This is a genomic window from Nocardia sp. NPDC051750 (genome assembly GCF_044453135.1).
Lineage (GTDB): Bacteria > Actinomycetota > Actinomycetes > Mycobacteriales > Mycobacteriaceae > Nocardia.
This window is the reverse complement of sequence record NZ_JBITCK010000007.1, coordinates 57,064-155,498: the sequence shown is the minus strand read 5'-3', so window position 1 is coordinate 155,498 and position 98,435 is coordinate 57,064. Positions and strand designations below refer to the sequence as shown.

92 protein-coding genes, 1 tRNA gene and 1 pseudogene (1 of these 94 running past the window's edge) are annotated in these 98,435 nt (G+C 67.6%); 41 read left to right on the top strand and 53 right to left on the bottom strand.

Annotated elements, in window-relative coordinates:
- Positions 1-344 precede the first annotated feature (344 nt).
- The gene (guaB, locus tag ACIA75_RS28580; protein WP_397109414.1) at positions 345-1,886 is read right to left on the bottom strand and encodes an IMP dehydrogenase; all 1,542 of its coding nucleotides are present in this window, start codon (positions 1,884-1,886) and stop codon (positions 345-347) included.
- Between the two features lie 246 nt (positions 1,887-2,132).
- Here guaB and ACIA75_RS28575 point away from each other — a divergent pair, with 246 nt between their 5' ends.
- Entirely contained in the window at positions 2,133-2,546 is a 414-nt protein-coding gene (locus ACIA75_RS28575) for a DUF5319 domain-containing protein (RefSeq protein ID WP_030522220.1), read from the top strand.
- 186 nt (positions 2,547-2,732) lie between these two features.
- Here ACIA75_RS28575 and ACIA75_RS28570 read toward each other — a convergent pair whose 3' ends face one another.
- The 4 genes from ACIA75_RS28570 to ACIA75_RS28555 form a co-directional block, all read right to left on the bottom strand.
- The gene (locus ACIA75_RS28570) at positions 2,733-3,926 is read right to left on the bottom strand and encodes an anti-sigma-D factor RsdA (RefSeq protein ID WP_397109412.1); all 1,194 of its coding nucleotides are present in this window, start codon (positions 3,924-3,926) and stop codon (positions 2,733-2,735) included.
- The gene (locus tag ACIA75_RS28565; RefSeq protein WP_397109410.1) at positions 3,919-4,497 is read right to left on the bottom strand and encodes a sigma-70 family RNA polymerase sigma factor; all 579 of its coding nucleotides are present in this window, start codon (positions 4,495-4,497) and stop codon (positions 3,919-3,921) included. Before ACIA75_RS28565 ends, ACIA75_RS28570 begins: the two co-directional genes overlap by 8 nt.
- A 127-nt stretch (positions 4,498-4,624) precedes the next feature.
- Positions 4,625-5,638, bottom strand: a complete 1,014-nt coding sequence (locus ACIA75_RS28560; RefSeq protein ID WP_397109408.1) for a hypothetical protein — start codon at positions 5,636-5,638, stop codon at positions 4,625-4,627.
- Positions 5,639-5,709: 71 nt separating this feature from the next.
- Positions 5,710-5,940 carry a hypothetical protein gene (locus ACIA75_RS28555; RefSeq protein ID WP_397109406.1) on the bottom strand — a complete coding sequence of 77 codons (231 nt, stop codon included), beginning with the start codon at positions 5,938-5,940 and terminating at the stop codon, positions 5,710-5,712.
- Between the two features lie 330 nt (positions 5,941-6,270).
- Between ACIA75_RS28555 and ACIA75_RS28550 the strand changes: the two genes are divergently transcribed.
- Positions 6,271-6,564, top strand: a complete 294-nt coding sequence (locus ACIA75_RS28550; RefSeq protein ID WP_357427507.1) for a WhiB family transcriptional regulator — start codon at positions 6,271-6,273, stop codon at positions 6,562-6,564.
- Between the two features lie 123 nt (positions 6,565-6,687).
- Positions 6,688-7,302: an ECF RNA polymerase sigma factor SigK gene (gene sigK / locus ACIA75_RS28545; RefSeq protein WP_397109403.1), complete on the top strand. Its 615-nt coding sequence runs from the start codon at positions 6,688-6,690 to the stop codon at positions 7,300-7,302.
- 66 nt (positions 7,303-7,368) lie between these two features.
- Here sigK and groL read toward each other — a convergent pair whose 3' ends face one another.
- Complete coding sequence (gene groL / locus ACIA75_RS28540) at positions 7,369-8,976, bottom strand: chaperonin GroEL (RefSeq protein ID WP_397109401.1); 1,608 nt, start codon at positions 8,974-8,976, stop codon at positions 7,369-7,371.
- Between the two features lie 105 nt (positions 8,977-9,081).
- Positions 9,082-9,384 carry a co-chaperone GroES gene (gene groES / locus ACIA75_RS28535; protein ID WP_033243423.1) on the bottom strand — a complete coding sequence of 101 codons (303 nt, stop codon included), beginning with the start codon at positions 9,382-9,384 and terminating at the stop codon, positions 9,082-9,084.
- Positions 9,385-9,923: 539 nt separating this feature from the next.
- Between groES and ACIA75_RS28530 the strand changes: the two genes are divergently transcribed.
- Positions 9,924-11,486, top strand: a complete 1,563-nt coding sequence (locus ACIA75_RS28530) for an Hsp70 family protein (RefSeq protein WP_397109399.1) — start codon at positions 9,924-9,926, stop codon at positions 11,484-11,486.
- Between the two features lie 256 nt (positions 11,487-11,742).
- Here the strand turns inward: ACIA75_RS28530 and tsaD are convergent, their stop codons facing one another.
- From tsaD to ACIA75_RS28495, 7 genes are all read right to left on the bottom strand, one after another.
- Positions 11,743-12,780, bottom strand: a complete 1,038-nt coding sequence (gene tsaD / locus ACIA75_RS28525; RefSeq protein WP_397109397.1) for a tRNA (adenosine(37)-N6)-threonylcarbamoyltransferase complex transferase subunit TsaD — start codon at positions 12,778-12,780, stop codon at positions 11,743-11,745.
- Positions 12,777-13,289: a ribosomal protein S18-alanine N-acetyltransferase gene (rimI, locus tag ACIA75_RS28520; RefSeq protein ID WP_397110307.1), complete on the bottom strand. Its 513-nt coding sequence runs from the start codon at positions 13,287-13,289 to the stop codon at positions 12,777-12,779. The genes tsaD and rimI overlap by 4 nt, the downstream gene beginning before the upstream one ends.
- A gap of 2 nt (positions 13,290-13,291) precedes the next feature.
- Positions 13,292-13,999: a tRNA (adenosine(37)-N6)-threonylcarbamoyltransferase complex dimerization subunit type 1 TsaB gene (gene tsaB, locus ACIA75_RS28515; RefSeq protein WP_397109395.1), complete on the bottom strand. Its 708-nt coding sequence runs from the start codon at positions 13,997-13,999 to the stop codon at positions 13,292-13,294.
- 51 nt (positions 14,000-14,050) lie between these two features.
- Positions 14,051-14,539, bottom strand: a complete 489-nt coding sequence (tsaE, locus tag ACIA75_RS28510; RefSeq protein ID WP_397109393.1) for a tRNA (adenosine(37)-N6)-threonylcarbamoyltransferase complex ATPase subunit type 1 TsaE — start codon at positions 14,537-14,539, stop codon at positions 14,051-14,053.
- Positions 14,511-15,533: an alpha/beta fold hydrolase gene (locus tag ACIA75_RS28505; RefSeq protein ID WP_397110305.1), complete on the bottom strand. Its 1,023-nt coding sequence runs from the start codon at positions 15,531-15,533 to the stop codon at positions 14,511-14,513. The genes tsaE and ACIA75_RS28505 overlap by 29 nt, the downstream gene beginning before the upstream one ends.
- Before the next feature lie 56 nt (positions 15,534-15,589).
- Entirely contained in the window at positions 15,590-16,738 is a 1,149-nt protein-coding gene (alr, locus tag ACIA75_RS28500) for an alanine racemase (protein ID WP_397109391.1), read from the bottom strand.
- A 135-nt stretch (positions 16,739-16,873) separates the two neighbouring features.
- Positions 16,874-18,328 carry an NAD(P)H-hydrate dehydratase gene (locus ACIA75_RS28495; RefSeq protein ID WP_397110303.1) on the bottom strand — a complete coding sequence of 485 codons (1,455 nt, stop codon included), beginning with the start codon at positions 18,326-18,328 and terminating at the stop codon, positions 16,874-16,876.
- A 65-nt stretch (positions 18,329-18,393) separates the two neighbouring features.
- Between ACIA75_RS28495 and ACIA75_RS28490 the strand changes: the two genes are divergently transcribed.
- A complete protein-coding gene (locus ACIA75_RS28490) occupies positions 18,394-18,795 on the top strand; it encodes a cupredoxin domain-containing protein (RefSeq protein WP_397109389.1) in 402 nt (133 codons plus the stop codon).
- A gap of 99 nt (positions 18,796-18,894) precedes the next feature.
- Here the strand turns inward: ACIA75_RS28490 and glmS are convergent, their stop codons facing one another.
- Positions 18,895-20,778, bottom strand: coding sequence for a glutamine--fructose-6-phosphate transaminase (isomerizing) (glmS, locus tag ACIA75_RS28485; protein ID WP_397109387.1), 1,884 nt, complete (start codon positions 20,776-20,778; stop codon positions 18,895-18,897).
- A 36-nt stretch (positions 20,779-20,814) separates the two neighbouring features.
- On the opposite strand from glmS, the gene ACIA75_RS28480 reads away from it, so the two are divergent.
- The 6 genes from ACIA75_RS28480 (at position 20,815) to ACIA75_RS28455 (ending at position 28,917) form a co-directional block, all read left to right on the top strand.
- On the top strand, positions 20,815-21,699 hold the full coding sequence (locus ACIA75_RS28480; protein ID WP_397109385.1) for a hypothetical protein: 885 nt from the start codon (positions 20,815-20,817) through the stop codon (positions 21,697-21,699).
- Between the two features lie 217 nt (positions 21,700-21,916).
- On the top strand, positions 21,917-22,654 hold the full coding sequence (locus ACIA75_RS28475; RefSeq protein WP_397109383.1) for a hypothetical protein: 738 nt from the start codon (positions 21,917-21,919) through the stop codon (positions 22,652-22,654).
- 176 nt (positions 22,655-22,830) lie between these two features.
- Complete coding sequence (locus ACIA75_RS28470; protein WP_397109381.1) at positions 22,831-24,996, top strand: amidase family protein; 2,166 nt, start codon at positions 22,831-22,833, stop codon at positions 24,994-24,996.
- 77 nt (positions 24,997-25,073) lie between these two features.
- Complete coding sequence (locus ACIA75_RS28465) at positions 25,074-26,426, top strand: cytosine permease (protein WP_397109379.1); 1,353 nt, start codon at positions 25,074-25,076, stop codon at positions 26,424-26,426.
- A complete protein-coding gene (locus tag ACIA75_RS28460) occupies positions 26,423-27,919 on the top strand; it encodes an amidase (RefSeq protein WP_397109377.1) in 1,497 nt (498 codons plus the stop codon). The genes ACIA75_RS28465 and ACIA75_RS28460 overlap by 4 nt, the downstream gene beginning before the upstream one ends.
- Positions 27,916-28,917, top strand: a complete 1,002-nt coding sequence (locus ACIA75_RS28455) for a formamidase (protein ID WP_397109375.1) — start codon at positions 27,916-27,918, stop codon at positions 28,915-28,917. Before ACIA75_RS28460 ends, ACIA75_RS28455 begins: the two co-directional genes overlap by 4 nt.
- Before the next feature lie 170 nt (positions 28,918-29,087).
- On the opposite strand, the gene ACIA75_RS28450 is transcribed toward ACIA75_RS28455, so the two are convergent.
- From ACIA75_RS28450 to ACIA75_RS28415, 8 genes are read right to left on the bottom strand one after another with little or no spacing between them, the layout of a single operon-like run.
- Complete coding sequence (locus ACIA75_RS28450) at positions 29,088-30,035, bottom strand: ABC transporter substrate-binding protein (RefSeq protein ID WP_397109372.1); 948 nt, start codon at positions 30,033-30,035, stop codon at positions 29,088-29,090.
- Between the two features lie 25 nt (positions 30,036-30,060).
- Positions 30,061-30,768: a class II aldolase/adducin family protein gene (locus tag ACIA75_RS28445; RefSeq protein WP_397109369.1), complete on the bottom strand. Its 708-nt coding sequence runs from the start codon at positions 30,766-30,768 to the stop codon at positions 30,061-30,063.
- 10 nt (positions 30,769-30,778) lie between these two features.
- On the bottom strand, positions 30,779-31,936 hold the full coding sequence (locus tag ACIA75_RS28440) for an LLM class flavin-dependent oxidoreductase (protein WP_397109367.1): 1,158 nt from the start codon (positions 31,934-31,936) through the stop codon (positions 30,779-30,781).
- Positions 31,933-32,979 carry an LLM class flavin-dependent oxidoreductase gene (locus ACIA75_RS28435; protein WP_397109364.1) on the bottom strand — a complete coding sequence of 349 codons (1,047 nt, stop codon included), beginning with the start codon at positions 32,977-32,979 and terminating at the stop codon, positions 31,933-31,935. Before ACIA75_RS28435 ends, ACIA75_RS28440 begins: the two co-directional genes overlap by 4 nt.
- On the bottom strand, positions 32,976-34,025 hold the full coding sequence (locus ACIA75_RS28430; RefSeq protein WP_397109362.1) for an ABC transporter substrate-binding protein: 1,050 nt from the start codon (positions 34,023-34,025) through the stop codon (positions 32,976-32,978). Before ACIA75_RS28430 ends, ACIA75_RS28435 begins: the two co-directional genes overlap by 4 nt.
- Before the next feature lie 11 nt (positions 34,026-34,036).
- Entirely contained in the window at positions 34,037-34,834 is a 798-nt protein-coding gene (locus ACIA75_RS28425; protein WP_397109360.1) for an ABC transporter ATP-binding protein, read from the bottom strand.
- Complete coding sequence (locus ACIA75_RS28420) at positions 34,831-35,694, bottom strand: ABC transporter permease (RefSeq protein WP_357238835.1); 864 nt, start codon at positions 35,692-35,694, stop codon at positions 34,831-34,833. The genes ACIA75_RS28425 and ACIA75_RS28420 overlap by 4 nt, the downstream gene beginning before the upstream one ends.
- A gap of 1 nt (position 35,695) precedes the next feature.
- Positions 35,696-36,754 carry an NrtA/SsuA/CpmA family ABC transporter substrate-binding protein gene (locus ACIA75_RS28415; RefSeq protein ID WP_397109357.1) on the bottom strand — a complete coding sequence of 353 codons (1,059 nt, stop codon included), beginning with the start codon at positions 36,752-36,754 and terminating at the stop codon, positions 35,696-35,698.
- A 269-nt stretch (positions 36,755-37,023) separates the two neighbouring features.
- Here ACIA75_RS28415 and ACIA75_RS28410 point away from each other — a divergent pair, with 269 nt between their 5' ends.
- Both ACIA75_RS28410 and ACIA75_RS28405 read left to right on the top strand, forming a co-directional pair.
- A complete protein-coding gene (locus tag ACIA75_RS28410) occupies positions 37,024-37,779 on the top strand; it encodes an IclR family transcriptional regulator (RefSeq protein ID WP_397109355.1) in 756 nt (251 codons plus the stop codon).
- A gap of 137 nt (positions 37,780-37,916) precedes the next feature.
- Positions 37,917-39,107 (top strand): NAD(P)/FAD-dependent oxidoreductase, encoded by a 1,191-nt coding sequence (locus ACIA75_RS28405; RefSeq protein ID WP_397109352.1) that lies wholly within the window; start codon positions 37,917-37,919, stop codon positions 39,105-39,107.
- A 181-nt stretch (positions 39,108-39,288) separates the two neighbouring features.
- Here the strand turns inward: ACIA75_RS28405 and ACIA75_RS28400 are convergent, their stop codons facing one another.
- The 3 genes from ACIA75_RS28400 to ACIA75_RS28390 are packed head-to-tail and all read right to left on the bottom strand — an operon-like array spanning position 39,289 to position 41,019.
- Entirely contained in the window at positions 39,289-40,131 is an 843-nt protein-coding gene (locus ACIA75_RS28400; protein WP_397109350.1) for a helix-turn-helix domain-containing protein, read from the bottom strand.
- A complete protein-coding gene (locus ACIA75_RS28395; RefSeq protein WP_397109348.1) occupies positions 40,128-40,658 on the bottom strand; it encodes a DUF6879 family protein in 531 nt (176 codons plus the stop codon). Before ACIA75_RS28395 ends, ACIA75_RS28400 begins: the two co-directional genes overlap by 4 nt.
- Complete coding sequence (locus ACIA75_RS28390; RefSeq protein ID WP_397109346.1) at positions 40,636-41,019, bottom strand: hypothetical protein; 384 nt, start codon at positions 41,017-41,019, stop codon at positions 40,636-40,638. The genes ACIA75_RS28395 and ACIA75_RS28390 overlap by 23 nt, the downstream gene beginning before the upstream one ends.
- 253 nt (positions 41,020-41,272) lie before the next feature.
- Here ACIA75_RS28390 and ACIA75_RS28385 point away from each other — a divergent pair, with 253 nt between their 5' ends.
- Together ACIA75_RS28385 and ACIA75_RS28380 are read left to right on the top strand one after the other, a co-directional pair.
- Entirely contained in the window at positions 41,273-41,488 is a 216-nt protein-coding gene (locus ACIA75_RS28385) for a hypothetical protein (protein ID WP_397109344.1), read from the top strand.
- On the top strand, positions 41,485-41,814 hold the full coding sequence (locus ACIA75_RS28380; RefSeq protein ID WP_397109342.1) for a hypothetical protein: 330 nt from the start codon (positions 41,485-41,487) through the stop codon (positions 41,812-41,814). Before ACIA75_RS28385 ends, ACIA75_RS28380 begins: the two co-directional genes overlap by 4 nt.
- Before the next feature lie 746 nt (positions 41,815-42,560).
- Here the strand turns inward: ACIA75_RS28380 and ACIA75_RS28375 are convergent.
- The 10 genes from ACIA75_RS28375 to ACIA75_RS28330 form a co-directional block, all read right to left on the bottom strand.
- Positions 42,561-43,073 carry a hypothetical protein gene (locus tag ACIA75_RS28375; protein ID WP_397109340.1) on the bottom strand — a complete coding sequence of 171 codons (513 nt, stop codon included), beginning with the start codon at positions 43,071-43,073 and terminating at the stop codon, positions 42,561-42,563.
- A gap of 53 nt (positions 43,074-43,126) precedes the next feature.
- Positions 43,127-44,809: a hypothetical protein gene (locus ACIA75_RS28370; RefSeq protein ID WP_397109338.1), complete on the bottom strand. Its 1,683-nt coding sequence runs from the start codon at positions 44,807-44,809 to the stop codon at positions 43,127-43,129.
- A 2-nt stretch (positions 44,810-44,811) separates the two neighbouring features.
- The gene (locus tag ACIA75_RS28365) at positions 44,812-45,129 is read right to left on the bottom strand and encodes a hypothetical protein (RefSeq protein ID WP_397109336.1); all 318 of its coding nucleotides are present in this window, start codon (positions 45,127-45,129) and stop codon (positions 44,812-44,814) included.
- A gap of 131 nt (positions 45,130-45,260) precedes the next feature.
- A complete protein-coding gene (locus tag ACIA75_RS28360; RefSeq protein ID WP_397109334.1) occupies positions 45,261-45,569 on the bottom strand; it encodes a DUF6802 family protein in 309 nt (102 codons plus the stop codon).
- A 167-nt stretch (positions 45,570-45,736) separates the two neighbouring features.
- Positions 45,737-45,928 carry a PspC domain-containing protein gene (locus tag ACIA75_RS28355; RefSeq protein WP_397109332.1) on the bottom strand — a complete coding sequence of 64 codons (192 nt, stop codon included), beginning with the start codon at positions 45,926-45,928 and terminating at the stop codon, positions 45,737-45,739.
- A 138-nt stretch (positions 45,929-46,066) separates the two neighbouring features.
- Positions 46,067-47,449, bottom strand: a complete 1,383-nt coding sequence (gene glmM / locus ACIA75_RS28350) for a phosphoglucosamine mutase (protein ID WP_397109329.1) — start codon at positions 47,447-47,449, stop codon at positions 46,067-46,069.
- 195 nt (positions 47,450-47,644) lie between these two features.
- Positions 47,645-48,157 (bottom strand): 30S ribosomal protein S9, encoded by a 513-nt coding sequence (gene rpsI, locus ACIA75_RS28345; RefSeq protein ID WP_397109327.1) that lies wholly within the window; start codon positions 48,155-48,157, stop codon positions 47,645-47,647.
- On the bottom strand, positions 48,154-48,597 hold the full coding sequence (gene rplM / locus ACIA75_RS28340; protein WP_397109324.1) for a 50S ribosomal protein L13: 444 nt from the start codon (positions 48,595-48,597) through the stop codon (positions 48,154-48,156). The genes rpsI and rplM overlap by 4 nt, the downstream gene beginning before the upstream one ends.
- A gap of 152 nt (positions 48,598-48,749) precedes the next feature.
- Positions 48,750-50,654, bottom strand: a complete 1,905-nt coding sequence (locus ACIA75_RS28335) for a hypothetical protein (protein ID WP_397109322.1) — start codon at positions 50,652-50,654, stop codon at positions 48,750-48,752.
- An 88-nt stretch (positions 50,655-50,742) separates the two neighbouring features.
- Positions 50,743-53,430 carry an ATP-binding cassette domain-containing protein gene (locus ACIA75_RS28330; RefSeq protein WP_397109319.1) on the bottom strand — a complete coding sequence of 896 codons (2,688 nt, stop codon included), beginning with the start codon at positions 53,428-53,430 and terminating at the stop codon, positions 50,743-50,745.
- Between the two features lie 115 nt (positions 53,431-53,545).
- On the opposite strand from ACIA75_RS28330, the gene ACIA75_RS28325 reads away from it, so the two are divergent.
- The gene (locus ACIA75_RS28325; protein WP_397109317.1) at positions 53,546-54,979 is read left to right on the top strand and encodes a metallopeptidase; all 1,434 of its coding nucleotides are present in this window, start codon (positions 53,546-53,548) and stop codon (positions 54,977-54,979) included.
- A gap of 196 nt (positions 54,980-55,175) precedes the next feature.
- Here ACIA75_RS28325 and ACIA75_RS28320 read toward each other — a convergent pair whose 3' ends face one another.
- Entirely contained in the window at positions 55,176-57,110 is a 1,935-nt protein-coding gene (locus tag ACIA75_RS28320) for an FHA domain-containing protein (protein ID WP_397109315.1), read from the bottom strand.
- Between the two features lie 144 nt (positions 57,111-57,254).
- On the opposite strand from ACIA75_RS28320, the gene ACIA75_RS28315 reads away from it, so the two are divergent.
- From ACIA75_RS28315 to ACIA75_RS28265, 11 genes are all read left to right on the top strand, one after another.
- On the top strand, positions 57,255-58,463 hold the full coding sequence (locus tag ACIA75_RS28315; protein ID WP_397109313.1) for a hypothetical protein: 1,209 nt from the start codon (positions 57,255-57,257) through the stop codon (positions 58,461-58,463).
- Positions 58,464-58,765: 302 nt separating this feature from the next.
- Positions 58,766-59,944 (top strand): TauD/TfdA family dioxygenase, encoded by a 1,179-nt coding sequence (locus tag ACIA75_RS28310; protein WP_397109310.1) that lies wholly within the window; start codon positions 58,766-58,768, stop codon positions 59,942-59,944.
- Positions 59,916-60,926 carry an ornithine cyclodeaminase family protein gene (locus ACIA75_RS28305; RefSeq protein ID WP_397109308.1) on the top strand — a complete coding sequence of 337 codons (1,011 nt, stop codon included), beginning with the start codon at positions 59,916-59,918 and terminating at the stop codon, positions 60,924-60,926. The genes ACIA75_RS28310 and ACIA75_RS28305 overlap by 29 nt, the downstream gene beginning before the upstream one ends.
- Positions 60,917-62,293: an alanine racemase gene (locus ACIA75_RS28300; RefSeq protein ID WP_397109306.1), complete on the top strand. Its 1,377-nt coding sequence runs from the start codon at positions 60,917-60,919 to the stop codon at positions 62,291-62,293. The genes ACIA75_RS28305 and ACIA75_RS28300 overlap by 10 nt, the downstream gene beginning before the upstream one ends.
- 62 nt (positions 62,294-62,355) lie before the next feature.
- Positions 62,356-63,489: a PLP-dependent cysteine synthase family protein gene (locus ACIA75_RS28295; RefSeq protein ID WP_397109304.1), complete on the top strand. Its 1,134-nt coding sequence runs from the start codon at positions 62,356-62,358 to the stop codon at positions 63,487-63,489.
- A gap of 104 nt (positions 63,490-63,593) precedes the next feature.
- Positions 63,594-64,961 (top strand): MATE family efflux transporter, encoded by a 1,368-nt coding sequence (locus ACIA75_RS28290; RefSeq protein WP_397110301.1) that lies wholly within the window; start codon positions 63,594-63,596, stop codon positions 64,959-64,961.
- Between the two features lie 37 nt (positions 64,962-64,998).
- Positions 64,999-65,454, top strand: a complete 456-nt coding sequence (locus ACIA75_RS28285) for a flavodoxin domain-containing protein (protein WP_397109301.1) — start codon at positions 64,999-65,001, stop codon at positions 65,452-65,454.
- A 204-nt stretch (positions 65,455-65,658) separates the two neighbouring features.
- Complete coding sequence (locus tag ACIA75_RS28280; protein ID WP_397109299.1) at positions 65,659-66,141, top strand: hypothetical protein; 483 nt, start codon at positions 65,659-65,661, stop codon at positions 66,139-66,141.
- Between the two features lie 56 nt (positions 66,142-66,197).
- Entirely contained in the window at positions 66,198-66,773 is a 576-nt protein-coding gene (locus ACIA75_RS28275) for a TerD family protein (RefSeq protein ID WP_397109297.1), read from the top strand.
- 101 nt (positions 66,774-66,874) lie between these two features.
- Entirely contained in the window at positions 66,875-67,570 is a 696-nt protein-coding gene (locus ACIA75_RS28270) for a hypothetical protein (RefSeq protein ID WP_397109295.1), read from the top strand.
- Between the two features lie 258 nt (positions 67,571-67,828).
- The gene (locus ACIA75_RS28265) at positions 67,829-68,407 is read left to right on the top strand and encodes a hypothetical protein (protein WP_397109292.1); all 579 of its coding nucleotides are present in this window, start codon (positions 67,829-67,831) and stop codon (positions 68,405-68,407) included.
- 112 nt (positions 68,408-68,519) lie between these two features.
- Here the strand turns inward: ACIA75_RS28265 and ACIA75_RS28260 are convergent, their stop codons facing one another.
- The 4 genes from ACIA75_RS28260 to ACIA75_RS28245 all read right to left on the bottom strand — a co-directional run bounded on the left by ACIA75_RS28260 (position 68,520) and on the right by ACIA75_RS28245 (position 74,840).
- The gene (locus tag ACIA75_RS28260) at positions 68,520-69,158 is read right to left on the bottom strand and encodes a MazG family protein (RefSeq protein WP_397110299.1); all 639 of its coding nucleotides are present in this window, start codon (positions 69,156-69,158) and stop codon (positions 68,520-68,522) included.
- Between the two features lie 293 nt (positions 69,159-69,451).
- Positions 69,452-73,117: a transcription-repair coupling factor gene (gene mfd, locus ACIA75_RS28255; protein WP_397109290.1), complete on the bottom strand. Its 3,666-nt coding sequence runs from the start codon at positions 73,115-73,117 to the stop codon at positions 69,452-69,454.
- 250 nt (positions 73,118-73,367) lie between these two features.
- Positions 73,368-74,015 (bottom strand): TetR family transcriptional regulator, encoded by a 648-nt coding sequence (locus ACIA75_RS28250; protein ID WP_397109288.1) that lies wholly within the window; start codon positions 74,013-74,015, stop codon positions 73,368-73,370.
- Positions 74,016-74,177: 162 nt separating this feature from the next.
- On the bottom strand, positions 74,178-74,840 hold the full coding sequence (locus ACIA75_RS28245; RefSeq protein ID WP_397110297.1) for a TetR/AcrR family transcriptional regulator: 663 nt from the start codon (positions 74,838-74,840) through the stop codon (positions 74,178-74,180).
- Positions 74,841-75,196: 356 nt separating this feature from the next.
- Between ACIA75_RS28245 and ACIA75_RS28240 the strand changes: the two genes are divergently transcribed.
- From ACIA75_RS28240 to ACIA75_RS28230, 3 genes are all read left to right on the top strand, one after another.
- Positions 75,197-75,267: transfer RNA gene (locus tag ACIA75_RS28240), tRNA-Gln, on the top strand.
- 1,081 nt (positions 75,268-76,348) lie between these two features.
- Positions 76,349-77,836 (top strand): bifunctional UDP-N-acetylglucosamine diphosphorylase/glucosamine-1-phosphate N-acetyltransferase GlmU, encoded by a 1,488-nt coding sequence (gene glmU, locus ACIA75_RS28235; protein WP_397109286.1) that lies wholly within the window; start codon positions 76,349-76,351, stop codon positions 77,834-77,836.
- Complete coding sequence (locus tag ACIA75_RS28230) at positions 77,836-78,816, top strand: ribose-phosphate diphosphokinase (RefSeq protein WP_397109283.1); 981 nt, start codon at positions 77,836-77,838, stop codon at positions 78,814-78,816. The genes glmU and ACIA75_RS28230 overlap by 1 nt, the downstream gene beginning before the upstream one ends.
- A gap of 1 nt (position 78,817) precedes the next feature.
- On the opposite strand, the gene ACIA75_RS28225 is transcribed toward ACIA75_RS28230, so the two are convergent.
- Positions 78,818-78,979 carry a hypothetical protein gene (locus tag ACIA75_RS28225; protein ID WP_397109281.1) on the bottom strand — a complete coding sequence of 54 codons (162 nt, stop codon included), beginning with the start codon at positions 78,977-78,979 and terminating at the stop codon, positions 78,818-78,820.
- A 51-nt stretch (positions 78,980-79,030) separates the two neighbouring features.
- Between ACIA75_RS28225 and ACIA75_RS28220 the strand changes: the two genes are divergently transcribed.
- The 5 genes from ACIA75_RS28220 (at position 79,031) to ACIA75_RS28200 (ending at position 83,227) form a co-directional block, all read left to right on the top strand.
- The gene (locus ACIA75_RS28220; protein ID WP_397109279.1) at positions 79,031-79,279 is read left to right on the top strand and encodes a hypothetical protein; all 249 of its coding nucleotides are present in this window, start codon (positions 79,031-79,033) and stop codon (positions 79,277-79,279) included.
- A 63-nt stretch (positions 79,280-79,342) separates the two neighbouring features.
- The gene (locus ACIA75_RS28215) at positions 79,343-80,572 is read left to right on the top strand and encodes a hypothetical protein (RefSeq protein WP_397109277.1); all 1,230 of its coding nucleotides are present in this window, start codon (positions 79,343-79,345) and stop codon (positions 80,570-80,572) included.
- A 186-nt stretch (positions 80,573-80,758) separates the two neighbouring features.
- Complete coding sequence (locus ACIA75_RS28210; RefSeq protein WP_397109275.1) at positions 80,759-81,676, top strand: ribonuclease Z; 918 nt, start codon at positions 80,759-80,761, stop codon at positions 81,674-81,676.
- A 108-nt stretch (positions 81,677-81,784) separates the two neighbouring features.
- On the top strand, positions 81,785-82,531 hold the full coding sequence (locus tag ACIA75_RS28205) for a DsbA family protein (protein ID WP_397109273.1): 747 nt from the start codon (positions 81,785-81,787) through the stop codon (positions 82,529-82,531).
- A 171-nt stretch (positions 82,532-82,702) separates the two neighbouring features.
- Entirely contained in the window at positions 82,703-83,227 is a 525-nt protein-coding gene (locus ACIA75_RS28200) for a bleomycin resistance protein (protein ID WP_397109271.1), read from the top strand.
- A gap of 9 nt (positions 83,228-83,236) precedes the next feature.
- Here the strand turns inward: ACIA75_RS28200 and ACIA75_RS28195 are convergent, their stop codons facing one another.
- Positions 83,237-83,644, bottom strand: a complete 408-nt coding sequence (locus tag ACIA75_RS28195; protein ID WP_397109268.1) for a winged helix-turn-helix transcriptional regulator — start codon at positions 83,642-83,644, stop codon at positions 83,237-83,239.
- Here ACIA75_RS28195 and ACIA75_RS28190 point away from each other — a divergent pair.
- Positions 83,577-83,762: pseudogene (locus ACIA75_RS28190) on the top strand (zinc-binding dehydrogenase); the annotation flags it as partial. The gene ACIA75_RS28195 and the pseudogene ACIA75_RS28190 overlap by 68 nt on opposite strands.
- Before the next feature lie 68 nt (positions 83,763-83,830).
- On the opposite strand, the gene ACIA75_RS28185 reads toward ACIA75_RS28190, so the two are convergent.
- From ACIA75_RS28185 to ACIA75_RS28160, 6 genes are all read right to left on the bottom strand, one after another.
- Positions 83,831-84,397: a DUF6036 family nucleotidyltransferase gene (locus tag ACIA75_RS28185; protein WP_397109266.1), complete on the bottom strand. Its 567-nt coding sequence runs from the start codon at positions 84,395-84,397 to the stop codon at positions 83,831-83,833.
- On the bottom strand, positions 84,397-84,915 hold the full coding sequence (locus tag ACIA75_RS28180; RefSeq protein WP_397109264.1) for a helix-turn-helix domain-containing protein: 519 nt from the start codon (positions 84,913-84,915) through the stop codon (positions 84,397-84,399). The genes ACIA75_RS28185 and ACIA75_RS28180 overlap by 1 nt, the downstream gene beginning before the upstream one ends.
- Positions 84,916-84,967: 52 nt before the next feature.
- Entirely contained in the window at positions 84,968-86,194 is a 1,227-nt protein-coding gene (locus tag ACIA75_RS28175) for a CHAT domain-containing protein (protein WP_397110295.1), read from the bottom strand.
- Between the two features lie 205 nt (positions 86,195-86,399).
- Positions 86,400-87,911 carry a tetratricopeptide repeat protein gene (locus ACIA75_RS28170; RefSeq protein ID WP_397109262.1) on the bottom strand — a complete coding sequence of 504 codons (1,512 nt, stop codon included), beginning with the start codon at positions 87,909-87,911 and terminating at the stop codon, positions 86,400-86,402.
- Position 87,912: 1 nt separating this feature from the next.
- Positions 87,913-89,169: a hypothetical protein gene (locus tag ACIA75_RS28165; RefSeq protein WP_397109260.1), complete on the bottom strand. Its 1,257-nt coding sequence runs from the start codon at positions 89,167-89,169 to the stop codon at positions 87,913-87,915.
- Positions 89,169-90,680, bottom strand: coding sequence for a hypothetical protein (locus ACIA75_RS28160; RefSeq protein ID WP_397110293.1), 1,512 nt, complete (start codon positions 90,678-90,680; stop codon positions 89,169-89,171). Before ACIA75_RS28160 ends, ACIA75_RS28165 begins: the two co-directional genes overlap by 1 nt.
- 150 nt (positions 90,681-90,830) lie before the next feature.
- On the opposite strand from ACIA75_RS28160, the gene ACIA75_RS28155 reads away from it, so the two are divergent.
- Positions 90,831-91,376, top strand: a complete 546-nt coding sequence (locus ACIA75_RS28155) for a lipoprotein LpqH (protein ID WP_397109258.1) — start codon at positions 90,831-90,833, stop codon at positions 91,374-91,376.
- Between the two features lie 87 nt (positions 91,377-91,463).
- A complete protein-coding gene (locus tag ACIA75_RS28150) occupies positions 91,464-92,267 on the top strand; it encodes a hypothetical protein (protein WP_397109256.1) in 804 nt (267 codons plus the stop codon).
- A gap of 98 nt (positions 92,268-92,365) precedes the next feature.
- Here the strand turns inward: ACIA75_RS28150 and ACIA75_RS28145 are convergent, their stop codons facing one another.
- Positions 92,366-93,595 (bottom strand): hypothetical protein, encoded by a 1,230-nt coding sequence (locus ACIA75_RS28145; RefSeq protein ID WP_397109254.1) that lies wholly within the window; start codon positions 93,593-93,595, stop codon positions 92,366-92,368.
- A gap of 53 nt (positions 93,596-93,648) precedes the next feature.
- Here ACIA75_RS28145 and ACIA75_RS28140 point away from each other — a divergent pair, with 53 nt between their 5' ends.
- Both ACIA75_RS28140 and ACIA75_RS28135 read left to right on the top strand, forming a co-directional pair.
- Positions 93,649-95,328 carry a hypothetical protein gene (locus ACIA75_RS28140; RefSeq protein ID WP_397109252.1) on the top strand — a complete coding sequence of 560 codons (1,680 nt, stop codon included), beginning with the start codon at positions 93,649-93,651 and terminating at the stop codon, positions 95,326-95,328.
- 169 nt (positions 95,329-95,497) lie between these two features.
- On the top strand, positions 95,498-95,899 hold the full coding sequence (locus ACIA75_RS28135) for a nuclear transport factor 2 family protein (protein WP_397109250.1): 402 nt from the start codon (positions 95,498-95,500) through the stop codon (positions 95,897-95,899).
- Between the two features lie 104 nt (positions 95,900-96,003).
- On the opposite strand, the gene ACIA75_RS28130 is transcribed toward ACIA75_RS28135, so the two are convergent.
- The 3 genes from ACIA75_RS28130 to ACIA75_RS28120 all read right to left on the bottom strand — a co-directional run bounded on the left by ACIA75_RS28130 (position 96,004) and on the right by ACIA75_RS28120 (position 98,081).
- Positions 96,004-96,297: a hypothetical protein gene (locus tag ACIA75_RS28130; RefSeq protein WP_397109248.1), complete on the bottom strand. Its 294-nt coding sequence runs from the start codon at positions 96,295-96,297 to the stop codon at positions 96,004-96,006.
- Positions 96,298-97,110: 813 nt separating this feature from the next.
- Positions 97,111-97,878: a Fic family protein gene (locus ACIA75_RS28125; RefSeq protein ID WP_397109246.1), complete on the bottom strand. Its 768-nt coding sequence runs from the start codon at positions 97,876-97,878 to the stop codon at positions 97,111-97,113.
- On the bottom strand, positions 97,875-98,081 hold the full coding sequence (locus ACIA75_RS28120; protein WP_397109244.1) for a hypothetical protein: 207 nt from the start codon (positions 98,079-98,081) through the stop codon (positions 97,875-97,877). The genes ACIA75_RS28125 and ACIA75_RS28120 overlap by 4 nt, the downstream gene beginning before the upstream one ends.
- Positions 98,082-98,259: 178 nt before the next feature.
- On the opposite strand from ACIA75_RS28120, the gene ACIA75_RS28115 reads away from it, so the two are divergent.
- A protein-coding gene (locus ACIA75_RS28115; protein WP_397109242.1) for a Uma2 family endonuclease crosses the window boundary here: on the top strand, positions 98,260-98,435 show its 5' end (the start). The gene runs 424 nt beyond the window's last position; 176 of the gene's 600 nt are visible here — the first part of the coding sequence; its start codon is at positions 98,260-98,262; its stop codon lies off the right edge, out of view.

Sequence of the window (98,435 nt, the reverse complement as noted above, 5' to 3'; positions counted from 1 at the left end):
TCCCACACCCCCCACACCCCCCCCCCCCCCGCCGCCGCGCGGGGGGGCGGCGCCCCCCCCCGCCCCCCCCCGCGGCGCCGCCGCGCCCGCCCCCCGCCCCCCCCCCCCCCCCCCCCCCCCGGGCCGAAGCCTCCAAGGGCCTCGTAAGACTCGGCACCGCCGCTGGGCACGTTCAGCCGGTGAGTCGCGTTGCACGATCAGGTCCGTGTCATCCGCGCCCTAGCGAATCTCCACAGGGCCGACCTTTCCGAACGATACCGCACCCCGGCACCAGGTCCGGAGAGGCCCTCGAAGAGCTGAACGATGAGGCCGAAAGGGGCCGCCGGCCCCTCCCTCAGCCGATCTCACCTGCCGGTGTAGTTCGGGGCCTCGACTGTCATGGTGATGTCGTGGGGGTGGCTTTCCTTGAGACCCGCCGCGGTGATCTGGACGAATTGGGCGTCCTGCAGGTCGGAGATCCCCTGGGAACCCGTGTAGCCCATGGCCGCACGGAGCCCGCCGACCAGCTGATGGATCACCAGGCTCACCGGACCGCGGAACGGCACCCGGCCTTCGATACCTTCCGGGACGAGTTTGTCCTCGGCCAGTACATCGTCCTGGAAGTACCGGTCCTTGGAGAAGGATTTCGCCTGACCGCGACCCTGCATCGCGCCCAGGGAACCCATACCGCGGTAGCTCTTGAACTGTTTGCCGCCGACCAGGATCAGTTCGCCGGGTGATTCGGCGGTGCCGGCCAGCACCGAGCCGAGCATCACGGTGGAAGCGCCGGCGGCGATGGCCTTGGCGATATCGCCGGAGAACTGGATACCGCCGTCGGCGATGACCGGGACCCCGGCGGGTGCGCACACCGCGACCGCTTCCAGGATCGCGGTGATCTGCGGCGCGCCGACACCGGCGACCACCCGGGTGGTGCAGATGGAGCCGGGCCCGACACCGACCTTCACCGCGTCGGCGCCGGCTTCGACCAGCGCGGCGGCGCCGGCCCGGGTCGCGATATTGCCGCCGATGACCTGGATCCGATCACCGACCTCGGCCTTCACCTTGCTGACCATGCTGAGTACCTGGCGCTGGTGCCCGTGCGCGGTATCCACGACGAGCACATCGGCGCCGGCGTCGGCCAGGGTCATGGCACGCGACCAGGCGTCGTCGCCGACGCCGACCGCGGCGCCGACCAGCAAGCGGCCGTCCCGGTCCTTGGTGGCGTCCGGGAACTGATCGGTTTTGACGAAGTCCTTGACGGTGATCAGCCCGCGGAGCCGGCCCTCGCCGTCGACGATAGGGAGCTTTTCCACCTTGTGGCGGCGCAGCAGCCCGAGCGCGGCCTCCGCGGTGACGCCCTCCTGGGCGGTGATGAGCGGCGCCTGGGTCATGACATCGGCGACGCGCCGGTTCTGATCGACCTCGAAGCGCATATCGCGGTTGGTGATGATGCCGACCAGCGCGCCCTTCTCGTCGACCACCGGCAGGCCGGAGATCCGGAACCGTGCGCACATGGCGTCGACTTCGGCGAGGGTGTCGGTGGGACGGCAGGTCACCGGGTCGGTGACCATCCCGGCTTCGGACCGCTTGACCGTCTCCACCTGGCTCGCTTGATCCGCGACCGACAGATTGCGGTGCAGCACACCCATGCCCCCGGCCCGGGCCATGGCGATCGCCATCCGGGCTTCGGTGACGGTGTCCATCGCGGAACTGACCAGCGGGGTCCGCAGCCGGACCTCCCGGGTCAGCTGACTCGAGGTCTCGACCGAGCTGGGGATCAGGTCCGAGGCCGCGGGAAGCAGCAGCACATCATCGAAGGTGAGGCCGAGCATGGCGATCTTGTTCGGATCGTCACCACCCGTAGGAGGGCGGACAACGGTGCGCTCGCCCGATACGGGATTACTCATTCGGATCGACCCCTCCTGGACGTCGGCAGAGCTACCGGTACGACGACCCGATAGCGAACTGTTACTGGGAACAAACTTCCGGCGCCGGCTCGTTCATTCCAGCGGTGGGGCCGGGTGAACGGGTGCTCGTCAGCGCTTGACACCATGGTATCGGTCCCCCTGGACTGCGGTTCAACTGAGGGCATCGGCGAAACTGGCGGCGCGGACGGCTGGCGCAGACCGCCCTGTTCTGCGTACCGTGGGGATGTGCGTGACCATCTACCACCTGGCTTGCCGCCGGATCCGTTCGCCGGAGACCCCGCCGACCCGTCCGCCGCGCTCGATGCCATCGAGCCGGGGGAACCGCTGGATCCTCATGAGCGCCTCGCGGTCGAAGAGGATCTCGCCGATCTCGCAGTCTACGAGGCGCTACTGGCCCACCGCGGTATCCGCGGGCTGGTGGTGAGCTGCGAAGACTGTCGGCAGGATCACTACCACGACTGGGACATGCTGCGCGCCAATCTATTACAACTCCTGGTCGACGGCACCGTCCGCCCACACGAGCCCGCCTACGATCCGACTCCGGAAGCCTACGTCACCTGGGATTATTGCCGTGGCTATGCCGATGCCTCGATGAACGAGGCATTCCACGGCGACGGGTTCGACGCTTTCGACAGCTGAGTCGGGCAGCCGGCCTGTCCGGCACGATCGGCCGCCCACACGACGGCCGGTCGGTTTTTCACGGCCACCACACCGGTCCCTGAGCGCACACCACAGGACTTACGACAAACGAGTGGCCCCCCACCCTGCGGTGGGGGGCCACTCGTTTCGTATGGGCCGGTCTGCCGACCGAGAGATACGCCACTCTCAGTTCGTCGGGACGCCCGGAACGATCGTCGTCGGCGCCTGTTGCGGAACGGACGGCACCCCGGTCGGCGGAGCCTCCGGTAGGGAGGGCTCGGCCGGACCAGGGGAGCTGACCGTCGACGGGGCCTGGGTGGTCGGTTCCACCGAATCCGCGCCGGGACCTTCCGGAGTGGTCGGTCCCGGGACATCCGGTGCGGTGGTGTCGTCCGGTGCGATATCCGGTGCGGGCCTATCCGGCGCCTGGGTATCCGGAGTATCCGTATCGGGTCCCGGGCTGTCCGGTCCCGGGCGATCGGGTCCAGGGCGGTCGGGTTCCGGGCCGACGGGCGCGGTGGCATCCGGCGCCGTGGGCTCGTCCCCGCCCGGACTACCCGGCACCTCCATCGGTAGCGGGTTACCCGGCCCGGGTGTCGTGGTCACCGTGCTGCCGGGACGCTCGGTGGAGCCCGGTTGTCCCGGCTTCTCCGGCACTCCCGGGGCCGGCTCGGGAGCCGAATCCTCGAGCTGCGCCGCGATATCCGGTGCGACCTTGCCCACCTGCTCGACTATCTGGCGCCAACGCTCGGCGAGCTCGTTGCGTTTGACCGGATCGTCGACCTGGGTAGCGTTGGCCGCTGCCTGCTCCAGCCGTGCTTTGGCCTGCTCCGGCTTGTCCTCGTCGAGGAGCGCCTGTGCAGCGGCCAGATTGTCGTCGGCGTACTGCACGACGGTGCTCTGCGCCTGTTCGCTGAAGACCACTTCTTTGACGCGCCACAGCGCATCGCCGGGTTCGGCCTGATAGGAGAACACCGACAGCCCGCCGAACACCAGGGCCAATGCGGCCGCTGTGGTCGCGATGGGACGTAGCAGCCGCAACCGTCCGCCGGATTGGGCGTTGATCCGCGCCTGCCGGGCACCGATCTCCTGATTGACGGCCGCGACCACGGTATCGAGATCAGGCGCACCCGGTAGCGGCGGCGCCACGATCTCGGCCCGCCAATCCGCCAGCAACGTCGCCAGCTGGAGTTCCTCGGTGCTCTCGGTAGGTATGGGTCCGCCACGGGCGATAGCGTCGATCAGTTCGTCATCGCGACGAACCGCGCCGATATCGACCGGTTCGGACCCGCCACCGGAGCCCTCGGCGTAGGGATCGGTGTTCCGCGATACGCGCAGCGCCCGCTTGTCGCCCCGACCGCGCCCGCCATCCCTAGCCATATATTTCACCTGCCCTCGCCACTTGTGCCTTCAGTTTTGCGAGTGCCCTGTGCTGGGCGACCCGTATCGCTCCCGCCGTACTGCCCACGGCGGTTGCGGTTTCCTCCGCTGACAAACCCATCACCAGTCGCAGGATCAGGATCTCCCGGTGTTTCTCCGGCAACGTGGCCAGCAGAGTGTTCATCTGCCGGCTCGTTTCCGATTCGAGAGCTCGCTGTTCCGGTCCGTGGTCGTTGGATATGACATCTGGTACTTCGGCCATCGCCTCCGCCTTGTTACGGGAGGCGTTGCGATGAGCGTCGGCGACCTTGTGCGAAGCGATTCCGTATACGAAGGCCATGAACGGCCGCCCCTGGTCCTGATACCTGGGTAGGGCGGTCATGACCGCTAGACAAACCTCCTGCGCGACGTCGTCCGCAGAGAGCTGTCCACGCTCCGCGGCACCGATCCGCGCGCGGCAATAGCGCATCACCAGCGGGCGGACCATCTCCAGTACCTGAGCTAGAGCAGACCTGTCGCCCTGCGCAGCAGCGGCGACGGCGCGGTCTATCTCTTCGCCCGTGTGCGTCATCGTCAGCGGATTTCCTGGCGTTACAAAGTGGCACGGCCGGTTACGACCGGTGCTTCCGCCGGTCCAGCGGAACGGCATCAACAATAGGACACCGCCGCCGGTGGGGGTCGAGACGGTAGAACCTGGGTCAGTGCCCGCTGTCGTGAAATCGCCCGCCACGCTGCGTAATGAGCGCACGACATGCCTCGGCATCGGCTCGCGCGGAGTCCTGGGACACGCCCGGGGCAGCGAGACCGGTTCGCAACATGGCACACGCCCAGCGCAACGGCAGGAGTCCGGATACACGGCACTGGTCGTCCACCAGCACGGCGAGTTCGGCCGCCCGGCCCATCTCTCCTGTCACACTCGTCGCGGCGGCGACGAGAAGCCGCGATTTCACCTGATGGCGGATCGAGGGACCGGACTCGGCCAGGGTGAGCGCGGCTCCGGCTTCGACCGCCGCGTCCGCACCTCGACCACTCGCGAGGGCCGTCTCGGCACGCACCCAGTGCAGCCGGACCAGCGCACGAGAGCGCTCTGTTCCGGCCGAGTCCGGCCCGGGTACGCCCCCACCCGCCGGCGGGCGGGCCGCGGGACGCAGGAGCGCGGTACAGCGGTCCAGCAGCCGGGTGGCCACCGCGAGACGCCCGGTGCCCAGCGCATCGGCCGCCAACCCGATCATGGCGTCGGCTGCCGCGTCGACGAGATCCGGGACTCGGCTGTAACTCGAGGACGTGTCAGAAGAACTCGAGGACGTGTCGTGGGTCGTGGTGCCGATCCCGCCCCGATCCACCGCGCCGGACCGCGCCGGGCCCGGGGGCTCGACGTGCGCCCCGGACAGCCGCGGCAGTACCAGGACAGCGGCGCGACCGTCGGCATGGGCGGCACGAGCATGCCGGCCGAGCTGTCGAAGGAATGAACCTTCGGTAGACGCGGCGAGCGATAGCAGAACCGGATCGGTAGTGGACGCTGACAACCGGCGCAGCACCACCCGCGCGGCCGCGTAGTGGCCCGCGCCACCCAGGGCCACGGCTTGCCACCACATTTCGAGGCAGTTGCGCGGCTCCGGCAACTCGGCAGCGGACCGAGTGGGGCGTGCACCGAAAGCGAAGTCGGCGAGCCGGGCGGTGGAAGATTCGGAGCTGAGAACCGGGGCGAACACCGGTGCACTGTACCGGTGCCCGGCCGGACGCCGGGCGAGGAAGCAGGATGTACGCACCGGAAATCGGCGCGTCAGCAATCTTTCAGCATTAATAGAATCACGCGTGTTTCGATCAGGTTAAACTCCATCGATGAATCCATGAGCAGATACGCATCGAATTCGGCGACGTTTCGCTTAATTAACCTGGAAGCCGCCGGATGGCCATCTGTAATCGTACCGAGATCGGCGAAACCCCCCGGGGCACCGGCCCGCACCGCGCATACATTTCGGTCCGGACCGTTCGCGAAGGCCCAGCTATTCACTGCCACCTGCGAAAACAGCGCCCACCACCGAGGATGCCGGGGAGGCGACATCGGGGCAACCACACAGTATCGCCGGAAGATTAGCGGAAGTAAACAGCCAAATGGGTTAAATTCAGGCCGCAAAATATCCGACAAATCAGCGAACCAAACTGTTGACGGAATTTCCTCGATACCCCTAACGTAACTCATCGCCACGAACGGCGCCGGGCGAAATCGCAACGGATGCCGGCGGTCCGAGCGTTCACCCGAGCGCCGGGCACCACCCGAGAAGTTGACCCAATCACTGGCTCGACAATGCCGACGAGCTCGCGTCTACGAGGAGTTCAACCCATGCCCATGCCCACCCACCTTCCCGGGCCGAACGCCGATGTCTGGGACTGGCAGATGCGCGGTTCCTGCCGGGGTGTGGATTCGGCGGTGTTCTTCCACCCCGACGGCGAGCGGGGTAGAGCCCGGGCCGCCCGCGAGATGCGGGCCAAGGAAATCTGCCGGACCTGCCCGGTGCTCATGCAGTGCCGCTCACACGCACTGAAGGTCAGTGAGCCCTACGGCATCTGGGGCGGTATGTCGGAAACCGAACGGGAAATGCACGCGCGCCGCAACCGCCGCCGGATGGCGGTATAACCCGGCACCGGCCACTCCCGACCAGCGACGACGAGCGATACCGGCACCCGCGGCGGAAAACTTCGCCTCTTCCGCGGGGCCACATACGGTCTCGGTCATAGCGTGGGGTTATCGTTATGACCGATGACACAGGAGAGTATCGAGCTCTCAGCGTTGTTGCAGCGCTGTGGCCATTCGGACGCCGAAGCTTTCGCGGAACTCTATAACCGGACCCGCACGCGGGTCTTCGGTCTGGTGTTGCGCGTGCTACAGGATTCCGGATTCGCCGAGGAGACCACGCAGGAGGTCTACCTGCAGACCTGGCGTACCGCGGCGAGCTACGACCCGGCCCGCGGCTCGGCGGTGACCTGGCTGCTGACACTGGCCCATCGCCGCGCGGTCGACCGGGTGCGTGCCGAGCAGGCGCATACCCAGCGGGAAATCGCCTACGGCGCCCGGGTACTCGGGCACGACTACGACGAGGTCATCGAGGAGGTCGAGCGCAAGCTGGACCACCAGGCCGTGGTGGTCGGGCTGCGCACCCTGACCGATACCCAGCGGGAGGCGATCTCGCTGGCCTACTACGACGGCCGCACCTATGCGGAGGTGGCACGTCACCTGGATATAGGCCTGCCGACGGTCAAGTCCCGGATCAGAGACGGGCTGCTACGGCTGAAGAAGAGTATGGGGGCCGCCCCGCCCAGCAGCGAGCGGCGGCCGATACGAGAACGGGCCGTTCACATTCCACAGAGAATGTGAACGGCCCGTTCTCTCGGTCCGACCACCCCGGCCGCCGGGCGAAGACCGGCGGCCGGGGAATCGAGATCAGTGCGCGTGACCGTGCCCGTGATCGTCTTCCTCTTCGGCGGGCTTGTCCACGATGGCGCTTTCGGTGGTGAGCACCATCCGCGCCACCGAAGCGGCGTTGATAACGGCCGAGCGGGTCACCTTGACCGGGTCCACGACACCTTCGGCGAGCAGATCGCCGTAGGTGAGGGTCGCGGCGTTGAACCCTTCTTTGCCCTCGCCCACCTTGCTCACCACCACGGAGCCGTCGAGGCCGGCGTTGGCGGCGATCCAGAACAGCGGCGCCCGCAGCGCGCCGCGCAGCACCTCGGCGCCGACGGCCTCGTCACCGGACAGTCCGGCGATCAGTCCGTCGAGCTTGGTGCCGGCCTGCACGAGCGCGGTACCGCCGCCGGGGACGATGCCCTCCTCGACGGCCGCCTTGGCAGCGCTGACCGCGTCCTCGACCCGGTACTTGCGCTCCTTGAGCGCGGTCTCGGTGGCCGCGCCGACCCGGATCACCGCGACACCGCCGGCCAGTTTCGCCAGCCGCTCCTCGAGCTTCTCCCGGTCCCAATCGGAATCGGTGGCCTCGATCTCGCGGCGCAGCTGGGCGCTGCGGGCGGCGATATCGTCCTTGGTGCCAGCGCCGTCGATCACCGTGGTGGTGTCCTTGGTGACCACCACACGGCGGGCCGAACCCAGCACCTCGAGGCCCGACTCGCGCAGGTTGATGCCGAGATCCGGGTTGACCACGGTGCCGGCGGTGACGACGGCCAGATCGTCGAGGAACGCCTTGCGGCGGTCGCCGAAGAACGGGGCCTTGACCGCGACGGCCTTGAGGGTCTTGCGGATGGAGTTCACCACCAGGGTGGACAGGGCCTCACCCTCGACATCCTCGGCGATGATCAGCACCGGCTTACCGGATTCGGCGATCTTCTCCAGCAGCGGCAGCAGATCCGGCAGGGAGCTGATCTTCTCGCGGTGCAGCAGGATCTGCGCATCCTCCAGCACAGCCTCCTGGCTGTCGCCGTCGGTGATGAAATAGGGCGAGAGATAGCCCTTGTCGAATTGCACGCCCTCGGTGACGACGAGTTCGGTCTGCAGAGTCGAGGATTCCTCGACGGTGACCACGCCGTCTTTACCGACCGTGGTCAGTGCCTTGCCGACCATTTCGCCGATGACCTCGTCCCGCGAGGAGACGGTGGCGACCTGGGCGATGGCCTGCTCGCCGCTGACCGGGGTGGCCGCGGCCAGCAGGGCCTCGGACACCGCGTCGGCGGCCTTGGCCAGGCCGGAGCCGATGGCGATCGGGTTGGCGCCCGCGGCGATGTTCTTCAGGCCGCCGCGCACCAGCGCCTGGGCCAGCACGGTGGCGGTGGTGGTGCCGTCGCCCGCGACATCGTTGGTCTTGGTGGCGACGCTCTTGACCAGCTGAGCGCCGAGGTTCTCGAACGGGTCCTCGAGATCGATATCACGCGCGATGGTGACGCCGTCGTTGGTGACGGTCGGTCCGCCGAAGGATTTGGCCAGCACCACATGCCGGCCGCGCGGCCCGAGGGTGACCTTGACCGCGTCGGCGAGTTTGTCGACACCGCGCTCCAGCGCCCGGCGAGCCTGCTCGTCGAACTGGATCTGCTTTGCCATAAGTGTTCGCTCCTGTATCTGGTGCGCTTCGAGTTGTGTGGCACAACGCACTCCGCCCCGGGTCAGCGTTCGACACCGGGGCGGAATGCATGCGCGGCAGTCGGATTACTTGCCGACGACAGCCAGCACGTCGCGCGCGGACAGGATCAGGTATTCCTCACCCTGGTACTTGATCTCGGTACCGCCGTACTTGCTGTAGATGACGGTGTCGCCCTCTGCGACATCCAGCGGGATGCGCTTTTCACCTTCGTCGTCCCACCGGCCGGGGCCGACGGCGACAACGGTGCCTTCCTGCGGCTTCTCCTTGGCCGTATCAGGGATGACCAGGCCGGAGGCGGTCGTCGTCTCGGCCTCGTTGGCCTGGACGAGGATCTTGTCCTCGAGCGGCTTGATGTTCACGCTCGCCACGTTGAGCCCTCCACTTTCAGGGGATAACGGTCGTCCGGAACTGTTGTCCCGGACCATCGATTCGGTCACGATGCTGACCCTGCGCAAAGCCCCGTCGTCGCGGGTGCCGGGACCGCCTGCTCAGTAGTCAAGCCTGGCACCGGAGCAACAATCGGTGCCAGCTAGCACTCTATACATGAGAGTGCCAGCGCTCAAGGGCGGGCGGTGCCAATTTGCCGCGGCCCGGGTGGCAGGCGGTGCCGATTCACTGCAGCGCCGGGGATCGAAATGATCTTGCTGTCACCAAGACGCCATAGAACCGAGGTCGCTGGTCGTCCGGGTAGATCCGGCGAACGACGGGTACCCCCTCGGAAACAGGGCTTCCCAATGATTCTCCGACTCTGTAACGTTCGGATAACAGATCGTGGCACCATGTGTGATGGTTGTTCGCGGAACCACCGCTCCCCGCAGACGGCGGTGGTTTCGCGGACAACCTCCGCCCATGTCCGGACCGGCCGGCGCGAACGACGAGGTTCCGCTCGAAGGGAGGTGAAGAGAATATGCGTACGTCGCTCGGCATCTCCGCCGGGAACGAAGTGGTGTGCTCCGCACTGGTCACCACCGCGGCGAACGGTGCACGGAAATTCGACTACCGGGTCGTCTCCGCGGAGGAACATTCCGACCTCGGTGATCTCGTCGCGTCCTCGATCGAGCTGATGACCACCCAGCTCCCGTCGAGCCATCCCCCCGAAGCGGTCTTCGGCCCCCATGTTCCCGCCCCCCAGACTTCCGGACTCGATGTCATCGCCGACCGGCCGCCCACCGGTGTCGCCGTGGCCTACCGTAGCAAGGAGCAGGCGCAGGCGATCCGGCTCGCCACTGGCAAGCACCGGGAACCACAACTGGTCCCGGAAACCACCGCGGCACTGACCTTCCTGCGCGATACCGGCCTGCTGGATCGCTACGGCACGGTCGCCGTGATCGACCTGGGCGCATCGGGCTGCACCGTCACGGTCGCCGACCCGGCCGACGGCACGGTCCTGCACACCGCCCGCAGTACGACGGTCAGCGGGCGCGCCATCGACGATCTGCTCTACCGGCATCTGGTCGATCAGCATTACGCCCGGCGCGGCACCCGGCCCAATCGCGGCGTCCTGGTGAACCGGGCGCGGACCGCCAAGGAACACCTGTCGGTCACCCAGGCCGTCACCATCGACCACATCGCCGGCCGGCCGCTCAAACTCACCCGCCCCGATTTCGACCTGCTCACCGCCCGGCTGTGGCGGGAACTGGCGCGGTTCACCACGATGACCTTCGGCCTGGCCGACCGCGCCCCGGAAGCCGTCGTGGTGATCGGCGGCGGGGCGAATATCCCGGCGGTACTGGACACGCTGCGCAGCGAACTGGATCTGCCGGTCCTGACGGTACCGGACCCGGATGCCGTGATCGCCAAAGGTGCCGCGTTACTGGCCGATGCGGCCCGGTCCGCTGCGCCGGTCGGGGCACTCACCTCGGATAAATCCGGCAATACGCTACTCAAGGCGTTCGGCACTGTCGCCGGCGCGATCGTCGTGGTCGGGCTGATCGTCGGATACGGGGTGAACACCGGAACACCCAATTCCGAGGACGAGGTCTCGCCCGCCGGGACGACCAGCAGCGCCCAGATGACCCCCACGACCACGGTCGCTCCCACCACCACCGCGGCGCCCACCACGACGCAAGAGGAGGCCCCGGAGCAGCCCGTCGAGGACGAGCCCTACACGCCCACCTACGAACCCACCTACGAACCGCCGATCGTCACCGACCCCGGCACCGCCGACACCCCGTCCGACACCGGTGAACCGACCCCGTCCACCACCGTGCCGACCACCACCGGCTCCGCGTCGACGGCACCGCAGCCGACCCTGCGCCCGGACCCCAATCTTCCGCCCATCCCCTTCCCGGAAGGGCTGGGCCCGGGGGCTCTCGCACCACCGCCTCCTACCGAGGAGCCACCGGCCCCGGACGCACCGTCCACCACGGACGCACCCTCCGAGGACGGCACCCGGAGCACCGAGACCACACTCCAGCAAACGCCCCCTCCGCGCGTCCCCGGGCTACCCGGCACCGGATCCTCGGGCTAGGCCGACTCTTTCGGAAAGGTCAGCGATTCTCTCGGCTGCCGACGGGATGGACATCCGGACGACGCCGGCGTCCCACCGCCACCGGGGCAGGCCCGCGCCGCGATCGGATGAGCCCGTCGCCGAGCCGTGCATGTGGTACCAGGGATGAGAGCGAACCGTCCGGCCGTTCCAGGGGATCCCAGCACATATCGGACTCGTCACGCACGATAGCGACCCGCGGCGCTCCGGCACTTCCGGGCCGCTACGACCTCGGCACTCAGCTCACCTGGCTGACCGATACCGGCAGCCCTGGATCGCTTGCCACCGACAGTGGCGACGGTGCGGCGCCGCCGCCGATCACATGCGCACCCAGTGCCGCGATCATCACGCCGTTATCGGTGCACAGTCGCGGTTTCGGAATGCGCAGGGTCATACCGGCCGCGGCGCAGCGCTCTTCGGCCAGGGAACGGATGCGGGTGTTCGCGGTCGCTCCGCCGCCGAGCACCAGGGTGTCCACCCCCACATCCTGTGCCGCGCGGATCGCTTTCATCGTGAGCACGTCGGCGACCGCTTCCTGGAAGGAGGCCGCGATATCGGGTATCGGCAACTGCTCGACGCCCTGTCGATGCAGGCCCTCCACATAACGGGCGACCGCGGTCTTCAGGCCGGAGAACGAGAAGTCGTAACGGGGATCGCGCGGGCCGGTCATACCGCGCGGGAAGACGATCGCCGACGGGTCACCGGCGACCGCTGCCGCGTCCAGCGCGGGGCCACCCGGATAGCCGAGACCCAGCAGGCGGGCCACCTTGTCGAAGGCTTCACCCGCGGCATCGTCGACGGTGCTACCCAACTCGATCAGCGGCTCCGAAAGATCCTTCACCTGCAGCAGATGCGTATGTCCACCGGAAACCAGCAGGGCGACACAGGGCGGCATCGGACCGTGTTCCAGAGTGTCCACCGCGACGTGACCGCCGAGGTGGTTCAGCGCGTAGAACGGGATATCCCAGGCCGCGGCATAGGCTTTCGCGGCCGCTACCCCCACCAGCAAGGCACCGGCCAGACCGGGCCCGATAGTCACCGCCAGCGCGTCGGGGGCGGCGATCCCGGCCGCGGACAGTGCCCGCCGCATGGCCGGCACAATGGCCTCCAGATGAGCGCGCGACGCGATCTCGGGCACCACTCCGCCGAACCGGGCGTGCTCGGCGACACTGGAGGCCACTTCGTCGGCGAGGAGTTCGCAGCTGCCGTCCGGACGGAGGCGCACAATGCCGACGCCGGTCTCGTCACAGGAACTCTCGATCCCCATGACGATCACGACAGCACCCCGTCGGGAGTGCGCGGGAGTGCTCCCGCCGGAACATCTTCCAGCGCGGGCCGGCGCATCGTGTACGCATCCGCGCCGCTGGGGTGGTAGTAGTTCTTGCGCAATCCGATGATGTGGAAACCGTGTTTGGCGTACATGGCGATCGCGGGTGCGTTGTCGGTACGCACTTCCAGGAACACCGGCCCGCCGCGCCGCCCGGCCTCGGCGAGCAGCGCCTCCAGCAGCAGGGTGCCGATACCGGCGCGGTGACAGACCGGGTCGACACCGATGGTGTGCACTTCGGCTTCCGGATGCTCGGCGTCACCGAGCAGCGCGATACCCGCGTAGCCCACCATGTTCCCGGCCTCGTCGCGGGCGGTGATGTAGCGGTTGTAGCCGGCGGCGAGCTCGGAGCGGAAGGAAACCGCCGGCCACGGGTCGTCCTCGGGGAACAGCAGCTGTTCCAGCTCCACACAGCCCGCGATATCGGCCGGCTCCATGGGTTCGATGCGGATCCCCATCGTCACGCTCCCATCCGGTCGAGGGTGCGGTAGCTGCGTTCGACCGCATCCGGTCGCCGCAGGTACAGCGGTACCAGCGGCTCGGGTACCGCGCCCGACAGCAACGCGGGCGCGGCCGCGCGCACCAGCCCGGCGGGCGACGGCGTCTGCGGGCTCAACGCGCGCAGATCGAACAACGCGGCGTGCGCCGGGGAGCCGGCGACGGCTGTCGCGCCGGTCACATCCAGGTCGGCCGGTTTGGTCACCTCGGGTCCGGCGATCCGGCGGGTGCCCCGCTCGCGGTAGCGCGCGGAGTACACCTCGCGGCGGCGCGCATCGGTGACCACCAGCAGTTCGTCATCCGATTCGAGTTCACCGGCACAGTCCAGCGCGAGGGCATCCAGACTGCACACACCGTGCACCGGGATACCCAAGGCGTCACCGAACGCGGCGGCGGTGGCCAGCCCCACGCGCAGGCCGGTGAACGGCCCCGGCCCCGTTCCGGCGACCACCGCGGCGATATCCGCCCGGGCCACCCCCGCTTCGGAAATACATTCCAGAATCTGCGGAGTGAGCGCCTCGGCGTGGGCGCGGGCATCGACGAGTATCCGGACGGCGAGGGTCCGCGGGCGGGCGGTGTCCGGGTTGTTCGCACCGGCCGCCGCCTGCTCCAGCTCGACCAGTCCCGCCGTGACGGCAGGCGTCGCGGTGTCGACAGCAAGTGCAAGCATGATCTGGTCAACGATACCGGGTGACGGACCGCACACGGTGGTGGCGCACGGCTACTCGGCGGGGCCGGTGGACACCCACTCCCAAGATGCCGTGCGCACTTCGGTTTCCGGTTCCCGCACCATCCGCACCAGCAGATGCCGGCCGGTCAGCCGTTCCACCACACCGCTGCCCCATTCCACCACCACGACCGCGTCGTCGAGGTCGGTATCCAGGTCGAGGGCGTCGAGTTCGTCCAGGCTGCCGCCCAGCCGGTACGCGTCCACGTGCACGAGCGGGACCGGCGGACCGTCCCCGCGCTCGCCCGCGGGATGCCGGCGGGCGATGACGAAGGTCGGCGAACTGACCCGGCCCCCGACGCCCAGGCCCGCGGCGATACCGCGGGTGAGCGCGGTCTTACCGGCGCCCAGCGGACCGTCGAGCACCACCAGATCGCCCGCGCGCAACCCGGCGGCGAGTTCCCGGCCGAGCGCCTCGGTATCGGCGACGGTCGGCAGCGTGCGTTCGCCGTGCTCAGCCACCGGTCGCCTCGTAGCGATCATCGTCCGCGCTGACCACACCGGCGCGGACCAGCAGCCGATCCAGGGCGGCATTGGTTTCCTCCGGGTACTGCAGCTGCGGCATATGCGCACACTCCGGCACCCGGACGAGCTCGCAGTCGGCCAATTCGCGCGCGAGCGCACGGGAGTTGCGGAACGGGATCACCAGATCCCGTCCACCTCCGAGCACCAGCACCGGAATATCGCGCAGCACCGGCAGAGCCGCGGCCTCGTCGTGTAATTCGATGGCCTTCAGGAACTTCACCACGGTTTCCACGGGCGTCCGGTCGATCATCATGGTGGTGAACCGCGACAGGGTCGGGCTCACCGGGCCGTGGAACGAACTCACGTGCAGGATCGGCGTGATGATCTGACGTGCGGTGACCCGTCCGGCCTGCACCAACGCCGGCGCGGCGTGCACGGCCAGCCGGAAACCGTCGATCGCCGGGTTCCGCAGCAGCTGGCCGATCCCGGCGGATGTCACCTCCGCGGCCGCGGTGGAGAGCAACGCCACAGCACGCACCCGCTGGGCGAACAGATCACCCGCATGCGCGGCGGCGGCGAGCACCGCCATACCGCCGAGCGAATGCCCGACCAGGATCAGCGGTCCGCGGGGCGCCCGAGCGTCGATCACGGTGAGCAGGTCCCGGCCGAGCTGGGCGACCGTGCAGCTGTCGGTTTCCGGCGTGCCGGACCGGCCGTGCCCGCGCAGGTCGAACAGCACCATGCGCACCCGGGAACCCCACCGCTGCGCCAGGTGCCGGCGCTGGAAGTGGAAGGACTCCATGCTGTTACAGAACCCGTGAACGAAAACCACGGTCGCGTCGGCGTCACCGGTGCCCCATTCACGAGTGGCCAGGCTCACCCCGTCGTCGGCGGTCACCTCGCCGGCCCGGTCGAGGTCGATCAGCGCGAAGTTCTCGTCGCGGTACTCGTCACGCACCGGCGGCCACAAGACTTTCGCCCCGGCGCGGCGCAGCGCGTGTACCCCGGCCATGGCGGCCACCACACCGGCCGTGGCCAGACCCCCGCGTAACAATGTCGTCCGTGGTTTCACCGAGCTCCTCCCCGATAGCGGCGGTGTACCCGCCCGCGCGGCGCGCACACCACTTCATAGTGGATGGTGCCGAGCAGGTCCGCCCAGTCCTGGGCCCGGGGTTCACCGTGGGTACCGGGCCCGAACAGAATCGCGGTATCGCCTTCGGCGACCCCGTCCGCGTTGTCGCCCAGGTCGACGACCAGCTGATCCATGCACACCCGGCCCCGATTCGGCCGCCGCCGGCCGCCGACCCACACATCGATCCGGCCACCCAGCGGACGGAAGACACCGTCGGCGTATCCCGCCGGGATCAATGCGACCGTGGTGTCGGCCGGTGCGATCCACTCGTGCCCGTAGGAAACACCTTCTCCCGCGGCAACCTGCTTCACCAGGGCGACTTCGGCCTGGAAGGTCATCGCGGGCCGCAGGTCGAATTCCCCGATATCCGGAACGGGGGTCAATCCGTAGACGGCGATACCCGGGCGGACCATATCGAAAGCCAGATCCGGCCTGGTCAGCGTCGCGGCGGAATTCGCCAGATGCACCAGTTCGGGTTCGAGGCCGTACTCCTTCGCGGCGGCGATGGCCTCCACGAAGCGATCGCGCTGTAGATCGATCGTGGGGTGATAGGGCTCGTCCGCGTGCGCGAGATGGGAGAAGATCGCCCGGAACCGCACGACCTGTTCGTCGACCAGTTTCCGCAGCGCCGCGAGCACCACGGGATAGCTGTGCGGGTCGACACCGTTGCGGTTCAGTCCGGTATCGACCTTGAGGGTGACGATGGCGCGGCGGCCCAGCTCCCGAGCCGCCGCGGCGACCGCTTCCAGCTGCTCCAGCGACGAGATACCGATCTCGATATCGGCGGCGATGGCGGCGGTGTAATCCGCATCACAGACATTGAGCCAGCACAGGATCGGTGCCTCGATCCCGGCGGCGCGCAGCGCCACCGCCTCCTCGATCGTGGTGACTCCGAGTTCGGCCGCACCCGCCCCCAGCGCCGCCCGTGCGACCTCGACCGCACCGTGGTTGTAGCCGTCGGCCTTGACCACCACCATCACCGCGGCATCCCCGGCGTGTGCGCGCAGCACCCCCACATTGTGCGCAATGGCATCCAGGTCGACGACCGTCTCCACTTGACCGTTCACAGTTGCCGATACTGCCATCTCCCCGCCGGACCGGGTGCGATGGCTACCCGCACATGCTGGGCGTCCGGCGTCCCGGCCCGGAACCGGCTGCCGTGCGGCACCACCGCACAACGGACCCGGCAACCACCGTCCGCACCTGCACCGGGGCAGGATTCAGACCGAACCGGCCCGCAGGGTTGCGATAGCTTCCGGGAGGTGACGCAGCAGCGGACCAGCCGAGATCGGCGCGGTGTCGGCGGAACTTGCGGCGTGCGCTGCGATATCGGCGGCCACGGCATGGGCCCGCGCTGCCGCTGCCGCAGCCCACCCCGGGTCTCGGCCCGCGGCCAACAGGGCGCCGATCACACCCGACAGGACATCGCCGGCCCCGGCGGTCGCTGCCCAGGACCCGCCGGCCTCGTTGACCAGCACCGGACCACCCGGCTCGGCGACCAGGGTCGCCCGGCCTTTCAGCAGAACGGTCACCTGCCACCTCTCCGCGAGATCGCGGACGGCTCCGACGCGGTCGGGGCCGGGATCGCTGCCGGTCAGCCGGCGGAACTCGCCGGCGTGCGGGGTGAGGACAGTGGCGGCTCGGCGGCCGCGGACCAGGTCCGGCTGTTCGGCCAGCAGCGTGAGCCCGTCGGCGTCGACCACCACCGGCAGGTCGGTGGCGAGGATCTCCGTGAGGCGGTCGCGGGCGGTGCGATCGGTGCCGGAACCCGGGCCGAAAACCCAGGACTGCACCCGGCCGGTGGCGCCGAGATCGGGTGCCGCGATCACTTCGGGATACTGCGCGAGTACCGCGGGCCCCGCGCTACCGACATAGCGGACCATCCCGGAGGTCGCGGCCACCGCGGCCCCGGTGCACAGCACAGCCGCGCCCGGATAGGTCTCGCTGCCCGCATGAACACCCGTGACCCCCTGCGTGTACTTATCGTCCTCTGCCCCGGGAACCGGCCAGCCCGCGCCCACCGCCGCGGGCTCCAGGGCGGCCAGGCCCGGCTCGGGCAGCCGTAACCCGATGGGCACCAATTCGATTCGGCCACACCGGGCGGCGGCCAGCGCGTGCACCGGTTTGCGGGCACCGAACGCGACGGTGACCGCCGCCCGCACCGCGGGCCCGTCGACCACGCCGGTATCCGGATCGACCCCACTGGGCAGATCGGCCGCGATAATCGGGACATCCAGTCCCCCAACAATTCCGGCCGCATCGGGTCGCAGCGAACCACGTCCGGAAATACCGACGATCCCGTCGACCACCAGCTCCGCAGCGGCCAATTCCGCCACTGCCGCAGCCGGATCGGCGCATATCCGGCCCCCGGCCCTGCGCAGGGCAGCCAGTCCCGCCGCATGCGCCCGGTCCGGATTCAACAGCACAGCGGTCACCGCCACACCCCGGCGGCGCAACATCGACCCCGCCCACAACGCGTCCCCGCCGTTGTCCCCCGACCCCACCAGCAGCCCCACCGCACGTCCCGCGACCCCCCCGGTGCGAGCACGGAGTTCGGCCGCGACCACCCGCGCCAGCCCGTAGGCCGCCCGCCGCATCGGTTCCCCCTCAGGGACCCTGGTGAACAGCTCGGCCTCCGCCGCGCGCACTTCGCCGGCGGTGTAATAGCCGGACAGCTCGGTCACCGAACACACCTCCACGGTCGACGGGTAGCGACGCCAGCAGACTACGCTTGGCCACCATGCCCAGACCTCGCCGCGCCGCATTGGCCGCCGCCACCGGATTCACCCTCGTGGCGGCCCTGCTGTCCGGCTGCGGGTCCGATGATTCCGGTACGTCCGGAACGGATGCGCCGGGGACACATTCGGCGCGGGAGCCGGAGGCAACGGTGACGGTTCTTGTCGAGGAGGACGCGTTCTCCCCGGCCGACCTCACCATCACCGCCGGCGACACCGTGGCCTGGCATTTCGACGGCGACCTGCCGCACGGCGTGCAGGGCATCGGCGATAAAGCGATGGGCCTGAACAGCCCGCTGTTCGAGGTCGGCGATTGGAGCTACACCTTCACCGCGCCGGGCGAATACCGCTACCTGTGCCCCCTCCACCCCGATATGCGCGGGACGATCACCGTCGAGAAAGCCTGAGCCGGCCGCCGGGCCGGGCAGCGCGTAGTCGACCCCGACGCGCCTGATCGGCACAGTTGAGCGCAGCCCGCACACGGCCGGGCGCAGGCGGCGGTATGCCTACTCGACCGTGACCGATTTGGCGAGGTTACGGGGCTTGTCCACGTCGTAGCCGCGGGCTTGGGCCACCTCGGCGGCGAAGATCTGCAGCGGGACCGTCGACAGCAGCGGCTGGTAGAGGGTCGGCGCGGTCGGGATCTCGATCAGATCGTCGGCGAACGGCCGCACCAGATCGTCGCCCTCTTCGGCGATGACGATGGTGCGTGCGCCTCGTGCCTGGATCTCGCGGATATTGCTGACCAGTTTGGCGTGCAGAACCCCGCGCCCCTTCGGCGACGGCATCACCACGATCACCGGCAGCCCGTCCTCGATCAGCGCGATCGGGCCGTGCTTCAGCTCACCCGCGGCGAAACCCTCCGCGTGCATATACGCCAGCTCCTTGAGCTTGAGCGCACCCTCCAGCGCCACCGGGTACCCGACGTGCCGGCCGAGGAACAGGATGGTCCGTTCCCGCGCCAGCTGCCGGGCGATCGCCCGCACCTGCGGCGCCGTTTCCAGCACCCGCTCCACCAGCTTCGGCATGGCCTCCAGTTCGGCGAACTCGCGGGCCACCTCGTCGGGGTACTTGGTGCCGCGCGCCTGCGCCAGCGCCAGCCCGACCAGCAGGTTCGCCGTCACCTGGGCGAGGAACGCCTTGGTGGAGGCCACCCCGATCTCCGGCCCGGCGCGGGTGTAGAGCACCGCGTCGGCTTCGCGCGGGATCTGCGCGCCGTTGGTATTGCAGACCGCCAGCACCCGCGCCTTCTGGCTCTTGGCGTGCCGGACAGCTTCCAGCGTGTCGGCCGTCTCACCGGACTGTGAGACCGCGACCACCAGGGTCGAGCGGTCCAGCACCGGATCCCGGTAGCGGAATTCGCTGGCCAGCTCCACTTCCACGGGCAGCCGGGTCCAGTGCTCGATGGCATATTTGGCGACCAGCCCGGAGTGGTATGCGCTACCGCAGGCCACCACGAAGACCTTCTCCACATCGCGGAGTTCCTGGTCGGAGAGGCGCTGCTCGTCCAGCACGATCCGGCCCGCCCGGCTGGGGCTCTGATCGAAGTGACCGATGAGCGTATCGGCGACCGCGCCGGGCTGCTCCTCGATCTCCTTCAGCATGAAGTAGTCGTGGCCGCCCTTCTCGGCGGCGGCCAGATCCCAGTCGATGGTGAACGGCCGGGAATGTACCTCGTCGGTGGAGCCGTGGAAATCGGTGACCCGGTAGCCGTCGGCGGTGATCACCACCGCCTGGCCCTCGCCCAGTTCGACGGCTTCGCGGGTGTGCTCGATGAACGCGGTGACATCGGAGGCGATGAACATCTCGTTCTCGCCGACTCCCACCACGAGCGGGGTGGAGTGCCGTGCGGCCACAATGGTGCCCGGGTGGTCGGCGTGGGTGAAGACCACGGTGAACGCACCCTCGAGCCGCCGCAGCACCGCCAGCACGCTGGCTTCGAAATCGCCCGCGGTCGGACCGTCGGCATAGGCCCGCGCCACCAGGTGCACGGCGACCTCGGAATCGGTTTCGCTGCGCAACTCGACTCCGGCATCCTCGAGTTCGCGCCGCAATTGGACGAAGTTCTCGATGATGCCGTTGTGCACGACCGCGACCTTGCCGCTCGCATCCTGGTGCGGATGGGCGTTGCGGTCGTTCGGCGCGCCGTGTGTGGCCCACCGGGTGTGTCCCATTCCCGTGGTCCCGGCGAACACGCCCGGCCCCGCGGCGCCCAGCGCCTCTTCCAGGTTGCTCAGCCGACCGGCCCGCCGCTCGATGGCGGCATGGCCGGTGCCGTCGAGAATCGCCACGCCCGCGGAGTCGTAACCTCGGTACTCCATGCGGCGCAAGGCAGCGACGACGACGCCCAACGCGTCCCGGTACCCGACGTACCCCACGATTCCGCACATGGCTCACCAGAGTACTTATCGGCTAACGTTCACGTCGTGTCGGCGTCTGTGAAATCACTCCTGAGCAGTCTGACCAGCCGCGGCCCGCACCGGGTGCTCCGCGGGAACCTGGCCATCGCGGGCCAGCCCGGCGTGGTGTACACGCCGGAGACCGGCCGCGACCTACCAGCAGTCGCCTTCGGCCACGGCTGGCTCAACGGCGCCGCCGACTACGGCACCCTGCTGGAACACCTCGCGTCCTGGGGCATCGTCGCCGCCGCCCCCGACACCGAACGCGGCCCGCTGGCTTCCCATCTGAACCTGGCCACGGACCTGCTCACGACTCTCGACATCTGCACCGGCGTCCGCCTCGGCGACGGCACCCTCACGGTGCACCCCGAACGCCTCGCCCTCGCCGGGCACGGCATGGGGGCCGGCGCGGCCGTCCTCGCCGCCGCCCAGCGCCGCGTGGCCGCGGTCACTCCCCTCTTCCCCGCGCCCACGGCCCCCGCCGCCGAATCGGTCGCCCCCGATATCGACACCCCCGCCCTGATCCTGGCCGGCGTGTCGGATATCGATTCGCTCAGCTCGAACGCGGTCCCCTTGGCCGCTGCCTGGTCGGGCCCGGTAATCCTGCGCACCCTCGAGGGCGCCGGCCGCAACGGTCTCGCCGAAGGCCGCCGGCTCCTGGCCGCTCTCGGCGGCGGCAAGCACGAACCGAAAACGGCCCGCGCCACCCGCGCCCTCCTCACGGGCTATCTACTCCACACCCTCCGCGGCGACAAGACCTACGCCGCCTTCGCCGATCCGGACACCTCGATACGCCACACCCACGTCATCGACCCGGCGGCCGCGCTCCTGGACCAAGAGGAGAGTCGCAAAGCCGCCGCGACCCCCGACCCCGCGACAGTGGGCAAGCTGGTCCGGACGCTGCGCAAGTAGGTCCGGCCGCACCCTGCCGGCCACCATCCAGGGCACCGTCGGCGCGGCCGGCCTCGTCCCCCGATGCGCCGACCGGCCCGAAAAGGCGGGTTCTCACCAGTGGGCAGGTAGACGACGACCTGTGGTCCTGTAACACCTGTAACAATGGGCGAATTCGGGTGGGATGTCGTCGATACACGGTTGAATGCGCTGTCCCAGTATGGGGAGAGGCAGTTTCATGGCAGCAATACCGGCCAGGCGGCGGATACGTTGGGCAACGGCACTGGGCTACCTCATCCTCGCGGCGCTCGCCACCATCCTGACCGTTATCGGTCTTCCGGGTGAACGCGAAGTGCTGGTGTTCAACGACGAGATCGTGAGCCCGGCCGACGAGTGCTGGATCATCGGCGGCGCAAGGGGATCGTGTAGCGATCTGGGCACGACGGAGGTTCGATACCTGCCGGCGACTACCTGGCTGCTCTTCCTGGGGGCCGCCAACGCCGCCCTGCTGGTGTGGTCCGTTGGTCGAGAGACTCTCCGGAGGAACAGGTACACGGTCGACAACGACCTGGCGGGCGATCTCGACGAGCTGGGACAGTTCGCCGAGATGTCCGCGATGGGACGTCGGCACGATACGTTCACCCTTTCCCGCGGTCTTCTGGTCCGTACGACCCGGGCCCTCCTCGGCTTTTTCGAGAACGGTCTCGTGATCTGCGCCCACAACGAGCGGCCGCGGGTATATCCCTGGACCGGGATTGCCGATGTCCGGCAGGGCGGCAAGCAGGACAACGACAAGGTCGTTTTCGAGTTCGATCTCACTTTCGACGACGCCACCGTTCTCCGGACCGAATGTACCTATCGCGCGAGCCGGAAGAATACGGGCAACCCGGATGCGGAACCGGGCCTTCGGTTCGCCCTCTTCATGGACAGCGTGAACAGAGAAGTGGCGGCACTCCGCGGACCGAGCAGCGGATAGGCACCTGTCGATCCACGGGGCCGCTCGACCGTCGCGGCGGTCGAGATGTTCGAAAAGCTGTGCCACCCGCACCTTGGTCATCAGGCCGTAACGCAACCCGAACAGTCATGACATGGCGCCACGCCAGACTTCCCTGAGTGTGATCACGACGGGATGTGAAGGTGAGGTGATATCACATGACCGTCGATTTGCCGGAGCGGACAATGGCGGAGTCTGTGTATCAGCAGGTCCGCCGCAGGATTCTCGAGGGGCGTATCAAGCCCGGGACCCGTATTTCCATCCGGTCGCTGGCACAGTCGGCCGGAGTCTCGACCATGCCGACCCGGGAAGCGCTGAAGCGCCTGCAATTCGAAGGGCTGGTCGCGTTCGATCGGCGGGCGGTCACGGTGACGGCACTCGACGCGGACGAGATCCGTCAATTGTTCGCTATCAGGCTGACACTGGAACTGCTCGCCACCGAGTGGGCGCTGATCCGTCTCGACGACAACGGTATTGCCGCGATGCGCGCGGTCCTCGACGAGATGGGCGACCCCGGCATCGCACCGGATGAATGGCGTGAACTCAATCGCAAGTTCCACCAGACCTTGTACGGATATGCCGAGAGCCGATACCTCAACGAGCTGATCCACAACATCTGGGACCGCATCCAGCCGTACATGGCGATCTACGCCACGGCGCCGCACAACCTGGACGACGCGCGGCAGGACCACGAACACATGTTCCGCCTGATGGTCGACCGGAAGCTCGATGAGCTCCTCGACGCCACCCGGCATCACATCGGAACAACCGCGGAGGCCATTGTCGGCGCGCTCGGCGCACCCCGCGGAGCAGATATCGAAGCCACGACGAATTACGAGGAACTGTCGGTCGATTCGTTCCACCGCATGCTCGAGCGCGGCGAGACGACCAGCGCGGAGCTCACCGGCTGGTATCTGACGAGGATCGGCGATATCGACTCGGCCGGCAATCCGGACGGGCCTCAGCTGAACTCCGTCGTGACGGTCAACCCGGCGGCCCTTCGAGAGGCCGCGCGACTGGACGAGCAGTACGCGCGCACGGGCAAGCTCGCCGGTCCGCTCCACGGCGTTCCGGTCCTGATCAAGGACCAAGGTGAAACACGCGGTATACCGACATCCTTCGGATCCGAAGTGTTCGCCGATTACGTCCCCGACGTCGATGCCGCGGTCGTGCGACGGCTCCGGGAGGCGGGCGCTGTCATCCTGGGCAAAACCGCCATGTGTGATTTCGCCGCGGGCTGGTTCTCCTTCTCGTCGCGGACCGGCCACACCAAGAACCCCTATGACACCGACCGGGAGACAGGCGGTTCGAGCGCCGGTACCGCGGCGGCCGTGACCGCGAATCTGTGCCTCGTCGGCATCGGCGAGGACACCGGCGGATCGATCCGGCTACCGGCTTCCTTCACCAACCTATTCGGCCTGCGGGTCACCACCGGGCTCATTCCCCGCACCGGCTTTTCACCGTTACTGCACTTCCAGGACACTCCCGGGCCGATGGCACGCACGGTCACCGACCTGGCAGCGGTCCTCGACGTCATCGCCGGGTACGACGCCACCGACCCGTACACCGGTATCGCGACAACCAACCCCGACGTCGGAAACTATGCCGCCGCGCTCAGCGATGTGAATGCAGACGCGCTGCGTACCTTCCGGATCGGGGTGCTGCCGGACGCATTCGGTGCGGGAGCAGACCAGGAGATGACGAACGCCGTCGTGCGGTCGGCGATCGACCGGCTCGGCCGGCTCGGCACCGAGGTGATCGACGGACTGCGTCTCGGGAACCTGGAATCGTGGATCGAGGAGACATCCCTCTACACCCGCTGTTCCAAGAGGGACATCAACAAGTTCTTGGCGCAGCGCCCCGGCGCACCGGCCACCTCGGTGGACGAGATCGTCGCGGCCGGGCGTTTCCACCCGCTCACCGACCTGTTCGGCGACCTCGTCTCCGGCCCGGACAATCCCGATGACGACCCGGCCTACCTGCGCGGGCGGCTGCGCCAGGAGGAATGGCGGCGCACGCTTGTCGCGATGATGGCGCAGGCCGGCGTCGACTTCCTGGTCTATCCCACGGTTCAGGTCCCGGCCCCCACTCACGCCGAACTCGAGGCGAAACGCTGGACCGCCCTGGACTTTCCGACGAACACCGTGATCGCTTCGCAGACCTCGCTGCCGGCGATGAGCATCCCCGCCGGCTTCACCGAGTCCGGGCTGCCGGTCGGCCTGGAGGTCCTGGGCCGGCCGATGTCGGAGCTCGCATTGCTGCGCTTCGCGCGGGCGTGGGAGCTGGCAGCCGCGCCGCGGCGGCCGCCGGCGCTGACCTCCTGAACTACCGATCGACCACCGATTCGCCACGTCAACGGTGACCTGGGCGCAGACCCCTTTTCGACAAAGGATGGACCCGCATGACAACGCGTACCCAAATACCACCCGACGTGGAACATGGCAAGCACGGTGGCCTCGAGGAGGAGTTCGAGAACGAACCCGTCCCCGGATCACATCGGCGATCGGTGTTCTCGGTATCGGCGGTGTGGTTCGGCTTCCCGATGGTTCTCACCTCCGCCATCTTCGGCGGCACCATCGCCTACGGTCTGGGCTTCTGGAAGGGGATCCTCTCCATCCTGATCGGCAACATCGTCCTGTTCGCCTACGTCGGCGCGCTCTCCTACCTCGCGGGAACAACCGGTAAGAACTTCGCGCTCAGCGCCGCCGAGACATTCGGGCGCAACGGGGCGAAGATCGTGGCCGGATTCCTGTCGACCGTCGTCATCGGCTGGTTCGCCTTCCAAACCGGTTTGACCGGAGCGACCCTGGAGACGTCGCTCGGCTGGAATGCCACACTCCTCGCCCTGCTCGCCGGACTCCTGTACATCGGTATCACCTTCATCGGCATCCGCGCGCTGACCGTCATCGGTCTCATCGCGGCACCGTTGTTCATCGCCCTCGGCATCGTCGCCGTGGTGATCGCGACGCAATCCGACGGCATCGGCGCGATCACCTCCTATCAAGGCGCGAGCGACGCGACGGTGCTCTCGATCGGCGCGGCGGTCTCGATCGTCGTCGCCGGATTCGTCGACTCCGGCACGATGACCGCCGACTTCACCCGCTGGTCCCGGAACGGTAAGGAAGCGGTCATCGCCACGTTCAGCGCCTTTCCCGTCGCGAACGCGATCGCCATGATCGTCGGCGCGATCGTCGTGGCCGCCGGCGCGACGGTGAACCCGGCCGCCAACGGTGGTGACTTCCTACCGATCCTCACCGACCACGGTGCGGTGCTGACCGTCCTCGCGGTCGTGTTCGTGTTCGTCAATCTCGGATCGGTCTGCGCCCACTGCCTGTACAACGGCGCGGTCGGGTGGAGCCAGCTCACCGGTTCGAAGATGCGGCTGCTGACCATCATCCTCGGTGCCGTCGGCGTGGTGATCGCGCTCGCCGGGGTGTGGAGCCATTTCAGTACCTGGCTCAACCTGCTCGGTATCTTCGTGCCCTCGATCGGCGCCGTGCTCATCGTCGATCAGCTGATCACCCGCCGCGCGGCGGCGCGGACGATCACGGGGTTCCGGGTACAGCCGTTCGCTGCCTGGATCATCGGCGCTGCCTGCGCCTACGCGGTGCATCACTGGGCGCCGCAGCTCAGCGAAGCCATCGTCGGAATGGTGTGCGCGGCCGGCGCCTACCTCCTCGTCGAAGCTGTCGTTCCGGACCGGATCAGCCGCACCGCGGCCGCCGGCACCACAGGAATCGAGGTGGCGCAATGACAACCGCATCCGATATCGGCCTGGCGGGAGCAACCGCGGTCGAGATCGCCGCGCTGATCCGAACCGGAAAGGTCACCGCGGCTGAGGTGGTCGAGAGTTCGCTTGCCCGGGTCGACGCGCTCGACGACAGCCTGCACGCTTTCGTCGAACGCACCGACACGATGGCGCGGGAACAGGCGGCTCAGGTGGATGCCGCCTTCGCCCGCGGTGACGATCCGGGACCGCTGGCAGGTGTCCCGATCGGCATCAAGGACCTGATAGCGACCGCGGGAGTACCCACCCGGAACGGGACGGTCGTCTACGGCGATTGGATTCCCGACGAAGACGATATCGTCGTGGAACGGGTCAAGAACGCCGGAGCGGTGATCTTGGGCAAGACCACGGTTCCGGAGTTCGGTTACAGCGCGGTCGGCCACAATCCGGTGTCGCCGCCGGCTCGCAATCCGTGGAACCCGGAGCTGACGCCCGGTGGATCGTCGGCGGGTTCCGCAGTGGCGGTCGCCACCGGTATGTCGCCACTCGCACTGGGCAGCGACGGCGGCGGGTCGGTCCGGATACCCGCGTCACTGTGCGGGCTGGTCGGGTTCAAGGCGTCCATGGGCCGGGTCCCGCTCTACCCGGGGTGCCGGGACGAGCGATTCCCCGGTATGTCGAGCTGGGAGACCATCGAGCACATCGGCCCGATGACACGCACCGTCGCGGACACCGCACTCCTCATGTCGGTGCTCGCGGGCCCGGATCCGCGGGACCGGCATTCGCTACCCGCCGGCGACGTCGATTGGCTCGGCGCGATTTCCGAGGGCCCGGCCCGGAGCCTGGCCGGCAAGAGAATCGCCTACTCGGCGGACCTCGGCTATCTTCCGGTCGATCCGCAGGTCCGATCGATTGTCGCGGCAGCGGTCGAGTCCTTCGAGAAACTGGGGGCGACGGTGGTCGAGGCGGACCCCGGAATCGACGACCCGCGCCCCTACATCTGGCCGATCGTCATGGCCGACAGCGACCTCGTGGGCATGCGCGGACTCGTGGCACAGCACCGGGATCGGATGTCACCCCATCTGGTCGAGCTGATCGAACGCCGCTGGACAGCAGAGGAATTCACCACCGCGCAGATGATGCGCAAGCGCGTGGTCAACCAGATGTGGCGGTTCATGCAGAACTACGACCTTCTGGTCACGCCGAGCCTGGCCGTACCCGCGTTTCCGATCGGCATCCAGGGGCCCGAATTGATCGACGGCCGGATGGTGGATTCCGGCAGCTGGCTGGGCTTCCTGAACATTTTCAACTGGACCGGTCAACCCGCGATATCGGTCCCGGCCGGGTTCACCACCGACGGATTGCCGGTCGGACTGCAGATCGCCGGACCGCACCTCGGTGACGCCGAAGTACTCGCGGCGGCCGCACTCTTCGAACAGGAACGGCCGTGGCACTCCCGGTGGCCCGAACTCGGGGAGTTGACACTCGACGGAACACGAGAGGAGTACCGCACACGATGACCGGACTCGACGGACTCAACCCGACACCGGGCGCGCTGGTGGTGGGATTGGTGCAGGCACAGGTACCCACCATCCACGAACCCGGCGATCTGAAGGTCACCGCGGAGCGACTCGCGGACATCGTGAAACGCGCCAAAAAAGGCATGCCCACCATCGATCTGATGCTCGTGCCGGAGTACAGCATCAACGGGCTGGACCCGGAGAACTGGCTCGACAACGCCTTGCTCTGCGACCGGGACGGCCCGGAGATGACGGTGCTGGCCGACGCCTGCCGCGAAGCCGAGGTGTGGGGCTGCTTCTCGATCATGGAACGCAATCCGGACGGCGCGCCCTGGAACAGCGGGATCATCATCGACAACGAAGGCCGTGAACGTCTCTACTACCGCAAAATGCATCCCTGGGTCCCCGCCGAACCGTGGGCACCGGGCGACCTCGGCATCCCGGTATGTGACGGACCGTCCGGGTCCAAGCTCGCACTGATCATCTGCCACGACGGCATGCTGCCCGAGATGGCGCGCGAGGCCGCCTACAAGGGCGCGAATGTCATTCTGCGGACCGCAGGCTATACCTACCCGATCCGGCAGGCCTGGCAGATCACCAATCAGGCGAACGCCTTCCAGAATCTGGCCTACACGGTCTCGGTGGCCCTGGCCGGCTCGGACCAGAACAATATCTGGTCGCAGGGCGAGGCCATGGTCTGCGATATCGACGGCACCGTCCTGGTGCAGGGGGACGGGACGCCCGATCGGGTGGTCACGGCGGAGGTCGTTCCGGCGCGGGCGGATCAGGCCAGGCAGACCTGGGGTGTCGAGAACAACATCTACCAACTCGGTCACCGCGGCTACTCGGCCGTCGAGGGCGGCGCACGGGACTGCCCGTACACATTCATGCAGGACCTGATGGCGGGCACGTACCGAGTGCCGTGGGAATCCGAGGTCCACCATATGGACGGCACGGGCGCGGGCTGGAGTGTGCCTGCCGAGGTGCGGGCGCGATGAGCCGGGCAGAGCGGTATCCCGCCCGGCCCTGACCGCGCCGTTGCTGTGCTGCCGCCACCCCGGCCCCCCTCATCGGGCCGGGGTATATCGGGCGCTCCCGTGGTGGCCACCCGGCAACGAACCCCGGCAGTCCGCCCAGGTTTGTACTTCCGGCCGTGGCTCTCGTGCGCTCAGACTGCCGGCACCGAACGATGTGCCTCGACGACCGCACCGATCCACGGCAGGACTGCGTCACGAACCTTCACGGTTCGTGGCAGCAGACCGTTGGCGTGCAACAAGTCTGCCGAACGCTGCTGTTCATCGAGGAATTCATCGGTGACCGAGCCGATCCCGAAGGGTCGTCCACGCAAGGCTGATTCCCAGCGATCGAGATCAGCGGTGCCGCCACGCCGTTCGGCATCGTCGACGAAGAAACGTGCCGCTTCGCGCGGGTTGGCGACGATCCACGCATCCGATTCCTGCAGCGCCGTGATGATCGCTTCGAGTTCCGGGCGATGATTCTCGGCGAACTCGCGCCGGACGAACCACAACGACGGGTGGCTGAAGAGACCGTCGGTGTGGACGAGGGTGTGTACCGGCGCGGTGGCCTCGACCTCGGCCAGTACCGGGTAGGCACCGACCCATGCGTCGAGATCGCCGCGCAGCAACGCGGCACCACCGTCGTTCACGTCGATATCGACCGGCACGATATCGGACCAGCGCAGCCCCTCGCGGTCGAGCGCGAGCAGCGCCAGCGTGGTCTGCCACGAACCGTGCGCGATCCCGACCCGCTTACCGCGCAGATCGGCGACGGTGCGGATACCGGAGTTCGCGAGGCTCACCAACCGCCCGTTTTCGACACGAGGGCCGGATATCCCGACATACACCAGGTCACGCCCCTGCCCCAGACCGGTGATCGGCGGGGTGAACCCGGTGCCGATGAAGTCGTAGCCGCCGTCGGCGAACAACCAGTCCGAATGCAGCGTCGGCAGGCCCGCCCGGGGATCGACGCGCGGCGGAGCCGGTAGCTCGCGCAGGTCCACCCACTCGACGTCCCGGAGGTGGGGTTCGAGCAGGCCGTTGTGGCGCAGCACGAACAAGGAGTTGTTGTTCGGGAAGTAGCCGATACGAACAGTCATGGGAAGGCTCCTTTTCGGCTGTTTCTCAGACCAGCCCGCGGCGGCGGGCCTCGTTGAGCAATCCACTGCGACCCCACTGCGCCACGAGGTTCGTCGGGTCGAAGTCGACGGAGCCGCCGACGAGTTCACCGAGCGCCTGGTACTGGGCGCCCTCTTCGAGCAGAACCACGAATTTGGCGAGATCGAGCAGGCCCGACCGGCCGATCACATTGACGCCGCCGTTGGCCTCGAAGATGGCGACGAGGTCCGGATCGTCGGCGAGGCGGTCGAGGATGAAATCGCCGGGAGCCTGGCTGCGGTCGATATGGGCCGGGATGTCCCGGGAGAGGGTCAGGCGCTGCGAGGCCGCGTACTTGATACGCAGGGTGCGGTGGGTCTGTGCCCACCCGCCCAGCCACGGTGTGTGGACGTGCACGATCGAGGTGATCTCGGGGTGCTTGCGGAACACCTCGGCGTAACCGGTGACGAACCCGGCCCGACCGTCGCCGGCCAGTACCTCGCCGTCGAACGTCGCGAGGATCGGCTGCGCGCTCCGGTCCTCGGCCCACGGGCCGGGCTCGTTGAGCGCGACGGCCAGTTCCTCGCCGGGGACCCGCTCGACGAAGTTCACGGTGCCGTTGGCGGAAACAGTGCCGGTCTCACGGAATACCCGGAAGGCGGTGTCGGCGGCGCGGCGCGCGTCGTCGACGAAAGCCTCGACCGCGGGGGTGACGCGGGCTTCGGTGCTGGTCATGACGTTTCTCCTATCGGGTGGAAAGGGTGCGGACCCGGGTGGGCGTGGTGCGCCGGAGCAGCGGCAGCACTTCTTCGCCCACGCGGTACGCCTCTTCGAGGTGGGGATTGCCGGCGAGGATGAACGCGTCCACGCCGAGGTCGATCAGTTGGTCGAGGCGTTCGGCGATCTGTTCGTAGCTGCCCACGAGCCCGAATGCCGGTCCGCCGCGGATGAGGCTGAACCCGCACCACACGTTGGGTTGGACTTCGAGGTCGCGGTGACCGGTGATGGTCTCCGGCACCCACCCTTTGATCCGGGCGGCACCGACGGAGTCGCCCTGGGCGGCGCGGTTCGCGGCCGCGCGGTCGACGAAGGCCCAGCCCTTCTCGATCTCCGCCCATGCGGCCTGTTCGGTATGCCTGGCAACAATGTCGATCCGGACCGCGAACTTCGGTGTGCGACCGGACCTCTCGGAATGTGCCCGGACGCCGTCGAACTTCGCCCGCAGGTCGGCGAACGGTTCGAGCCAGGACAGGTAGTAGTCGGCGTGCCTGCCCGCGGCGTCCACGGCGGCACCGGACGACCCGGAGAAGTACACCTCGGGGAAGGGCCGGCCCGCCAGTAACGGTGGCAGCGCCGCACCCTCGGTCCGGAAGAACCGCCCGTCGTAGTCGAAGGGCGTGCCCTCCCATACGCCGCGCAGCACGTCGAGGAACTCCGAGGTCCGCGCATAGCGGTCGTCGTGCGCCACCTTGTCGCCCCACCACAGCTGAGGTGCGCCACCGCCGCCACTGATGATGTTGTAGACCAGGCGTCCTCCGGTGGCGCGTTGCAGGCTCGCGGACATCCGGGCGGCCTGGAGCGGGTGCAGGAACCCCGGCTGGAACGCCACCATGAAGCGGTAGGTATCGCTTTCCCGGGCGAGCGCGGACGCGGTGGCCCACGGGTCCTCGGTGATCGGGAAGGAGGGCAGCAGCCCACCGACGAATCCCGCGGACTCCGACGCCTTCGCCACCGCGGCCATATGGTCGATATAGCTGTATCCGTCCAGTCTGCCACCGCGGACCGCGGGCGCGATATTGCCCGGACCGTGGCCGCCGGCATGCCCGCGGTTGTAGCGACGGGGGGTGCGCAACGACGCATGGTCACCCTCCATACCGATGCGCCAGTAGAAGTCCGTGCTCACGACTTGTTCTCCTGCCCTGCGAGGGTGCGGCCGGCCGGGTCGGCGAGGTGCAGCAGATGCTCTCCGGTTCGGTGCAGTTCCTCGATATGCGGGCGCCCGGCCAGTTCGAATATCTCGATACCGCGCGTCCGATAATTTGAAAGTGCCTGCGCCACCTGTTCATAACTGCCGACCAGGCCGATCGGACGGGTGTAGCCGATGCGGTCGAAGCCCGACCAGCGCGCGCCGTCGAGTGCGAGCGCTCGGACCTCGGCGGCGTCTGCTTCCGGATGGACCTCACGCCACTGGCGCAGTACCCGTGCCCACGCCTCGTCCTCGGTCTCGCGCGCGATGACCGGCAGGGCAAGTCCCGCACGCACGGTGCGCCCGGACTTTCTCGCCGCATCCCGCAAGGACGTCACCGCATCGTCGACGCCGTCTGTGGTCTCGTCGAATACATGCACGTCGCCGTGCCCGGCCGACAGTTCGATCGCCTCGGGCGAATTGCCCGACAGGTGGACGACGGGAAACGGCAGACCCGACAGAATGCCACGGAATCCGCCATCGATGACGTCGTAGTATTCGCCGGCGAACTCGAAACCGGTACCTCCGAACCGGCCGGGCAGCACCTGTTCCTCGTTCCACACTCCCCGTGCGACCGTGAGGAATTCGGCTGCCCGCCGGTAACGATCGCCGCCGGTGACCCGGTCACCGCGCACCGCGGCCTCGGTGGCTTCGGTGTCGACGCGCAACCGCCAGTCGAGCCGGCCGTTCGAGAGCCGTTGCAGGGTTGCCGACAGCTTGGCCGCGTACACGGGTGTCCCGAACGCGGGATGGAATTCGACGCCGACCCGCAGGTGCCGTGTCTGCCGCAGGGCCGAACCGGCGACCACCCACGACTCCTCCCCCGCCGGGTCGTACGGGGCGACGATGCCATCGAGTCCGGACAGTTCGGCGGCGAGGACGACCTGGTCGAGGAACTCGAATCCGCCGCGATGAGCGGAGACGGAGCCGACGTGGCGACCATCTCCGCGAGTGGGCAACTCCCAGCGGAACTCGGTCACGCCGACACCTCTCGTTCGGCGGCCAGCCGCGCACTCGCCTGCTGCAGCGGCTCCGGGGCGACCCACGAGGCGAGATCGAAATCGGTGGCGAGGAAGCCGTGGGTGTAGAGGAACCGCTTCTGTATGTCGAGCAGCTCGATCCGCTCGTCGGACAGCGTCGGATGCAGGCCACGGTGGAAAGTGCCGCCGTACGCGGCCTCGACTCCCGCCGCACCGGAGAAGGTTTCCCGGGCGAGTACGGCGCGGACCTCATCGAGGTTGTCCGCGGCCCAGTTCGCGGCTCGCAATGTCTGTGTGAGGAACCCGACGACCAAGTCGGGGCGCGACTCCAGCAGGTCCGCGTGCACGGTGATCGGGCGCGGGGTGCCGTTGTTGACGCGCGAGCGCTTCGACTCGGTGGCATCCAGGTCCACCGCGGTACGCAGGCCGTGTTCGCGGGCGACCTCCTGAGCGCGAGCGCCCTTGACGTAGATCGCGTCGACGTCACCGGCGAGCAGCGCCTCCACACCCCAGGTGGTGATCCGGCGGCCCGCAGCGTTCTCACCCCGGACCTGCGGATTGCGTTCGACCGCGACCTCGACGGGCCGGACGTCCGCGAAGGCGAGCCCACCGAGCGCGAGCGCACTCGCGAACCCGTGCAGAGCCATCGCCCGGGGGAAGCTGCGGGCCCGGTCCTGCGCCCAGGCGGGAACCGCGATCCGCAGCCCGGCCAGGTCCCTCGGTCCGGAAACGGGTGAATCGGGTGCCACCAGGATCGCTTGCGCTTCGTCGATCCAGGTCAGGCCGATCAGCCTGGTGGGCGAGCCCTCCGCTCGTGCGGCGAGTGCGGGCACATTGCCGCCCTCGCGGATCAGGCCCAGCAGCTGATGGTCGAAATGTCGCGGCGCCAGTTCGGGACCGGCGTCCTGCAACACTCCCAGGCCTATCCCCGCCGCCGCGGCGGTCTCGCCCAGCCAGCCGAGACTATGGGCCAATCCGCTCGCGGTGGGCACGGGGCAGCGTGTGTACCAGAGAGTGTCGAGGACGGTGTCGGCGGCAGCGGTCATGGCGTGCTCCTTCAGGTGGTCGTGGGGGAAGGTGTGCGGCCGACACCGAGTTCGGCCAGGAAAGCCGCGCGGTAGCGCAGGGACTCCGGATCGGTGCGGTCCCGCGGGCGGGCGAGGTCGATATCGGTATCGACGGCGAACCGGCCCTCGTTGAGGATCAGTACCCGGTCGGCCAGCCGGACCGCTTCGTCGACGTCGTGGGTCACCAGCAGCACCGCCGGCCGGTGCCGGGCGACGAGGTCACCGACCAGATCCTGCATCTGCAGCCGGGTCAGCGCATCGAGCGCCGCGAACGGCTCGTCGAGCAGCAGCAGTTCCGGTTCGCGAACCAGCGCCCGGGCCAGCGCCACCCGCTGTGCCTCGCCGCCCGACAGGGTCGCGGGCCACTGCCGCGCCTTCCCGTCGAGGTTGACCTCGGCCAGCGCACGGGTAGCGCGCTCCTTCGTGTCGGCGGTGCGGCGCTGCCCGATGGTGACATTGCCGAGCACCCGCTTCGACGGGATCAGTCGCGGTTCCTGGTAGACGGTCGTCCGGCGGGCGGGTACGAGAATCTCTCCGCCGTCCGGCTTCTCGAGACCGGTCAGGAGCCGCAGCAGGGTGGTCTTCCCGGTTCCGGACGGGCCGAGCAGGACGACGAACTCGCCCCGGCGGATCTCGAGGTCGATCCCGTCGAGAACGGTGTTGTCGCCGAACTTCTTGTGCAGGCCGGTGATCGACACCGCAATCGGTTCGCCCTCCCTGCGGGCGGTTGCCGACGCAGGGCTCTGCGGGCGAGTGGACAGCGGCGGTAACGGTGCTTCGGGACTCATCGGGCCGCCACCTGACCGCGCCACGGCATCGCGAACCGTTCGATGATCCGGACCACTCCGTCGAAGATCAGGCCCAGTACCGCGTACAGCACCACACACAGCACCATGTAGTCGGTGCGGTTGTACTCCTGTGCGAGGGTCACCAGATAGCCGATCCCTTCCCTGGTTCCCACCTGCTCCGCCGCGATCAGGCCGGTGATCGCGATGGAAAGGCATATCCGCAGTGCCATCAGCACTCCGGGAAGTGCCGAGGGGAGGATCACCTCGATCACCAGGCGCGGGCCGCGCGCTCCGAAGCTCCGCGCCGCTTCGACCACCTTGCGATCGACATTGCGGACGCCGAGATAGGTGTAGGCATACATGGGCCCGACCGTGGCGAACGCGATCAGCAGCACCTTGAACGTCTCGTCGATACCGAACCAGGCGATGAACAGGGGAACCAGCGCGAGGAACGGAACCGCCCGGTTGATCTGCATCGTGGAATCCACGAGTTCCTCACCGAGGCTGGACAACCCGGAGAGGACACCGAGGATCAATCCCGTCACGACCCCGAACAACACACCGAGCGCGGCACGATGGAACGAGGCGATCGAATAGTCGACGAGCTGTCCGGTCTCGTACAACTCCGCGAACGCCGTCCATACCTTCGGTGGCCCGGCGAGGATCTCCTCGGGAATCGCCCCGCTCGCCGACCCGATCCACCACACCGCAACGAGCAGGGCGGGTACGAGAAAGCGCAGCGGGATCGACACCCACCGGGGCCGGCGCCGACCGGCCCGGTACCGCGGCACCTCGAGGTCGGGTTCCCCGCGACGCTGCCCGGGGCCGCCCTTCGCGCGCGGCGTCGTCACGATGGCCATCTCATTTCCCCGGCGCCGGTGCGGGCTGGTTCCCTGCGGCGGCGAGCTTTTCCTCGAGCGGATAGAAGACATCCGCCGCGGTGACGGCCCGGGTGATCACCCCGTTCTGGTAGAACAGATCCGCCACTCCCTGCAGGTCGGCGGCGTCTTCGGCGGTCGGGTAGTGCGGCACCGACGCCCGGCGCCCGAGATCGATCGCGCGCTCGAGCCGGTCACCGGACAGCGCACGCGGCCCGGCCTTCTCGAACACGTTCTCGAAGTCTTCCGGGTTCGCCCGTTGCCGCTCGACCAGTTGCTGCAGCGTCTCGAGATACTTCGCGGCGACGTCGGGCCGCTCTTCGAGCACCTCGGTGCGGAACGCGACGATCGTGTTGTCCGTCGAGCCGACGGTGGCCTCGGTCGCGATCTCGATGGCCCCGCGAGCCTTGGCCTCCGCGTACGGATCGTTGAACGACGCCCACGCGTCGACCTGCCCGGTGGAGAAGGCGGAAGCGGCGTCCGATATCTGCAGCGGAACCCGCTCGACCCGGTCGACCGGAATCCCCGCCTGCTCCAGCGCTTTCAGCGTGATGTACTCACCCTTACCCGCCGGATTGACCGCGATCCGCTTGCCGACGAGATCCTTGACCTCCCGGATACCCGAGCCCGGTGACGCGATGATGCCGGCCTGATCCTGATCCACCGGGTCGGCGACCGCGATGATCCGGACGCCGACATCCTTCGACAGCGCTCCGACAACCGGGCTGTAGGCGCCACCGGAGACATCGAGCTCGCCGGCATTGAACAACTTGAGGTTCGCGCTGAACGACGGCGGAGCGTTGACCCACTCGATCTTCGCCCCCAGCGGGGCGAGCGCTTCGTCGAAAGTACCGTCGCGCTTGGCAACTGCGAGCGGACCGGAATTACCTTCGTCGGTGACCTCGAGGATGAAGTCAGGTTCACCGCCCGCTCCGGACGCGTCCGAATCTCCGCCGGAACCGCACGCGGCGGCAACCAACGCAACGACGGGGAGGATCGCGAGAGCAGCGCGCACTCGGGGTAGTCGGCGGTGGGGACGCATCGGTGTTGCTCCTAGTAAGAGATGGCGGCGTACTCAAGGAAGCTATGCCGCATCCGACGAGGCGCCCACCCTTACCTTTCCGATGACCGGAAAGCTTGACTCGATAACTACATATGTGTTTGTTCGCAGCAGAAGGTGAGGGCGGGCACGATTCCCCAAGATAAATGTGCGAGAAGGAAGCCGCTGGATGATCTCTCACTGAATCCGCTCTTTCCATATACCGGAAAGCTGGAGGGCCGAACAGGCACGCCCCGTGCTAGCGTCACCACGTGGAGCCCACATCCTCAGCCCATGGCGGACTCCAGTCCGTCACGCGCGCCCTGTCCGTACTCGCCTGCTTCCGCGACGGCGAAGACCTCGGCGTCTCCGAGATCGCCCGGCGGCTGGTCCTGCCGGTGAGCACGACCCATCGCCTCCTCGCCGCACTCGTCGAAGCAGGCTTCCTCGACAAAGTGAACTCGCCCAGCCGGTACCGGCTCGGGACCGCGCTCGCCGAATACGGTCAGATCGCCTACCGGCAGCACCGCATCCACCTGGCCGAGCCGCACCTCGAAGAGCTGGCGACGATCACGGGCGCAAAAGCGTCCATCGCGACGCGGCACGGTAACGATGCCGTTCTGCTGGGAACCAGCAGTTGGCGCGAAGCGGAGGGGCATGAACTACAGGGCCTCCGACTTCCCCTGCACGCGAGCGCACTCGGCAAGGTACTCCTGGCCTGGACGCAGGCCGGCGAGGACGAGCTGACCCGGTTGCCGTACGACAGTGGCACCGCACGGTCGATTTCCGGGCCGGAGGAGCTCGGGAAAGAACTCGCCCATACGCGGGAACGCGGGTACGCGTTCAACGACGAAGAGCTCGTGGACGGCTTCCGGACCATCGGCGTACCGGTAGGCGAGGAGCCGGGACAGGTCCGGTTCGCCCTCGGGCTGCGCGGCCCCCTCGAGCTGATGATCGACGAACGGATTCCGTTCTTCGTCGACCTCGCGAAGGTCACCGCCCGCAAAATCGCGGACGCGCTCCGCTGAGCATCGGATCTTCCCGACGCTTTCCGCACCCGCGCTGACCAGCGATATCCGGGCCAATCAGTGATCCACATCACAACATGTCAGGTTTTTCGTAGCTGCGTTGTCTTGTATTCGAACCCTCGAGTGAAGGAGACACCGTGAACAAGAACATCGATGTGGTGGTGATCGGCGGCGGATATGCCGGAGTGATGGCGGCCAATCGCCTCACGCAGCACAACGACGTGACGGTGACCGTGATCAATCCACGCGAGGTCTTCGTCCCGCGACTGCGACTGCACCAGCTGGTGGGCGGAACCCACGATGCGGTCGTCGAGTATCAGGACATCCTGGCGGAGAACATCCGGCTGGTCGTCGACAGCGTGACGCGGATCGATGCGGCCGAGCGCCGCCTGACACTGGCCGACGGCGGAACGATCGGCTACGACTACCTGATCTACGCGGTGGGCAGCGCCGGCGCAGTGTCGCGCGTGCCGGGCGCGGCCGAATTCGCCTACCCCGTCGCGACACTGGAGGCAGCACAGCAACTACGGTCGACACTCTTCGACAAACCCATGACGGCGCCGGTGACGGTGATCGGCGGCGGCCCGACCGGTATCGAAACCGCCGCGGAGCTCGCCGAACAGGGACGCGCGGTCACCTTGATCTGCGGCAGCGTCCTCGGCCCGTACCTGCACCCCAAGGCCCGGCGCACGGCCCGCAAGTACTTCGCCCGGCTCGGGGCGACGGTGATCGAAGGCCCCGACGCGACGGTCACGGCGGTGGCCCAGGACTCCGTCGAACTCGCCGACGGCCGGACACTGGCGAGCGAGGTCACGATCTGGACCGCGGGCTTCGATGTCCCCGATCTGGCCACCCGCAGCGACCTGAGCACCGACGCCGCCGGCCGCCTGCTCACCGACGAAACGCTGACCAGCATCGACACCGACCGCATCGTCGCCGCGGGCGACTCGTCGGCCCCCTCGAACCTGCCGTTCCGGATGAGCGCCTACACCGCGTACTGCCTGGGCGCCCACGCCGCCGACACCGTGCTGCACCGCATCGCCGGTGACCGACCCGCCCCGATCGACCTCGCCTTCCCCGCCATGTGCCTCAGCTTCGGCCGAAACGCCGGGATCTACCAGCTCGGCCACAAGAACGAAACCGGAATGCGACTGTACTTCAGCGGTTTCGCGGGCAAGAGACTCAAGGAATTCGCCTGCGAGGCCGGCATCAAACACCTGGCAACCGAAGCCCAGAAGCCCGGCTCACACCACTGGTTCAAGGACGGCAAACACCGCCCACAACTCCTGCAGGCCCAGCGCGACAACACGTCCGCACCGGTCACCTAGAACACCGAAATCCGCCACAGGCGCCTCGTCGACCAGAGCCTTACGGCTCACCGATCGCCCTCGGTGTCGACGAGGTCACGGGCGTAAATGCGACCGACGCGGACATTCTCTACCGATTAGTCCAGGCGGCTCGCATCGCCTTGTCACGGCGGCGCGGCCGAACCCGAATTCCGACCGTTCGCTATTTGCCGTCGGCGCGGCGCGCGAGCGCAGCCGTAATCAGCTCTCGCGCACCGCGGCCCGTCACCGACTGCTTCGCCAAGACATCGAACGCCCGACTGTAGAGCGCGAGTTCCCGCGGTTGGGTGAGATTCAGTGCTGCTCCGACACCCTCGACGAGGACCAATCGCTGATCGTGGATAACGAAATTCGTAGCCGACACCCGATACGGCGCCATCAACGGCACAATCCCCAGCAGAACCCGCGGGAGCGTCATTGCGGAAAGCAATCGGTCGAGCTGCCCGAACATCACTTCGTCATCCCCGACCGTCGTATAGAGCGATTGCTCACCGATCAGGTAGTGAACCTTGTGGTCGCCTCGGTACAGGAACTGCTGCTGGCGTTCCATCCGGGCGGCCACAGCGGCTTCGACATCACTGGGCACCTCGTTGAACTCGATGACCTGCCGGATGATCGCCTCCGCATAGCTCGGGGTATGGAGCAGTCCGGGGACGAGCGCAGGATCGTAGCCGCGGATGAGTTGGGTGGTGGCCTCGATATCCGCAGCGAGCTGCTGCCGACGGCGTACACCGCCGCCGAGGATGCGGCGCCACTCCAAGTAAGCGGCATCGATATTGCGGAGACCGGCGATCAGGTCGGGTATGTACTTGTCCGCGCCGGCCAGCGTGCACCAGGTCCGGACATCGTCCTCCGTGGGTGTTTGCTTCCCGTACTCGATCTTCGACACCTTGGAGGGATGCCAGCCCGCAAGGCTCGCGAACCGGCGCCCACTCAATCCAGCGTCTTTACGCAGGTCCCGCAACTGTTGCCCGAAAGCTGCCCGCGTATCGCGAACATCGGTCACCGGCCCACGTGCACCCGAACGTAATCGGCGTGCGGGACAGCGCGCTGCCACACGATATCCCGAACTCTCCGGCAACGGTCGACGATCGTGTGGTCTCGCGTCACCGCGGCCCCCGCCGCTGCGCCGTTGGGCGTGAACAGGGTGAACGCGACCGTTTTCTCGTCGAACAGCCAGTAGTCATCCGCGGTCAGGTCACCCGGGTCGACGCGCTGTCGCGGCAGATACCGGATGTCTTCGCCCGCGGCAATATTCTCACGGGCAACGACCAGACCCCACCTCGTGTAATCGACGTGCGGCTCGGTCACCACCCTGGCGCGGGTGAACTGCACACCACGTGAGGTGGCATCACGAACGATGGTCAGCCAGTCACTCAACCACCGATAGTCATCCTCCTCGCCGGCCAGGAACTTCCGGAACGGCTTCGATTCGTTCGGCACGCCGTAAGTGTCGTGGGTCTCCAGGTGGAAGGCCGATCGCTGGCAGGTGCGGAAGAGGTCGGTGAACTCACTGCCGGACAGATGGAGCATCGCGTCGGATCTCCTTTCCCATCTCTACCTCGATGCACAACTCATGATCCGGTACGTCCATCTGTGACAGTGCTTCCGGGTCGGTGACCGGCGGACCAGTGAGCGTGAATGTGCCGTGCCCCGTATCGGTCAACAGCGCCCCGAGGCATGTACCCGGCGTGAGAAACGCAAGGAGAGGATGCGGGATCTCGATCAGTCCGGGTCTACCGGGGACCCGCCACCCCTGCACGACGTAGGTCTCCCGATCGGTGGCGTACAGGGTCGGGGAGTGCTGGCCTTGGGTGTTCTTGCCGAGGAACTCGACTCGCATGGTGATCACTCCGTGGGTGAGTTGCGTTGTGGCTTTCTCATTGTCGCGCAACAACATCGAATATGTGGAGGAATCAGGCGCACCTCAGGACAATATTGAAGCAATCTGGAGCAATTTCCTGGTTCGAATACGAGGGACGCCTTTAGCTTCGATGCGAACCATCCGGCGCTCGCCTACACGAAACATTCATCGACACACCGCTTGTCGGTGGTCGGCGGGAGGCCGCGAATCGACACCCACAACGACGAGGTCTCCCATGACAGAGTCGCCCCCGCTTCGGGCCCGCGTACCGAATAACCAGACCATGGCCACCACCCCTCAGATCTGGCACAGCCGCAACCGCGGTCTGCTGGAACGAATCGTCGCCGGCCTCCGGGCTCTCGACCACCCCGCCGGCTGTAAGACGCAGAACCCGATGCGCGGCTACGCACACGCACACCAGGTGATGGCCGTGCACGCCCACCACCGCTGCCCCCGCTACGTCCTGGCCGTCCGATACACACAACAGGCACGACCGTGACAGAACGCCGACGAACGATCGCGCTGTGCCGACCCGATACCCCGGGCCGCGAAATCCAGCACCTGGCAGCGCGGTACAGCCTCGAAGTCGTCTACACGGTATTCACCGACACCGAATCATCGAAGCTCACCGCAATGATCGCCGTACAACACCTCATCGAACACGACGCCGAAGTCCTGGTGATCTCGAATCTCTCCGCCGCCAGGATCACTCACGACCAGCACTGGCGGGCCGTCCTCGCGGCCGCGGACATCATCACTTCCGACGGCCCGGTCGAGTACCCACCGCCGTCGCCGGACCGACGAACGACCCCCAGCGCCCCCTGACGTTCGCCCGCGGCGTACGACCGGAACGCGAACTGTAGTTCCGATTCGCCGGGTACTCACACGCGGCGTCGCGACGAAGGCCGCAATAGGGACCCGAACACCGCGCCGACTCACTCACTACCGAGCAGAGCATGCCCGCGAAAAACTCGGATGTGCCCGAAACACCAGCACGCTCACATCTTCGATCGGTTCGCAACGTACGAACGGTCTCGACCGACCGTACGCCGCTCCCGCCGCGAACAACCCGAAAGGCAACCAGCCCGGCATCAAAACCAGTACCAGCGGCCGTCCCACGGCATCGCCGAGAAGTAGCCATCCGAGTACTACCGGCACCAGAAGCGCAGGACCGGCAAGAAGGAGGAGCTTCGCGACATTGCGCCACCGATCCGCAGTACGCACACATTGGCTACACAACGGCCATTCAGCGTGGACCCGGGCACTTTTATCAGCCGGTTGAAACCGAAGAACCGCAGCGTAATCACCAGGGTGAAGAATGCCGCAACAAGGCCCAACCCGTGATCTGTTCCCGCTCGCCCCGGGGCCCTCGAAAGAACGTCAGTACCCCTGGGCGCCGTTCTACTGCATCAAAACCGTGCCGCGGGCAGAGACCCGGCAGCTCTTCAGAGATCTCCAACTCGAGCGGAGGACCGGAAGCCGATCCCAGGAGCTGCGCCGAGGAGACAGTACTGGACGCTTCGCGAAGCACCGCAGTGACCCGCTGGGATTCTTCCGGGTACCTCGCCACCTCAAACCAGCCAACTATTGCGCCGGTAGTACGTGGCTTCGTCGTCACCATCGTCGTCTATGGGAGCAACGACATTGTTCCTGCGACGAGCGGCGGCAGAGCGTGCAATCGCTTCACGTGTGTCCAGCTCGCCGACTTGCCCCGGCTGCGCTGGGAACCCGGCCCTGTCACCCCGTTGTACGGGGATTCCGCCGTTACCGTCCGACGGAGTAACCACATCCTGCTGCCTGCGCAACTCTTCGTCCCGAAGTCGCTGAACCTCGTTCTCCCGCAGTCGGAAAGATCCAACCTCGGGGTTTCCCTCGGTCGGGGCCGTCTGCTCGTTGCCCTGTCGCCCCTCCTCGGCCGCGCGCTCCGCCATGTCCTGCTGAAACTGACGCATTTTGGCCGCTGCCTGCTCGGCCAGTTCGCGGCTCTGGGCCTCTCGGCGGGCTTTGGCTTCCGCCATCTGCTCCACCATACGTTCGGAGTACCGGCGGCATTCCTCGCCGATCCGTTCGACTTCGCTCACCATATCTACCTCACCATTCGCGCCCGAGAGCCATTACCGCCATTCCTGCCCGGTGATCACAGCGGACCTGCTTCGGCCAACTGGGCACCGGTATCCACCGAAGGCGCCGGAGGAGGAGGCGGCGGCGCCTCTGGATCGGGGGAATCGTCTCCCGGTTCCTGTGGCGGCGGATAATTCTGGGGCTGATGCTCGCCGTCTTCCTGTGGCTTCCCGGCAGGAACGCCCGGAACTCCGGCAGGTTGACCAGCGGGCTGCTGATTCTCGGTTTCCGGTGGCGCCTCGCCGGGTGGGTTCTCGCCGACGATTGACGGCTTGCCGTCCGGACCGATTTCGACCTTGTAGGTCACCGGTTCACCGCTGGGACTGTCCACCACCAGTTTCAACTGACCGTCGGAACCCACTTCGAGTTTGTAGTTTTGACCGTTGAACTCGATACCCTTGTCACCGTCGGCATCCGGTTTACCGTCACCGTCCACGTCTTTATCCGGCTTGCCATCGCCGTCGAGGTCCTTGTCGGGCTCGCCGTCACCATCGGCATCCTGGTCCGGTACCCCGTCACCGTCCAGATCCTGGTCGGACTCATCCTCACTATCGGGATCGATCGCATTCTCGGCCTGTTCCCGGAGTTCCTCGAGCGTGCTGGTGATCTGCTGAGTAGCCGAGCTCACCAGGCTGTTCAGACCCTCGGTCAACTGGGTGCCGATACCCGACGAAGCAAGCTGAGTGCCCAGCGCGGCGATTGTGGACAGCGGATTGTCAGTACTGGTCGTGGTCGTCGAAGGTGTGGTGGTCGAGGGAGATGTTGTGGTCGAAGGTGTGCCTGTGGTGGACGGAGTGCCAGCGGGACTGGACTGGCTCGTGGTGGTCCCGGCCGGATTGGTGGTTTGGGGTGTCGACGAGCCCGCCGGGCACGGATACTTGGTCGCGTTCAGATATTCGAAGGACTTGACCAACTCATCGTAAATATTACCAATGTGCTGGTTCGCTTGATTGCATGCATTAACGAATGCGGTAATGTAAGATTCGTACTCTACTTTAAAGATGGTGTTCAACCATTTTTCACATTCCGCCTTCAATATGCCCAAGCCTGATGTATTTGTTGATTTTCCGCTGACATTCTCCGGGGTTGCAACAAGTGTTTTAACTGCATAATCAGGAAATGCCCGATTCACCCTGTCAATCAGACTGTCGGAGCCGAACAATGAACTAGTAGCGCCGAATTCACCCCTGACAAAGGAGATGATATCTTTGATATCTTCGGGGGTCTTACTATTGTCAACCTTGACATCGTCACTCGTCGAAATTTCGTTAGCCGCATTGGCGATTATCGCAAGAGCATCCCGCAGCGCCTGCGGCGTGGGATCCATTTCCCCATACACCTTGAGTACGACAGTGATGTCGGATTCGGACAGCTGTAGTTGCGTTGCCATCATATTCGAAGCCGCCGTAGCCGACTCACCCCACCACACCGTGGGTATAGTTTGCGAAAATGTCACCTGCCGGTTACGCTCCGGAGTGACCTTATCGAGCACCGCTTTAAGCCCATCAGCGGCATTCCGAAATGCATCCTCGTTCAAACCGTTCAACCGATAAAAGAGTGTGTGCAAATCCTGGTAAGACTTGAACTCCGGTGACTTAGCGTCACCCACCCATCGAAGATATTGATCTTCCAGCTTATTAAAATACCACAGCGCTTTCGAACCGGCATCGAACAATTCAGAACATTTACGATTCTCCACGGTCAGCTCGCAGCCTGCTCAGTGTTCTCAGAGTTCACCCTGTCCACCGAGGTTACCGAGGTTACGTTCTGCCCCATCGCATCACCGGTGAGCCGTGTCGCCTCGGACCAATCTTTCAGCCATTGCTGTACCGCCAAGAGACCATTGTGAATGGCATCCCCTTGCGCCTCGTATGCGAATCCGGTATCGGCAGGCGCAACCATCCTGCCGGCAACAACTTGTACCTGATCGTTGACCTCACCTGCACTGTCCCGCATATTGCTGGCCAAACTCGCCACCGCGGCGGCATCCATCCCGACCGACTGATCACCCGTGCTCATGGGTCTCCCCTCCGTCCTGCCCGCCCCTCCCGGGAGGTCCCCGATCGGCCCTGCGGCGCTCTGCTGCTAACTGATTCGACGCGCCCGCCCGGGTTCCGGTTCCATCCGGCCCCCGGGCGTTCAATACGTGCTTACTCCCCCACGGTCCCCTGGTCCGTCTGACGCCATTCGCCCGTCCCGTCCGGATTACGGTGGTATTCCCAGGCAGCGTAATCGCCGTCGTTTTCGACCACGCTCAACTGGTCGGCGTAGCCGTCGAGGTCGGAGTCCGTCCAGACGCTCATCGAGTCGGGGCCCGTGGTGGTGAACGTGTCGAGGATGCCGTCGCCGTTGAGGTCTTGGGTGGCGGATTCCATTTCCACCGGGCCGAGGTCGTCCAGGGAGGAGGTGGTGTCGAAGCTCGGCATACCGAGACCTGGGAACTCTCCGGATGTGGGCATGGGTCCTCCTGAGTTCCATATGTCTGCGCTGGTATGGGTTTCGGCCTATCTTTCCATCCCGGACGACATAGCGCAGCCCCCGGGATGACACAGCGCAGCCCCGTTCCCATACGGGAACGGGGCTCGGCGGCGGCTCGGGAAGAGCCGGAAGTTTGCCGGATGCGCGGTCAGTGTTTGGGCATCATCAGCCACAGGACCAGGTAGATGACGAACTGGGGGCCGGGGAGGATGCAGGACACGACGAAGAGCAGGCGGACGATGCCGGTGCTCCAGCCGAAGTATCGGGCGATACCGCCGCAGACTCCGCCGACCCACTTGTCGGTGGTGGAGCGAGTGAAGCGGCGTGCGGGGGCGGTCATGGTGGTCCTTTCGGTAACGGGGACTACACAGTCCACTATCCGCACGTCAGGACGGGCCGGCATCGGTAGCGCTACTGATGCCGACCCTGATATTTCGCCGGTCCCGGCTCAGGGTCGAACCCTGAGCCGGGGACGTGTTCAGACCGCCGCAACCAGTTTCGCGAGGTCTTCGGCGAGTTGTTCGGCGCGGTCGTGATCGGTGGCTTCGACCATGACCCGGACCAGCTGTTCGGTTCCACTGGGGCGCAGCAGGATTCGGCCGGTATCGCCGAGCTGGCCCTCGGCCGCGCGGACCGCTTCGAGGATTCCGGGGTCGGCGGTGACGGCGGCTTTGTCCAGGACGGGGACGTTCACCAGGACCTGCGGTACCTTCTGGACCACATTCGCCAACTCCGCCAGCGGTTTTCCGGTGGCCGCCATGCGGGCCATCAGTTGCAGGCCGGTCAGGATCCCGTCGCCGGTGGTGCCGTAGCCCGGGAAGACCACGTGGCCCGACTGTTCGCCGCCGAGCGTGTAGCCGCCGCTGCGGAGTTCTTCGAGCACGTAGCGGTCGCCGACGCCGGTGGTGCGCACGGTGATCCCGGCCGCGCGCATGGCGATATGCAGTCCGAGGTTACTCATCACGGTGGCGACGAGGGTGTTCTCGGCCAGGGTGCCGGCTTCGTACATGCCGAGCGCGAGGATCGCCATGATCGCGTCGCCGTCGACGAGGTTGCCGGCGGCGTCCACGGCCAGGCAGCGGTCGGCGTCGCCGTCGTGGGCGAGGCCGAGGTCGGCGCCGTGCTCGCGGACCGCGCGCTGGACCTGTGCCATATGGGTCGAGCCCACACCGTCGTTGATATTGAGGCCGTCGGGTTCGGCGTTGATCGCGATCACCTGCGCCCCGGCTTCCCGGTAGGCGGCCGGGCCGACTTCCGACGCGGCGCCGTGGGCGCAGTCCACGACGACGGTCAGACCGTTCAGGTCCCGGCCGGTGACCTCGACAAGGTGCTCGATATAGCGCTCGTGGGTGCCTTCGAGACTGAATTCGGGCATATCGAATCCGGGGTGCCGCGACCCCGGCGCCGCCAGCACCCGCCCGATATCCGCGCCGGTCGGCCGGGCGAAATCGCCGGCGGCGGCCTTGGCCTCGATCCGGTCCTCGACGGCGTCGTCGAGTTTGTGCCCGCCCGCGGCGAATATCTTGATCCCGTTGTCCGGCATGGGATTGTGCGAGGCGGAGATCATGACGCCGAGGCTGGCGTCGTGGAGGGCGGTCAGGTACGCGACGGCCGGCGTCGGGAGCACGCCGACCGGTAATACATCCATTCCGGCGGCGGTGAGCCCCGCGGTCACGGCGGCCTCCAGCATCTCCCCGCTGGCTCGCGGATCCCGGCCCACCACCGCGACCTTGCGGCGACCGGACCGAACCTCCGTACCCAGAACCTGTGCGGCCGCTCCCGCGATCCGCAGCGCCAGTTCCGGGCTCAACGAATCATTGGCCAGCCCGCGTACGCCGTCGGTGCCGAACAAACGTCCCATACCTTGCCCCTCGTCAGTGAGTCCACAGCGCGCGACGAACCCTGCCGGAAACACCCTCGGGACGGCCGGCCGACGAACACCGCGGTACATATAGCACGAGAGCAGGCCACCAGACTCCGGCTGGCTGCCTGCTCTCGGAAGCGACACCGGCCTGCCCGCCCACATACCGTGAGCGGACGGCCGGCATCGGCGATATCAGCGCTTCGAGTACTGCGGCGCTTTACGGGCCTTCTTCAGGCCGTACTTCTTGCGCTCGGTGGCGCGCGGGTCACGGGTGAGGAACCCGGCACGCTTGAGCGCGGGACGGTCGTCGGGGTTGGCGACGATCAACGCGCGGGCGATGGCCAGGCGCAGCGCACCGGCCTGGCCGGACGGGCCGCCGCCGTGCAGACGCGCGAACACATCGAAGGTTTCGAGGCGCTCGACGGTGACCTGCGCGGACTTCACCAGCTGCTGGTGCACCTTGTTCGGGAAGTAGTCCTCGATGGTGCGGCCGTTCAGCACGAAGTTGCCGGTGCCCGGCACCAGGCGCACCCGGACCACGGCCTCTTTACGACGGCCGACGGTCTGGACGGGGCGGTCCAGCGGGGCCGCGAACTCGACGAATTCGGCGTCGTCTTCGAAGACCACGCCCTCGTCCAGCACCTCGGCCGCGGCGTCCTCGACAACCGCTTCGTCGTATTCGGTGTATTCCTCGGGAGCGGTCACTGGGCCACCTGCTTGATCTCGAACGGAACGGGCTGCTGGGCGGCGTGCGGGTGATTCGGGCCCGCGTACACCTTCAGCTTGCCGGCGATGGCATTGCCGAGCTTGTTCTTGGGGATCATGCCCTTGACGGCCTTCTCCACCAGGCGGTCGGGGCGGGTATCCAGCACCTCACCGACAGTGCGGGACTTGAGCCCACCGGGATGCCCGGAATGGTGGTAGATGCGCTTGCCGTCGCGCTTGTTGCCGCTGATGGCAACCTTGTCGGCGTTGATGATGATGACGAAATCGCCACCGTCGGCGTGCGGAGCGTAGGTCGGCTTGTGCTTGCCACGCAGCAGAGTCGCTGCTTGAACGGCAAGACGGCCGAGCACTACGTCAGTGGCGTCGATGACGTACCACTTCCGGGTCACGTCACCCGCCTTCGGGCTGTACGTAGGCACAGTGCTTCCCTGTCTGTCGTCGATGCTGCCGGCCGAAGTGTGCGGTCGAGGAGCTCCCGGCGGCCGGTTGAGACCCGGGCCTCGGTGTTCCGCACACCAGCGGACCACGATACCAGCCGGTCGGCGGCCCGCGGAAACCCGCCCGGTACGGGTCAGATATCGAACGGCGGGCCGGGGTCGGTGATCCCCGGACGGCCGGGAACCAGGTAGCGCAGGGTGTCGATACCGGACGGGCCGCAGGCCGGAGCATCCTCCTCCGGCAGCTCCGGACCCGGCCCGGACTCACTCGCGTCGGGGGCCGGTACGCGGGCATAGAGCTGGCGGCCCTGCGGCTCGGCCTCCGGTGCTGCCTCGGTGGGAGGTTCGATCAGCACGTGCGGCATCGGCACACATCCGGCGGCCCGGTGCGATACCACCGCGATACCGCTGTCGGCGGTGCTCTGGCCGGCCGATCGGACAACTCCGGCCGCACCGGGCTGGGCCTGCGCGGTTCCCGCCCCGCCGGCCGCTCCGGCCGAGAGAGCGGCCAGTGCCGCCACACCGAGCACGGCGTGCGCGCCGAACAGGTTGTCCTTCATCTTGTTCCAGAGCTTGCCCTTGCCCGGCTCGCCGTCGGGCTCGGACTCGTGTCGCGCTTCACCACCGGGCTGCCCGGGAACGGGCCCCGCCTGGCTGCCGGTATCCGGATCGGGTGCGCGCGTGAACCGGCCGGGCGGTCCGGGGACGGGAGGCGGTAGTTCATCCCGATCGACCTGCACGGTCGCGTCGTCACCCGCGCCCGGTTGTGTCAGGGGCCGGGTTCCATAGGGCTGCGGACCGGGCCGGCCGGCCGGTCCGCTGCCCGGGGGGCGACCGCTTCCCCGGGGGTCGGTGCCCGGTGCGTGCGCGCCGGACCCGGGCGGGCCGGAGTCGCCGGGCCGGAACTGCCCGGAACTTGCCTGGTCCGAACCGGGCCGCCCCGGATACGGTCCGGGCTGGTTCGGTCCGGCGGGCGGGACGCGTCCCCCACCGGGGGGATTCTGCGGCGGGACGGGCCGTTGCGGCCCCGGTGCCGGATTCCGCATCGGCGGCCCGGCGGTTTCTCCCGACCGGCCGGGAACCGCGTAGTTCGCCCCGGACCCCGGCGGACCCGATCCGGCCGGGCCGGACGGTGGGACGGGGTGCGGATACGCCGCCGGGTCTTCCTCCTCGTCGTCGTCCTCGTTCTCGCTGACCAGCAGGTGCGTGGCGCCGAGAACGAGGGCGTGCATGGGGTGCTCGGCCTTCTTCAGCCGCTGGCCCAGATGGTTGCGGAAGGCGAACCGCAGCGTTTCGTTGAAGACGACCTGCCCGGCCAGCAGCACCGTCGAGTTGTCCGCACCGATGGCGCGCGCGGCGGCCATCACCTCGATCACGGTGTCGTCGGCGACGCGGGGGTCGCGGGTGGATTCCGGATCGATCGGCACGTACACCGATTCGGTGGGCCGCTCCTCGTCGCCGTGGACCGCGACGACCAGGATATTGGCGCGACCGTCGACCACGTGGCCGTCGAAGTGGACCGCGGTCGCGCCCAGCCCGTCGGGGAGTGCGCGGTCGGGTGCGCGGACCAGCCCGAGGGCGCGGACATAACCGGAGAGCGCGATGGATTCCGGGATCGGCTCCACCTCGACGTCGAGTTGCTCGACCAGCTGGGCATAGGCGTCGATCTTCGGCTCCGGCCAATCGTCCGGATACGGCAGGGCGACCACATCGGGCTTACCGCGGAGGTAGGACCCGATCGCGGCCAGCGGGTTGTAGAGGCGGGCCCGGAAAACCAGTTCGGCGGGCCAGGTGGCCCCGGCGATCACGATCTGGGGATGCCCGAGTATGTCCCGGACATCGGGGATCGCCATACCCAGATCGGGCCGTTGCCTGTCCGCTCCGGCGGTATAGAGCTTGCCCGAGGCATCGGCCAGCAGATAGGCGGGTGGGTTGTAGCTTCCTTCGACCTGTACCGGGCGGATGGGCACGCCGGATCCGCCCGCGGCCACGGACACCACATCCCACCCGAGGTGTACCGCACCAACTCGCACCATCACAGGCATCAGTGTGCCTGGTGTGCGGTCGTCGCGCTCGCCGCCCCCGGCGACCAGCGGCGCGGGTGGTGGCTGCGGCCGGTCACCGGTCTCATCTCGCGGACTTCTTGAGCCGCAGGCGGGTCCAGGTGATCAACGCGATCAGCACTGTGAGGGCCACCACCATGCCGACATCCAAGAACCAGATACCGCGTGAGTGTTCCCAGAACCCGTCCGGTTGCGCCTGGATGAACAGTTCCCGAACGTCGACCGTCGACGCGGCCGAGGCGTAGCCCCACCGCGACGGGAACAACCAGGTGACCTGCTCCAGCACCACCCGGTCGGTCACCGGGATCATCCCGCCGGCCATCACCAGCAGACCCATGATCGCCACCGCCAGCAGGGGCATCACCTGTTCGCTGGACCTGGCCAGACTCGACAGCAGCAGGCCGAGCACCACACACGACACCGCGGTGACCGCGATATCGATGTACAGCTCGGCACCGCCCAGCGCCAGCACCGAGCCCTCCTGCGGCCGCTTCTTACCGAGCAGCACGAAGCCCACCAGGACCGCCGACTGCACCAGCGCGGCAAAACCGAACACCATGACCTTGGCGGTCAGATAGGCCCCGGAGCGCAGCCCGACCGCGCGTTCCCGGACATAGATGGTGCGCTCCCCGACCAGATCACGCACGGTCAAGGTGAGGCCCATGAAGCAGGCACCCAGAATCAGCAGCACCAGCAGCATCTGCGGTTCCGAGTCACCGTTGGGCACGAAGGACCCGTCGTCCAGCTGGATCAGCGGCGGGCGGCCGAATCCGTTACTACCCGGCACCAGCAGCGACAATCCGCCGAGCACGAAGGGCAGCAGTACGAGGAAGGCCAGGTAGCCGCGGTCGGCCAGGATCAGCCGCAGCTGTCGCCGGGCCAGCGTGGAGAACTGTTTCCAGGCACCCGACTGCGGCGGCGAACCCCCGCCGCTCTGACGCGCCGCGGGTGGCGGCGGGGGCGGCAGCGCGGCCTGCCGGGATCGGTAGTGGGCGAACGCCGCATCGGGGTTGGCCGCGACATCGGCGAAGATCTTGGCCCAATCGCTGGTGCCGAGCGCGGATTCGACACCCGCCGGGTTACCGGCGTAGGCGGTTTTCCCGCCCGGCGCCAGCAGCACGACCTGATCGCACATGTCCAGGCAGGCCACCGAGTGGGTGACCACGATGACCACGCGCCCGGCGTCGGCCAGCTCGCGCAGCATCATCATGACCTGCCGGTCCAGCGCCGGATCCAGCCCGGACGTGGGTTCGTCCAGGATCAGCAGGGAGGGACCGGTGAGCAGTTCCAGCGCCACCGAGGCGCGTTTGCGCTGCCCGCCGGAGAGCCGGTCCACCCGGGTATCGGCGTGTTCGGTGAGCGACAGTTCCCGCAGCACCCCGTCGATGACCTGCTGGCGGTCGGCCTTGGAGGAGTCGGGCGGCAGGCGCAGTTCGGCGGCGAAGCCGAGCGCCTGGCGCACGGTGAGCTGCCGGTGCAGCACATCGTCCTGCGGGACCATACCGATACGGGAACGGAGCGCCTCGTATTCGGCGTGCAGATCGCGCCCCTCGAAGGTGACCCGCCCGCCGGACGGCTGAGTACTCCCCGCAATCAGCCGTGACAGGGTGGACTTTCCCGCGCCGGACGGGCCGATCAGCGCCGTGAGGGTTCCGCGGCCGGCCTGCATGTTCACATCCACGAGCAACTGCTTGTTGCCTTCGACGGTGAACCCCACCCCGTGCACGGTCAGGCCCTGTTCGGCGACCGGGCGCTGCCGGTGGACCAGAGTGCCCTGCTGGACCTCGAAATCGATATTGGCGATGGTGATGATGTCGCGTTCCCGCAGCACCGTCCGCTGCTGACGGACACCGTTCACGAAGGTCCCGTTGGCCGAGCCGAGATCCTCGAGCACCAGGCCCTCGGGTCCGGCGACAAGCCGTGCGTGTTTACGAGATGCCAGAGGATCGTTGACGACGATCTGGTTGTCCGAGGTGCGCCCGATCGCCAGCCCACCCGGCGGAATCCGGTCGGCACGGGCCACCGGCCCCTCGCTCACGCGGTGCCGCACCGGCGGTACGGCCGCCACGGTCGCTTTGGCCGTCATGTTCACATTGGCCGGCTGTGGCCGGTCGACCGGCGGCTGCTGACCGCTGCCGGCCTGCGGCGGCCGGGCGGGCTGTCCCCCGCTCGGCGGCCACTGCTGCTGGGGCGGTTGCTGGTGCGGCTGCGGCTGCGGACGTTGCGCATACGGCTGGTCCATGCCCGGCCGGGCGGGCTGTCCCGCGCTCGGCGGGACCTGCGCCGGTGGAGCTGAATGCCCGCGCGGCGGAGCCGACTGCACCTGTTGACGCTGCGGACCGGACGGATAAGGCTGCGGTTGCGGACCGGACGGATATTGCTGCGGAACCGACGGCCGATGTGCCGGGGGCTGCTGGGCCGGAACTTGCTGCTGCGGAATCCCGGACGGAACCAGCCAGAGCAGCGGCCCGCTGATCGCATCACCGAGACGGACCTGGGTGGGCCGGTCGATCGGGACGGGCCCGCCGAGCCGGCGTGCATCGACGAACACACCGTTGGTGCTGCCGTTGTCGGTGAGCACCCAGGCTCCCGACTGCCAGGCCAGTATCGCGTGGACGCGCGAAACCAGCGGACTGTCGACGAACAGCGTCACCTCGGGCGCACGGCCCAGGGTGATCTGCTGATTCGAATCGAAGACACGTTCGGTTCCATCATGGCGCACCGTGATGGTGCGCACCCCCGGTGCAGACATGCAGCGGATACTATTCCATTACCCGGGTATCGGAGATGCCCCCGCTGGGGGGCCAACTCCTGAGCTCCAATGGGAAATACCAGCACCCGAACCGGCCGAAAATGGGGGAGGATCCATGCCGAGATTCCGCGCCGCCGCGCTCGCCATGGCGACGCTGAGCGCACTGCTGCTGGTCACCGGGTGTACCCGGGCGGTGGACGGCCGGGCGGTCTCGATCTACGACAACCCCTTCCAGGTCGCCGGCCTGCCGACGACGAGCGGTCCGAGCGGTCCGCGCGAAAACGTCCCACCCAGCGAACTGCGCGCGGAAAACAGTGACGGCGGCGAGGTCGACACCCTGGCGCTCAACGCGGTCACCGACGTTCAGGCCTACTGGGACGAACACTACGACGCCGAGTTCGAGGGTGAGTTCGAACCGGTGCAGAAGCTGATCTCCTGGAGCGCCCGCGATTCCCGCAGCAAATCGGCGGAGTTCTGCACGGAGTCGACCTACCGGATGGTCAACGCCGCCTACTGCCGGCTGGACAATTCGATCGGCTGGGACCGGGCACTGCTGCTGCCCACGATGTCCGAGACGTTCGGTCAGATGGCCGTCGTGATGGTCATCGCCCACGAGTACGGCCACGCGATCCAGAACAACGCCGATCTCGTCGACCGCGACGACCCGGTGATTGTGAAGGAACAGCAGGCCGACTGTTTTGCCGGCGCCTACATGCGGTGGGTGGCGGAGGGTAAATCGGACTACTTCACCATCAACACCTCCGACGGCTTGAATTCGGTGCTCGCCGCCACGGTCGCGATCCGCGACTCCGATCCCGACGACCCCGAAAGCGTGCACGGCTCGGCCTTCGAGCGGGTCACCGCGGTGCAGGTCGGTTTCACCGACGGCGCCAAGGGCTGCAAGGGAATCGATATGGACGAGATCGAACAGCGCCGGGGTGATCTGCCGCAGAGCTTCGACGGCGAATCCGGGGAATTCGAGATCACCGAGCAGAGCCTGGTCGAACTGGGCAAAGCCCTGTCGGTCATCCTGCCCACCACCGATGAACCGACCTACAGCTACGACGGCGCCGAAATCGACTGCAGTGACGGCGTCGCCACCGAACCGGTGACCTATTGCCCGGCGAACAATACGATCGCGACCAACGTCGACGGACTCTCCGAACGTGGTGCGGCGACCGATGATTCCGATGTCCCGCTACCGGTGAAGGTCACCGGCGACTACAACGGCTACGTGGTGTTCATCTCCCGCTACACACTCTCGGTGCAGCGCAGCCGCGACCAGGAACTGATCGGCGCGAAAACCGGGCTGCGGGCCGCCTGCCTGTCCGGTGTGGCGACCGGCAAGCTCGCCGAAACCGGCCGCGCCGAAGGCGATATCACCCTGGCCGCCGGCGATCTGGACGAGGCGGTATCCGGGCTGCTCACCGACGGCTTGGCCGCCAGCGATGTGGAGGGCAAAACCGTCCCGAGCGGATTCTCCCGGGTCGACGCCTTCCGCGCGGGAGTCCTCGGCGGGGAAGACACCTGCGCCGCCCGGTACGAATAGCCCGCCCGGAGCCCTGACGGAGCACCCGATCACCTCCATCGCACCCCGTTCCCAGAATCCGGATTGTCCACCCCCATGGTTCGGGGCCCGTCTCGGATCTGGACTGACGTAGCGAGGGAGCGAAGCGGAGGAGGGAAGATTCGAGACACGAGGGGCCCCGAACCCGCGACGCCGGAGGCGGCGCCAAAAATACAGCTCACGCCCCGAAAGGGGGCGGGGCGGCGGCCTCGAACCGCAGCATCCGTTTGCCGATCAGGATCTCCGTTCCCGCAACCAGGACCACCGGTTGGTGCGGTGGCACCCGCACCCATTCCCGGTGCCCCGCCGCGCGGGTGCGGGTGCCGTTAGTGGACCCCCGGTCGACCAGGGTGACATCCCATTCGACCAGTAGCAGTTCGATATGCGCCCGCGACATTCCGCCCGAGTTATCGCTGACCTGCAGCGGTGTGAGCCCGCGCCGCGCCGGCTCGGATTTCTCCGGGTCCCGGCCGAGGACCGCATCGCCGTCCAACAGGTAGGTGGCCCCGTCGTCGAGCACCAGGATGCCCAGCGGGGGCCGCACCACTTCGATGAGCGGCTGTGTCTGATCCACCGGCATTCCGCACACACTGCAGAAGGCCGAGCGCGGGTCGGTCGGGTGGGCACGCGCGCATTTGAATCCCCTGACCTTCACGGTCAGCGCAGTACCTTTCGCGGTGGCCTCGGTGCGGCGGCGCAGTTCGGCGTCCAACGGCGGGGTTCCGCGCTCCGGGGGGCCATCCTGCGGTACCGGCAGGTCCATATGCGGGGTGGGGTGCATGAGCGAACCATGTGCGGAGCCGGCGCGGCGCGACCGGGGGTCCGCGGTCTCGTCGAACCCTTCGCCGGCCCGGCGGTCGCCGGCGGCTCCGGGCGGTTGGCGGCCGCTGATCTCGGTCTGCGCGTGGTGGGGGTCGGTATCGGGCGGGCGTGAATCTTCTGCCCGGCCGTGCCCGCCGGTCTCACTGTCGCGGGCGCCCGTGGAGGTGACTGTCGCCCGTTCCGAGAGCTGGACGCTGTCGACCGGCGGAGTCGCTGCGCCGGTCACCCCATCCTCCTGTTCGGGCGACGCAGGCGGCGACTCGCTGTCACCGGCGACCGGGGCGGCCGCCACATCATCCGGCTCGGGCCCGCGCGCCGGCAACTCCCGTCCGTTTCGAGCCGGGTCGGCCGTCGAATGCGCCGAGCCGGACTGCCGGAGAGCCGTTTCGCGATCACCACTGTTCCCGGCGGTCACCGCCTTCTCCGGCTCGGGCCGCCGCGACGGCGACCGATCATCTTCCCGTCGGCGACCTGCAGAAGTGATCGCGCCGGATCCCGGGCCGGTGCCCTGCTGCCCCTCCCCGCCACGGTTCCGGCCCGCATCCACCGTGTCCGTGTCGGGCGGCCGGGGTGGCGATTCCCGATCATCGCGGGCGGCGGTCGCCGGATTCCCGCCGGGCTGTGCGGGCGTTTCACGATCATCGTGGGTCCGGGCGGTCTCGTCCGCGGCGCGCTCCACTCTCTTGCCGAGCACGACCCCACTCGTACGGCCCGTCCCGGATGCCGGGGCGGACGGCCGGCTCACCGGCGACCAGGCGATCGCCCCGCCGGCTTCGGCGATTCCCTCGACCAGTCGCCCGATGCCCCGGGCGGCCGGCAGCTCGGGCCGGTAATCGTCATCGTCGGCAAGGGATGGATCGTCGACGAACAGCGCTACCGCACGGGACGGTATCGCCGCTGTCCGGTCGACGGTGAACACCGCGTCGCGGCCGTGGAAGTACTCGGTGTCCTCGCCCGCCACCACGGCGGTGACGGCGCCGTGCAGGAAGATCGCTACGCGGCCCGGACCCGCGGCGGACAGGATCCCGAAGTCGATCGAGCTCTCCGGGCCGACCCGCTCCGCCCGGGCCATGAGCCACCGGGTCGCTTCCCGGGCGATCGACGCGCCGGGGCCGTCGGGTTGCCGCGCGGCGGCCTCATAGACCAGGGCGATCAGCGCCACCAGCGCCCGCACGGCGGGTGAGTCCTCGGTGGGCCGGCCCTGCCCGCGGTGCGCGACGAGCACCACCGCGCCCGCGACCCGGGCCGCGGCATGCGACCCGGACACCACCTCGACCTGCTGGTCCTGCATGCGGATCAGTCTCCGCCCGGGTGCTGTCGCGGGTTGTCTGCCACCAGACCAGGGTATGGCACGGCCGTGGCCGGCCCGTCCCGAGATGGCGTTGCGTCGGGTAACTTCGACAGTGCAGCTTCGATCGGAACGAGGGGCCCGCCCATGGTTCGGATAACGCGTGGCGGCACCGTCATCGTGCTCGCCGCTCTTCTGGTAGCCGGGGTGTCCGGGTGTAGCTCCGTACCGGGGGCGCCGGTCCCCGGCGAGATCGATGTGCGCACGCTGGCGGTGGGGGATTTCCCGGTCGACCGGTTCAGCTATCCGCAGGATGCGGGTACGGACGGTCCGATGCTGGAGGGCATCCGGATGTCGGAGGCCGTGGTGACCAGTAACCAGGTCGATCCGTCGCTGAAATTCGGGCGCGGTTCGAAAGTGCTGCCGGATCCCGCGACCGCGATCGATTTCCTGGCCAATGTGTCCGAACCGATCCTGAAGAACCGCAAAATGGTGGTCGGTTACGCGGCCAGCGGTGCCGATCGTGACGACCCGGAGGGCCGGACCCGGCCGAACCCCGATGCTACTGCGCTCACCGTGGTGGCCCTGCGTTTCCCCGATGCCGACAGCGCCGGCACGGCGGCGCAGGAGCTGGAGCGCGCCGATATCGGGGTCTCGCCCGACAACCGGAAGCTGGATTCGGCGAAATACCCGGACGCGCTGCTGCACTGGCGGCCCGGGGTCGCGAATGTCGGCGCGTTTCTGGCGCACGAGGAGTTCGTGATCTCGCTGTTCGTCCAGCGCCCGCAGGCCGACCGCGCCGATCTGGTGTCCTGGGTGGACAAGGTGCTGGCCGCCCAGCTCACCCAGCTGGACCGGTTCGAGCCGACGCCGACGGCCGATATCGCCGATCTGGCGGTCGATCCCGAGAATCTGCTGTCGCGGGTGGTGGTCGACGACCGCAGCGGGCAGACCCCGGATCCGGACCAATTCGCCGTCTACGGCCGGAACTATCTGATCAGTTCCGCGGACGATCAGAATGCCCGGGCCCGGCTGCTCGACGAATCCGGTTTCGAGAGCGCCGCCTATGCCGACGGTAGTTCGGTGGCCCGGGTCCGGGATCCGGCGGGCGCGCCGATCCTGGTGGACGGTTTCATCGAATCGGCCGGTGACGCCTACGATCCGCAGGCGGCACCCGCGGAGGTCCCCGGCGCGAGTTGCCTCGAGCTCAACGGCCGGGGCGATCCGGAGCGCCAGTATCGGTACCGCTGTTTCGTGCCGTACAAGCGGTATGTGGGCGTGGTGTCCAGCGATGACGAATCCGAGATAGAGCAGAAGACCGCGGCCCAGTACGCGCTGCTGGCGAACAGTCTGTAATCCCGGTCCGGGCGGCGCGGGCCCGGCCGGAAATTGTTGCGGCGCGGACCTTCTCACTACCGGCGAGTCGCGCGGAATTTGCCAGAAGGCCAGGCTACCCTTACCGTGTTCTGCGTCTCACCACGGCGGCCACGCCAGATGTCCCCACACCCTCCTACCTGTACGTTGAGTGCGTTATTCATAATTGCTATCACACGCCGTAGTTAGGTAACCCTTGCCACCGGCCCGGCCACGCACTAACTTCGCACATCGACTCGTCACACCGGTACCGCGATCCACGATTCCGAGAAGGGAAACTTTTGGTGAAAAGCGTTCTCTCCGAACGTAAAGCGCTTCACCCACCCACCATCGACGATATCGAGCACCGTGAGTTACCCGAGACCGCCGGACGGGCGGTACGCGAAATGGCCGCTGAGATAGCCCTCACAACCCACCGCGACCCCCGCCGGGCCCCGCGACCCCTTTCCGACCCGGCGCTGCTCGCCCGTATCGCGCGCCGGGCCGGGGATCTGCCCGCCGAAGTACGTACCGCGCTCCGCCCCCCGGCCACTGCCGCCGGGGCCTGCATCGTGCGCCGACTACCGCTGTCCGACAACGAAATCGGCCCCACACCGCCGGATTGGCAGACGGCGGCGCACTGGAGTGCCGACGCGGACCGTCCCGGCTGCTCGTTCGACGTGGATATCGCCATGCTGCTGCTGGCCGCGGCGGCCGGTGAACCGTTCGGCTGGGCCGGACAGCAGGACGGACGGCTGGTCAACAACATCGTCCCCGCGGCGGGCCACGAACTCGAACAGTCCGGGGCCAGTAGCGCCGTCCTGCTCAGCCCGCACACGGAAGACGCTTTCCACCCGATGCGCGCGAATCTGCTCATGCTGGTCTGCCTGCGCAATCCCGATCTGGTCGGCACCACGGTGTCCTCGGTTCGCCGGGTAGAGCTGACCAGGGCGCAGCGGGACACCTTGTGCACACCGACACTGCCGATCCTGCCGGACGTCTCCTACGGGCCGGACTTCGACCGGGCCGCCGCCGTCGCGGTGCCCACGCTGTGGAACGAACCCGGAAGCGAGGGCGATCCCCGGTCGCTCACCCTGCGATTCGACCCCGCCTACACGCCGCTCGACGAAGCCGGCGCGGACTTCCGGGCGGCCTATGCGCAGCTGGAACGCGAGCTCGAACGGGTTTGTGTGGTGGCCGCGCTGCGTCCCGGAGAACTGCTGCTGGTCGACAACGATGTCGCCGTCCACGGCCGGGTACCGTTCACCGCCCGCTACGACGGCACCGACCGCTGGCTGAAACGAGTGAATATCCGGCTACCCGAACGCCCGCGCCGCGCAGCCGAATCCGGGGAGAATGGATACGGTCAGCAGATCGTCGCACCCTTCCCGCCGGCGGCGCACAGCCTAGCGCCCACGGCGCGGGAGGTGCGTGAAGAGCGGAACGGTGCAGTAGATGATCGAGGATCCGTTGGGCACACGTGACCGAATAACTCCCCTGCGCATCCTGAGCCGCGCCGACCTGGCCGATGTGCCGGTGGCACCGGCCGATGTGGTGCGCGCGGTGGAGGAAGCCTATATCGCCCTGGCCGCCGGGGATTCCGACAATCCACGCAAGCTCAGCGTCGCCAACCCGGACGGGTGGTCGGTCGCCTACGCCATGCTGGGCCGCGACGGCCGGCGACGGGTGGTGGCCATGAAGACGTCGTACAAATTCGACCCGGGCCACGACCGCACCACCAAGCGCTACTACACGACCATCACGCTCTACGACGACACCACGGGCGCGCCCATCGCGATGATGGACTGCTCCCGGGTCGGCGCCCTGCGCACACCGGCGGTCTCCGCGCTGCTGGTGCGGGAAACGGTGAGCCGGGACGCGGATTCGGTCCTGCTGATCGGTACCGGCACCCAGGGCCGCAACGCGCTGCCGCATCTCCTGGCCGCCAATCCGCAACTGCGCAAACTGATGCTCTACGGCACCCACCCCGAGGGCATCGAAGCGGTGCACCGGCAGCTCGCCGAGTATGCCCCGCACGCGCTGCTGGAGAACGTCGACGATCCCGGCGCCGCGGCCCGGACCGCGGATGTCGTGCTGGCGACCGCCGGTCCGGGTACCGAGGTGGCGATCGAATCCGAACAGCTGAAGCCGGGTTCGGTGGTGGTGCTGGTCGGATACGGCCTGGCTCCCTCGACCCTGCACGACGCCGACCGGGTGATCGCCACCAGTGCCGAACAGATGGCGGTGACCGGGACCGATATGGCCGACGAGAACGGCGAATTGCGGCCGGTGGACGCCGAACTGCCGCAGATCCTGAGCCGGCGCGCCGTCGCCCGCCGCCGTCCGGACGAGCGGATCTTCGTCTACAACAGCGGTCTGGTGCTCACCGATATCGCCGTGGCGCATGCCCTGGCCGAACGGGCCATCGCCGAGGGCCGCGGCACGGAGGTCTCGCTATGGGATTGACCGGAGCCGATGCCCCCGCGGGTGCCGGCCCCGGCTCCCGCGGCGAACACGCGGGGACGGTGGCCGCACCGCTGCCCGCGCACCGGGACGACTGGGAACAGCAGGTTCTCGACGATCCGCAGCTACTGGGCGATATCGCGTTCGCTGTCGGCGGGCCCTTCCATCTGATGTATCCGTCGCGCGTGGCCGCCAATATTCGCGGGTTTCAGCAGGTGTTCACTGCCGCCGGGGTTTCCGGCGCGATCTTCTACGGGAAGAAGGCGAACAAAGCGGCCTGCGTCGCCCGCGCCTGCGCCACCGCGGGCGCGGGGGTCGACGTATCCAGCACCGGCGAACTCGTCGCCGCACTGAGCCAGGGAATCCGCGGGGCGGATCTCCTCGTCACCGGACCCGAGAAAAGCGACGACCTGCACTGGCTCGCCGCCCGGCACGGGTGCCTCGTCGCGGTGGACAGTCTCGCTGAGTTGAACCGATTGGCCACACTGGATATTCCGGTTCGCGTACTGCTGCGCGTGTTACCGGCGGCTTCGGCCAGCCGGTTCGGTATGTCGGCGGAAGAACTCGATCAGACCGTGACGGCGGCCGCCGATCAACCCTCGATTTCGCTGGTGGGATTCAGTTTTCACCTGTCCGGCTACGATCCGGTACCGCGCGCCGAATTGGCCGTCCAGTTGCTGGACCGTGTCCGTGCCGCGCGGGCGCAAGGGCATCCGGCCACCACTATTTCGATCGGCGGCGGATTCGGTGTCGACTACGTCCCCGCCGGCCATTGGGCCGCCTTCCGGGACGAAGTGAACCGCCGCTGGTTTCATTCCGGAAAAGCGTTCGAATCGTATTACCCGTATTCGTTTCCCGAAGCCGGTCCGGCCATGCTCGCCGCGATCCTGGAACGCGACGACCTCGCCGGGCGGTTACGGAAAACCGAAACCACGCTGGCCGTGGAACCGGGACGCGCGCTGCTCGACCGGGCCGGTAGCACGGTTTTCCGCGTCCAGGGACACAAGATCCGGCACGAGCACGGGCAGCCGTACCGGGTGCTGACCGTGGACGGTTCCAGCCTGAGCCTGTCCGAACAGTGGTTCGACAGCGAATATCTCCCCGACCCGGTGCTCTGGCCCGCCGGCGCCGGAACACCGACACCCACGGTGGTCGGCGCCGCCACCTGCCTCGAATCGGACATGCTCAGCTGGCGGCGGGTTCCGCTGCCCCGGGCAGCCGTCACCGGCGATCTGCTGATCTACCCGAATACCGCCGGATACCAGATGGATTCCAACGAATCGCCCTTTCACGAATTACCCATTCCGCCCAAGGTGGTGCTTTCGCAGGCGCCGGGCGGCCGGTATCGCTGGGCCCTCGATCAATCCTGACCGTGCTGCCGTCCGCCCCGGCCGCATCGCACCGCCCGTAATCGACGCCCAGGAGTTCTGCCATGTCTCTCGTCACCCGCGTAACGGACCTGATCGGCCGCACCCCACTCTTCGAATTGGCGGCAACCCCGTCCGGTACCCGGTTGCTGCTCAAACTCGAACAGTTCAATCCGACCGGTGCCGCCAAGATACGGATGGCCCGCGAAATGGTTCTCGACGCGGAACGCCGGGGTTTGCTGGGCGATGGCGGGCATATCATCGAATCCACGTCCGGAAATACCGGGCTCGGTCTCGCGGTGGTGGCTGCCGAACGCGGTTACCGTTTCACCGCGGTGGTCGACCATCACGCGAGCAAGGACAAATTGCGGGCAATGCGAGCCATGGGCGCTGGTCTGGTATTCGTCGCCGACGACGGTGACGATGCCCTGGCGACGTCCGCCCGGGAGGATCACGCCGAGGCCATGGCCGCGGGCCTGCCCGACGCCTATTTCACCGAACAGCACAACAACGATGCCAATGCCGTCGGCTATTACGCGGTGGCCGAGGAGTTACTGGCCGAAGTGGAGCGGGTGGATATCCTGCTGTCCGCCGTCGGCACCGGCGGTTCCCTTTTCGGCACCGCGACCCGATTGCGGCAGCTTGGCTGTGTACCGCGGGTGATCGGGGTGGAGCCGGTCGGCTCGATCGCCTTCGGCGGTCCCGGCGGGCCCTACTGGCAATCCGGCACCGGCACGCCGCCCGGTGCCACTATCGGCACCGCCGTCGACTACGACCTGCTGGACGAGGGAGTCAAGGTCACTGACCGGGACGCGTTCGCCACCTGCCGCGCGGTATCCCGGCAGCTCGGCCTGATGCTGGGCGGATCGGCCGGCGGCTCTGTCCATGCCGCGCTGACCAGGCTCGACGAGTTCCCGGCCGGTTCCACCGTGGTCACCATCGTCTGCGACGGCGGCGAGAAATACCTCGACACAGTATTCGACGACGACTGGATGGCCGAACGCGATCTACTCGACACCGACGCCGAACGCGCGGTCCACTCCCTGCTGACCCGTTATGCTCCCGCGGGCCGTGGTACGCACCCGGTGGGTGACGCGGTCCTGGCCGATACCGCCGGGAACGCCACCACCACTACCCGGCCGCGAGCGCACGACCACGACCATACGGAGGATTCGGACACTATGGTGCGGGCCCGGTGATCAGCACACCACTCTCACGAGACAACCCCGGCGGCCGGCGGTTCACCGCCCCGCACCCCCGGCGGCCCACCGCACCCCACCCATGGCGGCCCGGCGGCCCCGATATCCGGCGCCTCGCCGCCCTGGCCACCCCGATCGCTCTCACCCAGCTCGCCCAGGTGGCGGTGTCGACCACCAATATCGCGCTGATGGGCAGTCTCGGCGTGCAGGCGGTCGCGGCCGGCGGCCTGGCTCTGGTGTTGTTCAACCAGATCCGCACCATGTGCGTCGGGCTGATCACCGGCAGCGGGAACCAGATCGCGGCGGCCGTGGGCGCGGCGGGGAAGCGCGGCACCGATCCCGATCCCGAGGTCCGCGAGCTGGTCCGGTCGAGTTTCCTGATCGCCACGGCGGCCGGACTACTGGGCGGTGCGATCCTCGTCGGCCTGGGCTGGTCGCTGCAGTGGCTCGGCCAGGACGCCGGCGTACTGGAGCAGGCCCGCCCGCTCATGATCGCGCTGGCTCCGGGGCTGCTGCCCTGCCTCTGGTTCCAGGTGCTGCGCCAGTACACCGTCGGTCTGCAGAGACCGCAGGCGTTGCTGCTGGTGACGCTCGGTTCCGTCGCGGTGAACCTGGTGCTGGCGTTGAGTCTTATCCACGGCTGGGCCGGCCTGCCCGCCTTGGGACTGACCGGTGTGGGCGTCGCGACCTCGCTGGTCTTCCTGCTCATGTTCGTTGTCTTCTGGACGATGGTGCGCCGCGACGCCGAACTCGGCCGCACTCTGCCGATCCGCCCGTGGCCGGTGCGGGCGGAGACGCTGCGCGCCGAACTGCGGCTGGGTACGCCCATCGCCCTCACCTACGGTTCCGAGGCGGGGATGTTCTCGGTACTGGCGCTGGTCATGGGTGCGCTCGGACCGGCCGCGCTGGCCGCGCACAATGTCGTGTACCAGGTGATCTACATCGTCTTCCAGGTCGCCATCGGTATCTCGCACGGCGCCTCGATCCTGGTCAGTCACAGTGTCGCCCGTGACGAGACCGCGCACGCCCGGGGCCTGGCCTGGCTCGCGCTGCAGTTCGCCGGTGTGGTCACGCTGATCACCGGACTGGCCTACGTACTCGTTCCCGAACTGGTTCTTCGCCCATTCCTGGATCTGGACGATGCCGCGACCGTCGAGGTGGCCCGATCGCTGCTGCTGATCGGTATCGTGCTGCAGTTCTTCGACGCGGCCCAGAACATCGGGACCGGGTTGCTGCGCGGCCTGCAGGCGACGAACGCGGGGTTCCGGCTGTCCGTGGTCGGTTACTGGCTCGTCGGCCTGCCCACGGCCCTCGTCCTCGCCTTCCCCGCCGGGCTCGGCGCCGCGGGCGTGTGGTGGGGGCTGACCGCGGGCCTGGCCGCGACCGCGGTGCTGATGCTGCGCAAGTACTTCAGCCTGCTGGACGAGCACGAGACGATGGTGGCCCCACGTCACCGGGAAACCGTAAGTTAGGATTGCCTCTCCAAAGTTGGGCGGAAGGAGTGGCGCGGTGCGTATTGTGATCCTGTTCGGTTCGGAAATGGGCACAGCGGAGAACGTGGCCGAGACAATGGCGGGGGAACTGTCCGGTTACGAGGTCTCGGTTGTCGATATGTCCGAGTTCGACCCCGGCGAGCTGGACCCGCGGCTCTTCCATATCGTCGTCTGCTCCACGTACGGCGAAGGTGACCTCCCGACCGGCGCCGAACCGTTCTTCGAGGCCCTGGACGCCCACAGCCCCGACCTGACCGGGCTGCGGTTCGCGGTATTCGGCCTCGGCGATTCGGTCTACGACACCACGTTCAACCGCGGCGGGGAGATCGCCGCGGAAAAGCTCACCACGCTCGGCGGGACCCAGATCGGCGAACACGCCCGCCACGACGCGTCCGGCGAGATCAAACCCACCGCGCTGGCCCGCGACTGGGTGCACACCCTCCCGCTCGACTCCGTCCTCGTCGGCACCTGACCAGCACATCGTGCGCTAAAGGCCGTGCTGACCTCCGTTTCTGAGGCTCACCTTGCCTCAGCGGCGCGGATTCCGGTCGGCAGCACTACCTTCCGATGCAGGTCGGAGCCGGTACTTCCCCGGCGCGTGTCGGCGGCGACCTCTAGACTGGTGACCGGTGCGGCACTTCCTCCGCCGCAGCACGTCGATCCAGGAGGGGACGATATGGCAGCCGGAGTCAGCTCAGTGGAACACCCAGCAACCGACCATCCCGAGCTGGAAGCGCTGCCGCACTGGCCACAGGAGACCATCGCCGTCCTGGTCACCACCGATCCGGCACCACACGCGATCCCGGTGTCCTGGCCGGTCCGCGCCGGTGACCGGCGAATCCTGCTGAGCCTCAAATTCGACCGCGGGTCCCTGGCGCGATTACGCGAGCGGCCCCAGGTGGCGCTGCTGATCCTCGGCGCCGGCAATGTGGCGCTGTGCGCCCGGGGCTCGGCCAAGGTCATCGCGGAGGAAATGCCCGGCGCCCACGACTATGTGGCGGTCCGCCTGGATGTGGATGTCATCGACGATCACCGGCAGGGCGCCTTCGCGGTCGCCCAGGGCATTCAGCGCACCATCCTCGACGACTCCTCCGAGCTGCGCGCCCTGGAACACCGGGTGGCCACGTTGAAGTCCTGGGCGGACGAAGAACAGAACTGAGATCGGGCGCGAGGCGCCACATATCCGGCGCCCCGGCGCCGCGGGGAAGGGAGATCATGAGCGTCAACCTGGCCAAAGGCGGCAATGTCTCGCTGTCCAAACAGGCCCCCAACCTGACCAAGATCGCCGTCGGCCTCGGCTGGGATGTGCGCACCACCATGGGCGCCGATTACGACCTGGACGCCAGCGCCCTGGCCACGGGCTCGAGCTTGAAAGTCCTCTCGGATCAGCATTTCGTCTTCTACAACAACCTCCGGTCGCCGGAGGGCTCCATCGAACACACCGGCGACAATCTCACCGGTGAGGGCGACGGCGACGACGAGGTGATCAATATCGATCTGGCCAATACGCCGGAAACGATCACCAATATCTTCTTCCCGGTCTCCATCCACGACGCCGACCAGCGGGGGCAGTCCTTCGGCCAGATCCGCAACGCCTACATCCGCATCGTGGACCTGAGCACCGGCTCGGAACTGGCCCGCTACGACCTGTCCGAGGATGCTTCCTCGGAAACCGCGATGGTCTTCGGCGAGCTCTATCGTCGTGCGGGCGAATGGAAGTTCCGGGCGATCGGCCAGGGTTACGCGTCGGGGCTGGCGGGGATCGCGCGCGACTACGGTGTGAACGTCTAGCCGCACCGCGCAGGCCGCGAGTTGGTTCGGCCGGAGCACACGCGGAGCGGGCACCAGCGGCCCACCGCTGCCCCGTGAACACCGACCTGAATGATGGGGACATGCTCCGCACCGACCACCTGACACAGGTGGACCGCCGTCCACCTGTTGTCGAAACGCCCCTCGGCACCGTCGAATTCTCCGTCACGCTCGGTTCGGAGGAGCAACCCGCGAAGCCGAATACTGTGTGGCGCTTGGCGAACGGATCACATCTGTACCGCTGGCGGCATCGAACCGCAACGGTCGATCTGCTGCTCGGAAGCATCGCCGTACCACTCTGGGGAGGCGATGTGCCGGTCCCGACGTGGCCGGCGATCTGGCAGGTTCAGGCCCACGCAGGCTTGTCCGGCCTGGACATCTCGGCCGAACTCACCGACATGGCGGCCGATGCCTGCGGCGGCCCGGATTCCGGCGAATGCCTCGCCGCGGTGAGCGCCGAGAACGACCAGTTCATGGTGTCGATCGGCGGCCCGGATTACGATCTGCTCGCACTACAGGCAGCGGACGCCCGGCTGATACCCGCCGGTTGGTCGCACCAAATGCCCGTCGACGGTGAATTCGACAACGAATACGGTGTGCGATACACAGATCCGGTCCGGATCACCTGGAATCTGCCCGGCCTGGCCACCACGGAAACGGCCCGCCTGTGTATCGCGACAGCCTGGTGCCCCCGCAACGACGATCAACCCGCGGCCTGGTTCGCGGTCGACCTCCCCCTCGACACCGCATACCAGCACCTCATCGCCGACCCGGCCTGACCGGCCAACGCGTGGTCGGCGCTGAACAGTACACCACCGGCGCGGCCCCGGCCCGAAGTCGGAAACCGATTGCTGTAGAACACGCTGTGGCTCAACAAGTGTCGGTGCCGGGCACTACGGTACGCGCCATGCCTTCGACCCCGCATGAAGTGGTCATCGATATGTTCACGGAGCGGCCTGATCTGGTTGCCCGGCTCCTATCCACACACGGACAAGCCGTGGTCATGGCCGGTCTACACGACGTCCTTGCAAGCCCGGATGAAATGTCCGGTCCTACTGCTGGTCATATGCCCGGACCGACGAACCGCGCAGTGGGCGTCCAAACCACTGGATATCGGCTTCGGCCACCCACCCACCACCTTGACACCTCTGGTCCTGGACCCGTCGGCGGTACCGGTGGTCACCGACCCGGAAATAGCTACCGAGCTGCCTGAGCTGGCCGTATTGTCCGCGGTGGCGCACCCACACCATCCAGACCACACCCAGATCTGGGTGGCCCTGGCCAGCGGGCTTCGAACACTCGGGGCCGACCCGGCCCTGCGATACCATGATTTCATCCTGACGATGCTGCCGCGCGCTGTTCGTCCTGCTTGGGAGGCATTTATGTCCACCGGTTTGCGTGACTACAACTTCACCAGCGACTTCGCTCGCAAGTACATCGCCGAGGGCGAGGCGAAGGGCGAGGCGAAATCGATTCTGACCGTCCTCGACGCCCGCGGAATCGCCGTGCCGGGCGAGGTCCGGGACACGATCATGTCCTGCGAGGATCTCGACCAGCTGCACAAGTGGCTGCGCCGAGCACTCGAGGTCAACAAGGCAGACGAACTACTCGACTGACCGAGAGCGCGGTTTCGGTGGGATGGTCCTGCCGCTGCCGCGCGCTTCCTCCGGTAGGCCGGCGGCCGGGAGGTGCGGCCGCCGACTCTCAGCACAGCCGGCCACGGCCGGATCATTGCCAGTATCTGCGCCAGTCCGCCGGGGTCAGCGGCTGCCGGATGCCGCGGTCGGATTCGGCGGCGTCCTCGGCTCGGCGGATGGTGGCGGCGAAGTCGAGGGTGGCTTTGCGTAATCGTTCTTCCGCGCTCTCCGGACTGCCCAGGCGGATGATGCGCAGATCGTCCGGGATCAGATCGTCCGGGAGGCCGGCGCGGGCGCTGCGGGAGCGGACCTTCTCCGCCAGGGCAAGTGCGGGTTGGGCCATGGCGATACCGTCCAGGCAGGAGCGGCGGGCCTTTTCGGCGGATTTGCGTTCCTCCCACGCTTTTTCCTGTGCGGCGACCTTTTCGGTCACCGACGCGTGTTGATCGAAACCGGCCGCGGCCGCATCCGCGAGGTGGGGACTGCGGTTCACCAGTTTGGCTACCAGCGCGGCGGCGACATCGTCGATGGTGAATTCGCCGGCCGCTTCGGCGATCCGGGAGTGGAACAGCACCTGTAGCAGGAGGTCGCCCAGTTCCTCGCGGATGGTGCCCGGGTCCTCTTCCTGGATCGCGTCGAGGAGTTCGTAGGTTTCCTCGAGCAGGTACGGGCGCAGCGAATCGTGGGTCTGGGTGACCTCCCAGCCGCCGAACCGCCACAGCCGGTCCATCACCTCGACGGCTTCGGACAAACCCGCTGCCACGGTCGCTGTTTCCGCTTCCAGGACGCCCGGCGCCGGACGTGCCGATCGCGCTTCGAGCGGTGGCGCCCCGGGCTGCACAGTTTGTCGTAGGCCGGCCGCGGACTCATCGAGCCGAGGCGACGCGGTCGCGGATTCTTCGGGTTGCGTCGACATGTCGGTGGGTCGCCCGGATTCCCGCGGAGGGGCGGCGGACTCCTCGGACGGCGCCGCGGCGGGCTGCGCACCCCCGAGGCCGGAGTTGCCCGGCACGGGATCGGAGGTCATCGCGCGGGTGACACCTCGGTCGCGACCGTGAGGTCCACCGCGCCGGCGGCTTTACCGTCCAGGGCGAGCAGCAGGTCCGCGAGATACTGCAGGAGAGCGACATCGCGGAGCCGGTCGGCGCCCACACTGTCCTGGATCCGCGGCAACGGCAGCTGGACCACCCCGCTGGCGGCCCGGTAGGACGCGCTGGGATAGATCCGCTTGAGCCGCAGCTGTTTCGAATCGGGCAGCGACAGCGGGGAGATCTTGACCGTGGTGCCGGTGACCGCGATCTCGCTGACCTCGTATTCGCGGGCCAGCAGGCGTAGTTTGGCCACCGAGACCAGCCGGCCCACCTCCACCGGGAGCGGGCCGTACCGGTCGACGAGTTCTTCGACCACCGCGGCCAGCGCCGGATCGTCGTGGGCGGCGGCCAGTTTCCGGTAGGCCTCCAGGCGCAGGCGGTCGCTGGCGACATAGTCGGGCGGGATATGGGCGTCCACCGGGAGGTCGATGCGGACCTCTTTGGTCTCCTCGGTAACGATCGGTTTCCCATCGGCGGCCGCGCGATAGGCCTCCACCGCTTCCCCGACCAGCCGCACGTACAGATCGAATCCCACCCCGGCCACATGCCCGGACTGTTCGGCGCCCAGAACGTTACCGGCGCCGCGGATTTCGAGATCTTTCATGGCCACCGCCATACCGGCGCCGAGATCGGAGTTCTGGGCGATGGTCGCGAGGCGGTCGTAGGCGGTTTCGGTGAGCGGCTTCTCCGCCGGGTACAGGAAGTAGGCGTAGCCACGTTCCCGGCTGCGGCCGACCCGGCCCCGCAACTGGTGCAGCTGCGAAAGCCCGAGCGCGTCGGCGCGTTCCACGATCAGCGTGTTCGCGTTGGAGATGTCGAGCCCGGTCTCGATGATCGTGGTGCATACCAGCACGTCGTATTCGCGCTGCCAGAACCCCTGCACGGTGCGTTCCAGTGTGTCCTCGTTCATCTGCCCGTGCGCCACCACCACGCGGGCTTCGGGGACCAGTTCCCGGATCCGGCGGGCCGCTTTCTCGATCGACGACACCCGGTTGTGCACGTAGAACACCTGGCCGTCGCGCAGCAGTTCGCGGCGGATCGCGGCGGTGACCTGCTTGTCGTTGTAGCCGCCGACGTAGGTCAGGACCGGGTGCCGTTCCTCCGGCGGGGTGAGGATGGTGGACATCTCGCGGATCCCGGCCAGGCTCATCTCCAGGGTGCGCGGGATGGGGGTGGCGGACATGGTCAGCACGTCCACGTGGGTACGCAGCGCCTTGATGTGTTCCTTGTGTTCGACTCCGAAGCGCTGTTCCTCGTCCACGATCACCAGGCCGAGGTTCTTCCAGCGGATCCCGGTCTGCAGCAACCGGTGGGTGCCGACAACGATATCGACCTCCCCTTCGGCCATCCCGGTCATCACTTCCCGCGACTCCGCGGGGTCGGTGAACCGGGAGAGGCCCTTCACGGTGACCGGGAAGCCCGCGAGCCGTTCGGTGAAGGTCTGCAGATGCTGTTGCGCGAGCAGTGTGGTCGGCACCAGGACCACCACCTGTTTGCCGTCCTGCACCGCCTTGAATGCCGCCCGCACCGCGATCTCGGTTTTGCCGTACCCGACGTCACCGCAGACCACGCGGTCCATCGGGACCGCTTTCTCCATATCCGCTTTCACATCCGAGATGGCGGTGAGCTGATCGACGGTTTCGGTGAACGCGAACGCGTCCTCCATCTCCCGCTGCCACGGGGTGTCGGGGCCGAAGGCGTGCCCCGGCGCGGCCTGCCGGGCGGCGTAGAGCTGCACCAGTTCGCCCGCGATCTCCCGGACCGCCTTGCGGGCCCTACGTTTCGTATTCGCCCAGTCGGCACCGCCCAGCTTCGACAGGCTGGGCAGCTCTCCGCCCACATACCTGGACAGCTGGTCCAGCGATTCCATCGGCACGAACAGCCGGTCGCCGGGCTGGCCGCGTTTACTCGGCGCGTATTCGATCACCAGGTATTCGCGCCGGGCACCGCCGACCGTCCGTTCGATCATCTCCACGAACCGGCCGATACCGTGCTGATCGTGCACAACCATATCGCCGGCGTTCAACGCCAGCGGATCGACTTGGTTGCGGCGTTTGGCGGGCAGCCGCTTCCCGTCGCCCGGCGCGGTGACCCGGTTACCGGTGAGATCGGATTCCGCGACCACGACCAGGCCGGCGTCGCCGAAGATCACCCCGTCGTGCAGCGAACCGCACAGCACCCCCACCACGCCCGGCACCGGTTCCTCGCCGGCCGGTAGTTGCGCGGCCGGTACCTCGGCCTCCCCGAGTCGTTCCAGGGTGCGCTGAGCCGTACCGTGCCCGGCCAGCACCACCACCGCACGCCCGCCCGTGGTGACGTGGGCCCGCAGCGAGGCGAAGATCGTCGCCACCAGCTCGTCGGACCCGCGCGCCGTGGGCCCGGCCTGCACCGGCAACTCCACTTCGGCCGGATCGCCCGACGCCAGCGGGCTCAGCGTCCACCAGGGCAGTTCCTGCTGTCGGGCACTGTCCTGGATCTCGGCCAGCGGGCGATACGCCGACGCCGCCAGATCCAGACCGTGCGCGCCCAGCGGCGCGTCACCTCCGAAGGAGGCCGCGGTCCACGACGCCTCCAGGAACTCCTCGCCGGTACGCACGAGATCGGCGGCGCGGGTCCGGACCTTCTCCGGATCGCACACCAGCAGATGGGTGCCGCCGGGCAGTTGCTCGGTGAGCAGGCGCAGCTCACCCGGTTGCAGCACCGGCAGCAGCGCCTCCATCCCCTCGACCGCGATCCCCTCGGCCAGCTTCGCCAGCATCTCCACGAGGGCGGCGTCGGCCGCATTGTCCGCCGCAACGGCCGCTGCCCGCTCCCGCACCGCGCCGGTGAGCAACAGCTCCCGGCAGGGTAGTGCCACCACCGTGGCGAGCGAGGTCTCCCCGAGGGAGCGCTGATCGGCGACCGAGAACGACCGTAGTTCGGTGATCTCGTCACCCCAGAACTCCACCCGCACCGGATGGTCCGCCGTCGGCGGGAACAGATCGAGGATGCCGCCGCGCACCGCGAACTCGCCGCGTTTACCGACCATGTCCACGCGTGTGTAAGCGAATTCGACCAGCCGCGAGACCAATTCGTCGAAATCGGCCTCGGCCCCGATCCGCAGCACGACCGGTTCGATATCCCCCAGCCCGGCCGCCATCGGCTGCATCAGCGACCGCACCGTGGTCACCACGACGCGCAGCGGTTCGGGGAACACCGGATCCGCCCGCCCGTCGCCCGACCACCGCCCCTCATCGAACCGCTGCGCGATGCCGTAATCCTGCGCCAGCCGCCGCAGCACCTCGAGGCGGCGCCCGACGGTATCGGCGCCCGGCGACAGCCGCTCGTGCGGCAAGGTCTCCCAGGAGGGGAACTGGGCGACGGCCCCGCCCAGCATCTCGGTGAGCTCGAGGGTCAGATCATCGGCTTCCCGGCCGGTCGCGGTCACCACGACGACGGGCCGGTCGGCAGCCATGGTCGCCGCGACGAAGGAACGCGCCGCCGCCGGCGCCACCAACTCGACCGACGACTTCCCGAGCATTCCGGAAACGGTCCGCAGTGCGGTATCGGCACCGGCCGCCGCAGCCAGTCCTGCCAGTGGTGGACGTGGGGCAGACATGGGTCGAGTTTATGGCGCGCCGACGTGCGCGAGGTCTCGGGGTTGTCTTTCGTGCGCGCCGATCCGCGGCGAGGTCGAGCCGGGGCTGTACATAGAGGTCAGCGAGGTGGGCCTGCACGCGAGGGCTCGCGACGGTGCTTTCGGCGCGCCACCACGCGGGGTTTCGGCCCCTTGGTCCGTACCTGCAAGGCCTCACCGGACTCGGCATCACCGCTGGGCACGTTTGCGAGCCGGAGCCGCTGGACCGGGATCAGGGGATGTATCTGCGCAACCGGCGGGACGCGAACTCCCGGAAGTAGGACACCTTGTCGTCGGGGACGATGGACGGGAGCAGGAAGTACCAGGCCCGCTCCATTCGCGACGCCATCTGGTCCATCGACTCCGTGCCGACCGCGACGATATGCATTCCCGTGGTGAGCCCGTACAGCAGCAGGCCGATGGTTTCCGGGTCCAGATCCGGCAGCAGATCGCCCTGGGTGATCGCGCGCTCGGCCAGCAGGCGGTAGGTCTCGCCCCAGGTTTTGGCGATGTTCTCACCGTTCGCGCCGCGGTAGTCGCCGATCTGGTGGGTCAGTTTGAGCATCGCGCCCACCATCGGGTCGTTCATCGACAGATCCGCCACCACGTAGGTGATGCCGATCGCCGCTTCCAGCGCCGGCACCCGCGAGTCGAAGAAACCCTGACAGGACGCGACCAGCCGTTCCTGCCCCTGATCGACCACCGCGCGGGCCAGTTCTTCCTTCGACCCGAAATGAAAGTACAAGGCGCCCTTGGTCACATTGGACTGCGCGATGATCTCGCTGAGGCTCGCATTGGCGTAGCCCAAGCGCAGAAAGACATCGGCAGCGCCCGCCAGGACGGAATCGCGGGTGATCTCCGCGCGCGCTTGCCTAGCCATCAGACCCGCCTGTCATCCCAATAACCAGCCATCCTGAAGTAGACCGACATTGTCGAAGTAGACCGACTTACCGCCCGAACAGCACCCAAAGGATGGGTGAACCGTACCATCCGTGTGGGCTACGCCTCTCGATTCGACGACCGTCCGGAGTTCGCGGGCAGTTCATTCGGGGTTATCCGAACTCTGCTGCCCGCCCGGCAAGTTCGCCGGGACAGAGCCGGGGATGGCGGGCCATTCCGAGCTGAGTTGCGGGTCGGCCTCCAGATGACTCAGGCCGTTCCAGCACAGATTGACCAGGTGCGTGGCCACCACCTCTTTGGAGGGACTGCGGACATCCAGCCACCAGGTGGCAGTGGTGGCGACCATCCCGACCAGCGCCTGCGCATACAGGCCGGCCAGACTGGTATCGAACCCGCGGCGTTCGAAATCGCCGCCCAGCAGATGCGCGACCTGATTGACCGCCTCGTTGAGCAGGCTCGAGTAGCGGCCGTCCGTCGACGAGACCGGCTGATCCCGCACCAGGATGCGGAAACCGTCGGTGCGCTGCTCGATATAGGTGAGCAGCGCCAGCGCCACCTGTTCGAGCCGGACCCGGGACCGGTTGTTGGTCAGCGAGGAGGTGATCATGTCGAGCAACATCGACATCTCCCGGTCGACCACCACGGCGTACAGGCCCTCTTTCCCGCCGAAATGCTCGTAGACGACGGGTTTGGAAACCTGGGCGCGCTGGGCGATCTCCTCGATGGAGGTGGCGTCGTAGCCGCGTTCGGCGAACAGCGCGCGCCCGATCTCGATCAATTGCTGCCGCCGCTGGGTACCGGTCATCCGCTGCCGAGCCGGTGGCACCGGCTCGGGTGTCCCTTTCGCCGCCCCACCGGCCGGTGGATCCTCGACCGCTCGCGGCTCTCCCGACGACACGTTCCCGCCTCCCTGGTTACCGGGGGTCGCCGGTACAGCCGGATCCGGACCAGCGACCAAAACCATCGAGATCAACTGTCTCAGACCCGCCACCGCCCGATTCACCCGGGCGGGCCGGGGACGCGCGCACACCGGTGAGACGACCCGGCGGGCCTGTGTGTCGTGTCGCGGTACCCACAGTTCGACGAATAGCGGGGTGGCATGCGATTATCGTTGCCGTGCCTGGGCACAGCGGCGGGTTCACCGACCCACCGATGTGACAGTCCGCCGTAGTGTAATGGCAGCACCTCTGATTTTGGTTCAGATAGTTCAGGTTCGAGTCCTGGCGGCGGAGCAGACAATCCCTGAAGTGGCATGACAACTATTCGAACCGGCGGGTAGGTCCCGAATCCGGTCGAAACCCTGTCGCTCGCAGCGGCGTGGCGCATCGGGCGTGGCGCATCGGGCGAGCCGCGCCGGGCCGCAGGTTGGGCGTAGGTCCACCTCGACCTCGTTATCATCGACCGCGGCTGTCAAGGCTCGCCGGCAGCCCGACCATCTTCTGCCCTTGATTTTCTTCTGCCAAGGAATGCCATGCGCAGGACATTGAAGGCACTTCCCCTGATCGCCGCTGCCGCGCTCGCCACCGCGACCCTCTCCGCCGGCCAGGCATCGGCACAGTCCGATGCGGGGCCCGGCTCGTCGGGATCAGGCTCGTCGGGATCGGGCTCGTCAGGATCAGGCTCGTCAGGATCAGGCTCGTCAGGATCCGGGTCATCGGAGTTCGCCGTGGGGCCGGGCACGTCACTCGGTCTGTGTTCGGTCACGGCGACGGGATACGCGGATGGACAGCCGGTCGCACTCACCGCCGGGCACTGCACGCTCGGACTGTTCGGGGTGATCCGGCTACCGGACGAGGACTGGGCCATGATCCCCCTACTCCCCGGCACCCCGACCCATAACACCCTCCCGAGCGGTGAGCAACTGACCGCCGTAGGTGCACCCAACGGAGCCCTGTGCAGGTGGGGGCAGCGGAGTGGGACGCGCTGCGACGGATACACGGGCATTCGGGTGGGCGACTCCGGCGGACCGGTGTACCGGCCGAACGGCGACGGCACCGCAACCCTCGTCGGCATCACCAGTTCGAATATCCAGTACTCCGGTCTGCCGCCAGGTTTTTCTCTGTCGTGACCGACGCGTACGGCCGATCCATCGACGTCGTGATCGTCGGACCCGGGCCCCGGCAGGGCTGATACGCTCATCCCCCGTGCAGCGCGGCAAGGGGCCGTCGTCGAGTGGGTAATCCTTACCCATGGCGGCCTCTTCGTATGCCCGGGACATTCCTCGCTCGGTCCCGATCCGATTTGGGCAGGTTCGGGTCCTGGCGGCCGGGCAGCTCGCGTGCACGATGACCATCGTCGGCCCGAGGGAGATTCATGCAGGAGCAGACCGCCGTCATCGTGCTAGCCGCAGGTGCCGGTACGAGAATGCGGTCGAAGAAGCCCAAGGTGCTACACCCGCTGGCCGGGCGCAGCATGCTGGCGCACGCGCTGTACGCCGCCCACGCCATCGATCCGCGCCATCTGGTGACGGTGATCGGGCACGACCGGGAACAAGTCGGCGCCGAGGCCGCGGGCGTCGCGCGCGAACTGGACCGCACCGTCGTCCCGGTAGTGCAGGAACAGCAGCTGGGCACCGGGCACGCCGTGCAGAGGGGGCTCACCGGGCTGCCCGCCGATTTCACCGGGGATGTCATCGTGACCTCCGGTGATGTGCCGCTGCTGGACGGCCACACCCTGTCGGCGCTGCTGGACGAGCACCGCAGCTATCCGGAACGGCCCGCCGTCACCGTGCTGACCTTCGTCCCGGACGACCCGAACGGCTACGGGCGGATCGTGCGGGACACCGACGGCGAAGTCGCCGAGATCGTCGAGCACGCCGACGCGACCCCGGAGCAGGCCGCGATCACCGAGGTGAATTCCGGTGTCTATGCCTTCGACGTCTCGGTGCTGCGCACCATGCTCGGCCGGTTGTCCACCGCCAACGCGCAGCACGAGCTCTACCTGACCGATGTGCTGAAACTCGCCCGTGAAGCCGGCTACCCGGTGCAGGGCGCCCGGCTGGTCGATTCGGCGAAGGTCACCGGGGTCAACGACCGGGTGCAGCTGGCCGCCGCTGCCCGCACCCTCAACCGCTACATCCTGGAACGCCATATGCGCGCCGGCGTGACAATCGTCGACCCGGCCACCACCTGGATCGACACCGATGTGCGGATCGGCCGCGATACCGTCGTCCGCCCGGGGGTCCAGTTGCTGGGCACCACGGTGATCGGCGAGGACGCCGAGATCGGGCCGGACACCACACTCACCAATTCCGAGATCGGCGACGGCGCCCGGATCATCCGCACTCACGGCGAAGGCGCGAAAGTCGACGCATATGCGACAGTCGGCCCGTTCAGTTATCTGCGGCCGGGCACGGTACTGGGCGAATCGGGCAAGCTCGGGGCCTTCGTCGAGACCAAGAATGCCGAGATCGGCAAGCACACCAAAGTCCCGCATCTCACCTATGTCGGCGATGCCACCATCGGTGAGTACAGCAACATCGGAGCATCCAGCGTGTTCGTGAACTACGACGGAGTGGGCAAGCATCGCACTGTCGTGGGGTCTCATGCGCGCACCGGCAGCGATACGATGTTCATCGCCCCGGTGACCGTGGGTGACGGCGCCTATACCGGAGCGGGTACTGTGCTGCGGGAAGACGTCCCGCCGGGCGCGTTGGCCGTGTCCGGGGGTACGCAGCGAAATATCGATAACTGGGTGCAGCGGAAACGTCCAGGTACCGCTGCAGCGAATGCGGCGGCGAAGGCACTCGCGGCCGATGAAACACCGGATCGGGCAACAGAGCTTAAGGATGGCAACCAGTAGTGACCGCGTCATGGATCGACAACCAGAAGAACCTGATGCTCTTCGCCGGACGGTCGCACCCAGAACTGGCCGAACAGGTGGCCAAGGAACTAGATGTCCACGTCACCCCGCAGACCGCGCGTGATTTCGCGAACGGGGAGATCTTCGTCCGGTTCGAGGAGTCGGTCCGCGGATCCGACGCCTTCGTGCTGCAGAGTTTCCCTGCGCCGCTGAACCAGTGGCTGATGGAACAGCTGATCATGATCGACGCGCTCAAACGCGGTTCGGCCAAGCGGATCACGGCCATCCTGCCGTTCTACCCCTACGCCCGCCAGGACAAGAAGCACCGCGGCCGCGAGCCGATCTCCGCCCGGTTGGTCGCCGATCTGCTCAAGACCGCGGGCGCCGACCGGATCGTGACGGTCGATCTGCACACCGATCAGATCCAGGGTTTCTTCGACGGCCCGGTCGACCATATGCACGCGCAGCTGCAGCTCGCCGAGTACGTCCGCACCAACTACAGCCTGGACAACATCACCGTGGTGTCCCCCGATTCCGGCCGCGTCCGGGTGGCGGAGAAATGGGCGGATTCGCTGGACGGCGCACCGCTGGCGTTCATCCACAAGACCCGCGATCCGCTGGTCCCGAACCAGGTGAAGTCGAACCGGGTGGTCGGTGCCGTCGAGGGCCGTACCTGCATCCTCATCGACGATATGATCGACACCGGCGGCACGATCGCCGGTGCGGTGAACGTCCTGCGTGAGGCCGGTGCCGGCGATGTGGTGATCGCGGCGACGCACGGCGTGCTGAGCGCCCCGGCCGCCGAGCGTCTCGCCTCCTGCGGCGCCCGGGAGGTTGTGGTGACCAATACGCTCCCGATCACCGAGGACAAGAAGTTCCCGCAGCTCACGGTGCTCTCCATTGCCCCGCTGCTGGCCCGGACGATCCGCGAGGTGTTCGAGAACGGTTCGGTGACCGGACTGTTCAACGGCAACGCCTGACCTACTGCTCGAGCGGCCCCCGGACCTGCTGGTCCGGGGGCCGCTGTGTTTCCCGGATGACCCGCACGGTGTACGCCGGATGGCTCGCCACGGCGTGTTCCGGATGGCTCGCCACGGCGTGTTCCGGATGGCTCGCCACGATGTGTTCCGGATGGCTCGCCATCGCTGGTCGCGGTCCCTCGACGGGACCCCGCGGCGGCGCATACTGGATGGTATGGACCGCGAACCACGAGAGCCCGATATGGGCGACGACGACCAAGAAGACGAGGTCCGCGCCTACGAACGCTATATCGAGGACCCGCCGAAGGACCTGCGGATCCGTAACCGGGAAGGTGATAACGACGGCCGGCTCGGGATAAAGGAGTCGCTGGAACAGGACCCGGACCGCCGCGACCGGGCCGAGGAGGACAACCGCCCTGCCGAAGCCGCCGCCATCCACATCGAGAACGAACCGGACAGCTGACAGCACGCTCGTCCCACCGCGGTACCGACTACGAGACCTCGACGATCCGACCGAGGAGACGTGATGAGCACACCGCAGGACCCGCGAAACTCCGGTGAGACGCCGCGACACCACGGCGAGACGCCGGAACCGCACGGCGAAACGCCGGCGGGCAACACCACCGAGGGCGGTGGAGCCGGGCCCCACGAACCGGCGTCCGGCGGGCAGCCACCACACACTCCGGAGGAACCGTTCGTCGCCCCCGGCGCTCCGCAGCCGCCGGACGATACCCAGACCCCGGACCGTGCCCCACGTCCCCCGGATGAATCCGCCGCTGCCGGTGCGCCGCAACCGCCATCGCATCCCGAACGCGGCGCCGACGAACCGGGGTACACCGGGACGCCGCAATCGTCCGGTGGCCCCACGCCCGGCAGTTCCGACGACCCGCCCACCGAATACCTCCCGAAACTGCTGCACCGGGATACCGGCGCGAGCCGTTCCGGAGACACCGGCCGCCCCTCCGCAGGCCCGGAACCGGGGCAGGTGGGTAGTCCGGCGGACGACCACCCCACACACCTGATACCGAAGCAACCCGGAGAACCGGGCGACGCCGGGACCGGCGCACCGCAGTTGGACAAGGGGACCACGGCCTACACCCACGGCTGGCAGCCCGGCGCACCGGAACAGCCCTCGGGTGACTATCCGGCCGGCGAGGTCCCCCCGCAGGCGTGGTCGGCGCGACCCGAGGAACAGTCGCCGGGGCAGGCGTGGCAGCCGCAGTCGCCCGGACAGCAGCCCGGATACCCGCAGGGCGGCACGCCCTATCCCCCGGCCGGCGGCTACGGCGGCCCACCCGGTGGACCGGCGGAACAGACCGGCTGGGGCGCTCCCGGCGCTCAATCCGGCTGGGGAGCACCGGGCGGGCAACCGTCCTGGGGTGCACCGGGCGGACAACCGGGCTGGGGTGGCACTCCGGCCGGTCAACCCGATCAGAGCGGGCAACAACCGCCCGGCGGCTATCCGGCCTACCCGCAGCAGCAGCAGTACCAGCCCTACGGTGCCACCCAGCAGCCGGAGCGCTCCGGACCACAGGTGCTGTCCATCATCGGCTTCGTCTGCGCCGCGGTCTCCCTGCTCTTCTGCCCCCTCGTTTTCGGTGTGGCGGGCATCATCCTCGGCGTGGTCGGGCATATCCGCGGCGAATCACTCGGAAAGTGGGCCGCGATCGCGGCCGCCGTCTGCCTCGTCATCGGCATAGTCCTGGTATTCGCCATCTCCGGTATGGATATGGTGCCCATCGAATCCATGAGTTAGCACCGCCGGCGAGCCGGCCTCTGTTCGATTCGGTCGCGGATATCACGGTCCATGTCTTCGGCGGTCCGCGGGCGGTCGCCGCGGAACACAGGTAACGACGTGACCGGCGCCGGATATTGTCGACACATGCCGATCGAAGGCCGGCTCTGTCCCGCACCGGTGTCCGCCGGCCGGCGGAGCGGGTAGATGTCGCAGCGCGAACTCGTCGTGCTCGGGACCGCGAGCCAGGTACCGACCGCCCAGCGCAACCACAACGGTTATGTCCTGCGGTGGGGCGGCGAGGCGATCCTGTTCGACCCCGGTGAGGGCACGCAACGGCAGATGATCCACGCCGGTATCTCCGCCACCGACCTGACCCGGGTCGCGATCACCCACTTCCACGGCGACCACAGTCTCGGGCTGGCCGGGGTCGTGCAGCGCATCAACCTGGATCGCGTGCCGCACCCGGTCGACGCCTACTACCCGGCGTCGGGTCAGCGTTACTTCGACAACCTGTGTGATGCCACCGCCTACCACCGCACCGTCGAACTCCGCACCCACCCGATCACCGGGCCGGGCCGGCTCCCGGCACCCGGCGCACTGTTCCAGCTCACCACCGCCCGGCTCGACCACCCGGTCGAAGCATTCGGGTACCGGATCACCGAACCCGACTACCCCGCGATACTCCCGGACCGGCTCGCCGAGCTGGGCCTGTCCGGACCGCTGGTCGGCCGCCTGCAGCGGGAAGGCGAAATCCCTTGGCAGGGCGGCACAGTGCGGCTCGAGGATGTGAGCACCGTCCGGCGCGGGCAGAGTTTCGCCTTCGTCATGGACACCCGTCGCTGCGCCGGCGCCCGTGAACTGGCGGCCGGAGTCGACATGCTGGTCATCGAGGCCACCTTCGCCGACGCCGACGCCCACCTCGCCGAAGAACACGGTCATCTCACCGCCGGCCAGGCCGCCCGCATCGCCGCCGAAGCGGGCGCCCACACCCTGGTCCTCACCCATTTCTCCCAGCGCTACCGCACCCTCGACACCCATTTCGCCGAGGCACAACGAGAGTTCGGCGGGAACGTGGTCATCGCGTCCGACCTGGCCCGTATCCCGCTACCGCCCCGCCGGTGACCCCGCACGACTCGTCGGCACACCCCACCGCGACAGGATGCACGCGCCCGGCCGGAGCGGAGCCCATTAGGCTGACGGCGCAATGTCCGGCGAGCGGGAGCACAGGAATTGAGCACTTATCCGGGCGGGTATCCGCCGCCACAGAACCCGGGACCGAACCGCAAACTTCTCGTCGTACTCACGCCGATCCTGGTGTTACTGGTGGCCGCTGCCGCGATAGGTGTCGGATTGCTGGTTCGGAGTACCGCGGCGGAAGAAATCGCGGGCACTGCGACAGCGGCAGGCAGCGACTCCACTCCCGGGCAGGTCCTCGACAACGGGGCGGTCCGAATCGGTGAGCCGGACGCAGCGGTGACCGTCCGGGTCGTGCTGGATCTCCAGTGTCCCTTCTGCAAAGCATTCGAGGAAGCCAACGGCGCGGTCTTGGAAGGCGCCGTGCGCGACGGCACCGCCGCGGTCGAATACAGCGTCATCTCGTTTCTCGATCGCGCGAGCACCACCGAATACTCGTCACGAGCCGGCAACGCGTCGTTCTGCGTCGCGAACACCGGCCTGGACAACTACCAGGCCTGGCTGTCCGAAATGTTCACCCGGCAGCCCGAGGAGGGCGGCGACGGCCTGCCCGACAGCGACCTGATCGATATCGCCGAATCGAACGGTTACACCGATCCCGCTGTGGCCGAATGCATTACCGACCGCCAGTACGACAGCTACTTGCGCACGAAAACCGACGAGGTACTCGACTCAGGCGTCAACGGCACCCCCGCCGTATTCGTCAACGGCGAGGAAGTCACCGACTCCGGCGCCCTCTTGGACAAGGACGGCCTCGCCCCCTTCATCGAGAGCGCGCGCTGACGCGGGGTCGCCGCTACCTCGCATTCGTTCGAAGGAGCTCGAGCGCCGGTCCGACGCCCCCTCAGCGCGAGCCGCGCCCGTGACGGGATACGGCCGGCCCGTGTTCGAAGATTGCGACAGGCGGCGGACCAGCGGTCAGGAATTGACCGGATGCCCTGCCATGCTCGCCGCATGACCACATCACCTCTGATTCAGTCCGGCTCCGATCTCGGCAGCGGGTACGGCAGCCTCAATGCATTCGCCGCGGTCAAGGGGCCGGGTGGCGCGCGGGCGTTCATCGAGTTCCTCGGCGAGGTCTTCGACGGGCGCGAGACTCCGGAGGCGCACGCGGACGATACCGACGGCCTGCTGATCCACGCCGAGGTGCGGATCGGGGATTCGTGCCTGATGGTGGTGGATTCCAAGCCCGACTGGGTGTTCACACCGGCGCTGCTGCAGGTCAATGTCACCGATTGCGACGAGGTGCTCCGGCGCGCCGCGGCTCGTGGGGCTCGAATCATCACCGAAACCACTCCGTTCTACGGTGCGTCGTCGCTGGCGCGATTCGTCGATCCCTGGAGCAATGTGTGGTGGTTGTTCGGCCCCGCGATCGAGGGTGCTCCCGAACCGTCCTGGGACCCCGAGGCGGAGGCCGAGGAGTCGATGATCCACGCGACCATCTGTCAGGCGATGCGTGAGTTGCGCCCGCCCCGGTAGCGGTCCCGGCTAGACCGAAACGCCTGCGGGGGAGGATGATTCGCTGTCGAACACCTCACAGTTCGCGAGTACCTCGTCCATATGGGCTTCGGCCCATATCTTGATACCGCGCACGACTTGGTGCAGCGAGAGGCCCAGGTCGGTCAGTTCGTAGGTGACGGTGACCGGCACCGTAGGCGTCACCGTGCGGGTCACCAGGCCGTCGCGTTCGAGAGAGCGCAGCGTCTGGGTGAGCATCTTCTGACTGACTCCGGCGAGCCGCCGGGACAGTTCGGAGTAGCGCGCACTGGTCCGCGACGGCGGTGTCTTCGTCGGCGTCCGGCCGGGAGCGGAACCACCGGCCGAGCGTGGTGTCACCACGTATGCGGTCTCGGTCCGGCCCGACGGCGCCCGCCTCGCCGAGCTGCTGGCCGACACCGTGACCCGCCGGCTCCCGGCCCGCGTGCACGCGGTCGTCCCGCTGGATCAGATCGCCGACGCGCACCGGGCAGTAGCGAAGGGCGGTGCGCGCGGCCGGTACGTCCTCCGACCCTGAAGTGCCGCGTATTCCGAAGTGCGGCTACGAAGCCGCCGGGCGACAACACGATTCGGATATCCGAGCTTTCACCGAGTTCGAGAGGACACCCACGCGAGAGCCCGCTCGGCTCCCGGTTTGTATCTATCGGGAACTTCGGGTAGACGCTGGGCTATCACATCAGCTTCGACAAGGCCCGCGTCCAGCAGTGCCAGCACAAAGTTCTGGTCCTTCTCACGGAAGGCGCAGAGTTTCGCGACGCAGAGATCTTCCTTGTCCAGGCACCAGCCGGTGAACCGAGGATCGCCGGAGGGCGCTGCCGTATTTGCGTTCTGAACTTTGACCAACCGGTCGCGCCACCCGTCCGGAAGCGCCGAGGTCTCCATATCGACTCCATCGATACTGAAGCCGTGCAGGTCCTCGAAGGGCGAGAACTCGCCCGCGACCCCTTCTATGAGGTCCGCCAGACGTGCCGTCTCTTCATTACTGTCAGCTATCGGCAGAATATCGATTTCGAGGGACATCGTGGCATCCGCGGGGAGCTCATGCTCGCTGAAAGTGCCGAGGATCGACTGGGAGCCGACCACGATGACCTCGGAGTCGCCGATTATCTGACATGCAGTCCGGATCGCGTGTTCCAGCTGGGCGCGGCGCATCAGCCTGCCTTGCGCAGCACGGCAGCGCGCTCGTCCTGCGCGAGTATCCCTCCGAAGGGAGAAACCTCGCGCATCTCGATTGATTCGCGATCCAGACCGGTCAACGCCCGATGCAGATGCGGCAGATCGCTGCGTGCGATCAGCGAACTCCAGCGGTCGAGGTTGCGAAGATGCGGTTGACCGGTCACCCCTTCACGCAACCGCCGCAAGTTGCGCTCGACCTGTGGCCGCCATGACTCCAGTGACGATCGGGTCAAGTGCCTCGAGAGCCGGCGATGTAGCAGCCAGGAGCGTTCCTCGGAACGAGTGAGTTCAGCGGCGACAGAACGCCGGACGACCTCGAGTCGATAACCCATACACGACAGCAGCCTGTCGAGTTGTTCGTCACTCAGATTAGTTCTGTCCGAAAGGAATTGACTGATACTGGATTGACGAACACCGCTTACCCGAGACAATTCGGACTGACTCGTGCCCGTGTCGACCATCGCTTCCTGCAATATGGCACTCCGGCTGAACATAACCGAACTATAGCAAATTTTGCTATAGTTATCACCCGACCTCGGACGTTCGCTACGTCGCAAAAGTCGCGACAGACGACCAGAGCAGGGGCGAATACTCGACCGCGCCGGTGGCACGCCAGAGACGTAACCGGTCGCGTTGCCAGGCGGTGAGGGCGGGGATCGGGTCGGCCGTGTCGTGGGCGGCGTCTACGGCGCAGACCGCTTCCTGGAGTGGGGTGGCTTCGGGGGCGGGGCCGAAGCGCTGGAAGGCGAGGTCGGTCGGGAGGGGCCAGCGGGTGGCGGTGACCAGTTCCGCGCCGCCGGTGACCATGGCGGCTATCAGTCCGAGGGCTTCGGTGAAGCGGAGATCGCCGCCGCTTTCGCAGGCGATCAGGGCGACCCGGCTGGGGATCGGCCAGAGGTCGTTTCCGGCGACCGGTTCCGGGTCCAGGGTGTGCGTGCCCAGCAGGAGGTCCTTGGCGGAGAGGGGGCGGTGATCGCGTTGCGGGGCCGCGAAACCCACTGTGCCGGCGGTGCAGGCCAGGTGCAGTTCGGTGTTCTCGCTCTGCCCGGATTCCGGTGGAGCCGCCGTGACGTGGCCGACGTAGATGAGCCGGGAGGCTCCGGCGCGCAGCGTCCGGGACAGCCAGTCGCGGTCGAGGTCGGTGCGGCGGAAAACGGCGGCCGGTTCGGCGGCCTGTGGACGGAGACGGCCGGTCGCGAGATGGGTGGCGATACGTTCGGTGAGCCGGGTCGGCCGGTCCATCCGGCCCAGCACCGAGCCCAGGGCGGAATCGGCCCGGAAACCCGGAATCCGAGGGTCCAGGATCGCGACCACCGGCCGGTCCCGGGACGTGGACCACGATCGGGGGACGCGGGTGGGTGCGTGCACGATGCCTGCCGGGGTCAGCAGGCTGATGTCGGCGATATCGATCAGGCGCACTTCCGGCGCCGGGGCGATGATCTCCCACGGCACCTGCGCCACCCGGGGTGACGGCTGCAATCGGATATGCGGGCGGACACCGCGCTGGAACAAGTCGTGTAGTTGTGCGGCGAGGCCGTGGGGCAGCAGGGCGCGGGAAAGGGTGCGGGCCAGCAGGTATTCGGTGTCGGGCGCGGCGAAGGCCGCGGTGGTGAGGGCCTTTTCAAGGCCGCCGGCAACCTCGGGGGCCGGTAGTGCGGCGGTCAGGTCGCGGATGGCTGCATCGATATCGTCGCCGGGTAGTACGGTCACTCCCGGTTGCGCGGAACCGTCCAGCCATCGCCAGGACACATAGACATCGCCGGCATCGGCCATCCGGACCACCACGGTCGGCTGATCGGCCAACCTTCCACCGCTACTCGCCGTATCGCACGGGCCGTTCACACTGTCACCTCCGACCCAGACGCGCTCACGGTGCACCCCTCAGGCATGCGCGAGACCGGCAGCCCGTCAACATACTGACCGCGGAGACCGGAGCGCAGGCGAAAGTATCGCACTCCTGCCTCCGGGCATGACTCGCTCATGCCGGGATCACCCGATCCTCTCGGAACCTGCCCTGGTAGCGGTGCTCGGCAACCGCGATGTACTCGGCGAGAGCAATCCTGGCGCCGGGTTCCACTGCGAGCCGGGGTGGCGGCGCTACCGGTAGTCCCGCGGCGGCGGCGACCTGGGCCAGCGCGGCGCCCAGCTGCAGGGGCCCGGGCAGATCCGAGGTAGCGGGCGGGTTCGGGATGTCCAGCGGGAACTGCGGTCGCGCACTGGGTTGCGCCCGGTTCATATCCAAAGTGGTCCCCGCACAGCGTGTTTCGATCAGATCGGCGAGTAGTAGACCGTCCTGGCAGAGGTACGCGAAACGGAATGCCAGCCGTATTGCGGGTTCCGCGACCTCCCGGTTCCACTGTTCGCGCTGGCTGCCGTTCGGCAGCGTGTACCGCACCGCGTCGATGGCGATCGCCGCCGGGACGGCCAGTGCCCGGCCGAGCGCCGCCAATTCCGGGGGCGGCGAATCCATATCGTCGATCACCATCTCCAGGAGCACCGCGTGCCAGTAGTCGAGTTTGGCGCATTCAGCGCCGAGACCGCGCTCCGCGTACGTGGTGAACGCCTCGTTCAGCAACTGCTGCCCGGCACCGACCCGGCCGCACGCATACTCGACGGTCGCGAGCCGGCATTGCAGTGCCGCGACATCCAGCACCGCCCCGGACTCTTCGAAATAGCCGAGACTCCGCCGGTACCACTCCTGCGCCCGATCGACCTCGCCGCGGCGTTCGGCCAGGAAACCGCGGATCTTCCACCCGACCCCCGCCCGGTATCCGAGTCCGGCGCGCTCGTAGTACTGCTGGCTGGCGTCCACCAGTTCCTCGGCCTCGTCCAGACGTTCCAGCCGGCTGAAGATCTGGGCCAGGTTCTGCTGGGTGTCGGCGACCGCGTTCCGGTCGCCGGCCGCGGTGAACGCCGCCAGCGCCTGGTGCGCGAAATCGATGCCGAGATCGCGGTGTCCGGTCTCGAAATAGGCGCCGGCCAGGTTCATCAGCGGGTGGCCGGCGAGCTGCGGGGCGAACTGCAGTGCCGCGTTGAGTGATTCGGTCCCGATCTCGATCACCCGGCTCCACTCGGCGCGATGGGTTGCGACGGCGGTCAGCGAGAGGAGACAAGAGACCCGCAGGACGCCGAGATCGTCGGTATCGGCAAGCAGGTCGCGGGCCTCCTCCAGCGCCGCCTGGGCGTCATCGAGGGCACCCAGATGCTGCAGAGCTTGCGAATAGTTGATCAGCGCCGAGACCCGTTTCTCGACGGCGCCATCCGGGATCTCGGCGAGCGCGATGTGGTATCGGGTCGCGGCGCCCTCGTGGTCGCCGAGTTCGTCGTACATGCTTGCGGCATTGATCAGCGCGCTGGTCCGCACACCGTCGGTGGTAGTTCGTACCGCGTGCTCGAAGATCCGCAGCGCCTCGGCCACTTCACCACGCTGGTACGCGGCGGCGCCCTCGTACAGCAGTTCCAGGCCGGGCGGATTGTCCGGGTCGCTCATCTCAGAAATCGGAATCTTCCTCCACCGCAGCAATTTCTGCCCGGAGAGGCGCGATATCGGCGAGCGGGTAACCGTGCGCTCGGGGGGCGGAGCCCTCGGCTCCCTCTACACCTCCAGGCCCGGAGGTCGTGGTCCCGGCGTCCGGTTCCATCGCACCGAAGCCGGTGTCCCCTGCGGCCATCCTGAGCCGGGTGCGCACAAGTTCCCGGATTCGTTGCCGCTGTTCGGCTCCTGCCGTAGAACCCGGACTATGCTGCCCGTCACCGGGCTCGATGAACGCGGCCGAATCGGTGACGTGGACGTCCACAGCGGGCGGGGGAACTCCCGCGGCTTCGCCCACAAGAGCTGTGGGTCCTATTCCGGGCACGTAGATCTCGACTCCCGCTATCGAATCCGCCGGGCCCGCGACTTCGCCCGTCCAGGTGTCGCCGCTCAATTCCAATACGGCATCGACCGACCCGGCCGGTGTCCGGATCAGGGCGTGCGGGCTCAGGTAGGCGGGAAGTTCCGCGGTGGCCGACGGGGAGACGACTGCGTGCACCCGGACTGTGGTGCCGCCTGCCGAACGGAACAACTCCCAGGAGACAGCCCGCTCGGAGGCGTCGACCACGCCGGCAGGGCAGTAACGCCAGTCCCAGCCGGCATTACCGCGACCGAGCAACAGCGCCGCACCCCGGTCCGCCGGGGCGCCTCCGGCCGCGAGAGCGTAATCGTCCGCGCGGGCGGCGGACCGCCCGGGTGCTCGCACGTCCGCCTCCCGGATATCGGGCAGTCCATCCGCATCTGCCCCGGATCCGGTGGCCGAATCCGCTCCGTCGACCACGCTTTCGCAGAATTGCGCCAGCTCCGCGATCTCGCGCTCCAGCAACCCGGGATCGAGGGCGGCGATACCGTCGACGGTCGACGCGGGCCACCACCGGGCTGCCCAGTGGGCGTAGCCGAGGCGGCGCAGCGTGGCCGCGAGGTCGGGGCGCTCGGGCCGGGCGGCCAGGTCCACCGGAACGGTGTACTCGTCGACGGCCAGCGCCACGTCGGCGCCGTACAGCGCCCACAACCATTCCTGAGCGGCATCGAGATCATGCAGGGTCGCCGCCGGAACGCGCTGCCCGGCTGTCAGGCTCCAGGTGAGGTAACCACCCACGACCTCCAGAACCGCGGTGTCCAACCCCGGGTCGCGGCCGGCCGTGGACGGGGATCCGGGCGGGGCGATCGTCCACAGATCCGGCTGTATTCGCTGGATACGCACGATATCGGGCATCACACGGCCCTCGATTCGGTCATCTCCGGATCCGGCCCGGCTGCCTGCGCGCTCAGCGCCTTGCGGACCCGCGTGCGATGATCCAGCACCACCGAACGCGCGATACCGTCGAGCAGATCCCACAGTTCGCCGGGCTCGGCAACCGGTTGCTCGCGGACATCGCGCCCGTGCAACCGGACCCACAGCCGCCGCAGATAAGGCCGCCACGGGGTCCGCAATTCGGCCGCGATGGTGGCGAGCGGACCCAGCTCGCCAGGTACCGGATGGATCGCCAGCCGCCGCGCCTGCAACACGTAGGCCTCCCGCTGCCACCGGCTGTTGATCAGGCGTTGAGCAGCCGATTCCGCTGTCCCGGCCGCCGCTTCCCGGCCGCCCGCCGCGGAGATCGGCGCCAGCCCGAGTGCCAGCTCCACCCCGGCGGCGGCCGTCACCCGCAGTGATTCGTCGAGCAGCGCCCACGGCGCGCAGCTGCGGGTGATCTCAGTGGCGACGAGGTCGGGAATGGGCGGGAGATCGGCGCGTTCGGTCGACACCTGCAGGACCGTGAACACCCGTTCGTAGATGCTGCGGTCCAAGGGGAGACCCAGTCCCGCGGTCGAGGCCGAAGACCCCAGCGCCGGCCGGGCCGGAGCACGAAGCTCGGTAAGGCCGAGCAGATTCGCGCCGTACCGCGAGGGATACGCAGCCACCACCCGGTGAGCAGTCGCCGCCCGGCCCGACTCCCGCACGCCCGACTCCCGCACGCCGGCTCGCTGTCCGGGTGCAGCGGCCGGCTCGAAAATATGCGCCGGCAAGCCATTTCCGCGCACTGCGGAGGCGGATCCCGCGGGCGCCCGCCCATCGTCATCGGCACGCCATAACTCGATACCCGTATGGATACCCGCGTGCGCGGCGATCAGCTGTCGCAGCATCAGCCGCCCGGGCCCGGTATCGGCTGCCGACTCCGTCCGGGTCGCGACCGCCGACTCCAGGAGTCGCCGCAGCTCGTCGCGGTGCTCGGCCGGGACCGCGGGCGGAGCCGGCCGCCGGCCCCACGCAATATCGAGTAGCCGGTCCAGCTCCGCCACGCGCGTGGGATCGGTGAGGTGGTCTTTCAGCGCCTGGGTGGTGCGCCCGGCCGCGAACCCGTGGATCTCGCGCAGCATCGACTCCGCGCGTAGACGGTCGCGCTGCGGGTCCGGGTGGCCGTGGGTGACGGCAAGTTCGAAACAGCGCTGGAAATACAGGTCCTGAGCATTGCCCTCGGTGATCCGTAACCTCCGCCGGACCTGTTTGAGGAGCCTGAACCAGGCGTCCGTCGCCCGCAGTGTGTCGGCGTGGGCGTGGATCCGGGCCGCGAGCAGCGTCGCGCCGTCGGCGGTGAGGATCGCACCCGCGCAGCTCGGATATTGGACGGGCCGGATGACGAGCGGGTCGAGGATGAGTTTCACGGTCCGGCGCAGCGGCCCGCCCTCGGGGCCGCTCAGTGCTTCCACTCCGTCGAGACCGCGCCACACCTCATCGAGCACCATGGCCCGCGGTCGTCGCATGTGCCCAGGTTATCGGAGTTCCGGCGGGTCCGGGGAGGCGAAAGTTGGGATCGGTAGGCGAGCGCGGATTCCTACCTTTTCTCTCAACGGCCTCGGACATCGGGCCGCGACACCGAGAGAACAGGACCCACCATGAACACCACACTCTTCCGGATCGGCGCCGCCGTCCTCGCCGCCTCCACCATCGCCCTGACCTCCGCCTGCGGCGACGACACCGCAAGCAGCAGCCCCGCGACCACGTCTTCGGACGCCCCGGCGGCGGAGTCCGCACCCCCGGCCGGCGAGGCGGGCGGGGAATCGAAAGCGCTGGTCGACGGGAAAGCCCTCACCGCGAAGTTCGACACCACCTGCGCGAAACAGGGCAACACCCTGGCGTTGGCGCTCACCGATACCGCCAACGAGCAGTACGGCCAGTTGAGCGTCAGCGCCAGCATCGTCGACGACACCACGGTGCAGGCGGTCGCGATCGCGGGTAGCCAGGGCGGTTCCAACGGAATGCCCTATGCGGTCGGCTACGGCAACGGCCAGCCGGGTGGATCGGCGCAGGTCGCCAAGGACGGCGATACCTACACCGTGACCGGCGAGGGGATCAGCGCTCCCGATATGGCGAACCCGATGGCGGGCCCCGCCTCCGCGAAGTTCGAGATCACCTTCGCCTGCTCCGACATCGTCGGCTGACCGGTCCGGCTGTCGGGCTCCTCGTCGCCCCGGATGTCCGGAGCGACGAGGTGGCCCGGTATCCGGACCCACCAGCACAGGAGAGCCATGAACCGCACCGTACGTACCATCGTCCTCGGCTTCGCCGCCCTCGCCGTGGGCATCTATCTCTGGCACGGCCTCACCTACGAACCCGGCAGCGACTACGAGCCCGGCTATCTCGCCTGGGTCAACGGTTTACTCGCCCTGCCCATTATTGCTTTCGCCGCGCTGGTCAACGTGTTCGTCTTCACCCGCTCGGGGATTCTCAGCGCGCTCACCGGCAACAACACCGCGGAATTCCGCGACGCCCCGCTCGGGCTGGGCACCGTGAAATCGTTCGCGCACACCGGCGTCAGCATCAACGACCAGCCACAGATAAAGATCGAGTTCAGCGTCGAGGGCGCGGACGGGAAGATCTTCGACGCCGCCTCGAAAACGATTGTGCCCTTGACCGAACTGTCGCTGCTGGCGCCCGGCGTGGTCCTGCCGGTGCGCTACCGCCCGGACCGCCCGGGTGTCGTACAACTGGACCTGTCCGGCGACAGCGTGGCCGCGCAGCGGGCGATGAACGAATCCATGATCCGCAAGGGCTTCACCACACCGGAGAAAGTGGATATCGCCGCCCGCGGTATCGCCGCGCAGGCCATCGTGCAATCGCTGACGGTCCCCGGCGAGATCCGCGACGGATACTCGAAAGTCGTGGTGGGGCTGGCGGTCACCCGCCCCGACGGCAGTATCTTCACCTCCTCCTCCGAGAAGTTCCTACCCCCGGCTGCCATCGGGAATGTGCAGGTCGGCCGCATCGTCACCGCCCACTATCTGCCGGAGAACGAGACAGAGGTCGTCCTGTCGATCCCGGTCAACGCGTGAGTCGACGGGGCTCGCCGGCGGCGCGGCTGGATCAGCGCTCTGCGCCTGCGCCGGCCGCTCTCGCCGGCCATCTGTGTTTCCGTATCGGCCGAGCCCCGTTATCGCTGTTCCGCGGCCTCGATCGCGAGAGTTCTGGCGGTGTCGATCGCCTCGACGATCTTCGGCGGCGTGTGGATCGCACCGTTGTCGACCAACTCCTCCATGATCGACTTGACCTGCCGCAAGTACACGGCGCGCTCGGGTGGCGACGCGGCGCCCTCGGCATGCCGCAGCAATTTGGCCGCCTGCTCGAGTTTGCGCCGGTCCGCCGGATCCAGGTATGACGTGCCCTCGCGTTTCGCGGCGCGCTCGGCGGTCGCCCAGGCGACGGCAAGGCGGCGCACCGAGTCCCGGTATGCCGCCGCGAACTTCGTATCCGCCGGCATCGTCTCGGTGCGCAGCGTGTTCGCCTCCTCCAGCGCGTCGTGGAAGCCTGCCGTCGCGGGGTGCGTGATATCGGTGAGCGCGGGATAACGCATGAGTATGAGCGGTTCGGTCTCATAGGGCAGATAGGCGAGCAGCACCTCGTCGTGTTTGAGCGTGGCAGCCGCCCAGAGCTTCTCGGCGGAGGACGGTGCCGCGAGGCCGGTCGGCGGCGCTTCCGGTGCGCGGGACGGCCGGTCCACCGGACCTTCCGGTGACGGTTTCGGCGAGGCCGAGCTCGCCGGTTGCGGCTCGAGCGCGGCGGGTGCGGCGGTCCGCCGGAGCTCACGCACAATCCGGTCATGGACCGGGTTGTTGTGCGGATCGGCCGCGACGCAGAAGGTATCCCCGCTCCGCAGGGTGATCTGGAGGTAGTGGTGCATCCGCCGCCGGAAATCGTGGCCGCCCGGCGCCACCGTCGAGCTACCGGTCCACTGGCCGTTGCTCATCGCGACCTTCGTGACGGCGGCCCGCGGGAATCGGAAGGTACGTTCCGGCCAGTTTCCCAGCATCACCTCGGTGGGACTGATCTGGATCCCGAGTCGTGGCCGGCGGCGCCGGGCCGCCACGAGAACCACGCCCGCGGCGAACACCATCGGGATCACCAGGGCGACTGCGGCGAGGACGCTGTCGCGGCCGATCTCGATCCAGGCCCAGCCGCTCAGCATGATCGTCGTGAGGGACCCGGCGCCGACGGCGACCGGGAATACCGGATCACGGTCGGCAGCGACGTACGCGCCGTACTGGAGATTGTCGAGATCATCGTCGCCGGTGTTCTCGGCCGGAGTTCGCTCCGGATCAGCTCGCTCGCCGGCGGATCGCGATTCCTCGCGTGCGGTCCGAGGATGTACGTCGGGATCTACCACACTCCGATATAACTACACCAACAGCCGCCTGTGCAGCGTGTTAGCCTCCAGCCATGCCAGAGGTCACCCGCCGGTTCTCCTTACGGGCGACCGTTATCGGTGCCGTTACCGGTGCCGTCTCGTTCACCGGTCTCACTATCGCGGCCGACAACTCCTCGGCGTTGCTGTACGCCGCGGGCGCGGGAATCGCCGCGTTCGCCCTGCTGACGGGGTCGCTGCGCTTACGCGGATCCGCCGACGATCTGGCCGTGCACCCGGATCTCGCCGCGGGCGGTCCACGACGGGCCAGTGCCGTGGACTCGCCGCATACCAAGATCGCGGCGATCCATTCGGTGGAGACCGACCTCGTGGACGACACCCGGACCGCGAAATTCGGTCTCACCGTGGTGGACCGGCAGTTCCGGGATGCCTCCTACGCCACGACCACCCGCGCGATCGCTCCGCCCAAGGTCCTCGAGTCGGCTGTCGGCGAGCGCCGGATGGCCACTGTCGAGGAAGTGCACCGGTTGCCCGGCGCGGTCGTGATGCCGTGGAAGGACGCCGAACTCCAGCAGTACGGGAAGGCGCTGGCCGCCGAGATACCCGAGGAGATCCCCCCGGAGCGCGTGTACACCGTTCCGCGTGACGGGGTCGTCGCACCGGCGATGGTCACCGTCTGTTTCTGTACCGCCTTCGCGGTCTTCGGTGCTGCCACCGGGGTGCTGTTGCCCGATACCTCGGGGTTGAGCTCCGCTTTTTCCGACGCGATTCCCGCGGTCACCGATATCGCCACCGGCACATCGGATATCGACTCCGCGATCGGCCGGTTCGGCCTCGACGCGCTGGCCGCGTTGACGGCTATGGCCGAGAAGGATATTCCCGGTAGCACCGCACATGTCCTCGAGCTCACCTTCTACGGTTTCTGGACCGAGCTCGTCGTACTCGACGAGGCGAACACGCAGCGCGTCGTCTATCACGCCAGCCAGGATTCCCACGGCAACTACGACGCCGACCGGGTCGAGGTCACCCGCGGGTCGGCCGACGACGCCTCCGCACGGGTTCGCAACACCTTCCCCCTCTCGGCCGTCGATCCCTCGGTCGTGGTCGCGGCCTACGACACCATCACCGCGACGCTGGGAATCGATCAGACCGGGGACGATCGAGTCGAGATCAGCAAGGAGTCGCCGGAGGCCGAGCCGCGTATCGAAGTACGCCTCGAGGTGAACGAGAACAGCGGCACCTATCTGGCCGAGCTCGACGGGACCATCGCTCCGATCTTCGACGTCCGCGATACCGCGGCCGCCCTCGCGCAGGTCGCCACCGCACTCTCCCGGACCGGTATCGACGCGACCGCACCACGTATCGCACGCCTCTGCCTCACCTGCAATTCCCGGGAAATCGAGCTGGTGGTCCACCCGGCGAACGCACCGGACGACCGGGTCAGCATCTCGCTGGAGCCGGGAGCCTTTCCGATGACGGAGACCGATACGGACACACCAGCGGATCCGGCGGAACTGTTCAGTCTGTCGCAGATCACCGCGAGCCAACTCGACGCCATCACCGCGGCCAACGCCGACCGGATCGGCGCGGAACCGGCCGATACCGCAACGGCGAAGTTCGAGATCACCAAGAAACCACTACCCGACGCCGAGTACAACGCCCCACCGGTCCATCAGGTGCGTATCGAGTTCGGGACGATGAACGACAGCGGTGCGATCTACTTCCCCGACGGAACCTTCGTCACCACCGATTAGGTTACGTGTGGGCGGCGGACAGGCGTCCGTCGAAGGTGATCTCGAATGCGTTCAGGGCGGCTTTCCAACGGTTGGACCTGCGTTGCCGGGCGGTGCCGGTGGGATCCAGGCGGTTCGAAGCCGGCGTCGCGGTCCCGGGGGCACCGCGACCTCCGGCTAGCATGCACTGATGGGTGTCGACCAAAACAAGAGGATTGCCTGCGAGTTGGTGCAGGGCCTCGACTCCTACCACGGCGACGCAGCTTTTGATCTTCTCCATGAGAGCGCTCAGTGGACGGTGATGGCACACGCTGATTCGTTCCCCGTCTCGGGCAGCATGTCCAAGGCGGAGTTCGTCGAGCACATCAACGGTTTTCGGCAGGCGCTACCGAGCGGGATTCGAATTACCATCACCGGGGTGACGGCCGAGGCCGCCAGGGTGGCCGTCGAGGCGGAGTCGACCGCCACATTGCCGAACGGCAGAATTCTCAACCAGTTCTACCACTTCCTCTTCGAGATCGAGGACGGCACAGTTCGCAGGGCCAGGGAGTACATCGATACGGCGCACGGTGTAGCTGTGCACAGTAGTTGAACCTGTTCGTCGAGCGGGCTCGGGCGGCCTCGATGGTGGTTCGCTGATGTTGCCGGAGTTGTCCTGGTGGTGATGGGCGCCCGGACTGCGTATACCCCTGGATCTCAGGAGATAGCACCCATCATGAGCTGTGCGATCTCCGATGCGGTCGAGCGTGCCCCGTCGGCTGTTTCCACCTGGTTGCTGTACACGACACGGAAGACATCAGCTCCCCGCTGTACACCGATATCCGCCTCGACCAGCTGGCCGAAGCCCTCCCTGGTGCGTACGCACATGGCGTCACCGAGCTCCCCGTGGATTACCGCAGTCTCTATTGCCTCACACACGCCATCGAGATAGTCCCGTGCCCGGGTCTGTGCGTCCGCCACCAGCATCGTGCCGTATCGATATACCTCCATTCGGAGCGTGGTCGACTCGCTGCCGAAAGTACAGCTGGCGCGGGCGGATTGTTCATCTTGGTCCGAGCCCGTGTCCAGCTGATCGCCACCCGGGATTTTCTCGGCGAGGTACTCAGCACCGACGGTGTCGCACAGGTTGGTCGGCACGGGACCCGCCGGCCGGGCAGCCTCTGATGTGGTGGTTGCGGGGACGGATGAGGGCGTGCCGGTCGTGAGCTGTCTACTGTTGTCGTCGGGGATTGCGGTACATCCGCTGAGACCGAGGGCCACGAGAACCACGGCTGTGATTGTGAAACCCGATGTGATCCCGCTCCGGGACACTGTTCTCGACCCGTCCGGTTTGTCCAGGCGGGCTCGACCTTTCCAATGACCGTCCACTCGTCCTCCCGAGACGACCGGGACTGTCCTCGCCACAGTGCCCGGATCGCCGACCTGCTTGCGTGACCCTCCTGACGCCACTGTACGTGACGATCACGAGACCACGAGATCGCCTCGAGATACTGTCGAGCCCTATGGATAGGCCGGTTTCAGGCGACCTCCGTTCCGGTGGTGTCGGCACGCCGAGACGATCGAAACCCGTTGACTTTCAGATCATCCGGGAAGGTACTCCCTCCCGGTCATCCACACGGTTTGATCATTACTCGAGCGACAGCTATGGTCCGGTCTCTGCGATCTCACTGGTAGGTGCGGGTTCGGGCTCGGTGGGCGGCTTCCATGCGGCTGGAGTCCACCAGCCGCAGCACCCACCGATCGAACAACGCAAGACGACGCATCATCTCCGCGGTGTCGATCTGGCAGGACTCCCCGTCGTGTTTACGTCTCTTCCCCGCCGTCGGCCCCTTCCTCTGTGGTCCGGCCTCCGCGATCCGAGGGAAATTGCAGTCGGCGGTCGGTTTCACCGGCGAGGGCTGCAGCCAAGAGCCGGGTAAGGGAGGACGTTTCCTGGGTGTCGAGCATCGAGATGTAGGCGGAGCGTTGCGCGACCTGAATGATGGCGGGAAATCCGAAGCGGCGGATGGTCTGATAGGCAATGATTGCCCGGCCGGTACGGCCATTGCCGTCGGAGAACGGGTGGATATGTTCGAACGCGATGTGCGCGCCGGCGATTGCTTCCAAGAGTGGTTGGTTATCGAGGTTCGCAGTCTGCCACTCGGCTTGATCGGCCCATTGCCGCATCAGTTCGGGTACCTGCTCGGGCGGGGCAGGCCGCCAGGACGCACCGGTCACGATATTACTCGAGGTTTTGAATCGACCCGGATCGTGGGTGAGGTGATCCATCAACGCGGCATGCAGGTCGGTGACCAGATCCAGGGACAGCGGTTCGTCGTCGGCCACAGCTTGCACGATGCGAGCCAATCCCTGGTAGTGGTTGGCGACCTCGTAGAGCTCCCGCACCGGTGTGCCCGCCGTGGGTGTGCGTTCGTCGACCAACAGCGTGACGGTGTCGGCCAGCGTCAGCGTATTGCCCTCGATCCCGGCCGAGTGATGCGCCAGACGCACCAGAACATCTTCGGCATACTCAGGCGTGAGCACGCCGGTGCGGGCGATATCGGCCAGGAACTCTTGCCGTCGCCAGGTCACCGGCGGGTCCGGTGAGCGTTGATGATATCCATCAGCTCGGGCAGACCGGCGTCGTCATATTTGCTCACTGCGCGGGCTTCCAGTGTCCCGGATCGGACCGTCACTTCGACCATATCTCCAGGTGAAACACCCAGGGCACGGAGCTCGGCCGGACTGATCGTGATACCCGCCGAACTCCCGATGGTGACGACCTTCTTTCGCATACGAATATAGTACCCTCACGTACGAATATGTGGCTCACGCCGCGGCCTTCGAAAGAACGTGTCGCGACGTGACCGGCCGACCAACGCCAGCCGACTGCACCGAGGTAGGTGATACCTTCGACCTGCATGTTCGCGGTCCATCCCGATGAATGGCCGCCGTACCCACGAGGAGCTGATCGTGACGGCATCACATCCCGACGAGCGCCCCCGGGTCACCGCCGAGGAATTCCTGAATGCCGAACCGGATTCTCTCGGCGATGTCGAGATCGTGGATGGCCTCGTTGTGCGATTGATGGCGCAGAGCGAAGCGCACAGTCGCGTGGTGCGGCGCCTGGCCGCTGCCCTGGAAGACGC

What these genes read in the sequence shown, in the direction of transcription:
- guaB (WP_397109414.1), bottom strand. Translation starts at nt 1,886, where the DNA reads ATGAGTAATCCCGTATCGGGCGAGCGCACCGTTGTCCGCCCTCCTACG.
- ACIA75_RS28570 (WP_397109412.1), bottom strand. Translation starts at nt 3,926, where the DNA reads ATGGCTAGGGATGGCGGGCGCGGTCGGGGCGACAAGCGGGCGCTGCGC.
- ACIA75_RS28565 (WP_397109410.1), bottom strand. Translation starts at nt 4,497, where the DNA reads ATGACGCACACGGGCGAAGAGATAGACCGCGCCGTCGCCGCTGCTGCG.
- ACIA75_RS28550 (WP_357427507.1), top strand. Translation starts at nt 6,271, where the DNA reads ATGCCCATGCCCACCCACCTTCCCGGGCCGAACGCCGATGTCTGGGAC.
- sigK (WP_397109403.1), top strand. Translation starts at nt 6,688, where the DNA reads ATGACACAGGAGAGTATCGAGCTCTCAGCGTTGTTGCAGCGCTGTGGC.
- groL (WP_397109401.1), bottom strand. Translation starts at nt 8,976, where the DNA reads ATGGCAAAGCAGATCCAGTTCGACGAGCAGGCTCGCCGGGCGCTGGAG.
- ACIA75_RS28530 (WP_397109399.1), top strand. Translation starts at nt 9,924, where the DNA reads ATGCGTACGTCGCTCGGCATCTCCGCCGGGAACGAAGTGGTGTGCTCC.
- rimI (WP_397110307.1), bottom strand. Translation starts at nt 13,289, where the DNA reads ATGGGGATCCGCATCGAACCCATGGAGCCGGCCGATATCGCGGGCTGT.
- tsaB (WP_397109395.1), bottom strand. Translation starts at nt 13,999, where the DNA reads ATGCTTGCACTTGCTGTCGACACCGCGACGCCTGCCGTCACGGCGGGA.
- tsaE (WP_397109393.1), bottom strand. Translation starts at nt 14,539, where the DNA reads ATGATCGCTACGAGGCGACCGGTGGCTGAGCACGGCGAACGCACGCTG.
- ACIA75_RS28505 (WP_397110305.1), bottom strand. Translation starts at nt 15,533, where the DNA reads ATGGCCGGGGTACACGCGCTGCGCCGCGCCGGGGCGAAAGTCTTGTGG.
- alr (WP_397109391.1), bottom strand. Translation starts at nt 16,738, where the DNA reads ATGGCAGTATCGGCAACTGTGAACGGTCAAGTGGAGACGGTCGTCGAC.
- ACIA75_RS28490 (WP_397109389.1), top strand. Translation starts at nt 18,394, where the DNA reads ATGCCCAGACCTCGCCGCGCCGCATTGGCCGCCGCCACCGGATTCACC.
- glmS (WP_397109387.1), bottom strand. Translation starts at nt 20,778, where the DNA reads ATGTGCGGAATCGTGGGGTACGTCGGGTACCGGGACGCGTTGGGCGTC.
- ACIA75_RS28475 (WP_397109383.1), top strand. Translation starts at nt 21,917, where the DNA reads ATGGCAGCAATACCGGCCAGGCGGCGGATACGTTGGGCAACGGCACTG.
- ACIA75_RS28470 (WP_397109381.1), top strand. Translation starts at nt 22,831, where the DNA reads ATGACCGTCGATTTGCCGGAGCGGACAATGGCGGAGTCTGTGTATCAG.
- ACIA75_RS28465 (WP_397109379.1), top strand. Translation starts at nt 25,074, where the DNA reads ATGACAACGCGTACCCAAATACCACCCGACGTGGAACATGGCAAGCAC.
- ACIA75_RS28460 (WP_397109377.1), top strand. Translation starts at nt 26,423, where the DNA reads ATGACAACCGCATCCGATATCGGCCTGGCGGGAGCAACCGCGGTCGAG.
- ACIA75_RS28455 (WP_397109375.1), top strand. Translation starts at nt 27,916, where the DNA reads ATGACCGGACTCGACGGACTCAACCCGACACCGGGCGCGCTGGTGGTG.
- ACIA75_RS28450 (WP_397109372.1), bottom strand. Translation starts at nt 30,035, where the DNA reads ATGACTGTTCGTATCGGCTACTTCCCGAACAACAACTCCTTGTTCGTG.
- ACIA75_RS28445 (WP_397109369.1), bottom strand. Translation starts at nt 30,768, where the DNA reads ATGACCAGCACCGAAGCCCGCGTCACCCCCGCGGTCGAGGCTTTCGTC.
- ACIA75_RS28430 (WP_397109362.1), bottom strand. Translation starts at nt 34,025, where the DNA reads ATGACCGCTGCCGCCGACACCGTCCTCGACACTCTCTGGTACACACGC.
- ACIA75_RS28425 (WP_397109360.1), bottom strand. Translation starts at nt 34,834, where the DNA reads ATGAGTCCCGAAGCACCGTTACCGCCGCTGTCCACTCGCCCGCAGAGC.
- ACIA75_RS28420 (WP_357238835.1), bottom strand. Translation starts at nt 35,694, where the DNA reads ATGGCCATCGTGACGACGCCGCGCGCGAAGGGCGGCCCCGGGCAGCGT.
- ACIA75_RS28415 (WP_397109357.1), bottom strand. Translation starts at nt 36,754, where the DNA reads ATGCGTCCCCACCGCCGACTACCCCGAGTGCGCGCTGCTCTCGCGATC.
- ACIA75_RS28395 (WP_397109348.1), bottom strand. Translation starts at nt 40,658, where the DNA reads ATGCTCCATCTGTCCGGCAGTGAGTTCACCGACCTCTTCCGCACCTGC.
- ACIA75_RS28385 (WP_397109344.1), top strand. Translation starts at nt 41,273, where the DNA reads ATGGCCACCACCCCTCAGATCTGGCACAGCCGCAACCGCGGTCTGCTG.
- ACIA75_RS28375 (WP_397109340.1), bottom strand. Translation starts at nt 43,073, where the DNA reads ATGGTGAGCGAAGTCGAACGGATCGGCGAGGAATGCCGCCGGTACTCC.
- ACIA75_RS28365 (WP_397109336.1), bottom strand. Translation starts at nt 45,129, where the DNA reads ATGAGCACGGGTGATCAGTCGGTCGGGATGGATGCCGCCGCGGTGGCG.
- ACIA75_RS28360 (WP_397109334.1), bottom strand. Translation starts at nt 45,569, where the DNA reads ATGCCCACATCCGGAGAGTTCCCAGGTCTCGGTATGCCGAGCTTCGAC.
- ACIA75_RS28355 (WP_397109332.1), bottom strand. Translation starts at nt 45,928, where the DNA reads ATGACCGCCCCCGCACGCCGCTTCACTCGCTCCACCACCGACAAGTGG.
- glmM (WP_397109329.1), bottom strand. Translation starts at nt 47,449, where the DNA reads ATGGGACGTTTGTTCGGCACCGACGGCGTACGCGGGCTGGCCAATGAT.
- ACIA75_RS28330 (WP_397109319.1), bottom strand. Translation starts at nt 53,430, where the DNA reads ATGTCTGCACCGGGGGTGCGCACCATCACGGTGCGCCATGATGGAACC.
- ACIA75_RS28325 (WP_397109317.1), top strand. Translation starts at nt 53,546, where the DNA reads ATGCCGAGATTCCGCGCCGCCGCGCTCGCCATGGCGACGCTGAGCGCA.
- ACIA75_RS28320 (WP_397109315.1), bottom strand. Translation starts at nt 57,110, where the DNA reads ATGCAGGACCAGCAGGTCGAGGTGGTGTCCGGGTCGCATGCCGCGGCC.
- ACIA75_RS28315 (WP_397109313.1), top strand. Translation starts at nt 57,255, where the DNA reads ATGGTTCGGATAACGCGTGGCGGCACCGTCATCGTGCTCGCCGCTCTT.
- ACIA75_RS28305 (WP_397109308.1), top strand. Translation starts at nt 59,916, where the DNA reads ATGATCGAGGATCCGTTGGGCACACGTGACCGAATAACTCCCCTGCGC.
- ACIA75_RS28300 (WP_397109306.1), top strand. Translation starts at nt 60,917, where the DNA reads ATGGGATTGACCGGAGCCGATGCCCCCGCGGGTGCCGGCCCCGGCTCC.
- ACIA75_RS28295 (WP_397109304.1), top strand. Translation starts at nt 62,356, where the DNA reads ATGTCTCTCGTCACCCGCGTAACGGACCTGATCGGCCGCACCCCACTC.
- ACIA75_RS28280 (WP_397109299.1), top strand. Translation starts at nt 65,659, where the DNA reads ATGGCAGCCGGAGTCAGCTCAGTGGAACACCCAGCAACCGACCATCCC.
- ACIA75_RS28275 (WP_397109297.1), top strand. Translation starts at nt 66,198, where the DNA reads ATGAGCGTCAACCTGGCCAAAGGCGGCAATGTCTCGCTGTCCAAACAG.
- ACIA75_RS28270 (WP_397109295.1), top strand. Translation starts at nt 66,875, where the DNA reads ATGCTCCGCACCGACCACCTGACACAGGTGGACCGCCGTCCACCTGTT.
- ACIA75_RS28265 (WP_397109292.1), top strand. Translation starts at nt 67,829, where the DNA reads ATGAAATGTCCGGTCCTACTGCTGGTCATATGCCCGGACCGACGAACC.
- ACIA75_RS28260 (WP_397110299.1), bottom strand. Translation starts at nt 69,158, where the DNA reads ATGGACCGGCTGTGGCGGTTCGGCGGCTGGGAGGTCACCCAGACCCAC.
- mfd (WP_397109290.1), bottom strand. Translation starts at nt 73,117, where the DNA reads ATGTCTGCCCCACGTCCACCACTGGCAGGACTGGCTGCGGCGGCCGGT.
- ACIA75_RS28250 (WP_397109288.1), bottom strand. Translation starts at nt 74,015, where the DNA reads ATGGCTAGGCAAGCGCGCGCGGAGATCACCCGCGATTCCGTCCTGGCG.
- ACIA75_RS28245 (WP_397110297.1), bottom strand. Translation starts at nt 74,840, where the DNA reads ATGACCGGTACCCAGCGGCGGCAGCAATTGATCGAGATCGGGCGCGCG.
- glmU (WP_397109286.1), top strand. Translation starts at nt 76,349, where the DNA reads ATGCAGGAGCAGACCGCCGTCATCGTGCTAGCCGCAGGTGCCGGTACG.
- ACIA75_RS28225 (WP_397109281.1), bottom strand. Translation starts at nt 78,979, where the DNA reads ATGGCGAGCCATCCGGAACACATCGTGGCGAGCCATCCGGAACACGCC.
- ACIA75_RS28220 (WP_397109279.1), top strand. Translation starts at nt 79,031, where the DNA reads ATGGACCGCGAACCACGAGAGCCCGATATGGGCGACGACGACCAAGAA.
- ACIA75_RS28215 (WP_397109277.1), top strand. Translation starts at nt 79,343, where the DNA reads ATGAGCACACCGCAGGACCCGCGAAACTCCGGTGAGACGCCGCGACAC.
- ACIA75_RS28210 (WP_397109275.1), top strand. Translation starts at nt 80,759, where the DNA reads ATGTCGCAGCGCGAACTCGTCGTGCTCGGGACCGCGAGCCAGGTACCG.
- ACIA75_RS28200 (WP_397109271.1), top strand. Translation starts at nt 82,703, where the DNA reads ATGACCACATCACCTCTGATTCAGTCCGGCTCCGATCTCGGCAGCGGG.
- ACIA75_RS28185 (WP_397109266.1), bottom strand. Translation starts at nt 84,397, where the DNA reads ATGCGCCGCGCCCAGCTGGAACACGCGATCCGGACTGCATGTCAGATA.
- ACIA75_RS28180 (WP_397109264.1), bottom strand. Translation starts at nt 84,915, where the DNA reads ATGTTCAGCCGGAGTGCCATATTGCAGGAAGCGATGGTCGACACGGGC.
- ACIA75_RS28175 (WP_397110295.1), bottom strand. Translation starts at nt 86,194, where the DNA reads ATGGCCGATGCCGGCGATGTCTATGTGTCCTGGCGATGGCTGGACGGT.
- ACIA75_RS28170 (WP_397109262.1), bottom strand. Translation starts at nt 87,911, where the DNA reads ATGAGCGACCCGGACAATCCGCCCGGCCTGGAACTGCTGTACGAGGGC.
- ACIA75_RS28165 (WP_397109260.1), bottom strand. Translation starts at nt 89,169, where the DNA reads ATGCCCGATATCGTGCGTATCCAGCGAATACAGCCGGATCTGTGGACG.
- ACIA75_RS28160 (WP_397110293.1), bottom strand. Translation starts at nt 90,680, where the DNA reads ATGGTGCTCGATGAGGTGTGGCGCGGTCTCGACGGAGTGGAAGCACTG.
- ACIA75_RS28155 (WP_397109258.1), top strand. Translation starts at nt 90,831, where the DNA reads ATGAACACCACACTCTTCCGGATCGGCGCCGCCGTCCTCGCCGCCTCC.
- ACIA75_RS28150 (WP_397109256.1), top strand. Translation starts at nt 91,464, where the DNA reads ATGAACCGCACCGTACGTACCATCGTCCTCGGCTTCGCCGCCCTCGCC.
- ACIA75_RS28140 (WP_397109252.1), top strand. Translation starts at nt 93,649, where the DNA reads ATGCCAGAGGTCACCCGCCGGTTCTCCTTACGGGCGACCGTTATCGGT.
- ACIA75_RS28135 (WP_397109250.1), top strand. Translation starts at nt 95,498, where the DNA reads ATGGGTGTCGACCAAAACAAGAGGATTGCCTGCGAGTTGGTGCAGGGC.
- ACIA75_RS28130 (WP_397109248.1), bottom strand. Translation starts at nt 96,297, where the DNA reads ATGGAGGTATATCGATACGGCACGATGCTGGTGGCGGACGCACAGACC.
- ACIA75_RS28120 (WP_397109244.1), bottom strand. Translation starts at nt 98,081, where the DNA reads ATGCGAAAGAAGGTCGTCACCATCGGGAGTTCGGCGGGTATCACGATC.